The organism is Mesorhizobium sp. M1169 (assembly GCF_040318345.1).
Taxonomy (GTDB): Bacteria; Pseudomonadota; Alphaproteobacteria; order Rhizobiales; family Rhizobiaceae; genus Mesorhizobium.
This window is the reverse complement of sequence record NZ_JAMYME010000014.1, coordinates 57,099-145,808: the sequence shown is the minus strand read 5'-3', so window position 1 is coordinate 145,808 and position 88,710 is coordinate 57,099. Positions and strand designations below refer to the sequence as shown.

General features: G+C 62.6%; 85 protein-coding genes, 1 tRNA gene and 1 riboswitch (1 of these 87 cut by a window edge). Of the genes, 46 read left to right on the top strand and 40 right to left on the bottom strand.

Annotation, left to right across the window (positions count from 1 at the left end; translation table 11 throughout):
* Positions 1-286: 286 nt before the first annotated feature.
* The 5 genes from mce to NKH41_RS16695 all read left to right on the top strand — a co-directional run bounded on the left by mce (position 287) and on the right by NKH41_RS16695 (position 4,927).
* Positions 287-691, top strand: a complete 405-nt coding sequence (mce, locus tag NKH41_RS16715) for a methylmalonyl-CoA epimerase (RefSeq protein ID WP_352450005.1) — start codon at positions 287-289, stop codon at positions 689-691.
* On the top strand, positions 688-972 hold the full coding sequence (locus tag NKH41_RS16710; protein ID WP_352470241.1) for a DUF1467 family protein: 285 nt from the start codon (positions 688-690) through the stop codon (positions 970-972). Before mce ends, NKH41_RS16710 begins: the two co-directional genes overlap by 4 nt.
* A gap of 663 nt (positions 973-1,635) precedes the next feature.
* Entirely contained in the window at positions 1,636-2,964 is a 1,329-nt protein-coding gene (proS, locus tag NKH41_RS16705; RefSeq protein WP_352933121.1) for a proline--tRNA ligase, read from the top strand.
* Complete coding sequence (locus NKH41_RS16700) at positions 2,961-4,247, top strand: lipoprotein-releasing ABC transporter permease subunit (RefSeq protein WP_352767893.1); 1,287 nt, start codon at positions 2,961-2,963, stop codon at positions 4,245-4,247. The genes proS and NKH41_RS16700 overlap by 4 nt, the downstream gene beginning before the upstream one ends.
* Positions 4,244-4,927: an ABC transporter ATP-binding protein gene (locus tag NKH41_RS16695; protein ID WP_352767896.1), complete on the top strand. Its 684-nt coding sequence runs from the start codon at positions 4,244-4,246 to the stop codon at positions 4,925-4,927. Before NKH41_RS16700 ends, NKH41_RS16695 begins: the two co-directional genes overlap by 4 nt.
* A gap of 388 nt (positions 4,928-5,315) precedes the next feature.
* Here NKH41_RS16695 and lipB read toward each other — a convergent pair whose 3' ends face one another.
* Complete coding sequence (gene lipB / locus NKH41_RS16690) at positions 5,316-6,059, bottom strand: lipoyl(octanoyl) transferase LipB (protein WP_352539628.1); 744 nt, start codon at positions 6,057-6,059, stop codon at positions 5,316-5,318.
* 175 nt (positions 6,060-6,234) lie between these two features.
* Between lipB and NKH41_RS16685 the strand changes: the two genes are divergently transcribed.
* Positions 6,235-6,319: transfer RNA gene (locus NKH41_RS16685), tRNA-Leu, on the top strand.
* A gap of 454 nt (positions 6,320-6,773) precedes the next feature.
* Entirely contained in the window at positions 6,774-7,841 is a 1,068-nt protein-coding gene (locus tag NKH41_RS16680) for a cyclic nucleotide-gated potassium channel (protein WP_352470245.1), read from the top strand.
* 344 nt (positions 7,842-8,185) lie between these two features.
* Here the strand turns inward: NKH41_RS16680 and NKH41_RS16675 are convergent, their stop codons facing one another.
* Positions 8,186-9,097, bottom strand: coding sequence for a phosphatase PAP2 family protein (locus tag NKH41_RS16675; protein WP_352768047.1), 912 nt, complete (start codon positions 9,095-9,097; stop codon positions 8,186-8,188).
* Between the two features lie 345 nt (positions 9,098-9,442).
* On the opposite strand from NKH41_RS16675, the gene NKH41_RS16670 reads away from it, so the two are divergent.
* The gene (locus NKH41_RS16670) at positions 9,443-9,760 is read left to right on the top strand and encodes an ArsR/SmtB family transcription factor (protein ID WP_023676569.1); all 318 of its coding nucleotides are present in this window, start codon (positions 9,443-9,445) and stop codon (positions 9,758-9,760) included.
* Positions 9,757-10,239: an SRPBCC family protein gene (locus tag NKH41_RS16665; RefSeq protein ID WP_352767898.1), complete on the top strand. Its 483-nt coding sequence runs from the start codon at positions 9,757-9,759 to the stop codon at positions 10,237-10,239. The genes NKH41_RS16670 and NKH41_RS16665 overlap by 4 nt, the downstream gene beginning before the upstream one ends.
* 181 nt (positions 10,240-10,420) lie before the next feature.
* Here NKH41_RS16665 and NKH41_RS16660 read toward each other — a convergent pair whose 3' ends face one another.
* A complete protein-coding gene (locus NKH41_RS16660) occupies positions 10,421-11,128 on the bottom strand; it encodes a hypothetical protein (protein WP_352767901.1) in 708 nt (235 codons plus the stop codon).
* A 634-nt stretch (positions 11,129-11,762) separates the two neighbouring features.
* On the opposite strand from NKH41_RS16660, the gene mgtE reads away from it, so the two are divergent.
* Entirely contained in the window at positions 11,763-13,160 is a 1,398-nt protein-coding gene (gene mgtE / locus NKH41_RS16655; protein ID WP_502894205.1) for a magnesium transporter, read from the top strand.
* A gap of 139 nt (positions 13,161-13,299) precedes the next feature.
* On the top strand, positions 13,300-13,686 hold the full coding sequence (locus NKH41_RS16650) for a MerR family transcriptional regulator (protein WP_023676566.1): 387 nt from the start codon (positions 13,300-13,302) through the stop codon (positions 13,684-13,686).
* Between the two features lie 18 nt (positions 13,687-13,704).
* Here the strand turns inward: NKH41_RS16650 and NKH41_RS16645 are convergent, their stop codons facing one another.
* The 3 genes from NKH41_RS16645 to NKH41_RS16635 all read right to left on the bottom strand — a co-directional run bounded on the left by NKH41_RS16645 (position 13,705) and on the right by NKH41_RS16635 (position 15,611).
* Positions 13,705-14,211, bottom strand: coding sequence for a methyltransferase family protein (locus tag NKH41_RS16645; protein WP_352454650.1), 507 nt, complete (start codon positions 14,209-14,211; stop codon positions 13,705-13,707).
* Positions 14,212-14,227: 16 nt separating this feature from the next.
* Positions 14,228-15,226, bottom strand: coding sequence for a heparan-alpha-glucosaminide N-acetyltransferase (locus NKH41_RS16640; RefSeq protein ID WP_352777941.1), 999 nt, complete (start codon positions 15,224-15,226; stop codon positions 14,228-14,230).
* 217 nt (positions 15,227-15,443) lie between these two features.
* Positions 15,444-15,611, bottom strand: coding sequence for an SRPBCC family protein (locus tag NKH41_RS16635; RefSeq protein ID WP_352569001.1), 168 nt, complete (start codon positions 15,609-15,611; stop codon positions 15,444-15,446).
* 349 nt (positions 15,612-15,960) lie between these two features.
* A riboswitch (cobalamin riboswitch) is annotated at positions 15,961-16,157 on the top strand.
* 36 nt (positions 16,158-16,193) lie between these two features.
* On the opposite strand from NKH41_RS16635, the gene NKH41_RS16630 reads away from it, so the two are divergent.
* From NKH41_RS16630 to NKH41_RS16610, 5 genes are all read left to right on the top strand, one after another.
* The gene (locus NKH41_RS16630) at positions 16,194-16,373 is read left to right on the top strand and encodes a CbtB domain-containing protein (protein ID WP_023676561.1); all 180 of its coding nucleotides are present in this window, start codon (positions 16,194-16,196) and stop codon (positions 16,371-16,373) included.
* Between the two features lie 15 nt (positions 16,374-16,388).
* Positions 16,389-17,171, top strand: coding sequence for a CbtA family protein (locus NKH41_RS16625; RefSeq protein ID WP_352933114.1), 783 nt, complete (start codon positions 16,389-16,391; stop codon positions 17,169-17,171).
* Positions 17,164-17,685 (top strand): bifunctional adenosylcobinamide kinase/adenosylcobinamide-phosphate guanylyltransferase, encoded by a 522-nt coding sequence (gene cobU, locus NKH41_RS16620; protein ID WP_352933111.1) that lies wholly within the window; start codon positions 17,164-17,166, stop codon positions 17,683-17,685. The genes NKH41_RS16625 and cobU overlap by 8 nt, the downstream gene beginning before the upstream one ends.
* Position 17,686: 1 nt before the next feature.
* On the top strand, positions 17,687-18,304 hold the full coding sequence (cobO, locus tag NKH41_RS16615; protein WP_352767909.1) for a cob(I)yrinic acid a,c-diamide adenosyltransferase: 618 nt from the start codon (positions 17,687-17,689) through the stop codon (positions 18,302-18,304).
* A 497-nt stretch (positions 18,305-18,801) separates the two neighbouring features.
* Positions 18,802-19,116 carry a hypothetical protein gene (locus tag NKH41_RS16610; RefSeq protein ID WP_352470255.1) on the top strand — a complete coding sequence of 105 codons (315 nt, stop codon included), beginning with the start codon at positions 18,802-18,804 and terminating at the stop codon, positions 19,114-19,116.
* Between the two features lie 27 nt (positions 19,117-19,143).
* On the opposite strand, the gene cbiB is transcribed toward NKH41_RS16610, so the two are convergent.
* Complete coding sequence (gene cbiB / locus NKH41_RS16605) at positions 19,144-20,112, bottom strand: adenosylcobinamide-phosphate synthase CbiB (RefSeq protein WP_352777936.1); 969 nt, start codon at positions 20,110-20,112, stop codon at positions 19,144-19,146.
* On the opposite strand from cbiB, the gene cobD reads away from it, so the two are divergent.
* From cobD to NKH41_RS16590, 3 genes are read left to right on the top strand one after another with little or no spacing between them, the layout of a single operon-like run.
* Positions 20,111-21,169, top strand: coding sequence for a threonine-phosphate decarboxylase CobD (cobD, locus tag NKH41_RS16600; RefSeq protein WP_352767914.1), 1,059 nt, complete (start codon positions 20,111-20,113; stop codon positions 21,167-21,169). The genes cbiB and cobD overlap by 2 nt on opposite strands.
* Positions 21,166-21,669, top strand: a complete 504-nt coding sequence (locus tag NKH41_RS16595) for a tyrosine phosphatase family protein (protein ID WP_352681651.1) — start codon at positions 21,166-21,168, stop codon at positions 21,667-21,669. Before cobD ends, NKH41_RS16595 begins: the two co-directional genes overlap by 4 nt.
* A 58-nt stretch (positions 21,670-21,727) precedes the next feature.
* Positions 21,728-22,942, top strand: coding sequence for a serine hydrolase domain-containing protein (locus NKH41_RS16590; protein WP_352767916.1), 1,215 nt, complete (start codon positions 21,728-21,730; stop codon positions 22,940-22,942).
* A gap of 62 nt (positions 22,943-23,004) precedes the next feature.
* Here NKH41_RS16590 and NKH41_RS16585 read toward each other — a convergent pair whose 3' ends face one another.
* Together NKH41_RS16585 and NKH41_RS16580 are read right to left on the bottom strand one after the other, a co-directional pair.
* Entirely contained in the window at positions 23,005-23,808 is an 804-nt protein-coding gene (locus NKH41_RS16585) for a creatininase family protein (protein ID WP_352681647.1), read from the bottom strand.
* Positions 23,809-23,865: 57 nt separating this feature from the next.
* A complete protein-coding gene (locus NKH41_RS16580) occupies positions 23,866-24,249 on the bottom strand; it encodes a RidA family protein (RefSeq protein ID WP_352766950.1) in 384 nt (127 codons plus the stop codon).
* 379 nt (positions 24,250-24,628) lie between these two features.
* On the opposite strand from NKH41_RS16580, the gene NKH41_RS16575 reads away from it, so the two are divergent.
* The 6 genes from NKH41_RS16575 (at position 24,629) to NKH41_RS16550 (ending at position 30,819) form a co-directional block, all read left to right on the top strand.
* A complete protein-coding gene (locus tag NKH41_RS16575) occupies positions 24,629-25,633 on the top strand; it encodes an ABC transporter substrate-binding protein (protein WP_352766948.1) in 1,005 nt (334 codons plus the stop codon).
* A 3-nt stretch (positions 25,634-25,636) separates the two neighbouring features.
* Complete coding sequence (locus NKH41_RS16570; RefSeq protein ID WP_352452129.1) at positions 25,637-26,461, top strand: ABC transporter ATP-binding protein; 825 nt, start codon at positions 25,637-25,639, stop codon at positions 26,459-26,461.
* A complete protein-coding gene (locus tag NKH41_RS16565) occupies positions 26,448-27,299 on the top strand; it encodes an ABC transporter permease (RefSeq protein WP_352490743.1) in 852 nt (283 codons plus the stop codon). The genes NKH41_RS16570 and NKH41_RS16565 overlap by 14 nt, the downstream gene beginning before the upstream one ends.
* Positions 27,300-27,316: 17 nt before the next feature.
* On the top strand, positions 27,317-28,615 hold the full coding sequence (locus NKH41_RS16560) for a cytosine deaminase (protein ID WP_352766977.1): 1,299 nt from the start codon (positions 27,317-27,319) through the stop codon (positions 28,613-28,615).
* Positions 28,612-30,012 (top strand): FAD-binding oxidoreductase, encoded by a 1,401-nt coding sequence (locus NKH41_RS16555; protein ID WP_502895664.1) that lies wholly within the window; start codon positions 28,612-28,614, stop codon positions 30,010-30,012. Before NKH41_RS16560 ends, NKH41_RS16555 begins: the two co-directional genes overlap by 4 nt.
* Positions 30,013-30,237: 225 nt before the next feature.
* A complete protein-coding gene (locus NKH41_RS16550; RefSeq protein ID WP_352681637.1) occupies positions 30,238-30,819 on the top strand; it encodes an NAD(P)H-dependent oxidoreductase in 582 nt (193 codons plus the stop codon).
* Between the two features lie 6 nt (positions 30,820-30,825).
* Here NKH41_RS16550 and NKH41_RS16545 read toward each other — a convergent pair whose 3' ends face one another.
* The 5 genes from NKH41_RS16545 to NKH41_RS16525 form a co-directional block, all read right to left on the bottom strand.
* Positions 30,826-33,300, bottom strand: coding sequence for a GcvT family protein (locus tag NKH41_RS16545; RefSeq protein WP_352767918.1), 2,475 nt, complete (start codon positions 33,298-33,300; stop codon positions 30,826-30,828).
* On the bottom strand, positions 33,297-34,478 hold the full coding sequence (locus NKH41_RS16540; protein WP_352767920.1) for a pyridoxal phosphate-dependent aminotransferase: 1,182 nt from the start codon (positions 34,476-34,478) through the stop codon (positions 33,297-33,299). The genes NKH41_RS16545 and NKH41_RS16540 overlap by 4 nt, the downstream gene beginning before the upstream one ends.
* A complete protein-coding gene (locus tag NKH41_RS16535; RefSeq protein WP_352767923.1) occupies positions 34,478-35,377 on the bottom strand; it encodes a homocysteine S-methyltransferase family protein in 900 nt (299 codons plus the stop codon). Before NKH41_RS16535 ends, NKH41_RS16540 begins: the two co-directional genes overlap by 1 nt.
* Entirely contained in the window at positions 35,374-37,827 is a 2,454-nt protein-coding gene (locus NKH41_RS16530) for a GcvT family protein (protein ID WP_352767926.1), read from the bottom strand. Before NKH41_RS16530 ends, NKH41_RS16535 begins: the two co-directional genes overlap by 4 nt.
* A gap of 77 nt (positions 37,828-37,904) precedes the next feature.
* Positions 37,905-38,498 (bottom strand): helix-turn-helix domain-containing protein, encoded by a 594-nt coding sequence (locus NKH41_RS16525; protein WP_352470272.1) that lies wholly within the window; start codon positions 38,496-38,498, stop codon positions 37,905-37,907.
* Between the two features lie 270 nt (positions 38,499-38,768).
* Between NKH41_RS16525 and NKH41_RS16520 the strand changes: the two genes are divergently transcribed.
* Positions 38,769-39,467: a nitroreductase gene (locus tag NKH41_RS16520; protein ID WP_352767929.1), complete on the top strand. Its 699-nt coding sequence runs from the start codon at positions 38,769-38,771 to the stop codon at positions 39,465-39,467.
* A 19-nt stretch (positions 39,468-39,486) separates the two neighbouring features.
* Here the strand turns inward: NKH41_RS16520 and NKH41_RS16515 are convergent, their stop codons facing one another.
* The 4 genes from NKH41_RS16515 to NKH41_RS16500 all read right to left on the bottom strand — a co-directional run bounded on the left by NKH41_RS16515 (position 39,487) and on the right by NKH41_RS16500 (position 44,686).
* On the bottom strand, positions 39,487-40,074 hold the full coding sequence (locus tag NKH41_RS16515) for a sarcosine oxidase subunit gamma (RefSeq protein WP_352766931.1): 588 nt from the start codon (positions 40,072-40,074) through the stop codon (positions 39,487-39,489).
* Positions 40,067-43,063 carry a sarcosine oxidase subunit alpha gene (locus NKH41_RS16510; protein WP_352452119.1) on the bottom strand — a complete coding sequence of 999 codons (2,997 nt, stop codon included), beginning with the start codon at positions 43,061-43,063 and terminating at the stop codon, positions 40,067-40,069. The genes NKH41_RS16515 and NKH41_RS16510 overlap by 8 nt, the downstream gene beginning before the upstream one ends.
* Positions 43,060-43,356: a sarcosine oxidase subunit delta gene (locus NKH41_RS16505; RefSeq protein WP_352767933.1), complete on the bottom strand. Its 297-nt coding sequence runs from the start codon at positions 43,354-43,356 to the stop codon at positions 43,060-43,062. The genes NKH41_RS16510 and NKH41_RS16505 overlap by 4 nt, the downstream gene beginning before the upstream one ends.
* A 70-nt stretch (positions 43,357-43,426) precedes the next feature.
* Positions 43,427-44,686, bottom strand: coding sequence for a sarcosine oxidase subunit beta (locus NKH41_RS16500; protein WP_352767936.1), 1,260 nt, complete (start codon positions 44,684-44,686; stop codon positions 43,427-43,429).
* A gap of 293 nt (positions 44,687-44,979) precedes the next feature.
* Here NKH41_RS16500 and NKH41_RS16495 point away from each other — a divergent pair, with 293 nt between their 5' ends.
* The 8 genes from NKH41_RS16495 to NKH41_RS16460 all read left to right on the top strand — a co-directional run bounded on the left by NKH41_RS16495 (position 44,980) and on the right by NKH41_RS16460 (position 55,330).
* Entirely contained in the window at positions 44,980-47,469 is a 2,490-nt protein-coding gene (locus NKH41_RS16495) for a mechanosensitive ion channel family protein (RefSeq protein WP_352500963.1), read from the top strand.
* 156 nt (positions 47,470-47,625) lie between these two features.
* Positions 47,626-47,889: a hypothetical protein gene (locus tag NKH41_RS16490; RefSeq protein WP_352452117.1), complete on the top strand. Its 264-nt coding sequence runs from the start codon at positions 47,626-47,628 to the stop codon at positions 47,887-47,889.
* Between the two features lie 268 nt (positions 47,890-48,157).
* Positions 48,158-50,719 (top strand): GcvT family protein, encoded by a 2,562-nt coding sequence (locus tag NKH41_RS16485; RefSeq protein ID WP_352767938.1) that lies wholly within the window; start codon positions 48,158-48,160, stop codon positions 50,717-50,719.
* Between the two features lie 7 nt (positions 50,720-50,726).
* The gene (locus tag NKH41_RS16480) at positions 50,727-51,689 is read left to right on the top strand and encodes a site-2 protease family protein (protein WP_352767941.1); all 963 of its coding nucleotides are present in this window, start codon (positions 50,727-50,729) and stop codon (positions 51,687-51,689) included.
* 100 nt (positions 51,690-51,789) lie between these two features.
* Positions 51,790-52,638 (top strand): DUF1194 domain-containing protein, encoded by an 849-nt coding sequence (locus NKH41_RS16475; RefSeq protein ID WP_352767944.1) that lies wholly within the window; start codon positions 51,790-51,792, stop codon positions 52,636-52,638.
* A 114-nt stretch (positions 52,639-52,752) separates the two neighbouring features.
* A complete protein-coding gene (locus NKH41_RS16470) occupies positions 52,753-53,703 on the top strand; it encodes an ABC transporter substrate-binding protein (RefSeq protein ID WP_352767946.1) in 951 nt (316 codons plus the stop codon).
* A 71-nt stretch (positions 53,704-53,774) separates the two neighbouring features.
* Positions 53,775-54,551, top strand: a complete 777-nt coding sequence (locus tag NKH41_RS16465; protein ID WP_352539653.1) for an ABC transporter permease — start codon at positions 53,775-53,777, stop codon at positions 54,549-54,551.
* Positions 54,548-55,330 (top strand): ABC transporter ATP-binding protein, encoded by a 783-nt coding sequence (locus NKH41_RS16460; protein WP_352767948.1) that lies wholly within the window; start codon positions 54,548-54,550, stop codon positions 55,328-55,330. Before NKH41_RS16465 ends, NKH41_RS16460 begins: the two co-directional genes overlap by 4 nt.
* A 10-nt stretch (positions 55,331-55,340) precedes the next feature.
* Here the strand turns inward: NKH41_RS16460 and NKH41_RS16455 are convergent, their stop codons facing one another.
* The 4 genes from NKH41_RS16455 to NKH41_RS16440 all read right to left on the bottom strand — a co-directional run bounded on the left by NKH41_RS16455 (position 55,341) and on the right by NKH41_RS16440 (position 57,517).
* Positions 55,341-55,514 (bottom strand): type II toxin -antitoxin system TacA 1-like antitoxin, encoded by a 174-nt coding sequence (locus tag NKH41_RS16455; RefSeq protein ID WP_352500959.1) that lies wholly within the window; start codon positions 55,512-55,514, stop codon positions 55,341-55,343.
* 58 nt (positions 55,515-55,572) lie between these two features.
* On the bottom strand, positions 55,573-56,511 hold the full coding sequence (locus NKH41_RS16450; RefSeq protein WP_348625928.1) for a GlxA family transcriptional regulator: 939 nt from the start codon (positions 56,509-56,511) through the stop codon (positions 55,573-55,575).
* Between the two features lie 350 nt (positions 56,512-56,861).
* Positions 56,862-56,996 (bottom strand): hypothetical protein, encoded by a 135-nt coding sequence (locus NKH41_RS16445; RefSeq protein WP_013894968.1) that lies wholly within the window; start codon positions 56,994-56,996, stop codon positions 56,862-56,864.
* A gap of 335 nt (positions 56,997-57,331) precedes the next feature.
* Positions 57,332-57,517, bottom strand: a complete 186-nt coding sequence (locus tag NKH41_RS16440) for a hypothetical protein (protein WP_352452109.1) — start codon at positions 57,515-57,517, stop codon at positions 57,332-57,334.
* A gap of 229 nt (positions 57,518-57,746) precedes the next feature.
* Here NKH41_RS16440 and NKH41_RS16435 point away from each other — a divergent pair, with 229 nt between their 5' ends.
* Entirely contained in the window at positions 57,747-58,646 is a 900-nt protein-coding gene (locus NKH41_RS16435; RefSeq protein ID WP_023676521.1) for a LysR substrate-binding domain-containing protein, read from the top strand.
* Between the two features lie 6 nt (positions 58,647-58,652).
* On the opposite strand, the gene NKH41_RS16430 is transcribed toward NKH41_RS16435, so the two are convergent.
* The 10 genes from NKH41_RS16430 to NKH41_RS16385 all read right to left on the bottom strand — a co-directional run bounded on the left by NKH41_RS16430 (position 58,653) and on the right by NKH41_RS16385 (position 68,178).
* Positions 58,653-59,669, bottom strand: coding sequence for an alpha/beta hydrolase (locus NKH41_RS16430; protein WP_352767950.1), 1,017 nt, complete (start codon positions 59,667-59,669; stop codon positions 58,653-58,655).
* 268 nt (positions 59,670-59,937) lie between these two features.
* On the bottom strand, positions 59,938-60,120 hold the full coding sequence (locus tag NKH41_RS16425; RefSeq protein ID WP_352500957.1) for a hypothetical protein: 183 nt from the start codon (positions 60,118-60,120) through the stop codon (positions 59,938-59,940).
* Between the two features lie 186 nt (positions 60,121-60,306).
* Positions 60,307-62,376 carry an ASKHA domain-containing protein gene (locus NKH41_RS16420; RefSeq protein WP_352452107.1) on the bottom strand — a complete coding sequence of 690 codons (2,070 nt, stop codon included), beginning with the start codon at positions 62,374-62,376 and terminating at the stop codon, positions 60,307-60,309.
* A 113-nt stretch (positions 62,377-62,489) separates the two neighbouring features.
* Positions 62,490-63,464: a methyltetrahydrofolate cobalamin methyltransferase gene (locus NKH41_RS16415; protein ID WP_023676516.1), complete on the bottom strand. Its 975-nt coding sequence runs from the start codon at positions 63,462-63,464 to the stop codon at positions 62,490-62,492.
* An 80-nt stretch (positions 63,465-63,544) separates the two neighbouring features.
* Positions 63,545-64,636, bottom strand: a complete 1,092-nt coding sequence (locus NKH41_RS16410; RefSeq protein ID WP_023676515.1) for a methylenetetrahydrofolate reductase — start codon at positions 64,634-64,636, stop codon at positions 63,545-63,547.
* Positions 64,633-65,256 (bottom strand): methylenetetrahydrofolate reductase C-terminal domain-containing protein, encoded by a 624-nt coding sequence (locus NKH41_RS16405; protein ID WP_352454616.1) that lies wholly within the window; start codon positions 65,254-65,256, stop codon positions 64,633-64,635. The genes NKH41_RS16410 and NKH41_RS16405 overlap by 4 nt, the downstream gene beginning before the upstream one ends.
* The gene (locus NKH41_RS16400) at positions 65,249-65,551 is read right to left on the bottom strand and encodes a virulence factor (protein WP_352767953.1); all 303 of its coding nucleotides are present in this window, start codon (positions 65,549-65,551) and stop codon (positions 65,249-65,251) included. Before NKH41_RS16400 ends, NKH41_RS16405 begins: the two co-directional genes overlap by 8 nt.
* Before the next feature lie 235 nt (positions 65,552-65,786).
* Positions 65,787-66,698, bottom strand: coding sequence for a fatty acid desaturase (locus tag NKH41_RS16395; protein WP_352767954.1), 912 nt, complete (start codon positions 66,696-66,698; stop codon positions 65,787-65,789).
* A gap of 43 nt (positions 66,699-66,741) precedes the next feature.
* Positions 66,742-67,524, bottom strand: a complete 783-nt coding sequence (locus NKH41_RS16390) for a formyl transferase (RefSeq protein WP_352679962.1) — start codon at positions 67,522-67,524, stop codon at positions 66,742-66,744.
* Between the two features lie 78 nt (positions 67,525-67,602).
* On the bottom strand, positions 67,603-68,178 hold the full coding sequence (locus tag NKH41_RS16385; RefSeq protein ID WP_352470292.1) for a DUF4893 domain-containing protein: 576 nt from the start codon (positions 68,176-68,178) through the stop codon (positions 67,603-67,605).
* A gap of 121 nt (positions 68,179-68,299) precedes the next feature.
* Here NKH41_RS16385 and NKH41_RS16380 point away from each other — a divergent pair, with 121 nt between their 5' ends.
* Positions 68,300-69,211, top strand: a complete 912-nt coding sequence (locus NKH41_RS16380) for an NAD-dependent epimerase/dehydratase family protein (protein ID WP_352767958.1) — start codon at positions 68,300-68,302, stop codon at positions 69,209-69,211.
* A gap of 44 nt (positions 69,212-69,255) precedes the next feature.
* The gene (locus tag NKH41_RS16375; protein ID WP_352500950.1) at positions 69,256-69,771 is read left to right on the top strand and encodes a hypothetical protein; all 516 of its coding nucleotides are present in this window, start codon (positions 69,256-69,258) and stop codon (positions 69,769-69,771) included.
* Between the two features lie 58 nt (positions 69,772-69,829).
* On the opposite strand, the gene NKH41_RS16370 is transcribed toward NKH41_RS16375, so the two are convergent.
* Positions 69,830-70,459 (bottom strand): DUF1638 domain-containing protein, encoded by a 630-nt coding sequence (locus NKH41_RS16370; RefSeq protein WP_352500949.1) that lies wholly within the window; start codon positions 70,457-70,459, stop codon positions 69,830-69,832.
* Between the two features lie 64 nt (positions 70,460-70,523).
* Between NKH41_RS16370 and NKH41_RS16365 the strand changes: the two genes are divergently transcribed.
* Positions 70,524-70,664, top strand: coding sequence for an entericidin A/B family lipoprotein (locus NKH41_RS16365; protein ID WP_023676507.1), 141 nt, complete (start codon positions 70,524-70,526; stop codon positions 70,662-70,664).
* Positions 70,665-70,745: 81 nt separating this feature from the next.
* On the opposite strand, the gene NKH41_RS16360 is transcribed toward NKH41_RS16365, so the two are convergent.
* Positions 70,746-71,444, bottom strand: a complete 699-nt coding sequence (locus NKH41_RS16360) for a cobalamin B12-binding domain-containing protein (protein ID WP_023676506.1) — start codon at positions 71,442-71,444, stop codon at positions 70,746-70,748.
* A 308-nt stretch (positions 71,445-71,752) separates the two neighbouring features.
* On the opposite strand from NKH41_RS16360, the gene NKH41_RS16355 reads away from it, so the two are divergent.
* The 6 genes from NKH41_RS16355 (at position 71,753) to NKH41_RS16330 (ending at position 78,547) form a co-directional block, all read left to right on the top strand.
* Positions 71,753-73,327 carry a trimethylamine methyltransferase family protein gene (locus tag NKH41_RS16355; RefSeq protein WP_352500948.1) on the top strand — a complete coding sequence of 525 codons (1,575 nt, stop codon included), beginning with the start codon at positions 71,753-71,755 and terminating at the stop codon, positions 73,325-73,327.
* A 136-nt stretch (positions 73,328-73,463) separates the two neighbouring features.
* Positions 73,464-74,246, top strand: coding sequence for a hypothetical protein (locus NKH41_RS16350; RefSeq protein ID WP_352767961.1), 783 nt, complete (start codon positions 73,464-73,466; stop codon positions 74,244-74,246).
* A 20-nt stretch (positions 74,247-74,266) separates the two neighbouring features.
* Positions 74,267-74,938, top strand: coding sequence for a hypothetical protein (locus tag NKH41_RS16345; protein ID WP_352768053.1), 672 nt, complete (start codon positions 74,267-74,269; stop codon positions 74,936-74,938).
* A gap of 104 nt (positions 74,939-75,042) precedes the next feature.
* Entirely contained in the window at positions 75,043-75,798 is a 756-nt protein-coding gene (locus tag NKH41_RS16340; RefSeq protein WP_352767964.1) for a dienelactone hydrolase family protein, read from the top strand.
* Positions 75,799-75,866: 68 nt separating this feature from the next.
* The gene (locus tag NKH41_RS16335; protein WP_352767967.1) at positions 75,867-76,427 is read left to right on the top strand and encodes an RNA polymerase sigma factor; all 561 of its coding nucleotides are present in this window, start codon (positions 75,867-75,869) and stop codon (positions 76,425-76,427) included.
* Between the two features lie 2 nt (positions 76,428-76,429).
* Positions 76,430-78,547: a vWA domain-containing protein gene (locus NKH41_RS16330; protein ID WP_352767970.1), complete on the top strand. Its 2,118-nt coding sequence runs from the start codon at positions 76,430-76,432 to the stop codon at positions 78,545-78,547.
* Between the two features lie 149 nt (positions 78,548-78,696).
* Here NKH41_RS16330 and bmt read toward each other — a convergent pair whose 3' ends face one another.
* Both bmt and NKH41_RS16320 read right to left on the bottom strand, forming a co-directional pair.
* On the bottom strand, positions 78,697-79,713 hold the full coding sequence (gene bmt, locus NKH41_RS16325) for a betaine--homocysteine S-methyltransferase (RefSeq protein ID WP_352767972.1): 1,017 nt from the start codon (positions 79,711-79,713) through the stop codon (positions 78,697-78,699).
* Positions 79,714-79,801: 88 nt separating this feature from the next.
* Positions 79,802-80,644: a helix-turn-helix domain-containing protein gene (locus NKH41_RS16320; RefSeq protein WP_352452091.1), complete on the bottom strand. Its 843-nt coding sequence runs from the start codon at positions 80,642-80,644 to the stop codon at positions 79,802-79,804.
* Between the two features lie 227 nt (positions 80,645-80,871).
* On the opposite strand from NKH41_RS16320, the gene NKH41_RS16315 reads away from it, so the two are divergent.
* Entirely contained in the window at positions 80,872-81,882 is a 1,011-nt protein-coding gene (locus NKH41_RS16315; RefSeq protein ID WP_352613978.1) for a fatty acid desaturase, read from the top strand.
* A gap of 83 nt (positions 81,883-81,965) precedes the next feature.
* On the top strand, positions 81,966-82,766 hold the full coding sequence (locus tag NKH41_RS16310) for a phosphate/phosphite/phosphonate ABC transporter substrate-binding protein (protein ID WP_352470300.1): 801 nt from the start codon (positions 81,966-81,968) through the stop codon (positions 82,764-82,766).
* A gap of 109 nt (positions 82,767-82,875) precedes the next feature.
* Here the strand turns inward: NKH41_RS16310 and NKH41_RS16305 are convergent, their stop codons facing one another.
* The 4 genes from NKH41_RS16305 to NKH41_RS16290 form a co-directional block, all read right to left on the bottom strand.
* Complete coding sequence (locus NKH41_RS16305; protein ID WP_352614063.1) at positions 82,876-84,189, bottom strand: M24 family metallopeptidase; 1,314 nt, start codon at positions 84,187-84,189, stop codon at positions 82,876-82,878.
* A gap of 25 nt (positions 84,190-84,214) precedes the next feature.
* The gene (locus tag NKH41_RS16300) at positions 84,215-85,792 is read right to left on the bottom strand and encodes an ArnT family glycosyltransferase (RefSeq protein ID WP_352470301.1); all 1,578 of its coding nucleotides are present in this window, start codon (positions 85,790-85,792) and stop codon (positions 84,215-84,217) included.
* 88 nt (positions 85,793-85,880) lie between these two features.
* On the bottom strand, positions 85,881-88,466 hold the full coding sequence (locus NKH41_RS16295; protein ID WP_352767974.1) for a GcvT family protein: 2,586 nt from the start codon (positions 88,464-88,466) through the stop codon (positions 85,881-85,883).
* 132 nt (positions 88,467-88,598) lie between these two features.
* Positions 88,599-88,710, bottom strand: partial view of a trimethylamine methyltransferase family protein gene (locus NKH41_RS16290; RefSeq protein WP_352470303.1) — the 3' end only. Its footprint extends 1,466 nt past the window's final position; only the last 112 of its 1,578 coding nucleotides appear in the window; its start codon lies off the right edge, out of view; it ends in the stop codon at positions 88,599-88,601.

Below are 88,710 nucleotides of genomic sequence, written 5' to 3'. Positions count from 1 at the left end.
ACCCCCGCTCTCTCGGCCCCCGCCAGCGGGCGCCGGGCCCCCCCCCCCCCCCCCCCCCCAAAACCCCCCCCACGGGCCCCTGGGGGGGGGGCCCGGGGCGGGGGGGGGCGCGGCCAACGAAGCCTGGGGCAAGAAGCCGCTGGTGACGGTGTTCGTCACAAGATGAGGGAGTAGGGGAGTATGGCAGTAGGGGAGTAGGGAAGAACAGATAGTTTGCACTCTCCAAACTTGTTTTCCCTACTCCCGTACTTCCCTATTCCCCTACTCCCCTAACCGGGAGCACTCTATGCTCGGACGTCTCAACCATGTCGCGCTTGCGGTGCCGGATCTGGCCGCGGCCGCGGCGGTCTATCGCGATACGCTTGGCGCGCGCGTGACCGCGCCGCAGGCGCTGCCGGAGCATGGCGTTACGGTGGTGTTCGTCGATGTCGGCAACACCAGGATCGAGTTGCTCGAGCCGCTCGGCGAAGCCTCGCCGATCGCCGCATTCCTCGCGAAGAATCCGTCCGGCGGCATGCACCATGTCTGCTATGAGGTGGATGACATTGTTGCGGCGCGCGACCGTCTCAAGGCCAGCGGCGCGCGCGTGCTCGGCGACGGCAATCCGAAGATCGGCGCACATGGCAAGCCGGTATTGTTTCTGCACCCCAAGGATTTCTTCGGCACGCTGGTCGAACTGGAGCAAGCATGAGTTGGGTTTCGTTTATCGCCCTGTTCTTCGCCACATGGTGGGTGGTGTTGTTCGCCGTCCTGCCGTTCAGCATGCGGACGCAGGACGAGGATCGGGACGTGACGCTTGGCACGGTTCCGAGCGCACCGCGCGGACCGCACATGCTGCGCGCCGCGCTGCGCACGACGATCGCCACGCTGGTCCTCATGGGTATCTTCTACGGCATCACGAGAGGGCTTGGCCTCGGTATCGACGACATCCCGCACATCGTGCCGGATTTCAACCAGAGCCCAGCGCATTAGCCGGCTACCTATCGTGTCCGACTATCCCAGCCTAAAGCGCGTCGCGTTCGACCGGCCTCATCGGACGCGCTTTAAGTTCTTGTTTGATGCATGTCGTTATCGCAAAACCGCTGCACGCTTTTGCGCGACATGCATTAGCCGACGCTCTGAAATCAAGCTGAGCCAGCAAGGTCAACCCAAAGTAAAGGCCGGGGCGGGTTTGGGCTGACGCAACGTCATGTGGTTTGATAATCTGTCGTGCTAACCAGATGATTGCACAAAAAAAATGCAAGGCGCGAGGCCTTGCAATTTAAACGCGTCCGATCTGTTTCCGGTGTCCGGCGGCAGCGAGTTACCGCGCCTAGATCGCATCCTCCCAAGACTTTGACCGCGTAGGAGGGCAGATTTTTCTCTACCCTCTCGGTTATGGGGGCACACTAGCCTAAGGCGGGTGAAAATGTCACGAAGAATTTTGCCCAGAAACAGGCAATCTCGTGCTGCAGTGCACAATAGTACGGCAGGCGTTGCTTGCGAAACGCCCAGCAAGCCGCGTGCGGCAATTGCGGCGCCTGTGCAGCGCCTGGGCCGGGTTTCCATTCCGCCATGAAATGGCTATGAAGCCGGGGCAAGCAAGCCTGCGCTGCGCCGATTCCGGCGCCGCCATCCTCTCTCACGGACCAGTTCATGCGTTTGTCGCGCTATTTCCTGCCCATCCTCAAAGAAAATCCGCGCGAGGCCGAGATCGTCTCGCATCGGCTGATGCTGCGCGCCGGCATGATCCGCCAGCAGGGGCAGGGCAGCTTTTCCTGGCTGCCGCTCGGCAAGCGGGTGCTGGACAAGGTCTGCCGGATCATTCGCGAGGAGCAGAATCGCGCCGGCGCACTCGAAATCCTGATGCCGACCATCCAATCGGCCGAGCTGTGGCGCGAAAGCGGCCGCTATGAAGACTACGGCAAGGAGATGCTGCGCATCAAGGACCGGCAAGACCGCGATATGCTCTACGGGCCGACCAACGAGGAGATGGTCACCGAGATCTTCCGCTCCTATGTCAAGTCCTACAAGGACCTGCCGCTCAATCTCTATCACATCCAGTGGAAGTTTCGCGACGAGGTGCGCCCGCGCTTCGGCGTCATGCGTTCGCGCGAGTTCCTGATGAAGGACGCCTATTCCTTCGACCTCGATTATGAAGGCGCCAAGGCCGCCTATAACCGCATGTTCGTATCCTATCTCAGGACGTTTACGCGCATGGGGCTGCAGGCTATCCCGATGCGCGCCGACACCGGGCCGATCGGCGGCGACCTCAGCCATGAGTTCATCATCCTGGCCGACACCGGCGAGAGCCAGGTGTTTTGCCACCGTGATTATCTTTCGCTGGCAGTGCCCAGCGCAGACACGGATTTTTCGAACGACGCCGAGATCGGCGCCATCGTCAAGACGTGGACGACGCCCTATGCCGCCACCGACGAGATGCATGACGAGGCGGCATGGGAGAAGGTGCCGACCGGCGACCGGGTCTCTGCGCGCGGCATCGAGGTTGGGCATATCTTCCATTTCGGCGACAAATATTCCAAGCCGATGAGTGCCAAGGTGACCGGCCCGGACGGCAAGGATCATTTCGTTTCTGGCGGTTCCTACGGCATCGGCCCGTCGCGGCTGGTCGCGGCGATCATCGAAGCCAGCCATGACGAAAACGGCATCATCTGGCCGGAAGCGGTGGCGCCGTTCGATGTCGGCCTGATCAACATGAAGGCTGGCGATGCCGAATGCGATCGCGTCTGCGGCGAGCTGCACGCCGCTTTTGTCGCCGCCGGCAAGGAGGTGCTCTACGACGACACCGACCAGCGGCCGGGCGGCAAGTTCGCCACCGCCGATCTGATCGGGCTTCCGTGGCAGGTGATCGTCGGGCCGCGTGGTGTCGCCGCCGGCGAGGTCGAGATCAAGAACCGCAGGACCGGCGAGCGCGAGACGCTGCCGATCGGCGACGTGAAAAAGCGTTTCGGTGCCGCCGCATGAACGAAGCGGCGGCAGCAAGACCATCGGGCGCCGGGCCTTTTTCCGGCTTCGAACGCTTGGTGGCGTGGCGCTATCTGCGCTCGCGTCGCAAGGAGACGGTGATCTCGGTGATCGCCTCGATCTCCTTCCTCGGCATCATGCTGGGCGTCGCCACGCTGATCGTCGTCATGGCAGTCATGAACGGCTTTCGCGCCGAACTTTTGACGCGCATCCTAGGCGTCAACGGGCACCTGATCGTGCAGCCGCTCGACATGCCGCTGGAGGACTATGCCCAGGTCGCTGGCCGCATCAACGGCGTGCCCGGCGTCAAATACGCCATCCCGCTGATCGACGGGCAGGTGCTGGCGCAAGGCAATGTCGGCGGCGGCACCGGCGCGCTGGTGCGCGGCATACGCGGCGAGGATCTCGGCAAGATCACCATAGTCGCCAACAACATCAAGGAGGGCTCGATCGTCGGCTTCGACACCGGCGAAGGCGTCGCCATCGGCAGCCGGATGGCCGAAAATCTCGGCCTTGTGCTCGGCGATACCATCACGCTGATCTCGCCCGAGGGCGACATCACGCCGCTCGGCACGACGCCGCGCATGAAAGGCTATCCGATAACCGCGATCTTCGAGGTCGGCATGTCGGAATATGACAGTTCCATCGTCTACATGCCGTTTTCGGAAGCGCAGCTTTACTTCAACATGGACGGAAGGGCGCAGACGATCGAGATCTACGCCGACAATCCCGACAATATCGACGCGCTGAAGCCGAAGGTCGAAGAGGCGGCGCAGCGGCCGATCAGCCTTGTCGATTGGCGGGAGCGTAACAAGACGTTCTTCGACGCGCTGCAGGTCGAGCGCAACGTCATGTTCATGATCCTGACGCTGATCGTGCTGGTGGCGGCGCTCAACATCATTTCGGGCCTGATCATGCTGGTGAAGGACAAGGGCCACGACATCGCCATCCTGCGCACCATGGGCGCCACGCGCGGCGCGATCCTGCGCATCTTCCTGATGACCGGGGCTGCGATCGGCGTTGTCGGCACCATCGCCGGCGTGCTGCTCGGCATCGTGATCTGCCTCAACGTCGAGCGCATCCGCCAGTTCTTCTCCTGGCTGGCCAACGAGCGGCTGTTCAATCCCGAGCTTTATTTCCTCAGCCAGCTGCCGGCCCGCATGGATGCCAGCGAGACGATCTCGGTCGTTCTCATGGCTTTGGCGCTGTCGTTCCTGGCGACATTGTTTCCGGCGTGGCGCGCGGCCAGGCTCGATCCGGTCGAAGCGCTGAGGTACGAATGACGGCCGAGGCCATTATCGAGCTGAAGAGCGTCGAGCGGCACTATGTGCAGGGGCCGCGCAAGCTGACCATCCTGAACGGCGCCGATTTTTCGCTGAAGCGTGGCGAGATGGTGGCGCTTGTGGCGCCGTCGGGCACCGGCAAGTCGACGCTGCTCCACACCGCCGGGCTGCTGGAGCGACCGGACGCCGGCGACGTGATCCTGGCGGGGCGCGCCTGCGGCCGGCTTTCCGACGACGAACGCACGGCGATCCGCCGCAACGACGTCGGCTTCGTCTACCAGTTCCATCATTTGTTGCCTGAGTTTTCTGCGCTGGAAAACATCATGATGCCGCAGCTGATAAAAGGGCTGCCGCGCAAGGAGGCGGCCGAACGGGCGGCGCAATTGCTCGACTATATGCAGATCGGCAAGCGGGCACAGCATCGCCCCTCCGAGCTCTCCGGCGGCGAGCAGCAGCGGGTCGCCATTGCGCGTGCCGTCGCCAATGCGCCGCTGGTGCTTTTGGCCGACGAGCCGACCGGCAATCTCGACCCGGTGACCGCTTCCTATGTGTTCGAGGCGCTGGCAGCACTGGTCCGGCAATCGGGCCTGGCGGCGCTCATCGCCACCCACAATCACGAGCTCGCCTCGCGCATGGACCGCCGCGTGACGCTGGCCGACGGCAAGGTCGTGCCGCTTTAGAGTGCGCTGCAATTGAGGCGATGACGGCCTGCGAGCTGCCGTGCGCCGTCCCGCCGCTTTCGCGCGCCTGTCGGCCGCGAAACGCTCGGCATTTCCCTCTCAACCCTTTCTTAACCCTGTCGAATTGACCGGGCGCAAATTCCGGTGACGCCCGGACTGCGATCGTTGACATTCGAACAAAATTAGAACAAAATACGAACATACTAACAACAGGAGAGAGTTATGACCGATCTTGTTCAGGATGTCGTCTCGCTGGTGTGCATGAGCACGTTCCTCATTTCCATGGCAATCTGGATCGGCGCGATGTGAGGATTGAGCTCAAGGGCGGGCTCGATGCTGATGAGCGAGGGCCGCCTTCGCATATTGGCGCAGGCATTGGGCGAGTGTTTCAGCCGGCCTTGCGGGATACTTCGACAGGCGACACCGCGGCGGGCCCGAACACGTCCTCGAAAGCGGATTTCAGCGCCAGGTCGAGGTCGGCCATGGTTACGGGAAGGCCGAGGTCGACAAGGCTGGTGACGCCGTGATCCTGGACGCCGCACGGCACGATGCCGCTGAAATGGCTAAGGTCCGGCTCGACATTGATGGCGATGCCGTGAAAGCTCACCCAGCGCCTCAGCCTGATGCCGATGGCGGCGATCTTGTCCTCGGCCGCCGAGCCGTCGGGCAAAGCGGGGCGGTCCGGCCGAACCACCCAGACGCCGACGCGGTCCTCGCGGCGTTCGCCGCGTACGTTGAAGGCGGCCAGCGAGCCGATGATCCATTGTTCGAGTGCGGCGACGAAGGCGCGGACATCCTCGCGCCGCCGCTTCAGGTCGAGCATGACGTAGGCGACGCGCTGGCCCGGCCCATGATAGGTGTATTCGCCGCCACGCCCGGCGGCAAAGACCGGGAAACGGTCCGGCTCGATCAGGTCCTCGATGCGGGCGCTGGTGCCGGCGGTGTAGAGCGGCGGGTGCTCGACCAGCCAGACCATCTCGCCGGCGCCGCCGCTGCGGATTGCCTCGGCGCGCGCCTCCATTACGGCGAGCGCATCGGGATAGGCGGTGAGCCCGGGCTCGATGCGCCATTCGACCGGCGCCGAGCCGGGCAAGGGCAGGAACGACGTGGCGATCTGGCTGCGTTCTGTCATGATATCTCGTCTCGCCACTCATATGGCGGCAATCGGTACAAACGTCCAGTTCCGGCACGTTCGGCCCTTGAACAGTTATGCCGATGTCCGGCCGATTATTGCTGGCCGCGCACTTGTTTCACCGGAAACGATTTGCTACACGCCGCGGGCCGGTTGGTTCCGGCTCCTACCACGTGCGGTCGTGGCGGAATTGGTAGACGCGCAGCGTTGAGGTCGCTGTGGGGCAACCCGTGGAAGTTCGAGTCTTCTCGACCGCACCATTAAATTCGAAAGCGGAACCTCTAACCCGTTGAATTCGAGCACGGCGGGGAGCGTCCTTGTCGGGGCGCGAGGCTTTTTGCCTGGTTGCGATCACGAATGTGGCCCAGTGAAGAAGCAATCGGCGCGCGGAGCCATCTATGCGGTTGGCGTGCAAACTATTCGCGCACCAAGCGTCCGGTTGCCCACCAGATCACAAATACAACAACGATCGATGCGTAGCCGTTCACGGCATGGTGGCAGCCAGTGTACACCGATCCGTACAGGATCAGGGCTGCAAAGGTCCAACCGAGAACGAGCCGGCGCTGGGTGTGGTTCGAGGGGCAGCTCGATCTCGACGCTGATCGGATGGTTCATGGCCTATGGTCCAGCGACGATCGCAGCGAAAATAAGCACCTTTGCGCTTGCCTTGAAGGCATCCTATTCTGGCGGGTAGTATCCGCTCGTGGGCATAGAATGTCGGTACTGCCTTTCTTAAGAATTTACGCGCCGCTCAACGCGGTGCTGGCTGCGACTGGGCTTGTGGCGGTGGCTACGCTCACGACACCGGACCTGTCCGGACGAAGCAGACTGGCTTTGGCTGCCGTGCTGGCGGTCATTTGGGGCGTCTATCTCCTGGAATTGGCCGAGAAACTGCTCAAGCGCCGGGCGGGAGACGTTCGGGACAGGACGCCGGCAATCGCCATTGATGTGCTCGCGGTTTTGGTTCCACTCGCCGCATTTCTGCTCGTCGGCACGCCCGACCGGAGCCTCTACTGTGCTGTCTGGCTGCTGAAACCGCTGCGCGACTCAACTTTCTTCCCGCTGCTGGGCAGAATCCTGACCAACGAAGCGCGCAACCTGATCGGCGTCGCCACGGTCTTCGGCATCGTTCTTTTCGGTTTTGCGCTCGCAGCCTATGTCATCGAGCGCGACGTCCAACCGCAACAGTTCGGCAGCATCCCCCAGGCAATGTGGTGGGCGGTGGTCACGCTGTCCACCACCGGCTATGGCGACGCTATTCCGGAAAGCTTCGCCGGCCGCGTCCTTGCCGGGGCGGTCATGATGAGTGGCATCGGCATCTTCGCGCTCTGGGCTGGCATTCTTGCCACCGGCTTTTATCAAGAAGTCCGTCGCGAGGATTTCGTCCGCAATTGGCAATTGGTCGCCGCCGTGCCGTTGTTTCAGAAGCTCGGCCCGGCCACACTAGTCGAGATCGTGCGCGCATTACGACCTCGCATCGTGCCGGCGGGCGCTGTGATCTGCCGCAATGGCGAGACCGGTGACCAGATGTTCTTCGTCGTGGAGGGGCGCGTCAGCGTCGCGACGCCGAACCCGGTGGATCTGGGCCCTGGCGCCTTCTTCGGCGAGATGGCGCTGATCACCGGCGAACCGCGCTCGGCGACCGTCAGCGCCACAACGGTGGTCTCACTCCTGTCGCTACACTCGGCGGATTTCCAGATGCTGTGCAGCAGCAGCCCGGAGATCGCAGAAACCATCCGCAAGACCGCGCTCGAGCGGCGCGGCGCGGCAGCTAAGGGTTGACCGTACTAGGTGTTCGTCAGAGGAGGATGTGATGGCAAGGCTGCCAGCTGCCTGCCGATGGTGGCTGGCTGGAACTACATGCTTTGCCGCTGCCGAACCATCCTCAATACAGGTCGCCACAGAATCGTAGAAAAATGGCTTAAAATCAACGCGGGAGGCGTTGCGGCGCTGCATCTCGACCGCACCATTAAATTCGAAAGCGGAATCTCTTGCCCGTTGAAATTCGAGCACGGCAGGGAGCGTCCATGTCGGGGCACGTGCTTTTTGCCTGATTGCGGTCGCGAGTTTGGCTTATGCGAAGTGGCCATCGGCAGGCATGGCCATCTATCGACAAGCGCACATAACTATTCGCGCACCAGGCGTCCGGTCGCCCACCAGATCACCGATACAACAACGATCGATGCGTAGCCGTCCACGGCATAGTGCCAGCCGGTGAACACCGATCCGTACAGGATCAGGGCTGCAAAGGTCCAACCCAGAACGCCAACCCAGCGATTGATCGATGACAGCAAATAGGCGTTCAATGCGGCAAAGGCGACATGCATGCTTGGCATGGCCGAGATGCCGCCGCCAAGACTTGGCCGGCCGCTTTGGTAAGCCATCAGGAGATATGCCGCGGGTTCCCGCACCATGTAACTATGGTCCAGCCTGTCCAAGGCCACATTCAATCCGTGGAAGCGATCCACGCCGACAAAGTGGTGGTAGTAAACCGGTCCGACCGATGCCAGCGCCACGGCCAAGACCGTTCCGAGGACGGACAACGTCAGCGCTGCTGCGCAGAGATAGCGGATGCGGGCAATCTCGTCCGACCAGAGCGACACGAAAAGGATGGCGCCGAACCACTGGTAAAACCAAATGACTTCATAGCTGTTGAAGACGACGAACGACCAATTGTTGCTGTCGAGCTTATGGACGATCTCCCATGGCGGCATCCCGTGCAGCCATTCATCAGCGTCGGCCAACCAGTTGTCGGCATAGTATGGGACGACGGACGGGATGGCGATCTTGTAGGTAGAGAACGCGGTCAAGCTGGCAAAGAAGAACAGCAGCACCAGCAGACAACCGCGCCAGCGCCCTTGAACCAAATCCAGTGCGTAGCGAACCGGTTGCCGCCGGCCATGGATTAGCGCGGCACAGCAGACGCCGCCGATAAACAACACCGGAATGCCAACAAGAAACTTGTGAGAATAGATTAAGGCGGACGTATAGAATATTTCTGGATATAATGCAGATGCGCCTAAAACGTATGTCGCCATGAACAAGGAGAGGCGCAATTGCCATATGGCGGAGGGCCTGTAGCGAGAGGCTTCCGTGGTTAGGGCCAAACCAATTTACCTGTTCTTAACGTTTCGCCGGAGAGACACATACACCGGTAAGGTAAAAACCTTGCTGCCAGGTTTACTTTTCGCCGGTGGTCGACATTTGCCGGCCGGCCCGCATGCGGTGGATCGATTCCCTGAGCAGTCTTGCATCCGCATCGCTGTCCATGCCCCCGCGTGAAGGAATTGCCCCGGAGCCTCGGGGCCGAGCCGGCCGGTTGCTTGAACACGGGCCGCCACGCCCTCGGTTGACGTATCATAAGTTTTAGCTTATCATAAGTCATGATTTATGATTATGCAGGAATGGTGGCCTTGGCCGATCCGACGCGCCGCAAGGTGTTCGAGCTCATCGCCGATCGGCCACGCTCGGTCATAGATCTGACGCGAGTGCTTCCGGTCTCGCAGCCGGCGGTATCGCAGCACCTCAAGGTCTTGAAGGAAGCCCGGCTGGTCCGCGCAGAGCCGAAAGGTGCCAGCAACATCTATCATCTCGACCCGCATGGGCTCGGCGAGATGCGTGCCTGGCTCGACCGCATGTGGGGCGATGCGCTCGACGCCTTCAAACGGGAAGTCGACAACAGCAAGGAGAAGAGGAAATGACGACCATGATCAAGCCCGCGCCGGTCAGGAAGTCGGTGACCGTGGAGGTGCCGCTCGACAAGGCGTTCGATGTGTTCACCACAGGATTCGGGCGCTGGTGGCCGGCTTCGCATTCGATCGGCAAATCCGCCCTGACGACCGCGGTGATCGAACCGAAAGCCGGCGGCCGCTGGTACGAGATCGGCGAGGATGGGTCACAATGCGATTGGGGCGAGGTTCTCGCCTGGGATCCGCCGTCGAGGCTGACGCTCGCCTGGCGCATTGGAGCCGGCTGGCGCTACGATCCGGCATTGCTGACCGAAGTCGAGATACGCTTTGTCGCGCTCGGCGAGAACGCGACGCGCGTGGAACTCGAGCACAGGCTTCTGGAGAACATGGGCGAAACCGCAGAGGCGATGCGCGAGGCCTTCGAATCGGAGGGTGGCTGGAGCGGTCTCCTGGACCGCTATGCGGCTGAGGCCAAGGGCCACGCCGCCTGATTAGGAGGCTGGCCTCTTCAACAGTCCGCACCCGATATCGAGCGAGCCCTTCGTACTGTCGGCCACGTCTGTTTCCCATCACCTGAGAGCGTGAAGGGCAGTGTGTCGGAGTGTCGCTAGGAGGGCGGTGTTTATCGGATACCGTTCTCGGCGATCGCTCGCCGTTATAGGGGCGTCATTCTCAACCGAGCCCAAGTTCCAGGCGCTGGTCCCGAGAAATCGGAAACGGCTGGTTTTTCCGCGCTGCCCCTTTCCACCAATCGGGGAGATGTTTGGAGCGGAAAGGCTCTTTCTCAGGCACCGTCTGCAGTTCTCTGCTCTGCCGGCTCTCCTGTTTGTGGAGGATTGCAGCCTTCGAGAACAGCTTCCGCGAAAGCCTGTTGAGAAGCCGGCGCTCCTCTATTTGCAAGATGGCCTCATTCAGCCATTGCACGGTCGGTGGATTGGGGGTGAGAGCCGTATCCCACCATGCGTAGCCGAGAGAAACCTGATCATAAATGTGCGGAAATTTTTCGCAGTACCTACACCAAATGTCGATGACCGTGTCTGCGCCCGCCGTATGCGCGAAAAATATCTGACCGCCTGAAAAATGCCAGCCGTTCCGTTTCACCAACGCAAGGTCGGCCGAGCAGTCCACCAGCTCAAGGAGTGGGCGCCGAATAATGGCGTCAGCGTCGACCCATAGAATGGGACGTCTCTCCCTCTCGCGCACTTCCTTGACGAAAATTGCTTTCTGCGCGCAGTTTTCTACCCAGCTGCCTTTGGCGGCCCGAGGTTCAATCCTGCTCTCCAAGCCAAGCCGGTCGACAGAAGCCTTAAGCCGCGCAGCACGCGTCTCGTATGCTGTCCCCGGTGTAAAATAGGAAACTATCAACGGATGGTTTGTCATGGATATACATTTTTCACGATCCGACAGATTCTTCAAGCGTACACAATGATCAAATATTCGTCAGCGATAGTAATATTCGACTTACCTTGCGTAAATTCGACGCACATGTAATTTAGTAGGCCATAATTTGGCGACATTTTTTGGCGTTTACGCACCACTTGTTTCTATTTTCTTTGCGCATGCTTATGCGGCATGTGGACGCAGAAAAGGGAGACAGGGCGATTTTGGTTTGCAGGGAGAAGTAGGGGCCGGCCCGCTGTTGGCAAGCCATGGCGCGCCAGACCGTAAGTGCCCACCGCCCGGAGATCCTCGAGACATCAGCCGCCGGCATCTTCTCAGAGCTAATCACGCTGTTTGCCGTCGGGCGCTGACCTGATCGTGGTCCCCAGACAGGGCAGGCTGATCCTGATGGCAAGTATAGATTATCGAGCCACTGATCACCGTCATCGTGCCCAGTTTGCGCCTTAGGCCGGCGCACTCTCAAGCCAAATCGTGCCCCGCTCCATCTTTGTGTTTGGCCATGATCTTTTCGGAAAACCGGTTTCCACTTTTCAGGATCATGGTCTAGACCTGACAGGCACCTTATCCGGAAATCCGATGGCGGGAGGCGCTGGTGGAAGGCCAGGACGAACAGATGACCGGCGCCAGGGCGGCCGAGGAGCGCCGCGCCGACATCTATGACGAGGACGGCGTCATCCTGTCGTCGTTCCTCGCCCAGATCGGTGCCGCGATCGCCGATCGCGATACGCTGACGCTGAAGCGCGAAGTCGACGATCTGCACCAGTCGGAACTCGGCCACCTGCTCGAGGCCCTGCACCCGGAACAGCGACGCGCGCTGGTCGAATTGCTGGGCAAGGATTTCGATTTTTCCGCGCTGACCGAGGTTGACGAGGCGATCCGCCGCGACATCGTCGACAGTCTGCCCAATGCGCAGATCGCCCAGGCGGTGCAGGATCTCGATTCCGATGACGCGGTCTACATTCTCGAAGACCTCGACCAGGAGGACCAGGACGAGATCCTGTCGCAGCTGCCGTTCACCGAGCGGATCAGGCTGCGGCGTTCGCTTGACTATCCCGAAGAGACCGCCGGCCGCCGCATGCAGACCGAGTTCGTCGCGGTGCCGCCGTTCTGGACGATCGGCCAGACCATCGACTACATGCGCGAGGACAACAATCTTCCCGACCGTTTCAGCCAGATCTTCGTCATCGATCCGAGCTTCAAGCTGCTCGGCGCCATCGACCTCGACCAGATCCTGCGTACCAAGCGCTCGGTCAAGGTCGAAGAGGTCATGCATGAGACCAGGCATGCCATCCCGGCCACCATGGACCAGGAGGAGGCGGCACGCGAATTCGAACAATACGATCTTCTGTCCGCCGCCGTCGTCGACGAGAACGAGCGGCTGGTCGGCGTGCTGACCATCGACGACGTCGTCGACGTCATCCAGCAGGAGGCCGAGGAAGATCTGCTGCGCATGGGCGGCGTCGGCGACGAAGAACTCTCGGACAGCATCTTTTCGACCTCGCGCTCGCGCGTGCCCTGGCTGCTGGTCAATCTTTTGACGGCTTTCCTGGCGGCCTCGGTGATCGGCCTGTTCGACCGCACCATCGAGCATATCGTGGCGCTGGCGGTGCTGATGCCGATCGTCGCCGGCATGGGCGGCAATGCCGGCTCGCAGACCATGACGGTCACGGTGCGGGCGCTGGCGACCAGGGACCTCGACATCTACAATGCCGGCCGCATCATCCGCCGCGAAATCGGGGTGGGCTTCATCAACGGCATCATCTTTGCCATCCTGATCGGCCTCGTCGCTGCTGCCTGGTTCCACGATCGCAATCTCGGCGGCATCATTGCGGCTGCGATGATCATCAATATGTTCGTGGCGGCTCTGGCGGGCATCCTTATCCCGCTGCTGCTCGACCGCTTCAAGATCGATCCGGCTGTGGCTTCGGCGGTTTTCGTCACCACGGTCACCGATGTCGTCGGTTTCTTTGCCTTTCTCGGGCTCGCCACATGGTGGTTCGGCGTGCGCTGAACGTCACCTCAATTGACTTTTACGTAAATGCCATGCGAGGCTTTGAAAGGTGCCTTGTCCGCCGATTCTGGTACGCGCCTGGGCGCCGGCGGCGCCGGCCAGTTGGAACTCGCGGCGTGGCCGGGGCATTGGAGTGACGATGCGGGAATATTATTCGATCACGGAGCTGACCCGCGAATTCGACGTGTCGACGCGGACGTTGCGCTTCTATGAGGACGAAGGGCTGGTGCAGCCGGTAAGACGCGGCCGCACTCGGCTGTTCCGTCCGTCGGACCGGCATCTCATCCGCCAGATCATGCGCGGCAAGAGGCTCGGCTTCTCGATCAACGAGATCCGCGAAATCATCCAGATGTACAGGGAGCCGCCCGGCGAGGTCGGCCAACTCAAATTGATGATCAAGCGCATCGAGGAAAAGCGCGAGGATTTGCGCCAGAAACGCCGCGACCTCGAAGAGACGCTGGCCGAGCTCGACCAGGCCGAGGAATCCTGCGTCGAGCGGCTGGTGGAGCTCGGCGTCACCACCTAAGCCGATGTCAGCCTCGGCTCAGATCCAGCGCCGCACCCTTTTGGCGTAGTCCCGGTATTTCTTACCGAATTTGGCCGTCAGCACCTTCTCCTCGCTCTCGATCGTCAGCTTCTGCGTCAGGAACGCCGCGATGACCGCCAACGGCAGGAACCAGGCGATCCCAGTGACAAAGGCGAGGCTGACCAGCAGCAGCGTGTTGGCGAGGTAGATCGGGTTGCGGCTGACGGCGAAGGGTCCGGTGGTCACCAGATGGTCAGGCACGCCGTTCGGGTTGAGCGTCGTCTTGGCGCGGATCATGGTGCGGATTGCCGTGAACCAGAGCGCGGCAACCGCCACCAACCCCACAAGGCCGGCGGCGAACAGGATGTCGCCGAGAAGATCGCCGATCCACGGCAGCGGATAGAACAGCCCTAGCGCGACGCTGACGATGATGGCAGCGATATAGATCAGCGGCGGCCATGGGATGTGCCCCAGCTTCGGCTGCCCAGGATTTTGCTGCACGGGTTTCGGGTGACTGTCGCTCATTATTGTCCTCCCTCGATTAGCGCGTTCCCGGTTCCGCCGCCTCGGTTTGGGCGGTGCAGGTGCCGGCGAGCTCGCCAATATGCGCCTTCCACTCCGGGGACTGGTCGTCGCTGTAGAGCCGGTCAAGCGAGGCTTCGCCCTGGAGAGTGTCCAGCATGCAGGCACAATAGCTGGAGCAGAACTCGGTGTCGCGTGCCTGCTCGCAGGATATCTGGCAGGATTTCAGAAAACTCACCTCCCTGGTTTCGGCCTGCGCCGGCATGAATTGCGAAAACAGCCAGACCGAGCCGATCAGCACCGGCTGATGGATCAGGTAGAAGGCAAGGCTGTGCCGGCCGATGAAGACCAGCGGATTTGCCCAGCGGCCGGGCGCCAAGGCCGACAGCCGCGTCAGCGCGCCGGAGGTGGCGGCGAGCGTGGTAACCGCGATGCCGGCAAGTACGGCGCCGAACCAGGGCAGCAGCGGAACGTAGTCATTGGAGCGCGGGTTGGTCGCCGACAGGCCGACCCACCACAAAGCCGGATGATCGAACGTTTCGGATCGCAAGTAGAAAGGCGCAGCGATAGCGAGGGCCGCCACGGCAAGCGTCAGCAGCGGCGGCAGGCGCAGGAACGCCAGGCCGAGCAGGCTGGCGAGCGCGATCTCGTGCAATATGCCGAAGAAGATGAAGCCGTCGGGCGTGGCGACGCGGGTGACCAGCGATATTGCGAGCGCGGCCCCGGCAACCATGGCGAAGCGCTTCCAGAAGCCGGTCCAGCGGATTTTCTTGCCATGGGCGAGATAGAGGCTGATGCCGACCAGGAACAGGAAGCTCGAGGCGATGCAGCGCGCGTAGATTTTCCACCAGCCGAAGGCGGTGAGGCCGGGATCGGTGTAGCCGAAGAATTCGAGGTCCCAGGTGAAATGATAGCTCGCCATGGCAAGCAAAGCGATGCCGCGTGCAATGTCGATAACGGCGATGCGCTTCGACTTCGGTTGATCCTGAACGGCTGCGCTAGGCGTGTCGATTGTCATGGTCTCGCTGTCTTGGTTCAGCCCCGGCAAGACGACTATCACGGTTGCCACCGTCAAAAGAAGCAGGGCCTTGCGTCGCGTTCGTACCGGTCGGCATCGGCCTGCTTTAGGCCAAAGCCGGAAAGCCTTTGGCCGGCGTGCTGGCGTTTTTCGGCCTGGGCGCGGTTTTCGCGACACTCGGCCTGCTAGCGGCGGCCTGCGGCTTCGTCACCTGGCGCTATCTGCCCAAATCGCTTTGATGTGCGAGCGCCGCATGGCGCTCGCGCACCCAGTTGTGGAAGCGGTGCAGGTCGTATTCCTCGGGCATCAGTACGCCGGCCTTGTGGCGCATCGAGCGCAGGCCCATCTGGTTGACCTCGCAGATATCAGCATCCTCCTCCAGCACCTGGGTACCGAAGGCGACGATGTTGTCGATATCGGCGGCCGGATCGGCGAGCGCTTCGCCTCGCGGCAGACGAGCAGCCAGTTGCGATACCAGATGGCCTCGAGATCGCGCTGATAGGCCGCGATGTCCCAATAGGCTGATGACGGCAGCGTCGGCTCGGCCCGCGCCAGGCCGTTGTAGGGACCGCGCTCATTCGGGCTGGGTTGCATGCCGGCTTCCTCCCCATCCGCCAGCCGACACCCGGCTGCGAAAATTGTCAATCGCGGCGCCGGTCTGCGAACTTGGCGAGGCGGCGCATTCGCCACACGATCCGGCGGAATTTGGTTTGCCGGGCGCGGCGATTCTGCCTATAGTCGCTGATGTCGTCGGTTCCGTTTGGAACCAAGAGGGAATGCGGTTAGGGCAAGTTGTTTGCCTAATGCCGCGGCTGCCCCCGCAACTGTGTGCGGTAGTCCTCTCCATATGCCACTGAAGGTTCGCCTTCGGGAAGGTGGGGAAGGGCGCTGATCCGCGAGCCAGGAGACCTGCCGGCGACAGGAAACTGACTTCTATGCCCTCGGGTGGAGGGCGAAAGGACAAGACATGAATACCGCTTCCGTTTCGCTCGGCGCTTCCGCCTCCTCGCAGTCGCGTCTCATGCAGCTGGCGCTTGCTGCATTCCTCGGCATTTTCGTCATGGGCTTTGTCGGCTTCTCGCATATCGATGCGGTCCACAATGCCGCGCACGACTATCGCCATTCGATGGGCTTTCCCTGCCACTAACAAGGGGCTGACATCATGACACTGTTTCGCAACGTCGTGTTCATCGCGGCGATCGCAGGGCTTGTGGCCGGCGTGGCTCTCGCCTGCATGCAAGCCTATGCCACGGTGCCGCTCATCCTGAAGGCGGAAGTCTACGAACAGGCCGGCGGCGGCCATGACCATGCCGCGGCACCTGCGACACCGGCTGAAAACGCTGCGGGCACGACGGTTATGAGCAGCGCTGCGCCGGCACCGGCTGAAGCAATGGCTCCGGCGGAAGACGAAGGCTGGGCGCCGGCGGACGGTTTCGAACGCTTCGGCTTCAGCGTCGTTGCCAATATCGTCACCGGTATCGGCTTTGCGCTGGTCCTGGTTGCGGTTTCGGAATTTGCCGGCGGCATCGGCAATTGGCGCCAGGGCCTGTTCTGGGGGCTGGCCGGCTTTGCCGTGTTCACGCTGGCGCCGGGCCTCGGCCTGCCGCCGGAACTGCCTGCGATGCCGGCGGCCGACCTTGTCCAACGCCAGATCTGGTGGTGGGCAACAGTGGTGGCGACCGCCGCCGGGCTCGGCCTTATCGCCTTCCGCAGATCGTTGCCGCTGGCGATCCTTGCCGTAGCGTTGATCATGGCGCCGCATATTGTCGGCGCGCCGCAGCCCGATAGCGTCGAGACCGCGATCCCGGAAGGCCTGCACCACCAGTTCGTGGTGGCGGTGACGCTGACCAATCTGGTGTTCTGGCTGGTGCTCGGCGCGGTCGTCGGCGTGGTGCGCGGACGCTTCACGGGCACGGCGACCAGCCTGCGCTACAGCTTTGCCTGACCGCGCTGCGGGGGCACTGACCGTGGTATTCGGGGGTGCGGGCGCCGGAAATCGGGCGCATGCCGAGAGCCTGGTGACGGTCGGCCCGCCGCCTTGGAGCTATATCGCCACGGCGCAAGCCTATGACGAGGAGATGCGCCAGCGCATCGCGCTGCACCGCTCGCGCCGCGGCGCCGGCTGGACGACCATCGATGCGCCGCTCGACCTTGCCGGCGCGATCGAGGCGCTGCCTGACGGCCAGCCGGTGCTGATCGATTGCCTGACGCTGTGGCTGACCAACCACATGCTGGCCGACCATGATGTCGAGGCCGAATGCCAAAAACTGGCGGACGTGCTGTCGCGGCCGCGTGGGCCGTGGTTCGTGGTGTCCAACGAGGTCGGCCAGGGCATCGTGCCGGACAATGCGCTGGCAAGACGGTTTCGCGACGCCGCCGGCCGGCTGAACCAGGACGTCGCGGCTGTTGCCGACACCGTGCTTTTGATGGTGGCGGGGCTGCCGCTCAAGGTGAAATGACATGGCTGATACTATCGATCCCAAGGACGAGGAACGCCACCGCGCCAAGATGGCCAAGCGCAAGGCGGTGCAGGACGCCGAGGTCGCGGCCAAGACGGTCGAGAAGGGGCTGCTGATCGTCAACACCGGACCGGGCAAGGGCAAGACCACGGCCGCCTTCGGGCTGGCGCTCAGGATGCTCGGCTACGGCAAGCGCGTCGGCGTCGTCCAGTTCATCAAGGGCAAGTGGCACACCGGCGAGAAGGACGCGTTTGCTAGTTTTGGCGATCGCGTCGTCTGGCACGCCATGGGCGAGGGCTTTACCTGGGAGACACAGGACCTGACACGCGATATCGCGGCGGCCGAGGCCGCCTGGGCGAAGGCGCTGGAGCTGATGGCCGACCCATCGATCAGCCTGGTGGTGCTCGACGAGCTGAACATCGCGCTGCGCTACGACTACCTCGATCTCGAAAAGGTGGTCGCGGCGCTGAAGGCGCGTCGCGAAGGCCTGCATGTCGTCGTCACCGGCCGCAACGCCAAACCGGTATTGGTCGAGGCGGCCGACCTGGTCACCGAGATGGGCGTGACCAAGCACCACTTCTCCGCCGGCGTGAAGGCGCAGCAGGGGATCGAGTTCTGAGGGGGTTGCTGGCGCCTCTTCTTCCTTCTCCCCTTATGGGAGAAGGTGGATTGGCGCGCAGCGCCAAGACGGTTGAGGGGTGCTGGCCGGAGCGCTGTTGGTGCCAAGCTGGAACACCCCTCATCCGGCCGCTTCGCGGCCACCTTCTCCCACAAGGGGAGAAGGGAAAGCCGCACGAAGCGGCTCGCCCCTGGAATGGTAAGGGTGAGGGGCAGCGCCGACCTGAAGCGATCATTTGAGGCGCAGCCCTATTTTGTTCTTGCTTTGTGCCGGCAGCTATGCTACTAATTTCGGTATGGTGCTAATTGGCTCCAACGACCCGCCGTATGGCGGGTTTTTGTTTCGCCTGAGATCGGGCGAAGATCACAACAGAATTACGACCGTCGAGATTACCCCAAACAGTGCGATCAGCAGAAAGTCGGCGATCCGGTAGAGTTTCAGTGCCGCCGGATGTCAGGGGATAGAGTTCTGGTCGCTTGCGAAGCTGGAGATTGTTCGTGGACCAGGCGGTAATCGTCTATCTTATTCTCAATGATGGTCAGTTTGGTGCCGCTGACGAACGCGAATCCATTTATGCGCTCGAGGATCGGCTAGAGAAAGCTATCGAGGATGCATCGGTCGGCGAGTTTGACGGTGACTTGTTTGGTGAAGGCGAATGCATCCTCTACATGTATGGGCCAAACGCTGAACGACTTTTTGTCGTAGTCGAACCCTTATTGAAATCTTCTCCCGTAGCTGCCGGTGGGTACGCGATCAAAAGGTTTGGCGTGGAAGCCGATCCGAGCGCAAAGGAAGTCCGTGTTACCTGGTAGGTCGGGTTTGCCGACCCATTCGGACGTTCACGCGGCGATGACGATCACCACGATGATCCCGAACAGCGCGATCAGCAGTAAGTCGGCGACGCGGTAGAGTTTGAGGGCCCGTCGGATGTCGGCGCTCTCCACCTCGCGCCGGCCGCCTTCGCCCATCAATGCGTCTTCGACCATGACGCCGTCATAGGAACGGGGGCCGGCGAGCGCCAGGCCGAGCGCGCCGGCCATCGCTGCTTCCGGCCAGCCGGCATTGGGCGAGCGGTGTTTTTTCGCATCGCGCCGCACGGCGTGCCAGGCGCCCTTGGCGTCGGCGCCCTTGACCAGGAAAGCGGCGAGTACGATCAGCAGCGCCGTCAGCCGCGACGCCGGCAGATTGATCCAGTCGTCGAAGCGCGCAGCCGCCCAGCCGAAGGCTTCGTGGCGCGGGGTGCGATGGCCGATCATCGAATCGGCGGTGTTGGCGGCCTTGTAGGCGACGCCGCCGGCGAGCCCGCCGATACCGAGCCAGAAGGCCGGAGCGACGACGCCGTCGGAGAAATTCTCGGCCAGGCTTTCGATCGCGGCGCGGCAGACAGCGGCCCTGTCGAGCTTTTCCGGGTCGCGACCGACGATCCGCGAGACGGCAATTCGGCCCATGTCCAGTCCGCCGCTGTCGAGGGCATCGGCGACCGCTTCGACATGCTCGGCCAGGCTCTTCTGCGACAGCAGCGACGTCGCCAGGATTGCGGTGATCAACCAGCCGAGGGGAATGCTCCAAAGCAAGGTTTCGAGCCAGAGGGCGAGGGCGGCCGGCACCAGCACGATCACCAGCAGCGCGAAGACGCCCCAGCCGCGACGGTGGGCGTCGGAATCAGTGGCGCGGTTGAGCCTGCGGTCGAGAAAGGATATCAGCCTGCCGAACCAGGTGACGGGATGGCCAATGGCATCGAAGAGCCGGGCCGGGTAGCCGAGTACAAGTTCGATGGCCAGCGACAGGAAGGTGATCAGGATCGGCATGAAGTCTCTTGATGGAGTGACGGCGGCAGTGGACCACGGCGGAAGCCTTGGCCGGGCGAGGGCGCTTTTCCCTCGCGCGCCGCTGCCTTTCGTCGACCTCTCGACCGGGATCAATCCGCACTCCTACCCGCTTTTCGATTTGCCCGCCACCGCCCTGTCGCGATTGCCGGAATCAGCGCGCAGCCGCGACTTGGCTGAACGCGCGGCAAGCGCCTATGGCGCCCCGTCGGCGGCGAATGTCGCAGCGGCGCCCGGCACGCAGATCCTGTTGCCGCGCGTCGCTTCCCTGGTCAGCCCGGGCACGGCGCTGGTGCTCGGGCCGACTTATGCCGAGCATCGGCGGGCAGCGGCGATCGCCGGCCATGCGGCGGCTGAAGTCGATGATTTCGAAGCCCTGGCGGCGGCCGACCTTGCCGTCGTCGTCAATCCCAACAACCCGGACGGGCGCGTCGTCGAGCGCGAAAGATTGCTTCGACTTGCCGGGACATTGCGCGCCAGAGGTGGGCTGCTGGTGGTCGACGAGGCCTTCATGGATGTCGGCCCGCGCAGCGAAAGCCTGGCCGGCGACGTCGACCAGGGCGGCATCGTCGTGCTGCGTTCGTTCGGCAAGTTCTTCGGCCTGGCCGGCCTGCGGCTTGGCTTTGCACTGGCCGATGCGCTGACGGTCGGGCGGCTGGAGGCGCAATTCGGGCCATGGGCAGTTGCCGGGCCGGCGCTCGAATATGGCATAAGGGCGCTTGCCGATACCGGCTGGCAGGCCGGGATGCGGCGCCGTCTGGCCGAGGATGCCGCACGGCTCGATACGCTGTTCGGCCGCTTCGGCGTGCCGTTCGCCGGTGGCACCACGCTGTTCCGCTATATCAGGCTGGCGAACGCCGCCGGCCTGTTTTCGGCGCTCGGCCAGCGCGGCATCCTGCTTCGGCATTTCGCTGGCCGGCCGGATGTGCTGCGCGCCGGCCTGCCGGGAGCCGACGAAGAATGGCGGCGGCTCGAATCCGCACTTGCCGGCTGGGCCTCGCGGCGCGACGATGATGCCAAGGGAGAAACGATCCAATGATCCATGTCTGCTCGCTGTCCAAAGTCGAGGAAACGGTAACGAAGACGGGGGCCGGCCGGCTGCTTTCGCTGCTTGCCGCCGGAACGGAGGTGATGCGACCGGCCTCGATCACCAGGGAAAACCATCTGCATCTGGTCATGCACGACATTGCGGTGGCGCAGGAGGGCATGACGATGCCGGGCGAGGAGCATGTCGTGAACCTGCTCGATTTCGCACGCCAATGGGATCGCTCGCGGCCGCTGGTGGTGCATTGCTATGCCGGCATCAGCCGCTCGACCGCCTCGGCCTATATCATCGCGGCAGCGCTGGCGCCGAAGCGCGACGAGGCCGAACTGGCCGAGACGCTGCGCGCGCTGTCGCCCACGGCGACACCCAATCCGCGGCTGATCGCAATTGCCGACGCACTGCTCGATCGCAGGGGCCGGATGATCGAAGCGATCCAGGCGATCGGGCGCGGCGCGGATGCTTTCGAAGGCACGCCGTTCGAATTGAAAATCTGAGCCTAAAAACAAATTCCAGGAAAAGTGCGCAGGAGTTCTAGCACACGGCAAGGGGCGAATGATGATCGGGAGAATTTTGGCCATCGTTGTTGGCGTGGTCTGCGCGACAGGCAGCGCTATGGCCGCGTCCATGCCGGCTCTCAAGTCGATCGACCTGGCAGCGCTCCAAGCCACTGTCGAGGGTTTGGCCAAAGAACTTATGCTGCCCGGTGCCATGGTTTTGCTCAAGACTCCGCGGGGCAACCTCGTCTTCGGCTACGGTACGACTGAACTGGGTGCCACGAACCCGCCGCGCGCCGATACCCACTTCCGTGCGGCCTCGAACACCAAGACGATGACCGCCGCTGTCATCGTGCAACTGGTGCAGGAGGGGAAACTGAGCTTCGCCGATCTGATCTCGAAATACGTCCAGCGCGTTCCCAACGGCGACGAGATAACCATTCGGCAGCTCATAACAATGCGGAGCGGCCTCCCTAACTTCACCAATGCGCCGGAACTTGCCGAAAGCCTGGACAAGTATCCTTACAGGGTATGGACCGCCGATGAAGTACTCGGCATGGCGTTCAAACGGCCGCCGGACTTCGCGCCGGGTGCCGAATTCGAGTACAACAACACCAACTACTATCTGCTCGGCCTTGTTGCCGAGAAGATCGACGGCAAGCCGCTCTCGACCATCTTCCGGGACCGCCTGTTCGGGCCGCTCGGCATGAAGAACACCGCGTTGCCGCCGAGCACGTCGAACGCCATCCCCGAGCCATACTCAAACGGCTATCTCTACGGCAGTACTTCGTACGCCCTGGCTGATGCGCCCTATCCGGACGACCTCCAGGCTGCGGCCAGGGCGGGAACGCTCAAGCCCAACGACGACACATGGCAGAACCCGTCCGCCTACTTTGCGGCTGGCGGAGTCATCTCCACCGCGGATGACCTCGCGACCTGGATGCGCGCGCTAGTCGGGGGCAAGCTCTTCAATGCCGACTTTCAGCGGCAGTGGCTTGCAAGCCCTGAGGCGCCGGAGCCGGGCGAACCCGCCATGCAAAAATACGGCTATGGCATCCTAACGCTGACCTTCGGGCGTAACGAAATCTACTATCACGAAGGCGAGATGCCCGGTTACCAGTCCTTCATGGGCTACGATCCGGCCAATGACGTGACCCTGGTCATATGGACCAACCTGACTCTCGCGCTCGACGGCCAGGCGACCGCCAACACCTTGATGGTGAAGATACTGGACGAAATCTACACGGTGTCGCCGCTTCAAGAGGTGAAGTGAGGATCCTCGCGCGAATGGAATCGCTCCTCGTGAGCGAGGCCTGAGCTGCTGGGATCAAACACCTAAGCCAACCAATCCGCCAGCTTTGCATTGCGCACGTCTCTCAGCAGGCCAATGAAGCCGTCGGCCTGATGCTCGGCGGTGAGCTGGCCTTTTTCGGCGGTTGCAACGCTGGCGTCGCCGACCACGCCATTCGGGTTGAGATCGCTGGCGATCCAGGCGAAGGCGTGCGTTCCGGTGTGGCGCAGCAGCGCAAATTCCTTTTCGGCGCGGGCGACCTTGGACACGAAATTGTCGGCCTTGGCCATGTCGACGAGATCGGGCCGGAAATGCAGCATCAACGAGGTCTCGACGTCGCCGCCATGAATGCCGTGGCGGTCCTCGAGCTCGGTGTACATGCCGGCCGGCCGGCCAAAACGCTGCCAGCTGGTCTTTACCGCCAGCATCTTTGTCCGCACGCGCAATTCGCGGGTGACGATGCCCATGATCTCCTCATTGCCGCCATGCGAGTTGACGACAATCAGTTTTCGGACGCCGGCGCGCGCGACCGACAGGCCAAGTTCGGTCCACGCCTCGACCAAGGTCGTCGCCGGCAAAGTGAGGGTGCCGGGCGCATGCAAATGCTCGTTCGACTTGCCTACCGCCTGGACCGGCAGGATGCGGATGTCGAGATCGCCGGGCAGGCGCGCGATCACCGTTTCCAGCATGCCGTTCATGATCGAGGTGTCGGTCGAGACCGGCAGATGCGGGCCGTGCTGCTCAATCGCCGCCAGCGGCAGAACGGCAATGGTCGCCTCAGGATCGACGGTCGCGTATTCGGTGGTCCGGTAGTCACCCCACCATACGCGTTTTTTTGCAGCGGTCATGTCATGCCCTCTTGAACCGACAAGCCCAGACCTAACGCGGGAACGATCGGCTGTCGATCATCCCGCCGCAATGACCTCGATCTCGACCTTGAATTCCGGCCGGGCAAACCCGGACACGATCATCAGCGTCGAGGCCGGCGCCGGGCTGGCGAACAGCCGGTCGCGAACCTCCATATAGGGGCGCAGGAAGGCGCGGTCGGTGACGTAGGCATTGATGCGGACGATGTCGGACAGGCCGAGCCCGGCCTCGCCGAGAATCGCCGATATGTTCCGGAAACAAAGCTCGGCCTGTGCGCCGGCCTCCTCGGGGATCTGGTCATCCGCTGTGATCGCGACCTGGCCCGAACACAGAACCAGCCGCTTTCCGGGCGGCAGTTCGACGCCATGGCTGTAGCGGGCGAAGGGGGGCTTGATCGACTTCGGCGTGAGAAATTTGAACATGGCAATCTCCGTTCACGGCAGCCTATCGCATCGGCCCGAAAATCGGGATCGATTTTCGGAAAGCACGATGCGAAGATTCAAAGTTTTAGAGCGTACTTTGTGCGTCCAAGTGGACGCACGTCGCTCTAAGGCCGGATCGATGCGGGCATCAAGATGGCGGTGCATGTCACGAGGGCGATTATGGACAGGCGATCAAAAAATAGGCACGATGCCTTTCGTACAGCATGACCCGTCCGGCCTTCGCGCCGCCATTGCTCAGGCGGGCATTGCACAAGCGGGCGGTCCCGGCGCAACGCGCCGGTGGCATGTGTCTTGCTTCTTGAAACAATGGTGTCGAGCCCGGCGCGTGACGCGCCGGAGCGAACAAAGGGTGGTGTGGATGTACAGAAAACTCAAGATTTCGACGTGCGCGATCGTGCTGCTTGGCGCAGGCACGCTTGCCGCGGCAGCGAACGAAAAAGTCACCTTCGGCACCAACTGGCTGGCTGAGCCGGAGCATGGCGGTTACTACCAGGCCGTGGCGGACGGCACCTATGCGGCCTGCGGCATCGACGTGACGATCATGCAGGGCGGCCCACAGGTCAGCGGCCGGCCGCTGCTGCTGGCCGGCAAGATCGATTTTTACATGGGCGGCAATCTGCTGTCGGCTTTCGATGCCGTGCAGCAAGGCATACCGATGCGCGTCGTGGCGGCCGACTTCCAGAAGGACCCGCAGGTCATCATGTCCCATCCCGGGCAGGGGCTGGACAAATGGGAAGACCTGAAGAACGCCGAGCAGTACATCCTCGGCGACGAAGGTGCGCAGACCTTCTTCCAGTGGATGGTCACCGACCTCGGCTTCGATGCCGCCAAGCGCGTGCCCTACACCTTCAACCCGGCACCGTTCATCGCCAACAAGAAGTCGATCCAGCAGGGTTACGTCACCTCGGAGCCATTCGCCGTCCAGAAGCAGGGCGGTTTCACGCCGAACCAGTTCCTGCTGGCCGACTATGGCTGGGACACATATGCAACGACGGTCGAGACCATGCAGGAGACGATCGACAAGCGTCCCGAGGTGGTCCAGTGCTTCGTCGATGGCTCGGCCAAGGGCTGGTACAATTATCTCTACGGCGACAACAAGGCCGCCAACGAGATGATCAAGAAGGAAAATCCGGACATGACGGATGAGCAGATCGCTTTCTCGATCGAGCAGCTGAAGAAGTTCGGCGTGGTCGATTCCGGCGACAGCGAAAAGCTCGGCATCGGCGCCATGAGCGACGCGCGCATCCAGAGTTTTTACGACAAGATGGTGAAGGCCAAGGTCGCGCCGGCGGGTATCGACATCAAGAAGGCCTACACGCTGGCCTTCGTCAACAAGAGCGTCGGGCTCGACCTGAAGAAGTAGGCCGTGAAGCTGGAGAAAGTGGCGCAACAGCCAGGAAGTGTATCGGAGCCGACGCTGTTGGCGCTGCGTGGCGTCGGCAAGGTTTTTTCCAACGGCGTCACCGCGCTCAGCAATGTCGAGCTGACGATCCGGGAGGGCGATTTCCTCAGCCTGCTCGGGCCGTCGGGCTGCGGCAAATCGACGGCGCTGCGGCTGATTGCCGGCCTGTCGACGCCGACCTCGGGCGTGCTCGACTGGCGCGGCAGCGGCGCCCTCGAGCGTTCGAATATCGGCTTCGTCTTCCAGGAGCCGACGCTGCTGCCCTGGGCCGACGTCTTCGACAATGTCTGGCTGCCGTTGCGTCTGAAGGGTGTGTCGCGGGCCAAGGCGGCGCCGGCGGTGATGGAGATGCTGGCGCGGGTTCACCTGACCGGCTTCGAGAAGGCCGTGCCGCGCGAACTGTCAGGCGGCATGAAAATGCGCGTCTCGATCGCCCGCGCCATGGTGACCAAGCCGCGCATTCTGTTGATGGACGAGCCGTTCGCCGCACTCGACGAGATCACCCGCTTCAAGCTCAACAACGATCTTCTGGAGCTATGGCAGGATGAGCGTTTTACCGTCGTTTTCGTCACCCACAGCGTCTTCGAAAGCGTATTCCTCTCCAACCGCGTCGTCGTCATGGCGGCGCGGCCGGGCCGGGTGTTTGCCGAGCTTGCCGTCGACGCGCCCTATCCGCGCGACGAGGCGTTTCGCACCTCGCCCGACTATGCCGCGCTCTGCCGCCAGGCATCCGACGTGCTGATCGGCGCCATCAACTCAACTGCCGGACCGCATCATGACGGCCATTGAAGAACCAGTCTTGGCGCTCGACCCGGAGGAGGCGCGCCGCGTCCGCCAGGAGCGCTTCGAGCGCATCGGCAGATGGCTGCTGCCGCTGGCGATCATGATCCTGGCCATCTGGCTGTGGGACCGCATCTGTGTCTGGAACGACATTCCGAAATACATACTGCCGCGCCCCGGCGTGGTGCTGCAAACGCTGCACGACGATGCCGGGCTGCTGTTCTCGTCGCTGCTGGTGACGCTCCGGATCACCTTCTTGAGCCTGCTTCTCGCCGTGGTCGGCGGTGTCGGGCTGGCAGTGCTGTTCGCTCAATCGAAATGGGTGGAGATGTCGTTCTTTCCGTTCGCCATCGTGCTGCAGGTGACGCCGATCGTCGCGATCTTTCCGCTGATCAATATCTATGTCGACAACCAGACGACGAAGCTTTTGCTTTGCGCCTGGATCGTCGCCTTCTTCCCGATCCTCTCCAACACCACGCTCGGCCTCAATTCCGTCGACCGCAATCTGCGCGACATGTTCAAGCTCAACGGTGCGACCCGCTGGCAGCAATTGCGCTATCTGCGGCTGCCGGCGGCGATGCCTTATTTCCTCGGCGGGCTGAAGATCGCCGGCGGCCTGTCGCTGATCGGCGCGGTGGTGGCAGAGTTCGTCGCCGGGGCCACCGGCCAGTCGTCCGGCCTCGCCTCGCGCATCATCGAGGCCGGCTACCGGCTCAACGCGCCAAGGCTGTTCGCGGCGCTGATCCTGATCTCGCTCACCGGCATCCTGATCTTCCTGGTGCTGTCGCTGATTTCGCATCTCATTTTGCGGCGCTGGCACGAGAGCGCGCTGAGGCAGGAGCGGTGATGGTGAGCAGCGCCGCCTTGATACCGGCTTCTGGTTCCTACCATCTCGCCAAGGTTCGGCTTCATGCCTCACTTACGCCGCGCTTTTCCGGAGCCTTCGATACCGACGGGTTTGGGCTCGCCGATATCGCAATCGCCGATGGCAAGATCTCCGGGATTACGGCGCATCTATCCAACGCACCGGCGGACGCCACCGACCTCGGCGGCCGCATCGTGCTGCCGTGCTTCGTCGATTGCCACACCCATATCGACAAGGGCCATATCTGGCCTCGAAAGCCCAACCCGGACGGCACCTTCATGGCCGCTTTGAACGCCACCGGCGCCGACCGGGCGGCGCGCTGGAGCGCCGACGACGTTGCCCGTCGCATGGATTTTTCGCTGCGCTGCGCCTACGCGCACGGCACCAGGGCGCTGCGCACGCATCTCGACAGCGTCGCGCCGCAGGAAGAGATCTCCTGGCCGGTGTTCGAGACGATGCGGGAGAAATGGCGCGGCCGCATCGAGCTGCAGGCGGCCTGCCTGCTCGGCATCGAAGGCGTGCGCGACAGGAAATGGTTCGAGAGGCTGGCCAAGCGGGTGGCTGCCGCCAAGGGTGTCCTCGGGGTCGTCACCTACATGGTGCCGGATCTCGAAGAATTGCTCGACCAGGTGTTCGCGCAGGCGATCAAGCACGGCCTCGACCTCGATTTCCACGCCGACGAGACCGACGATATCGCGGCGATCTCGCTGAAGAAAATCGCCGAAGCCGCCCTTTGGAACGGTTTTGACGGGAACATCCTGGTCGGCCATTGCTGCTCGCTGGCGCGCCAGCCCGACCTCGACGTGCTCGACACCCTGGACAAGGTCGCCAAGGCCGGCTTGGCGGTGGTGTCGCTGCCGATGTGCAATCTCTATCTGCAGGACCGGCGCGGCGACAACACCACGCCGCGCTGGCGCGGGGTGACGCTGCTGCATGAGATGAAGGCGCGCGGCATTGCCGTCGCCGTCGCTTCCGACAACACGCGCGACCCGTTCTATGCCTATGGCGATCTCGACATGCTGGAGGTCTATCGCATGGCGACGCGCATCCTGCATCTAGACCATCCCGTCGCCGACTGGCCGCAAGCGGTGACTTCGACGCCGGCCAAGGTGATGCGGCTCGATGGTGTTGGCACGCTTGCCGCCGGAGGGTCGGCCGATTTCGTCGTCTTCAAGGGGCGGAGCTGGACGGAATTGCTGTCGCGGCCCGAATCGGATCGCATCGTCGTGCGCGACGGGCATGCGATCGAGCGCCAGCTGCCCGATTATGCCGAACTCGATGATCTGATGGTGGAATGATGGATATTGCGGCGCTCAAGCGCGACCTGGACGGTTTGAAGATCGACGACCATCCGGCGATCGTCCAGCAGAAGAGCCGCGACTTCTACTGGTACAGCCCGGTGCTGAAGCAGCAGCTCGAGCACGTCACCGGTGACCTGATCGTGACGCCGAAAACCGAAGACGAGGTCGTCCGCATTCTCGCCGCCTGCCACCGGCACGGCGTCCCGGTGACGCCGCGCGGCAGCGGCACCGGCAATTACGGGCAGGCGATGCCCTTGTCCGGCGGCGTCGTGCTCAATCTCGCCGAGATGAACGCGGTCAAGACGATCGCCCCCGGCCGTGTCGTCACCGGCCCCGGCGCCGTGCTCGCCGACATCGACAGAGCGACGCGGGCGCATTCCGGCCAGGAGCTCCGCATGTCGCCGTCGACCTACAACACCGCATCGATCGGCGGCTTCGTTGCCGGCGGCTCCGGCGGTATCGGCTCGATCCGCTGGGGTGGACTGCGCGACCTCGGCAACGTCATCCGGCTGAGGACCGTGACGATGGAGGCTGAGCCGCGGGTCATGGAGCTCACCGGCGAGGACGTGCTGAAGGTCATGCACGCCTACGGCACCAACGGCATCATCACCGAAGTCGAGATGCCGCTGACTGCCAGCTATGACTGGATCGACGTCATCGTCGGCTTCGACGATTTCATGGATGCGGCCGGCTTCGGCAACGATCTCGCCATCCAGGACGGCATACTGGCGAAACTGATCACACCGATCGCAGCACCCATCCCCTACGATTACTTCAAGCGCCACCAGCGGTTTTTCCGGCGCGGCCAAAGCATCGTCGTCTTGATGATCGCGCCGCATGCGATGGATGCCTTCCTCGCCTTCACGGCGCGCAGTAAGGGCGAGATCGTCTTTCGCGCCGACAAGGAGGCCGATCTCAAGGGGCTGCCGCCGGCCTATGAGCTGACCTGGAATCACACGACGCTGCGTGCCATCCGGGTCGACCCGACGATCACCTATCTGCAGACCCGCTATCCGTCGCCGGACCACCTCGGCCACGTCAAGGCGATGGTCGACCGCTTCGGCGACGAGGTGCCGGCGCATCTCGAATTCATCCGCTTCGACGGCGCCATCGGCATCGCAGGGCTGCCGCTGGTCCGCTTCACCACGGCGGAGCGGCTCGACGAGATCATCCGCATCCACGAGGACAATGGCTGCTGGATCTTCAACCCGCACCGCTACACGCTGGAAGAAGGCGGCATGAAGCGCACCGACGAGGTGCAGCTCGCCTTCAAGCGCGAAACCGACCCGCAAGGGCTGCTCAATCCGGGCAAGATGATCGCCTGGGAAAACCCGGACTATGATTATCGCTCGGGCAAGTCGTTCCTGTTCAAGGGGCTGGAGAAGGCGGGTTGAGACGATGACGGGCGTGTGGCGCTGTACCCCCCTCTGGCCTGCCCTCTTTGCCACCACTTGGCATCTCCCCCGCAAGGGGGGAGATTGGCAGTTCCATCGTCTCGACCATCTTCCAACGTCGTCGAGTGGCGAACGCGATACTGACAGCCGATCTCCCCACTTGAGGGGGAGATGCCCGGCAGGGCAGAGGGGGGTGCTTGGTGCCGACTTGCGAGATGTTCTCCTGTGAACATTCTCGTCCTCTATGCTCATCCTGTGGAGACCAGCTTCAATGCCGGCCTGCACCGGACCATCGTCGAGCGGCTGAAAGCGGCCGGCCATGTGGTCGACGATTGCGATCTCTATGCCGAGGGTTTCGATCCCAGGCTGACGCACGCCGAGCGGCTGTCCTATCACGACGCGCGCAGTGCCGGCGATCCGGCGGCGCCTTATGTCGAGCGCCTGTTGCGGGCCGAGGCGCTGGTGCTGTCGTTTCCGGTGTGGAACTTCGGCTATCCGGCCATTCTGAAAGGCTTTTTCGATCGCGTCTTCCTGCCCGGCGTGTCGTTCAAGCTGGTCGACGGCAAGGTGCAGCCGTCACTGCACAACATCCGCAAGGTGGTCGCGGTCACGACCTATGGCGGCAGCCGGTTCCGAGCCATGCTGATGGGTGACCCGCCGCGCAAGCTGGTCAAGCGGGTGCTGCGTGCGACGATCAAGCCCGGCGGGTCGGTTTCCTACCTTGCGCATTACTCGATGAACCTGTCGACCGAGGGCAGTCGGACGAGGTTCGTGGCGAAAGTCGCGGCCAGGATCGACGCGTTCTGAGGTGCGCTACATCCGCACCCGTTCCGCCTTCGGATCGTACATCGGCTTGAGCGAGGCCTCGGCGGCAAAGCGCTCGCCGGCGATCTCGATCTCGTAGGACGACGACAGGACATCCGCCTCGCTCTCGCCCTTGCAAGGCACGTAGCCAAGCCCGATTGCGCCGCCGAGATGATGACCGTAATTGCCCGAGGTGATCGGACCCACGATCTTGCCGTCGCGCAGGATCGCCTCATTGTGGAAGAGCAGCGGCTCGGTGTCGTTCAGGCGGAACTGCACCAGCCGGCGTGACAGGCCGGTTTCTTTCTTCTTCAGCACCGCATCGCGGCCGATGAAGTTGCCCTTGGCGGTCTTCACCGCGAAACCCAGCCCGGCCTCCAGCACATTGTCCTCGTCGGTGATGTCGTGGCCGAAATGCCTGAAAGCCTTTTCGATGCGGCAGGAATCCAGCGTGTGCAGGCCGCATAGCTTCAGGCCGACGTCGGCGCCGGCTTCTTCTATCGCCTCGAAGACGTGGGCGGCCTGGTCGGTCGAGACATAAAGCTCCCAGCCGAGCTCGCCGACATAGGTGACGCGGTGGGCGCGGGCCAGGCCCATGCCGATCTCGATCTCCTGAAAGGTGCCGAACGGATTGTTCCCGTTTGAGAAATCGTTGGGGCTGACCTTTTGGATCAGCTTCCTCGAATCCGGGCCCATCAGGCAAAGCACGGCTTCGGCAGCGGTCACATCGGTGATGACGACGAACTCGTCGGCAAGGTGTTTTCGCAGCCAGGCCAGGTCGCGCTGCAGCGTGGCGCCGGGCACGACGAGCAAGAAGGCTGTTTCGGACAGCCGCGAGACGGTGAGGTCGCTCTCTATGCCGCCGCGCTGGTTGAGCATCTGGGTGTAGACGATCTTGCCCGGCGCCACGTCGATGTCGTTGGCGCAGAGCCTTTGCAGGAAAGCGCAGGCGTCGCGGCCCTCGACGCGGATCTTGCCGAACGAGGTCATGTCGAACAGGCCGACGCCGTTTCGGACCGCCAGATGCTCCTCGCGCTGGTTGTCGAACCAGTTCTGCCGTTTCCAGGAATAGCGGTATTCGCGCTCCTGGCCCTCCCGCGCAAACCAGTTGGCGCGCTCCCAGCCGGCGACCTCGCCGAACACCGCGCCGCGCGCCTTCAGATGTTCGTGCAGCGGCGAGCGGCGGACGTTTCGCGAGGTTGCCATCTGCCGGTACGGAAAATGATCGGCATAGAGCAGGCCGAGCGTTTCGGAGACGCGCTCCTTGAGATAGCGGCGGTTCTTCTGGAACGGCTGGGCGCGGCGGATGTCGACCTCCCAGAGGTCGAAGGGCGCCTCGCCGTCATTGATCCATTGCGCCAGCGCCATGCCGGCGCCGCCGGAGGAGACGATGCCGATCGAATTGTAGCCGGTCGCCATCCAGTAGCCGGAAAGCTCCGGCGCCTCGCCGAGATAATAGCGGTCGTCGGGGGTAAAACTCTCGGGGCCGTTGAAGAAGGTGTGGATGCCGGCGGTGGCCAGCATCGGCATGCGGTTGACGCCCATTTCCAGGATCGGCTCGAAATGGTCCATGTCCTGCGGCAACTGGTCGAAGCAGAAATCCTCGCTTATGCCGTTCATGCCCCAGGGCTTGGCCACCGGCTCGAACGCGCCGAGCATCATTTTGCCGGCATCTTCCTTGTAGTAGGCGCACTCGTCCGGCACGCGCAGCACCGGCAAGCGGGAAAGGCCGGGGATCGGTTCCGTGACGAGATAGAAATGTTCGCAGGCGTGCAACGGGATGGTGACGCCGTTCCGGGCGCCAAGTTCGCGTGCCCACATGCCGGCGCAGTTGACGACGATATCGGCCTCGATCAGGCCTTGCTCGTCGCCCTGCACCCAGGAAACGCCGGTGACGCGGCCGGCCCTGGTATGTACCTTGGTCACCTTGACGTTCTCGACGATCGTTGCACCGCGCTGGCGCGCGCCCTTGGCCAACGCCATGGCGATATTGGCCGGATCGCACTGGCCGTCGAGCGGCAGGTGCACGGCGCCGACCACATCTGACACATTGAGATGCGGGTACATCTGCTTGACTTCACTAGGCGAAATCTCGCGCACATCGACATCGAAGGCGCGGGCGAGAGACGCCTGCCGATAGATCTCGTGCTTGCGCTCCTCGGTAAGCGCCACCGTGATCGAGCCGACCTGGCGCATGCCGGTGCCGACATCGGTCTCGGCCTCCAGCTTGACGTAGAGGTCGGCCGAGTATTTCGCCAGCCGCGTCATGTTCTGCGAGCCGCGCAGCTGGCCGATCAGGCCGGCGGCGTGCCATGTCGTGCCCGACGTCAGCTGCTTGCGCTCGAGCAGCACGATATCGGTCCAGCCGAGCTTGGCCAGATGATAGGCGACCGAGCAGCCGGAGACGCCGCCACCGATGATGACCGCCCTCGCTTTGGGAGGAATGACCTTGGTCGGAATGGTTTTGGTGGGCGAGGCGTTCATGCGGCCTCGCGACCATAGCTGGAGGCAAAGCGGCGCAGGCGCGTGGCAGCCTCCATCAGTACCGGCTCAGGCTGGCAGAGGCTGAAGCGGATGTGGCCGGCGGCGGCCTCGCCGAAGCTCGAGCCGGGCATGACGCCGACATTTTCCTGGTCGAGGAAGGCCCAGGCGAATTTTTCGTCGTCCGGCTCGATCGCCGATATGTCGAGCATGACGTACATGCCGCCTTCGGAGCCGCGCACGGTGATGTTGTTCATGCCGCGCATGGCATCGAGGACGACGGTGCGCCTCGCGGCGTAGCGCTCGGCGATTTCCTTGACGCCGTAGCCATTTTCGAGCGCCTCGGCGCAGGCGAGGCTGATGAAGGCCGGCAGGCCGTAGGTCATCACCAGATTGAGGTCGGTCAACAGCGAGACCATTGATTCCGGCCCGGTCAGCCAGCCCATGCGCCAGCCGGTCATGCCGTGGCTCTTGGACATCGAATTGATGACCAGCGTGCGTTCCGCCATGCAGGGCAGCGAGCGTGGTGAGACGTGCTCGCCGCCGCCCAGCGTCCAGTAGACCTCGTCCGACAGCAGCCAGAGGTCATGTTCGCGGCAGATCTGCGCCAGCTTTTCCAGGCGCTCGCGCGAATAGACGGCGCCCGTGGGATTGTTCGGCGTGTTGATCAGGATGGCGCGGGTGTTCGGCCGAAGGGCGGTGCGGATGTCGGCGGCGCGCGGCTGAAAGCCATCCTCGGCGGGGGTCTCGACGACGCTGAACTCGGCGCCCGCCGCACTGAAGGTGTTGGGATAGGTGGCGTAATAGGGCGCGACGACGATGGCATGGTCGCCCTGGTCGAGAACCGCTTGAATGGCCGCGTAAAGCGCGGCCTGCCCGCCCGGAGTGGCGATGACCTGGTTGGGGCTGGTCGCAACCCCGGTGCACCGCGTCGAGGCCGCCGCCATCGCCTTGCGCAGGCGTGGAACGCCGGCAAGCGGCGTGTAGTGGTGATTGCTGGCGCGAACCGCCGTCACGCAGGCTTCGATCGTCTCGCTCGGCGTGTCGAAATCATGGTCGCCGACCGACAGCATGATAATGTCCTCGCCGGCCTGCTTGCGCGCCCAGGCAGCGGAATGAACCTCCCAGCCATCCTTGCCCGAAGGCACGATGCCGGAAATGCGCGATGATGGCCTGGGCATTATGCTGCTCCCGAAATTTCATAACCGGCCTGTTCGAGCCGGTCGCGCAGCGCGGCGATGTGGGCCGGTCCGACTTCGCAGCAGCCGCCGACGATGCCGGCGCCGGCCTCGACCCAACCGACCGCCTGGCCGGCATAGGCATCCGGATCAAGGTCGTGGCGGGCGTGCAGCACTTCCACGGTACCGCCATGCTTGAGCGCCTCAATCGAGGTGAAGCCGTTGGCATAAGCGCCGACCGGACCGCCGAGAGCGATCAGTTCGGGCAGCGCTGCAGCGATCGCTTCGGGCCGGCAGCAATTGATCAGCCGGGCCGCGACGGGGAGGCCGGCAAGAGCGCCCGACGCCGCCGCAATGGCTTCGCCGCTGCGCAGGCGCGGCGTGCCGTGGTCGGCAAGCGTCCACGACACCCATACGGGCTTGCCGCTTTCCGACGCCGCGGTGACGGCGGCGCGCGCCTCTTCGGCCGACGCCATGGTTTCGCACAGAAACAGATCGACGCCGTCCGCCTGCTCGGCAACGATACGGCGATAGATGTCGAGCGTATCCTGGAAGGATATCGTCAGCGCCGGCGCATAGCTGCCGAACAGCGGCGACAGGCAGCCGGCGATCGCCGCGTCGCCGGCCTGGTCGCGGGCTTGCCTTGCCAGTTCGGTGCCGCGCTTCTGCAGCGGCTTGAACAGCTCTTCCGCGCCTTCGCGTGCCAGCCGCTCCGGCGTGGCTGAATAGGTGTTGATGGTGATGACGCGGGCGCCGGCGCGGATGAATTCCGCATGCAGGTCGCGCACCAGATCCGGTTCGTCGATCAGCACCCTGGCCGACCACAGCGGCGTCGGCTCGGAACTGCTACGGCGGACCAGCTCCTGGCCCATGCCGCCATCGGTAAGGATGACAGTCTTCATGCTCTGAGCCTCTCGTTCTTTGGATCCCATAACGGCTCATCCTTCTGCACGACCGCCCGAAAACGTTCGCCGAAGATCTCGATCTCGACCGCGGTTCCCGGCTCGGTGAGGTCGGCGCGCAGCATGCCGAGCGCGATCGACCTGTCGATGCGATGACCCCAGCCGCCGGATGTCGTCTCGCCGACGATGCGGCCGTCATGCCACAGCGTCGACATGGTGGGCGCATCGCAGTCGCCGGGGTTTTCGACGACCAGCGTGACGAAGCGTTTCTTTACGCCCTGCTGCCTTTCGTTCTGCAGCGCCGCCTTGCCACGGAAGTCGGGCTTGTCCCATCTGACGAAGCGCTCCAGCCCGCCCTGCAGGATCGAATAGTCGGTCGACAGGTCACCCTTCCAGGTGCGGTAACCTTTTTCGAGCCGCAGCGAATCCAGCGCGTACATGCCGAACGGTTTCAGGCCGTGCTTCTGGCCAGCTGCCCAGAGGGCGTCGAAGATGGCTGCGGTATCGTCGACCTTGCTGTGGACTTCCCAGCCGAGCTCACCCGCGAAGGACACGCGCACCACCTTTGCCCAACGTCCGGCGATACTGGTTTCCTGATGCGTCAGCCAGGGCAGGGTGAGGTCGGCCGCGCAGAGTTCGGCGAGGATTTTTCGCGAGTTGGGGCCGGCGAGGATCTGGGTGGAGTATTCCTCCGTCCGGTCGACCAGCTTGAAAGTGGCGTCCTTCGGGATGCGCGATTTCAGCCATTCGAAATCATGCCACTGAGCCACCGCGGCGGTGATCAGCGTCATCAGGTTCTCGTCGTGGCGGACCACCGACATTTCGGTGACGATGCGGCCCTTGTCGTCGGCAAAATAGACGAGGCCGATGCGGCCGGGTTTCGGCACCAGGCCTGTCACCTGGAGGCTCAGCCATTCGGCGGCACCCGGACCATCGAGATTGAAACGGGAAAACCCCGGCAGGTCCAGAATGCCGGCGGCATCGCGGACGGCGATGCATTCCTCGCGCACACGATGCTGCCACGGCCCGTCGCGGCGGAAGGTCAGCGTGGATTCTTCGGAGATGTCGTCGCCTGGCTTGGCATACCAGGTGGCGCGTTCCCAGCCATTATAAGCGTCGAACCGAGCGCCGAGTGCCTTGATGCGGTCGTGGAGCGGCGACAGCTTGCGGTCGCGCCCGGCCGGCCAGGCATGGCGCGGGAACTGGATGGCGTATTCGTTGCCGTAGATTTCCATGCCCTTGGCAACGCAATAATCCGGAGCCGAGGCGAAGGCGGTGAAACGGCGCGGATCGCAGGACCACATATCCCATTCGGTCTGGCCCTCGATCACCCATTCGGCCAGCACCTTGCCGGCGCCGCCGCCCTGGGCGATGCCGAAGGTAAAGACGCAGGCCTCGAAGGCGTTGGGCACGCCGGGCATCGGGCCGATCAGCGGGTTGCCGTCCGGCGCATAGGGGATCGGCCCGTTGATGACCTTGGACAGGCCGGCGGTGCCGAGGATCGGCACGCGGGCGACAGCATCGGCCAGGTAATGTTCCAGCCGGTCGAGATCGTCGGGAAACAGCTGGAACGAAAAGTCGTCGGGCATTGGGTCGTTGTGGCCGACCCAGTGGGCGCGGCAATTGCGCTCATAGGGGCCGAGATTCATGCCGTTCTTTTCCTGGCGCAGATAATAGGACGTATCGACGTCGCGCAGCAGCGGCAGCTTCTTGCCCTGCTCCTTCGACCATGCGGCCAGTTCGGGGATTTCCTCAAACAGGATGTATTGATGGCTCATCACCATCATCGGCACCTCGCGGCCGAACATCCTGCCGACCTCGGCGGCGCGGTAGCCGGCGGCGTTGACGACGATCTCGCAGCGGATCTCGCCTTGCGTTGTCTCGACCACCCACTCGTCGTTGTCGCGGCGCACGCCGGTGACCGGACAGAAGCGGATGATCTTCGCGCCCATGTCACGCGCGCCCTTGGCCAGTGCCTGGGTCAATTGCGCTGGATCGATATCGCCATCATTCGGATCGTAGAGCGCGCCTTTCAGCTCATGCGTCTCGATGAAGGGGTAACGGCGCTTGATCTCGTCGAGCCCGACCACGTCGATATCCATGCCCTGGTAACGGCCCATGCCCTTGGCGCGCTGGAATTCCTGCATGCGCTCCGCGCTATGGGCTAGCCTGAGCGAGCCGGTGACGTGGTAGTTCATGGGATAGCCGACCTCGTCGGCCAGCCGGCGATAGAGCTCGGTCGAATAACGCTGCATGTTCATCAGCGACCATGACGAGGAGAAAGTCGGCACGTTGCCGGCGGCATGCCAGGTCGAGCCGGAGGTCAGCTCGTTCTTCTCCAGAAGCACGCAGTCGGTCCAGCCCGCCTTGGCGAGATGGTAGAGCGAGGAGGTGCCGACGGCACCACCTCCGATGATCACAACGCGTGCCGTGGTCGGCAAACCGGCCATGTTCTTCTCCGACTATTTGTTTTGATGCATGTCGTTGTCCCAAAACCGCCACGCACTTTTGGGCGACATGCATTCGTTCAATAGACAGGCGGCGAAACCACCCAGATCACCACAGCCGGTTCCGCTCCAGGATTGCGCCAGCGGAACGGCTTGCCGTCGAAGCGGAAGGAATCGCCCTCGCCAAGCCGGTGCCAGACGCCGGCAATTTCGATATCGAAACTGCCGGAAGCGACGTAGCCGGCTTCCTCGGTCGGCCGGCGCGCCTCGGTGCTCAGCTCGGCACCCGGGGCGAAGACCGAACGCAGCATCTCGAAGCTACCGCCGAGATCGGGCGACAGAAGCTCCTCCACCAGGCCAGAATCGCTTGTGCCAAGCGTGCGCCGGTTGCCGGCGCGCACGACCACGCCGCGCTCGGTCTCGACAGGTACGTCATGGCTGAAGAACAGGCTGACCGGCACGCCGAACAATTCGGCGAAGGCCCTGAGATCGCCGAGCGACGGGACCGACAGACCGCGCTCGACCTGGCTGACCCAGCCGACGGAACGGCCGAGCTTCAGTGCGATTTCAGCAAGCGTCAGGCCGCGCGCCTTGCGCAACGCGCGGATGTCGCCGGCCAGCAGCCGTTCGCCGCTGTCCTGTTCCGATCTGGCGGCGGTTGAGGGCAAAGCCATCCCTGTCTCGGTGAAAAATTCCCAGCAAATTTCATTTGATGGCGGGTTCATGAAAAAATCAAGAGGATTTTCACGCACTCACAAGATTTACTTGCGCCATTTTGACGGTTCGGGCAAAGGCTCGGCGCACGAGCGGCGAGTGGGGCGTCCGGTCGAGGCGGGTAGGCTATCGGGCGTTCAAAAAGACGCGCAAGGATGCTCCATCACTTCTAGTCGGCGCATGATCCTTCCGGAAAATCGGGTTCGGCATCATACGCAAAAGGACGGCCCATGCTGGAAAACAACTCCCGGATTGCGGCGGCGATCGTCGATGACGCGATCACCTCGCGGCGGTCGGTACGCGCCTTCTTGCCCAATATGGTCGACGACGAGACCATCCGCGATATTCTCGCCGTTGCCGCGCGCGCGCCCTCAGGCACCAACATGCAGCCCTGGAAAGTCTATGTGACCAAGGGCGAGGTCAAGCAGCGCATCACCGATGCCATCCTCAGCTCGGGCATCCGCGCCGAAAAGGCCGAGTGGGACGAGTACCGCTACTATCCCGACCAGTTCTTCGAACCCTATCTGACGCGACGGCGCGCCAACGGCTTCGGCCTCTACGGCGTGCTCGGCATCGGCCGGCGCGAGGTCGACAGGATGCGTGCGCAGCACGACCGCAACTTCGTCTTCTTCGATGCGCCTGTCGGCATGATCTTCACCGTCGACCGGCGGCTGAACAAGGGGTCGTGGATCGACTACGGCATGTTCCTGCAAAACATCATGGTCGCCGCGCGGGGCAGGGGCCTGCACACCTGTCCGCAAGCTGCCTTCGCGCCCTATCACCGGCAGATCAGGCCGGTGCTCAACATTCCCGACGAGGAGATCGTCGTCTGCGGCATGGCGCTCGGCCATGAGGATACGTCCAAGCCCGAAAATGCCTTCCGCACCGACCGCGCGCCGCTGGAAGAGTGGGTGACGTTCGCGGAGTGACGTGAAGCGCCGTCCGGCTCTACTGCACTTCGTAGCCGACTTCCTCGCTCGCATGGCAGAGCGCTTTCCAGAACGAGCGGGCAAACGAGCGGAACACATAGATGTCGAACTGATCGGCGCCGGTGCGCTGGATCTGCGCGAAGATGTCGTGATGCATGGTCGAGCGGCCGGCGCCGATCGGGAAGGCCGGCAGCGCGAAGTCGATGGCGAAGAATTTCGCCAGCACCCACTCGGCCTTCGGCCCGGCGATACGGATCGCGGTGCGGCCGTGCGAAAGGTCGGTCACCGTACCGATGGCCGAAGTGACGACACTGGCAAAGGCCGGCCCCAATCCCTCGGCTTCATCGACCACAGTGAACTTTCCCGGCGCAAAGCCGAACACCGACCTGGCGCCGTTCGTCACACCGCCACCGGCGCCGTCGGGCAAAGCCAGGCCGGTGACCGCATGGATGCCGGCCATCAACGTCTTCTCCTCGCCGGGCCAGGCGGCGAGCTGCAGGATCGAACCCGGCCTGGTTTCGGAGAGGATGATTTCGACACCATGCTCGAAATTGCCATGCGAGCCCGGATGCAGCACCGGCTCAAGCGGTGATTGGCGTTCAACCATGCATGCGGCTCCCGTCCGGATCGAAGAAATGGTTGGAGACGATCTCGACCGGCCCGAACCGGTTGCGCAGCGGGTCGGAGACATAAGCGCGCGTGCCGCGCCGCGCCTTGCCGCCCTTGACCAGGGCAAGCGCGATATATTTACCGAGCGCCGGCGAATAGCAGCAAGCGGTGATGTGGCCAAGCGAGCCGTGCGGATTGGCTTCGTCAAGCTCCTCGACGATGTGCCCGCCGCCGTTGAGCGGCTGGTTGTCGAGCGAAACAATACCGACGAGTTCCAGGCGGTCCGGCGCGATCAGCCCCTCGCGGTCCATCATCGCCGAGCCGATGAACGGCTTCTTCTTCGACAGCATCCAGTCGAGATGCAGGTCGCGTGCCGTGGTGCGGCCGTCGATCTCGGCACCGGTGACGTGGCCTTTCTCGATGCGCATGGTGCCCAGCGCCTCCAGCCCGTAGGTCACCAGCCCGAACGGCTTGCCGGCTTCGATCAGCGCCTCCCAGACATGGGTGCCGTAGCCGGCGCCGGAATAGACCTCGAAGGCCATTTCGCCGGAGAAGGACAGCCGGCAGATCATCACCGGCACGCCGGCGATTTCGCCGTGGACGATGCCCATGAAGGGCAGGGCGGTATTGTCGACGGCGGTGCCGCTAACGCAAGCAGCCAGTATCTGCCTTGCCTTCGGCCCACCGATGGCGGCACCGGCCCATTGGTCGGTGACCGAGGCGACGTGGACCTTCAGCTCCGGCCAGATCACGTCGAGGAAATACTCCAGATGCTGCATCACCTTGCCGGCATTGGCGGTGGTGGTGGTCATCAGGAAATCCTGCGCGCCGAGCCGCCATGTGGTGCCGTCGTCAAAGGCGAGACCGTCCTCGCGCAGCATCAGCCCATAACGCGCCTTGCCGACGGCCAGCGTCGAAAACACGTTGGTGTAGACGCGGTCGAGGAATTCCGCCGCGTCGGGGCCTTGCACCGCGATCTTGCCCAGTGTCGAGACATCGACGATGCCGGCGCTCTCGCGCGTGGCTCTCGCTTCGCGCACATAGGCCTGCTCGATCGTCTCGCCGGGATGGCCGTAGATCATCGGCCGATACCACAGGCCGGCCGAATACATGGTGGCGCCGTTGGCGACGTGCCAGTCATGCATCGGCGTCAGCCGCTCGGGCTTCAGATCGCCGAAGCGTTCGGCGGCTAGCGAGCCGATCGACACCGCCGAAAAGGGCGGGCGAAAGCGCGTCGTGCCGACCTCTGGGATCGGCTTGCCGAGCGCCTCGGCCATGATGGCGAGGCCGGGTATGTTGGAGCTCTTGCCCTGGTCGGTTGCCATGCCGAGCGTGGTGTAGCGCTTCAGATGCTCGACCGAGACGAAGCCTTCGCGATGCGCCAGCCGCACGTCATCCGCCGTCACGTCATGCTGGAAGTCGACGAAACTCTTTCCCTTGGCCTTGATCTCGAGCACCGGCGCCGGATCGGGATCGCCAGGTGCTGCCTCGACGGCAGGCAAGGCCGCCGGCGTGGCGGTTGCGCCCGCTGCGGAAAGGCCGGCGGCGCGGCCTTCGGCGATCGCCTCGGCGGTGGAGAAACTGCCGGTGAAGGCGCCGGCGCCGATCCATTGCCGCGTCGTCGGCTTGGGCGGCAGGAACGCTTGCAATGCTTCGTTCCATTCCGCTCTCGCGCCGGCCTGGCTGGCCAGATGAATGGTCGGCGACCATCCGCCCGACATCAGCAGGCAATCGGCGTGGATGCTGCGCGCTTCGCCGGAAAGCGCGCCGTTGACCATGTCGAAGCGCTGCACCTTGAAGCCGGAAAGCGCCTTGCCGCCCTCGGTGGCGATTACCGCGTGGCCAGAAAGGATCTCGGCCTCCGCTTCGCCGGCCAGCTTGCGCATTTCGCTCGAAAGTTCTGGGCGCACGTCGACGATGGCGACGACGACGGCGCCGGCCTTCTTCAGCGCAAGCGCGGAGCGATAGGCGCTGTCATTGTTGGTGAACAGCGCGACCCTGTCGCCCGGCAGCACGCCATATTCATTGGCAAAACGCTCGGCAGCATGCGCCAGCATCACGCCTGGCCGATCGTTGCCCGGAAAGACCAGCGGACGCTCCAGGGAGCCGGTGGCCAGCACCACCGACTTGGCGCGGATCGTCCAATAGCGATGGCGCGGCTCGCCCTTGCCGGCCTTTTCCTTGTGGTCGGTGACACGTTCGAGCGCGGCAAGCGTGTTGCCGTCATAATAACCCCAGACAGTAGTGCGCGGCAAAAGGCGGATATTGTCACGGCCTTCAAGCTGACCGGCGGCGCGCGCTGCCCAGTCGGCGGCCGGCATACCATCGATCGTCTCGCGCGACCAATTGGCCGAGCCGCCGAAATGCGGCTCGAGCTCGGCCAGGATGACGCGTGCACCCTGATCGGCAGCCGCCCTGGCGGCCATCAGCCCCGCCGGGCCGGAGCCGACCACCAGCACATCGCAAAACGCGTTCATGCGTTCGTAGCGCGCCGTATCGGGAGCCGTGCCTGCCTTGCCCAGGCCGGCGGCACGGCGGATGAAATGCTCACAGAACATCCAGAAGCGAGTGCCCTTCAGCGGACCGATCACCGGTCCCATGAAGGTTTTGTAGTAGAAGCCGGCCGACAAAAGCTTGCCGCCGAGCTGGTTCACGGCACTGACGTCCCAGGCAAGCGAAGGGAAGCGGTTCTGGCTGACTGCGGCCAGCCCGTCATAAATTTCGACCATTGTGGCGGGGATGTTCGGCTCGCGAACCTCGCCCCTCAACACTGTGACCAGCGCGTTCGGTTCCTCGACGCCGGCGGTCAGCACGCCGCGCGGGCGGTGATATTTGAACGAACGCCCAAACAGGGTGACGCCGTTGGCCAGCAGCGCCGAAGCCAGCGTGTCGCCGGCATGGCCGGTATAAGGCGCGCCGTCGAAGGTGAAACGGATGGTCCGCAGCCGGTCGATGCGGCCGCCGGCCTCGGTACGGCGCGGGCTCATGGCTTGTCCTCGGCCCGGTGCCGCGCAACCGAGTTGTGGTCGCCGCGCGCGAACACGGTGCTGGAGATCTCGTGCGTCAGCGTGTTGCGCACGACCCTGAGATGGGCGCGGCAGCCGCCGGAATGCTGCCAGATCTCATTGTGGTCGCCGGCCGGGTTAAGCCGGTCGTAGACATAGGCGTTCCAGGCGTCGAGGTTCTGCGAGGCGGGCTGTGGGCGCTGGCGGTTGCCGTCGCCCTGATAGGTGAATTCGATCACGTCGCGGGGGCCGCAATAGGGGCAGGTGATGAGCATGGATCTCTTAAACTTCTCGTTTGACCATGATCTTGTCCGAAAACCGGTTTCCACTTTTCGGGATCATGGCCTAATGCAGCCGGGGCGTGGCGCCCTGGCCCTTGTCGTCGATCACCATGCCACGGTAAAAGCGGTCGAGCGTGAAGGCCGCGTTGAGACCGTGCGGCTCGTCCTTGGCGATGGTCCAGGCAAAGCACCAGCCGGAAGCCGGCGTCGCCTTGAAGCCGCCATAGCACCAGCCGCAGTTGAGATACATGCCCGGCAGCGGACCGGTGGTGATGATTGGCGAGCCGTCCATCGACATGTCGCAGACGCCGCCCCATGAGCGCAGCATGCGGACACGGGCCAGCCCAGGGAACAGCGCCAGCATCTCGCTCATCACCTCATCGACGATCGGCAGGCTGCCGCGTTGGGCGTAGCTGTTGTAGCCGTCGAGATCGCCGCCATAGACAAGCCCGCCCTTGTCAGATTGCGACATATAAAAATGGCCCATGCCGAAGGTCAGGACCGTATCGATGAACGGCTTTAGCGATTCCGTGACGAAGGCCTGCAGCACGTGGCTCTCGATCGGCATCGTCTCGATGCCGGCAAGCCGCATGACCCGCCCGGTGCTGCCGGCAACCGCGACCGCTACCTTTTTTGCGCGGATTTCGCCGCGCGTTGTCGTGACGCCGGTGATGCGGTCGCCGTCGCGCAGGAAGCCGGTGACCTCGCAATTTTCGATGATGTCGACGCCGCGGCGATCTGCGCCGCGCGCATAGCCCCAGGCGACGGCGTCGTGGCGGGCGGTGCCGGCGCGCCGCTGCATCAGGCCACCGACGATCGGGAAACGCGCGGTGGCCGAGACGTCGAGCGCCGGCACCAGGCGCGCGATTTCGGCCGTGGTCATCAGTTCGGCGTCAACGCCGAGATGGCGCATGGCGTTTCCGCGCCGGGCATAGTCGTCGAGTTGAGCAGGTGTGTGGGCGAGGTTCAGGCAGCCGCGCTGCGAGAACATGACGTTGTAGTTGAGGTCATGGGCCAGGTTCTCCCACAGCTTCATCGAATGTTCGTAGAAACGCGTGTTGGCCGGCAGGAGATAGTTGGAACGGACCGCCGTGGTGTTGCGGCCGACATTGCCGGAGCCGAGCCAGCCCTTCTCCAGCACCGCGACATTTGTGATGCCGTGCTCCTTGGCGAGATAGTAGGCGGTCGACAGGCCATGGCCGCCGCCGCCGATGACGATCACGTCGTAGGACGCTTTCGGGTCGGGCTTGCGCCAGGCCGGCGTCCAGTCCTTGTTTCCGGTCAGCGCGTTCTTGAGAAGCGAAAAGGCCGAATATTCCGCCATTCTTATTGTCATCCATTTCAGGCTTTACGGCAGAGTATAGAGCAGGCTGCAAACGCAAAGCCAAGATTGCGCCATCGCTTTTCGACTCCCCGACTTCGATTGGATTTGGCCGACTTCGATTGGATTTGGCCGACTTCGATTGGATTTGGCCGACTTCGATTGGATTGGCCGACTTCGATTGGCGGGACTTCGAAAAACGAGACGCCTGGGATGACTTGCCCCGTGATATGAGCCTCTTTATCAAGGACGTGCTTCAAAACTGCCGATGCCGCCCGCGAGTCGCCAGAAAAATCATGTTCTTTCGTTTATTCCGCCTGGTCTTGATTCTTGCGCTTGTTGTCTCGGCGCCGCCGTCGCTCGTTGCTATGGCGCAGGCACTCGGGCAGGGCGCCGCCGGGTTGATCGCAGACCAGCAGAAGGTCATCCAGAGTCTGACGGCCAAAACCGACGGTCTCGAGAAGAAGATACAGCAGGACGGCCAAGACGATGCCACCCTCGTGGAAATCCGTCTGCAATTGGAGGATCTGTCGCGGGCGGCGCTCACCAGCGCGCTGGCGTTCCGCTCGCGTCTCGGCGATATCAACGATCGGATTGAGATGCTGGGACCTCCGCCGGCCGCGGGCCAGCCGGCCGAGCCAGACATCGTAACCGGTGAACGCCAGGCCTTGGCTTCCGAAAAAGCCGAGATCAACGCCGTTATTGCCAGCGCGCAGAACCTGTCGATCCGCATCAGTGGGCTGATCGAGAAGATCGGCAACATGCGCAGCGAGCTGTTCCGCAATGTGCTTACCAAACGCTACGTGCTGTCCGATGCGCTTAGCCCCGAAGTCTTTTCCGACGCCAACGCTGAGTTTTCCGGCTTCTATAAGGCGGTGTCATCCTGGCTGAGCTTCGCCTTCAAGTTCAAGTTCCAGGCCATTCTTGCCGCGACTTTGATGGCGCTCGCATTCGCTGCAGTGCTTTTTATCGGCGGCCGACGCCTGTTCGGCCGCGTCTTCGAAGCGGATCCCTCCGTCGAGGACCCCTCCTATCTCAGCCGCCTGTCGGTGGCGTTCTGGTCGACGTTGCTGCCGACGCTGGCGGTCGGCGCCTTCCTTGTCTCGACGATCTTCTTCTTCGATTATTACAATGTTTTACGCGGTGACATCGGCATCTTCCTGAATTCGCTGGTTGCCGTTATCGCGGTGGTGTTCTGCGTCAACCGCCTGACCAACGCAGCGCTCGAGCCCCGACTGCCGAACTGGCGTTTGATCCCGGTCGAAACCGGCCCGGCGCGCTGGCTGGTGCGGCTGACGACCGCCATGGCTGTCGTCATCGGCAGCAACAACTTCCTGTCTGTCGTCAACGACAAGATGGGCTCGCCACTGTCGCTGACCATCGCCAGAAGCTTCATCGCCACCATCGTCGTCGGCATCATCCTGATCCTTATGGGCCTGCTGAAGCCGTTCAAGGCCCCCGACGGAAGCTGGCGCCCGTGGCCGGCGTGGCTGCGCTACACCGCCGTCGCGCTAGGCCTATTCACCATCGCATCGGCACTGCTTGGCTATATCGGCCTTGCAATTTTCGTCTCGCTGCAGGTCGTGGTCACCGGCACCATCCTGGTCACCGCCTATATCGGCTTCCTGTCGGCGCGAGCGATCGGCGAGGAAGGCGGTTTCGCCAAAACTTCGATCGGGCGCTGGCTAGCGGCCAATTCAAGCTACGAAGAGACCGCCCTCGACCAGCTCGGGCTTGTCGTCAGCGCCGCCATCAACATCATGATTGTGCTGGTGTTCCTGCCGCTGATCCTGTTGATGTGGGGCTTCCAGCCCGGCGACATCCAGGCCTGGGCCTACAAGCTGGCGACCGGCCTCACCATCGGCTCGGTGACGATCTCGGTCACCGGCATTCTCACCGGCGTCGTCGTCTTCATCATTGGCTATTTCCTGACGCGCTGGTTCCAGGGCTGGCTCGACGGCTCGGTGATGGCGCGCGGCCGGGTTGACACCGGCGTGCGCAATTCGATCCGGCTGGCGGTCGGTTATGCCGGTGTCGCGGTCGCGGCACTGGTCGGCATCTCGGCGGCCGGTATCGACCTCTCCAATCTCGCGCTGGTCGCCGGCGCCTTGTCCCTCGGCATCGGTTTCGGCTTGCAGAATGTCGTCTCGAATTTCGTGTCGGGCCTGATCCTGTTGGCCGAGCGGCCGTTCAAGGTCGGCGACTGGATCGTCGCCGGCGACATCAGCGGCACGGTCAAGAAGATCAGCGTGCGCGCCACCGAGATCGAGACGTTCCAACGGCAATCGGTGATCCTGCCCAATTCAAACCTGATCAACAATGCGGTCGGCAACTGGACGCACCGCAACAAGCTCGGCCGCGTCGACATCAAGGTCGGCGTTGCCTATGGCAGCGACGTCAAGCACGTGCATGGCGTCCTGTTGGAGATCGCACGCAGCCATCCGCTGGTGCTGAAGAACCCGGAACCCTTTGTGCTGTTTTCCAATTTCGGCCCGGCCGCGCTCGAATTCGAGATCCGCGTATTCCTGGCAGACGTTCTTAGTGGCAATATCGTCCAGAACGACATCCGCTTTGCCATCTTCGATGTGTTCGCCGACCAGCATATCGAAATTCCGTCGACACCGCGCGCCGTCGTCGAGACCAAAAAGCACGAGGCGTGGCCGATCGACGACGACAAGATCGAAGTCGAATTCGCCGAGCGGGAACAAGCAAAAGCCCTAGCGGCGGTCGAGGCGAAACGTCTCGCCAAGTCGGGACGCAAGGTACGGAAGCCCGATCCTGACTAGCTGTTTGGAGCTTGCCTTCAAGCCTTCGGAAACCAATTGCGGCATGAATGCGGCATTCAGTTGCCGTTCAGCTTGCATTACATATAAGCTCACCTGCAAACGGCGAGAATGCCTTGCGAAATGCAACAGAGGCGGTGGCAACACCGATACTGCAAAATGTGGAAGTCTCTCGTCGCCGCCGTCGCTTTTCTGGCCGTGGGCGGTTCGGCCCATGCCGCCAGCGCGGTTAACAAGGACGCCGAGACCCGCACGCTGATCGTGACGGAAGGCGGCGGCAAGACCGAGCTGGCGCTGGCCGCTGGCGAAACCGTGGAATTTTGCCCGAGCGGCTGTTTTGTTACCTTGCCGAATGGCGACCTTGAGGCGCTGACCGGTTCGGAGACGATCGAGATCTCGGGCGGCGTCGCGCGCATCAAGTAAAGTCGACGCCATGATTTTTGAAGGCCGGGCAAACACCCGGCCTTTTATTTGCTTCCGGTAATCGGCGATGAAGGTATGCATTTTTCTTCGAAGCTGCGCAGGACGGGTTCTAGCAGCGTCTTCGTACCGAGCAGGGCGAAGGCGTAGGTCTAACTGCATTCGACGGGCTGGTGGCGCGGGCTTTTTTGGCGATGTCGCAAACAGGCTGCAAGCGCGGCGCCGCGCCGCCCTATAGTCTGCTCGCAATAGCATCTTGGAGTCGCGGGCAATGGCAGGGTTTCCGGAAAAGGCGAAGGTCGTCATCGTCGGGCTGGGCGGCATCGTCGGCGCATCGGTCGCCCATCACCTGATCGAGCGCGGATGGGACGATATTGTCGGCATCGACAAATCGGGCATCCCGACGGATATCGGCTCGACGGCGCATGCCTCCGACTTCTGCTACACGACCAGCCATGATTTCCTGTCGTGCTGGACGACGCTCTATTCCATCGATTTCTACGAAAAGATGGGTCACTACGCGCGCATCGGCGGCCTCGAGGTCGCCCGCGTCGGCGACGACGCCCGCATGGCGGAGATCAAGCGCAAGATCGCCTCGGCGAAGGCCTTCGGCACACGCGCCCGCCTGATCGATCCCGCCGAGATCAAGGAAAAATTCCCGCTGATCGAAGAACAGATGGTACAGGGCGGCCTGTGGGATCCCGACGCCGGCCTCGTCATCCCGCGCTCGCAGACCGTCGCCGGCAAGCTTGTCGATCAGGCGGAAGCTTCCGGCAAACTCAGGGCGTTTGCCAATACGTCGGCCAGGTCGCTCGTCATCGAGAACGGCCGCATCAAGGGCGTGGTGACCGACCGCGGCACCATCGAGGCCGACTATGTCGTGGTCTGCACCGGCATCTGGGGACGGCTGATCGCGGAAATGGCGGGCGAGGACCTGCCGGTCATGCCGATCGACCATCCGCTTACCTTCTTCGGGCCGTACACCGAGTTCGCCGGCACCGGCAAGGAGATCGGCTGGCCGCTGCTGCGCGACCAGGGCAACTCGGCTTACATGCGCGATACCGGCGACCCCAAGACCGCCGAAGGCGGGCAGATCGAATGGGGTTATTACGAAGAGACCAATCCGCGCCTTTGCCATCCGCGCGATATTCTCGAGAAAAACGAGGCGCGGCTTTCGCCGTCGCAACGCGATCTCGACATGGAGCAGATCCTGGCGCCGCTCGAGCGCGCCATGGAACTGACGCCGATCCTGGGCGAGCTGGGCTACAATGAGAGCCATTCCTTCAACGGCCTATTGCAGGTGACGGCGGACGGCGGCCCCTCGATGGGCGAAAGCCAGAAGGTCAGGGGCCTCTGGTATGCGGTGGCGATTTGGGTCAAGGACGGCCCCGGCATGGGCAAGCTCATCGCCGACTGGATGACGGACGGCCGCACGGCGATCGACCACCACGCCATCGACTATTCGCGTTTCTATCCGCACCAGACGAAAGAACAGTTCATCTGGGATCGCTGCACCGAAACCGCTATGAAGGTCTACAACCCAGCGGTCCATCCACGCGAGCCCTTCTCCAAGGCTCGCAATGTCCGCCGCTCGCCCTTCTGGGAGCGCGAGAAGGAACTCGGCGGCTATTTCATGGAACTCGGCGGCTGGGAGCGCGCCCATGGCTACGCCGCCAACGAGCATCTGCTCGAGAAATACGGCAACCGGGTGCCGGTGCGCCAAAACGAATGGGATAACCGCCACTTCTGGCGCGTCTCGAACGCCGAGCATCTCGCGATGAGCGAGGATTGCGGCGTCGTCAACCTGTCGCATTTCGCCATGTACGACGTGGAAGGCCCGGACCATGTCGCGCTGATGGAATGGCTGTGCGCGGCAAAGATCGGCGGTGACGGCAATATCGGCAAGGGCATCTATACCCATTTCCTCGACGAGGAAGGCATGGTGCGCGCCGACCTGACCGTCATCCGCATGGCCGGCCGCTGCCGCGTCATCGACGGCGCCGATGCCGGGCCGCGCGACTTCCAGTACATGCGCCGGACGGCAGAGGACAAAGGCTTCGACGTTAGCGTCACCGATGTGACCGAGAGATATGTGACCGTCGGCATCTGGGGTCCGAACGCGCGGGCGACATTGAGCAAGTGCGTGGAAAACCCCGACGGGCTGACGCCTGAGAATTTTCCCTTTGCCGCGATCAAGCCCGTCAGGATCGCCGGCAAGGACGTGACCGCCTTCCGCATCTCCTATGTCGGCGAGCAAGGCTGGGAACTGCACATGCGCTACGACGACGGCCTGGCTGTCTGGGACGCGCTGCGGTCGACCGGCGTGATGGCCTTTGGCGTCGAGACCTATGCCAACAGCCGCCGCATGGAGAAGAGCCTGCGCCTGCAGAATGCGGACCTCTTGACCGAATACAATCTGCTGGAAGCCGACCTTGCCCGTCCGAAAGTCAAGGAGGCCGATTTCTGCGGCAAGGCAAAGCATCTGGAATATCGCGCCCGGGCGCATCAGCCGGCCATGCTTTGCACGCTTATCATGACCGACAATACCGATTCCAATGGCGTTCTCCGCTATCCGGTCGGCACGATGCCGGTGATGGACCCGCAAACCGGTGAGACGCTCGTCGACGAGCTCGGCCGACGCTCCTTCACGACCTCGGTGGCCTATGGTCCGACCCTCGGCAAGAACATCGCGCTCGCCTACCTGCCCTGGGCGTATTGCCAGGAGGGCCGCAAGCTGAGCGTCGAATATTTCGGCGAGAAGTACCCGGTCGAAGTGGCCGCCGTCGGTTACAGGCCGCTCTACGACCCGGAGAACGTCAATCCGCGCAGCTAAGTGTTGCTTGCCTGCCGATTCTCCACACAGGCAAGCCGAGCAGTGCCAGCAGGACCTGAATGCAGAAGCCCGATTCATCGTCGGGCTTTTCGCTTTGTGGAGCGATGATTCTCGCTTACCGTCGCGCTGCGATTGGGGGGTGCCTTTGCGGCGGATCGGCTGGGACAGAAAAAACGATGCGCTTGTGTTTCAGCTGAACCGGAATATCCCGGTTCGCGTCAGCTGGACCTTCGCAATTCCCATTGTGCTGCCTTTCCTGAACGAGTGGGCGAGCCGACCCAAGGATGCACTGATCCATACCTCTATCTTTGCAGCGCTTCTGTTTGCGTCGATATTTCTGCACGAACTGGCACACGCCTGGATCGGACGCCGACAAGGCGTCGCCACCGACAGGATAGAATTATATCTCTTCGGCGGGCTCACGCGTTTCAAACGCGCCGCAGCGCCATCGCCTGCCTGGGCGCGGATTGCGATAGCGGGTCCCCTGGCGAACATCGCGCTCGCCGCGTTTTTCGATGCGGCCTATTATCTGGTTTTTGGAGAACTCATCCCAGTTGTGCCCGAAAGGCCATTCGGGTGGCTGCCGTCAAGGTCGGCCGGTCCTCTGGAGTGGACGCTTTGGATTGGCGCATTATTGAACGTGTCACTTATCATTCTCAACATCCTGCCCGCCTACGATCTGGATGGCGGCGTGATTGCAAGACATTTGTTCCTGAGACGCTTCGGCGTCCGCCGGGCCGCGCAGATCGTCGGCATCTGCGGCATCGTACTTTCAATTCTGCGTTTTGCGATCATCTTGCCTGCCGCGGTTGCAGGTATTCTGTTGTGGCTTCCGCCGTCATTCAAGCCGAACTGGAGGGCAGCGCGCGGAGTCGGTGCTAGAAAACCGAAGCCGGACCCATTCTCCGAGACGGATGTCGAGAAGGCCGTGGAGTGGCGGGGACGGGGCGGGCACCGCATCTACAAATGAAATTCGCTTTCCGGCGGTTCGCAAGAATGTGACCGGATGAGCCCGGCTCTTCACCGGGCTTTTCTCTTTGTCGATCGGCGATTTTCGCTTACCGTGCGGCATGTCTGGTTTTGCCCGTGCAAGACATCTCGTCTCGGGTGCCGCCGCGCTGGCGTCGGTGCTATGGCTGACTGCAAACTCCCGCGCCGCCGAGCCGGTCGACGTCGAACTGGTGCTGGCAGTCGACGTTTCGCTGTCCATGTCGCCGGACGAGCTCGAAATCCAGCGTCATGGCTACGCGGCGGCGCTGACGCATGACGATGTCCTGCAGGCAATCGGCGAAGGCGCTCATGGCAAGATTGCCGTCACCTATGTCGAATGGGCTGGCGCGACCTGGCAGCAGGTCGTGGTGCCGTGGACGGTGATCGCCAATCGTGCCGACGCCGAGCGGCTGGCAGCGCAGCTTTCCGCTCATCCGCCGGCCACTGCCAGGCGCACCTCGATCTCCGGCGCGCTGGAATTCGCCAGCGATCTCTTTGCTGAAAGCGGCTTCCAGGGCGTCAAGCGGGTGATCGACATTTCGGGTGACGGCCCCAACAACCAGGGCGCACCTGTCGATATCACCCGCGACGCCGTGATCAAGCAAGGCATCACCGTCAACGGCCTGCCGCTGATGACCAGGGGCGGGTTCAGCAGCGCTTACGATGTCAACAATCTCGACCGCTACTACAGCGACTGCGTCATCGGCGGGCCGGGCTCCTTCATGATCCCGGTCAATGACTGGACGCAGTTTCCGGAGGCCATCCGCCGCAAGCTGGTGCTGGAGCTTGCCGGTCCGGCCTCGCCGCAGCGAGCGGCGGAAGGGGCGGCGCATCCGCCATTGGTGCTGGCACAGGACATCCCCGTCACCGACTGCCTGGTCGGCGAAAAAATGTGGCGCGACCGCAGCTGGATGTACGACAGCCGCTGATGGCGGAGTTTGCTGTCGATGGTGACATACCGCAGTGCAGCATCTGCTTCATTGACAAGCCTGCGGGCGTCTGTGACACAATTCCGCATCCGAACACATAAAAGGGGAACCGACATGAACAGGATCGGAATTCTTGCCGCAAGCTTGACGCTTGCCATCGGATTGTCCGCGCCGGCGATGGCCGCCACATCGGTCAGCATCGGCATCAGTGGATGGACCGGCTTTGCGCCGCTGACGCTCGCCAAGCAGGCCGGCATCTTCGAAAAGCACGGCCTCGACGTCACCTTGAAGAAGGTGCCGCAAGCCAGCCGGCCGCTCGCCATCGCCAGCGGCGACCTGCAATGCGCCGCCACCACGGTCGAGACCTGGCTGGTCTGGAACGCCAATGGCGTGACGACCAAGCAGATATTCCAGCTCGACAAATCCTACGGCGCCGACGGCATCGTCGCCCGCAACGACCTAAAGACCGTCGCCGATCTCAAAGGTAAGTCGGTTGCGTCTTCGGCGCCAGGCACCTCGCCCTATTTCATGCTGGCCTGGGTGCTCAACAAGAACGGCATGTCGACCAAGGACGTGACGGTCGTCAACCTGGAGCCGGATGCGGCGGCGCAGGCGTTTCTCGCCGGCCAGAACGATGCGGCGGTCACCTATGAGCCGTTCATCTCGGCGGTGCGCGAAAAGTCCGACCAGGGCCATATCCTTGTCACCACTCTCGACTATCCGATGGTGCTCGATACGGTCGGCTGCACGCCGGAGTTCCTCAAGGCCAATCCGGATGCGGGCAAGGCGCTTGCCGACAGCTATTTCGAGGCACTCGACCTGATCAAGAGCGATCCGGCGAAATCCTATGAGACGATGGGTGCCGACGTGAAGCAGTCGGCCAAGGAATTCGAAGAGTCGGCCAAATACCTGAAATGGGCCGACAAGGCTGAAAACAAGCAGTTCTTCACCAAGGAATTCCAGGACTTTTCCAAGACCGCTGGCGAGCTTCTGCTGCAGATGGGTTTGATCAAGGAAGCGCCTGACGTCTCGACGTTGGCCGACACCAGCGCCGTCGCCGACTAACCGCCAGGATTGTCGCCCGGCGGCGGCGCGTGCGCCGCCGCTTTTTCATTCAGATCAGAGGACGGTCGAAGATGCCGCGCCCCTTGCATCCGGTCTCGCCGGGCATTCGAACCGTGCTCGGCATTTCGTTCTTCGTGCTGTTCGTGGCGTTCTGGGCGTGGATCACGCTTGGCGGCCACGTCAATCGCATTTTCCTTGCCGATCCGCTGTCGATGGTGAGAGACGGCTGGCGGCTGCTGGTCGAGGACCGCTTCTGGCTCGACATCCTTATCACCATCTGGCGCGTCTTCGGCGGGTTCCTGATGGCGGCCATCGTTGCCGTGCCGCTCGGCATCTTGATGGGTGCCTGGAAGCCCGTGGAGGCGTTCCTGGAGCCGTTCGTCTCCTTCGCCCGCTATCTGCCGGCATCGGCCTTCATCCCGCTGCTCATCCTGTGGGCGGGCGTTGGCGAGCTCGAAAAACTGCTGGTGATCTTCGTCGGCTCGGTGTTCCAGATCATCCTGATCATCGCGGTCAAGGTCGGCGGCACACGGCGCGACCTGGTCGAGGCGGCCTACACGCTTGGCTCGTCCGACAACGGCATCGTGCGGCGCGTGATCATGCCGGCCAATGCGCCGGAGATTGCCGAGACCCTGCGGCTGGTGCTCGGCTGGGCCTGGACCTATGTCATCGTCGCCGAGCTGATCGGCTCGTCGTCGGGCATCGGCTACATGATCATCAACAGCCAGTCGCGGCTGGCGACAGGGCAGATCATCTTCGGCATCATCGTCATCGGCCTGATCGGGCTGTTGTCCGATTTCGCCTTCAAGGCGCTCAACCGTTGGCTGTTTCCATGGAGCCTGGCGTGAGCAAGCTGCTCATCGAAGGCGTCTCGCGCACCTTCGCCGGTGTCGGCGGTGGGCAGCCGGTCATGGCGCTGATGCCGATCGATCTGGCGGTCGCCGCCAACGACTTCATCACCATCCTGGGGCCATCCGGCTGTGGAAAGTCTACGCTGCTCAGGATCGTCGCCGGCCTCGAAGCGCCGAGTGGGGGACGTGTTCTGCTCGACGGCAGGGTGGTGGACCGGCCCGGTCCAGACCGCGGCATGGTTTTCCAGTCCTATACGCTGTTTCCGTGGCTGACGGTCGCCGAGAACATCGCCTTCGGCCTGCGCGAACGTGGAATGGCCGAGCACGAGCGCAGCGAAATCGTCGCTTCTTACGTCGATCTCGTCGGGCTGAGAGGTTTTGAAAACCATTGGCCGAAGCAGCTTTCCGGCGGCATGCAGCAGCGCACCGCGATTGCCCGGGCACTGGCCAACGATCCGGAGATCCTGCTGCTCGACGAGCCGTTCGGCGCGCTTGACAACCAGACCCGCGGGCTGATGCAGGAACTGCTTCTCGGCATCTGGGAGCGCCGGCAAAAAACGGTGCTGTTCGTCACCCACGACATCGAGGAGGCGATCTTCATGGCGTCGCGCGTGGTCGTGATGACGGCACGGCCGGGCCGCATCAAATCGGACGTTGCCGTCGACCTGCCGCATCCGCGCCACTACACGCTGAAGACCAGCCCGGAATTCTCGGCGCTGAAAGCGCGGCTGACGGAAGACATCCGCGTCGAGGCTATGCGCACGGCGCAGGTATAGTCGCCGCAACCTACACTCGACCGCGACCGGAAAAGATGCTCGGTTCGCTCAACAGGCGCTTTAGGCGTGGAAGGTCGCGCGTAGGGGCGTCCAGTGCCGCCATGAACGCGGCCCATTTTTCTGCATCGAGGCGGAAGCTGTGCGGGTCGGCCGGTTTTTGGGATAGGCTCGAACTCGTGGTCATGCGACATCTCTCGATGCGGGAATATCACACTTCGCCGGTCCTCTGCTGATTTGCCAGATCAAGCCGCCAGAAGCTGCTTGCGGTCGACGCGTTCCTGTTGCGGCGAGCGGGCGTACAATTCGCGATAGCATTTGGAGAAATGCGAGGCGGAAACAAAGCCGCAGGCGACCGCCACTTCGACCACCGGCAACGACGACTGGATCAGCAGGTGCCGGGCGCGGTCGAGGCGGATCTCCAGATAGTAACGGGCAGGGGAGCGCCCCATCTCGGTGCGGAACAGGCGCTCAATCTGCCGGCGCGACAGGTCGACATGGTCAGCGACCTCGATCAGCGAGAGCGGCTCGGAGAGATTGGCTTCCATCAGCTCGATAATGGTCAGAACCTTGGAATTCTGCACGCCAAGGCGGGCGCGCAGCGGCAGGCGCTGGCGGTCGGTCGGGCTGCGCACGCGATCAGTCAGCACCTGCTCGCAGACGCGGTTGACGAGGCTTTCGTCGAAATCGTCGCCGATCAGCTTCAGCATCATGTCGAGCGCGGCGGTGCCGCCGGCGCAGGTGTAGATGTTCTGGTCGATCTCGAAGAGGTCGGCGAAGACATTGGCCTTGGGGAACGCCTCGGAAAAGCCCGGCAGGTTCTCCCAATGGATGGCGCAGCGCTTGTTGGACAGCAGGCCTGCGGCGGCCAGGATATGCGCGCCGGTGCACAGGCCGCCGACGGCAACGCCGCGATTGTACTCCTCGCGCAACCAGGCAAAGGCCGATTTGTTCTGGTAGCGTTCGACATTGATGCCGCTGCAGACGATGGCCATGTTCGGCCGGTCCGGTCCGGACATTTTCTTGCGCTCTTCCTCCAGCGAGGTGTTGACGGCGCATTCGACGCCGTTCGAGGCGCGCACCGGCTTGCCGTCGATGCTGGCGAGCCGCCAGCGATAGGCTTCATAGCCGAGCATGCGGTTGGCCGAACGCAACGGATCGAGCGCCGTCGCGAAGGCGATCATGGTGAAATCGGGGACCAGGAAGAATACGAACGATCGCCGGATCGGGTGCTTTACGACGTTCACGGGTAGATCCTCACGCTGCAATGGCGCGAACAGGATGTCGCGATTAGCATAGCGACATCAGGAAAGACGTTTCCTGTCAATTGGCTAGACGGCAACGGAGCGACTTTATTTGCGACACGGGTCGCAAATGGGCAATCGCTATGCGGCGAAGGACGCGACATGCCGCCGGATCGACCAAACGAGCCTACGCAGTCTGTGCACACGAAAACGCCGCCTCGGCAAAACCGAAGCGGCGCTGGATCGACTTCGAAGCAGCGCTAGGCTGCTTCCGCCGGGATTGCCGCGTCTCAGGCGACGAAGCCGAGGCGCGCGGCAGCCATGGCACCGGTCTGGCCAGGCATGGTGTTGGCCAGGCGCTGGCGCTCGAGCGCGGTCGTCAGGTTCATTTCGCGACGGGCAAAGAGGCGGGCAAAAAGCTTCATGATCATCTCCATTCGGTTGCTCAGACGGGTCGCCTTCGCTTGATGGAGTGGGGCAGCTCGTTTGTTGATGATGATATAGGCTTACGTGAGGGGAAACTAAATCGCAAAAGCGAAGCACTTGATATGAAAAGCGACACGGAATGCGACAAATTTGGGCATTCTGCCCAGGATTTTCGATTATTTACAATGTGTTGATTGCCAGTGCGGGCTGCTATGCGACTTGCTCATATGCGGCATGCGACGGCGACATGGCTCGGGAAAATTGTTGGAGTACAAACAAAAAGGCCTGCCGGGCTGATCTGCGCGGCAGGCCTTCAGCTGTTGATACACACGGTTTACTTTGCTCCAGCCCAGGATCCCACACCATGGCGAGTGCCGGCCTTGGCATCGGCAGCTTCAGGCCAGCCGATATCCTTCTGCAGTTCAATCGGCAGCGCGCGGATGGCGCGTTCCGTCTGGTAGCGGGCACGGGCCTCGCTGAATTCGGTCGCGATCCGACCGATGGATGACAGGATAGACATCTCATTCTCCTTCGCGTTGGGCCGGGTTGTCCCGGCGCTTGCAGCGTCAGGCGGTACACCGGGTTTGTTTCAGCTTCATTTCGTGTCGATTGCAGGTCCGTGTCATGGTTGTTTCGGGACCACTTCGATGCGTCCTGCCTTCGATGGAGTTGACTATCCTCCCAAACTGATGTTCAATCAAACGAAATGGAATGATGGTTTGCATCAGAAAAATTGAAGGTCGCTTGCCATGAACGCCCCACTCAATCATCCGCTGCCGCTGCTCGATCTCGATGTTCTGCGCACTTTCGTCGCAATCGCCGAGACCGGCAGCTTCACCACTGCGGCCAATGCGGTCTTCCGCACGCCGTCGGCCGTCTCCATGCAGATCAAGAAGCTGGAGGACATTCTCGGCCGCTCGGTGTTCGCACGCGACGCCCGTTCGGTGACGCTGACCACCGATGGCGAGATGCTGCTCGGCTATGCGCGCCGGCTGCTGTCGATCAATCGCGAGGTGGTGTCGAAGTTCATCATTCCAGACATTGTCGGGGTGGTGCGGCTCGGCTCGCCGGACGATTACGGCGAACGTGTGCTGCCGCATGTGCTGAAGCGGTTCGCACAATCGCATCCATCTATCGCGGTCGACGTCACCATCGACCAGAGCGTCAATCTGCGCCGGCGCATGGACGACCGGGCGCTCGACATCACGCTGCTCACCAACTCCTACAAGACCAGCGCGATCGGCGCCGAAGTGCTGCTCACAGAGCCGATCGTCTGGGCCGGTGCCAAGGGCGGTTGCGCGCATCTGCGCGAGCCGCTGCCGGTCTCATTGTGGGAAGAGGGCTGTGCCTGGCGGGCAGGGGCATTGGAGGCGCTTGGCCGCGAGGGCCGCAACTACCGTATCGCCTATATGAGCGCGCACACGGCCGGCCAGCGCGCCGCGATCATGGCGGATCTTGCGGTGGCGCCGCTGCCGAAATCCTTCCTCGGCAGCGACATGGTCGAGCTGTGCCCCAAGGACGGCATGCCTGACATCGGCACCTACAACCTGGCCATGGTGGTGACGCCGGACGCCAGCGCGCCGGTGAAGGCAGTCGCCGACCATATCCGCGCGACGTTTGAGATGTTCAGGGAAACTGGGAAGTTCTGAGCCAAACTACGACCTGAGCGGCGCAACCAGATCGCGAGGCGTTCCGTCGCGCGGCGCAACCAGATCGCGAGGCGTTCCGTCGCGGTCTGCCCTTTGCAGCGACAACTCTCCTGCCTTGGCATGATAACTGTCAGTTTCGTTGGTCAAGAAGGCCACTATGCTGTCCCGCGCGCGACGCGCCTCCGGCATGTCGATCAACGGCCAGACATGGAACATGCCTTGCTCGTGGACGACCTCAATTTCGACGCCGGCCGCGCGTGCCTTTTCCGCGAAGATCAGATTGTCGGGGGTGAGCAGATCGCGTGAACCGGTCAGCAGCAGCGTTTTGGGCAGCACCGACAGGTCGCCGTAAACCGGGCTGATGCGCCAGTCGGTGGGATCGATGCCGGCGCTGTAAAGCCGGATCGCCTCGCGGCCGCCGGCAATGCCCAGCCACGGATCGTTGCGTTCGGCCTCATACATTTCTGGGTTGGCGAGCGACACGTCGAGACCGGGCGAAATCAGCACGTGGCGTGATGGCAAGGGCAGGCCGTCTTGCGCAGCCATCATGGTCAGCACGACGGCCATGTTTCCGCCGGCGGAATCGCCCATGAAGATGATATCATTCGCCCTGGTTTCGCCGAACATCTGGCGGTAGACGGCGCCGACCATGCCGAACATGGCGTGAAAATCGTGTTCGGGAGCAATGGGATAGATCGGCACGGTGATACCGAACCCGAGGCGGTCGGCCATGTCGGCGATCAGCCGCCAATGATAGGGTGTGATTTCAAAGACGTAAGCGCCGCCGTGCAGGTAGAGAATCCGCCTCCGCTCACCAGCCTGGGGAGCGATCTCGTAGACGGGAAAGCCGTTGATCGTGCGGGTTGTGATCTCCAGGCGTGACCACAGCGACGCAGGCGGCTGATGGTTTTCCGTCTTGCGCGCATAGGCGATCCAGCGCTGCAGGTTCTCGGGGCTGGAAAACGCCTTCTTGCGGCTGTACCTGAGGACGAACGACACGACGTGGCTTTTGAGACTGGGCATGCAGATACACGGACTTCGGCTGAGCCGACTAAGAGAACCCCCGACTATTTCGAAGATTGTGTCGCCACCAAAAAAGTCAAGATTGATGCAATCTCAATACGGTCGTTTGATCCCAGCTGTCGACAAAGCGTCCGGCCATGAAGTCTCTGGCCTACCGGTGCAGCTCAACGCCGCGGCAGCAACGCGGCGCGCAGCCAATTGCTGGGTGCAGCCGGAGCCGCATTGCGGCTCCGGCGAATACCGAGCAGCTTGCATTTGTCGATGAATTTCATCCGCGCTGCGTGCCCCATCCGACCGCAAGCTGCCTTTCGCTCGAACGCGGCGACACCGGCCAGCCAATGTCCTTTTGGATCTCAGGCGGCAAGCTGTTGAGGATGCGCAGCGACTTGCGCGCTTCGCGTGTTTTCTTGAAGGCCGCACCATAGCGGCCGAAGCTTTCGAACATCGACATCTTGATCTCCTTGGAGCGTTGCGGTGGCCGAAAACTGTTTCCGCCGGCCGTTCGATGCCGGTTAAATGCTCCGCCTATGTATCTGGCGGATTTCACGAAAACGCGATTTCGTTTCCAGATCGGCGCGATCTGGAAACATTTGCATACAAATGAAAATGGAAGTTCTGACAGCCTGGCGGAGGCGAGTCATCCCCGCCCGCGCCGCGCGGCATGGCCTTCGCGCGAACGCCGCCGCGGGGCAGCGTCGCCGGCAATGCCGTCTTCGCTCACCGTCTTGCGCGGCGGCAGTTTCACCGCCGCCGACAGCTTGGGAAACGGGTCGATCTTGTTCGGGAGCGCCATGGCATAAACGAAATGTTCCTGGAATTTCGGCTCCAGCGCCGTCTCGATCTTCTCGATCTTGCTAACGGTTTCCTCGATCTCGCGGCGATAGCCACGGTTCAACAGCGCCATGCGGGCGCCGGCGCCGGCCGCATTGCCAACGGCCGAGACCTTGTCGAGGTCGCAATCCGGAATCAGGCCCAGCACCATTGCGTATTTCGGGTCGATGAACGAGCCGAATGCGCCGGCGAAGTGGATGCGGTCGACATGATCGGTGTGCTGTTTTTCCATCAAAAGCTTGGTGCCGGCATAAAGGGCGGCCTTGGCAAGCTGGATAGCGCGCACATCAGTCTGGGTGATGGTGATCTTGGGCTCGCCTTCCTTCAGCACATAGGAGAAGGTGCGGCCATTGGCGACGACGCGAGGCGAGTGGCCGCTCAGCGATCCATCGACGACGCCGTCCTCGGAGATGATGCCGGCGAGATACATCTCGGCGACCACCTCGATGATGCCGGAGCCGCAAATACCGGTGACGCCGGTCGCCTGCACACTGTCGAGGAAGCCCGGCTCGTCGGACCAGAGTTCCGAGCCGATGACGCGGTATTTCGGTTCCAGCGTTTCAGGATCGATGCGGACGCGCTCGATGGCACCCGGTGCGGCGCGCTGGCCACCGGAGATTTCCGCACCTTCGAAGGCCGGGCCAGTTGGCGATGAGGCCGCCACGACCCGGTGGCGATTGCCGAGCACGATCTCGGCATTGGTGCCGACATCGACGATCAGCATCATCTCGTCCTGGCGGTGCGGCCCTTCCGACAGCGTCACTGCGGCAGCGTCCGCGCCGACATGGCCGGCAATGCAAGGAAGCATATAGAGCCTGGCGCCCTGGTTGAGCTTCAAACCGATATCCGATGCCTTGATGTGCACGGCGCCGGAGACGGCTAGCGCGAAGGGGGCGCCGCCGAGCTCGGTCGGATCGATGCCGAGGAACAGATGGTGCATGATCGGATTGCCGACGAACACGGAATCCAGGATGTCGTTGCGTTGGACGTTGCCTTCGGTGCAGACCTTGTCCACAAGCCCCGAAATGGCCTCGCGCACGGCGACCGTCATGCCTTCGCGGCCGTCCGGGTTCATCATCACGTACGAGACACGGCTCATCAGATCCTCGCCGAAGCGGATCTGCGGATTGGATGTGCCCGACGAGGCGGCGACGCGGCCCGACAGCAACGACACCAGATGCATGGCGATCGTGGTCGAGCCGATATCGCAGGCAAGTCCGTACGCCTCGTTCTTGAGGCCGGGCCACAAAGCGATGACCCGTGCGGTCTCGCTGTCGGTGTCCTTGTGGATGGCGGCGGTCGCGGTCCAGTTGCCTTTGCGCAAAATGCCTTGCACCTGCGGCAACAGATGGAAATCGAAATCGAGGCTCTTGAGGCCCCAGTCCTTCATCAGCGCGATCTTCAGCCGGTCGAGGTCGCCGAGCGGCTTGTGCATGTCGGGTTCTTCGATCTCGACATAGCACATGCGGATTGCCGCATCGCGGGCGATGACCCTGGTGTCGGCGTCCTTGCGGATGGTCTGCGCGTTGATGACGGTGTCCTGCGGCACGTCGACGACGAGATCGCCGAGAATCTGCGCCGAGCAGGACAGCCGGCGGCGCTCGGGCAGGCCGCGTACGCGTTCGTAGCGCTCTTCCTTAGCGCCCTTGGGCGAGAGGTGATCGTTGGAGGAAACGATCTTGTGCTTGGCGAAATTACCTTCCTGCACCTCGATCTGGCAACGCCCGCAAGTGGCACGCCCGCCGCACACGCTCTCGACATAGACACCGAGCTGGCGCGCGGCGTCCAGAACCGGCGTGCCGACCGGAAACCGCCCGCGCTTGCCCGACGGCATGAACAGCACGAGCGGATCGGTGATGTTGACGGGAGAGTTCATACGTTCCAGACTTTACTTTCTACGCAGCTCGGGTCTTGGCTACGGCAGCGATGCCGCTATGTCTCGGTTCCTCCCCAGTCCTAGGCCCCATATCGTGTCGGCCAAGACCTGGCTCAACCCCGGGCCATACGCGCTTCACGGCCGCCGCGCCTGCGTCCGCCATTGCCATTGCCATCGCCCGGCGCGTTGACCTGCGTCCGGGCGGCAACGGCCTGGCCGCCCTCAGCAGGCTTGTAGTCCTTGTAGGTCCTGATCCAGTTGGTGCAGTTCTCGTCGGTGCCGTTCAGCACGTTGGCGCCACGCACCGCTTCCATTTCCTGCGGCCGCACCGGGTTCATGATCGCCGAGGTCATGCCGGCGCCGATCACCATCGGGATGAAGGCGGCGTTGATGCCATGACGGTGCGGCAGGCCGAATGAGATGTTGGAGAGGCCGCAGGTGGTGTTGACCTTGAGCTCCTCGCGCAGCCGGCGTAGCAGGGCAAATACCTGGCGGCCGGCATCGCCCAGCGCGCCGATCGGCATGACCAGCGGGTCGACGACCACATCATGCGCCGGAATGCCGAAGTCGGCACAGCGCTGAACGATCTTCTTGGCGACGGCGAAGCGCACATCGGGGTCCATCGAAATACCGGTCTCGTCGTTGGAAATGGCGACGACGGGAACGTTGTATTTCTTGATCAACGGCAGGATGGCTTCGAGCTTTTCCTCCTCGCCGGTGACGGAATTGACCAGCGGCCGGCCTTTGGCGACCTTCAGCGCCGCTTCGATTGCCGCAGTCACGGAGGAGTCGATCGACAACGGCAGGTCGACCAGGCCTTGCACGATCTCCAGCGTCTGCACCAGCAGCGCCGGCTCGGTGGCGTTGGGATCGACTGCAGTGACGCCGGCATTGACGTCGAGCATGGTCGCCCCACAGGCGGCCTGCTCCAGCGCATCCTTGATGACGGTCTCAAAATTGCCGGCGATCATTTCGGCGGCCAGTTTCTTACGGCCGGTCGGGTTGATGCGCTCGCCGATCACGCAGAAGGGCTGATCGAAGCCGATGATGATTTCTCGTGTCGCCGAGGCGACGATGGTGCGGGTCATGAAATCTCTCCATCGTGATATAAAGAGTTCTTTATATCGTTATCTGTTTCTGATCAAGCGAATGCTGACGATTCGCGCTGTCAATGCGCGGTCTTGACCATGTCGACCTGGGTTTCGGTGAGGTCGTCATGCAGTATGTGGTCGAGCCGGTCGGCAACGAGCTGGTCGTCGCGACGGATTTCGCGTTTCCACGGCCGGCGACCCTTCAGCACGCCGGATTCGTCGACGATCTCGGCGACGTATTCTTCCTGGCGGTAGGCCATCACATGGACGCCGGATACACCGGGAATTTCCTTCACCTCATTGATGATGTCGATGCAGAGCTGCTTGCCTTCCTTCTTCTGATCCTGGGCGCCTTCCAGGCGCTTGACGATCTGATCGGGAATGTGAATGCCCGGTACGTTGGAGCGGATCCATTTGGCCGTCTTGGCCGAGGCCAGCGGCCCGACGCCGCACAGGATGAAACATTTCTCGGTATAGCCGAGATCGCGGACCTTCTGCATGTAGGTGCGGAACATCGGTACGTCGAAGCAGTACTGGCTCTGCACGAACTGTGCCCCGGCGGCGATCTTCTTGCCCAGCCGATAGGGCCGGAAATCGATCGGCGGCGCAAACGGGTTGATCGCCGCGCCAAGGAAAAGCTGCGGCGGGGTCGTGAGTTTGCGGCCGGACAGGAATTTGCCGTTATCGCGCATAACGCGGCAGGTTTCGAGCAGCGACATGCAGTCGAGATCGAACACCGGCTTGGCGCCGGGCTGGTCGCCGGCCTGCACGCCGTCGCCGGTCAGGCACAGCATGTTGGCGACGCCCATCGCAGCACCCCCAAGCACGTCGCCCTGGATGGCGATGCGGTTCCGGTCGCGGCAGGCGATCTGCATGATCGGGGCATAGCCCATGCGGGTCAGCAGCGCGCAGATGCCGACCGACGACATGTGGCAGTTGGCGCCGGAAGCGTCGACGGCATTGATGGCGTCGACCCAGCCGTCGAAAATCCTGGCGCGGTTGTAGACGTCTTCCGGATCGGCGCTGTCGGGCGGATTGAGCTCGGTCGTCACTGCGAACTCGCCGCGCCTGAGGACGCGTTCCAGCCGGCCACGCGAGGTGTGGCCGGGCAGGGGATCGAGCGGCAAATGGATGCCGGCCGGATTCTCGTCTGGCTGACGGCCGATCATGCCGATGCTCCGGTCTTCGTAGTATTCCGGGCCGCATTGCGGGCGGCCGCGGCCTGCGCGGTGACCCGCAGCCAGGCGGAAGTTTCGCGCAAGGACTGATCCACCGGCTTCTGCACTTCCAAAATCTTGTCGCCATGCACCATGTTCCGCGAGCCTTCCCAGGCTTTGACCCAGACGCAAGGCATGTCAGGCTCGACCTCGCAATTGCCGTTGGCGCGGACACCGCCGCAAGGGCCGTTGCGCAATTGCTTGGGGCAGTTCATTGGGCACGACATGCCGGTCGAGGAAAGGATGCACTGGCCGCACATGCGGCAGTCGAACATGAATCCCTTGACGCGCTTTTCGACGAATTTCACAGGCCCTTCGACACGGCTGTAGCCGATGCCCTTCCACAGCGGATGGAGGAGCAGGAACATGTCGGCGAATTTGCCGTAGAACCATTCGAGCAGCCGCGAATGCCGCACAGACCAAAGCCGCACCGCGAAAGAGCGCTGCACACGCCGCTGCGGCGACACGTCGGCCGGCTTGTAGTCGGATTTCGGCGCCGCCTTCTTGACGATGGTCGCCTGGGTCACGCCGGCTTGAGCCGTCGTCGCCGGCATTGATTGGGGATCAGACATTCTCTTTGCCCCCCGCCTTGACCAGAGCGACCAGCCGCTCACGGTCGTATTTCGCATCAAGTTCCTGAAGAGCCTTCTCGGCCTCGGCTTCAAGATCGTCACTGACCGGGAGGGGTTCTGCCTTGCGCCATTCGGCAAGATAGTCGTCGGTGCCGCCAGCGCCGGTGCGCATGGCGCACATGTCGATCGCCTCGGTGAAGCGCAGCGGCAGTTCGCGCTTGGCGCTCTGCCGGCCCTTCTTGACGATGACCTGGGCGGGGATGTCGCGCCAGTAGACGACGATCAGATCGGCCATAATTTCCTGCTCCTGCAGAGCGCCGTGCGTCCAATCGGACGCACAAACGATGCTCTACCATTTAACTCCGCTGCATCGTGCTCTCCGAAGATCGATTCCGATCTTTTGGCCAATGCAGTGGTTTCGAGCATTGCCGGAAGCGCTGTTAGGCTGCTTGTTATGGGACGACGCGGGGGCCTTCAAAAGCGACGCAATCGACGGCCGCGGTTGAAAGCGGAGTTTCTTCCAGCACTGGTCAGCCGGCGCGGCCATCGTAGCTGCCGACCAGCTTCCTGTGGAAGCGCACGTAACCTCGTTCGGTCGTGCGTAAATGCTCCGCGACGATGTCATGGAAGCGCGGCAGGCGGTGGAAGGGAACGGCCGGATAGGAATGGTGCTCGGAATGGTACGGCATATTCCAAGCCACGAAGCGCACCAGCCTTGTGGTGAAGGTGGTGCGGGTGTTCTCGAGCATGTTGGCGACATGCGGGCACAACGCGTGCTCGGCCAGCAGGTAGGCACGCAAAAACGGCTGTCCGACCAGCACCGGCACGATCCAGACCCACAACAGCAGCGCCGACTGCGCGGCGAGCGATGCGGCCAGCAATGCCGCATAGCCGATCAGGAACTGCCGTGCTTCGGCAATCACCTTGCCGCGGCGCTTTTCCGGCACAAAGCCGTCGCGGTTGCGGCCCGCCGCATTGGTTGCGATCACACGGCCCATGGCGATCCAATAGGGGCCGCCTGACAGATAGCGCAGATATTGGCTGATGGTCTCCGGCTTCGGGGCCATCAGTTCGGGGTCGTTGTCCGGGTCGTGCGTATGGCGGTGATGGGCGAAATGGAAATAGCGGAACCATGCCGGCGGCAGCAGGATAAGGAAGCCGGCCACGGCGGCAACAGCGCGATTGAGCCACGCCGTCCTGAATGCCGTTTCATGGATGGTCTCGTGCAACGGCGTGAAGAAGAAGACGATCAGAATTCCCTGCGGCAAGACGAGCGCGGGCCAGAACGGGATGCGAGCGGCGATCAGCGCGCCTAGCAGGATAACCAGCCCGGCATGGACCGCCAGCCGGACAATGCCTGGCCGGTCAACCCTGGCGGTGAGGTCGCGACGGTCCTCGACCGAAAGGCCGGCAATGATGGTACGGTGGTCGATGTCGCTCATGATGCAATGTTAGTGGCGGGTGGCTGTCCGGTAAATCGGCGCGTCACCAGACGCCGTTCCTTATCCCGGTCCAGAGATAAAACCATATCGTCGGATGATACCATTGTGTCGAAGGTAGGCCGGGATCCACCGTGCCGAGCTTGCCGGCCAGCGCATCCCTGACCGCTTCGACGCAGATGTCGCGCGAGAAGGCCGCCTGCCGCAACGCGTAGCTCGAAACTGTGTCGCCCGGCTGCGGTTTGCCACGCGTCTGCCGCAGCACGCCGCCAGTGTCGACGCCGGCGTCGACCAGATGCACGGTGGTGCCGAAGTTCTCCGCATCGCCTGAAGCCAGCGCCCAGTAGCCGCCGTTCATGCCACGATATTTCGGGGCGATGCCGGCATGGTAGTTGAGGACCGGGCAAGGGATTTTCGCCAGCGTCTGCCGCGACAGCAAGCGGCAGCCGGCGAGCAGCACCACACCCGGCTGGATTTCCGCAATCGCCTGCAGGCACTCCGGCGCGTTGGCCGACGAGACATAAATGATCTTTTGCCCAGGCTTCGGTTCGGTTTGCAGCTTCTGCCCGGCGGCAAGCCGTGCTGCGTGGCCGGCGAAGAAGCGCTTACCGAGGCGCGTCAGCACCATCGTGCCGAGTTGACCGATGGCCGAGGTCCAGCCTTGCCGCCGCGCCCGCGCGAGAAGCAATTGCTTTTTGGATTCAGGAGCTTCGAGGATGACGCTGACCGGGCCGAGTTGATCGGCGAGGGCGTTGACGATCGCCCAGATATGCGGGCCGCCTTCGGTGACGACGACGATCGGCCGTTGGTTTGTTTTCGACAGTGCCATGCTCTGCGACTCCCCGCAAAGAACCTGTTCTTTGCGCGCGAATGCTAGGCTGACCGGGTTAACCCCTGGTGATCGGGCTCAGCGCTTGAATTCGAGGATATCGAGCTTCGATTCGTAATAGGGCGCCGGGAACTCGATGCGCCATTCACTGGCGCTGTTGCGGAAGGCATAGCCGACCTGATCGCTTTCCGGGCCGCTGCCGTAGGGCTTTGCCGGATCGTCGTTGACGTGGAAGGAACCGAGATAGATCGCGCGTTTCTCGCCATCGTCGAAGAAGCGGCCCTTGGTGCGTTGCGAGCCGGTGATCTTTTCCAGTCTCCAGCCAGAACCGTCGTCGCTCACCTCGCATTTGAACCAGCCATAGATGACGAGCGGGCTCAATCCGCCGGCCTTGATGGTGCGGCATTGCCATTTGCCGGTCAGGTCCCTGTCAGAGAAGGGAACCAGCGGCTTTGCCAGCAAAGCGTCGAGCTGCTTGACCTCGGCGGGATCGCCGGCCTTCGCCTCGTCAAGCGCTGCCTTGCGCGTCTCGCCATATTTGTTGAGCCGCGCCTTGTCGGCAGCCGTTATCAGCGTCTGCACCTCGCCATCGGCGAACGCGGGCATGGTCAAGCAGAGGACAGTTGCTGCGGCAAACATGAGGCGAGCGATCATCGGTGGCGTTTCCTTTTTGATGGCTGGAGCAGGCTGTTTTCTTGTCTGGCGCATACCTTAATGTTTCGCCGCGTTCTGTCATCCGTGCCTGAGCATCGACAGCAGAAACGAGGTGGAAAGAATGCGGATCTTGCTGACGGGATCGTCCGGTTGGCTGGGCAGCGCCTTGGCGCCGCGCCTGCGGGCTCTTGGCCATGACGTCACCGGCCTCGATCCCGTTCCGTCTTCGGAAACGCCGATCGTCGGCTCAGTCGCCGATCGCGACCTGGTCATGAGGGCGGTCGAGGGGAACCGCGTCGAGGCCATCATCCATAGCGGCGCGCTGCACAAGCCTGACATCGAACGTCATCGCAACGAGGATTTCGTCGAGACGAATGTGCGCGGCACGCTCAACCTGCTCGACGCGGCGGCAGCATTCGGCGTTCAGCGTTTCGTGTTCACGTCGACGACGTCGCTGATGATTTCCCAAACCATTCGCGCCGGCTTCACCGGCGGGACGCGCAAGGCGGCATGGCTGACGGAAGACATGTCGCCTGAACCGCGCAACATCTACGGCGTCACCAAGCTTTCAGCCGAACAGCTCTGCCGGCTCTATCATTTGCAGTTCGGCCTGCCGGTGATCGTGTTGCGCACCGCCCGGTTTTTTCCCGAGGCGGACGACATGGCGCACGTGATCGAACAGTCGGATGCCAACACCAAGGCCAATGAGCTGTTGTTCCGCCGGCTGACGGTGGAGGACGCAGCCGACGCCCACATCGCTGCCCTGGAGAAAGCGCCGCAATTGGGCTTCGACACTTTCATCATCTCGGCACCGACGCCTTTCCAGCCCGAAGATTGCGCGGCCTTGATCGCCGACGCGCCGTCGGTCGTGGCGCGCTATTTTCCGGATTATCCGGCGCTCTACGCGAAGAAAGGCTGGACGATGTTTTCGTCGATCGACCGGGTCTATGATGCGTCGCGGGCGAGGAAGCGGCTGGGTTTCATCTGCAAGACGAGCTTTGCCGATGTGCTCGCCCGGCTTGTGGCGGAATAAGAGCGCGGGTATTCGTCAGGAATGCGCGTCACTGGGAGAGGTAGTTGGGAGTAACAATCTACTTTGAAGGACAGTTACGGGGTCACGAGCAATATGCTGCTTTGCTGCACGAAGCCAAGGCGTTCGCCATTGCGCGAGACTGGCCGGTGCGCGAGATCGATGAGCGCGAGAAGACGCTCAATCGAGTCATTGATGAACGAAACGTGGACTATATTGGCCCTGTGTTTGGAATAGAGCTTCAACCGCATCCCAATTCGGAACCGCTGCGGCTTGAGTTCGACAATCACCTCTTCGTTCAACAACATTGTAAAACTCAGTTTTCAGGTGCAGGCGCTCATATCGAGATCATCAGGTTTCTTCGCGAAATTACTCGCTTGTTCTCCAGTCTCAATGTCGTCGATGAAGGGGAGTATTGGGAGCTAAGTGATCCGTCAATTCTGCAAAGTAATTTCGACAATGTCGATGCAATGCTTGCCGAAATATTGCTTAAAGATCCAACCGCGCGGGGGCCGATCCGCCTTGAAACCGGGCGCATTATCGATGTCATATCGGATCGGTGAATCGGTGGGCGAAAATGAACGGCAGCCTCCGGCAAACGCTTAGAGGACGCTATTTCTTTTACGAATGTGCTGAGGCGCTGGCCAGTTCCTTCGTCAGGTCACCATAGCCGGTCGAGCGGCGCTCATAGGCGAGGCCGAGCATTTTCGCCGCCTTTTCGGCGACCTTGTCGAGTTCCGGGTCGTTGGTCTGAGCGATATAGATCAGCTTCTCGTAGTTGCCGAAATAGTCCTTGATCAGCTCCGGGTGCTTGTCGAGGCCGAGCGGCTTCATGAAGAAGGCATCGAATTGCCGGCAGAGGAAGTCGGTCATGTAGAACGACATCATGTCGTCATCGGCGACCTTCGCATAGGCATCCATGCCCTGGTAGAAAGCAAAGCAATGCGGCCCGGCCATGCGCTCGACGCCATGCTTCTCGCAGATCCGATCGAGCAGGCCACCCGTGCCGCAATCGGCATAGCCGACGAAGATGTGTCTGTAGCCGTCGGTCTTGGCCTTCTCGATAGCCCTGTCCATGGCCGGCGCGATGCGGTCCGGATAGAAATGGAACTCCGCCGGCAGGCAGGTCAGGTCGAGATGGTCGAGCCCGAGCTGCTCCTTGACCGCCAAAACTTCGCGCGCGATCATCCCGCAGGCGATGACGAGCAGCCTGTCGCCTTGATCGGATTGTTGTTTTCGCGCGGTAGTCATGGAACCAGTCTAATCGATCTTCGTTGCTGTCCAGCGAATTTATATGCTGAGGGAGACACCAATCATGAAATTGTTCCGCGTCGCGCCAATCGCTATTCTCGCCTGCGCCTTGGCTGTTTCGGCCTGCGCCAACACGGTGCGCGGCGTCGGTAAGGATATCAAATCCACTGCGAAGGCAGTTGACGATACCGTCAAGAAACCCTGATCCGCACGGCTCTCAACATTTGGGAATAAAAAAGCCGCACTGCAAGGCGCGGCTTTTCTTGTTCGTGCCGGACTTATTGGCTCAGGCCGAAGCGCGGACGTTGTGCTTGCGCTTCATGAAGTCCTTGGCGGTCTCGACTGCCACCGCGGCGTCGCGGCAATAGGCGTCGGCGCCGACGGCTTTGCCGAATTCCTCGTTGAGCGGTGCGCCGCCGACCAGTACGACATAGTCGTCGCGAATGCCTTTTTCCTTCATCGTATCGATGACGACCTTCATGTAAGGCATGGTCGTCGTCAGCAGGGCCGACATGCCGATGATGTCGGGCTGGTGCTTTTCGATGGCATCGAGATATTTTTCGACCGCATTGTTGATGCCGAGGTCGATGACATCGAAGCCGGCGCCTTCCATCATCATGCCGACCAGGTTCTTGCCGATGTCGTGGATGTCGCCCTTGACGGTGCCGATCACCATCTTGCCCTGCTTCGGCGCGCCTGTGGCGACAAGCAGCGGACGCAGGATGAACATGCCGGCCTTCATCGCGTTGGCCGACAGCAGCACTTCGGGAACGAACAGGATGCCGTCGCGGAAATCCTCGCCGACGATACGCATGCCTTCGACCAGAGCCTCGGTCAACACCTTGTAAGGCGCCCAGCCGCGCTCGAGAAGGATATTGGTGCCTTCCTCGATTTCTTCCTTCAACCCGTCATAAAGATCGTCGTGCATCTGCTGCACCAACTCGTCGTCGGAGAGTTCCGAAAGGATGATCTCGTCGTCGGCCATTTTTTCTCAGGCTCCTTGCCGGCTACAACTATCGCGGCAGCTTAAAAATATCGCGTCAATACCTAACCCGCACGGGCCGGTTGTCCATAGCTGATTTGCGACTTCCCGCAAAACGAAAGCGACCGTAAATCTCTTGGAATTCTTGTCGATTTTGCGACAGGCGTTGGCGCTGGCGGGCCGTTTCGAATAGGGTGCATGGCTACGATCCGGCCAGAGACCGCAATATGCGGCCGCAAACGGATTTCAGGCCGGTACAACAGCCCGGCCGGAGTAAATCAGGCCAGAACGAAAGCCAGGGAAGAACGATTATGAGTGAGAACGCGCCGGTCGATCAGGAAGCGTCAAACGCACGGCGCGGGCGCGCTGCCAGCGGTGGCGCCGCAGCCCGACGGGCCGCGCGTTCGGGCGGCGGCCCCGGCACACAGCTCACCTATATCAAGCGCAAGATCAACGTCTATGAAGTGCTGGACGAGGAAGGGCTGGCGCTGATCGAAAAGAACACCGACACGGTGCTGGAGGAGATCGGCATCATCTTCCGCGACGACGCCGAGGCGCTGCAGCTTTGGAAAGAGGCGGGCGCCGACGTCAAGGGCGAGCGGGTGCATTTCCCCAAGGGCCTCTGCCGCTCGCTGTTGAAGACCGCTCCGTCCGTCTATACCCAGCACGCCCGCAACGGCGAGCGCTCGGTGCAGATCGGCGGCAACGCGACAGTGTTCGCGCCGGTCTATGGACCGCCCTTCGTGCGCGATCTCGACGGCGTCAGGCGCTATGCGACGATCGAGGATTTCCGGAATTTCGTGAAACTCGCCTATATGGCGCCGTCGATCCACCATTCGGGCGGCACGGTTTGCGAGCCGGTCGACGTGCCGGTCAACAAACGGCATCTCGACATGGTCTACAGCCATATCAAATATTCGGACAAGCCGTTCATGGGCTCGGTGACCGCGCCCGAGCGCGCGGAAGATACGGTGGCGATGGCCAAGATCGTGTTCGGTGACGATTTCGTCGAGAACAACACGGTGCTGACCAGCCTGATCAACGCCAACTCGCCGATGGTCTTCGACGAGACCATGCTGGGAGCGCTGAAGGTCTATTCGCGCCACAATCAGGCCTGTATCGTCACGCCGTTCATCCTTGCCGGTGCGATGAGCCCGGTGACGGTCGCCGGCACGCTGACCCAGGTTTTAGCCGAGGTTCTGGCGGGAGCGTCGTTCACCCAGCTGATCCGGCCGGGTGCGCCGGTGCTGTTCGGCACCTTCGCCTCGTCGATCTCGATGCAGTCGGGCGCGCCGACCTTCGGCACGCCGGAGCCGTCGCTGGTCTCGTATGGCGCCGCACAGCTTGCCCGTCGGCTCGGCCTGCCGTTTCGCACCGGCGGTTCGCTCTGTGCTTCAAAAATCCCCGATGCGCAGGCCGCCTACGAGAGCGCCAACACGCTGAACTCGACGATCCTCGCCGGCACCAACTTCGTGCTGCATTCGGCCGGCTGGCTCGAGGGCGGTCTCGCCTCCTGCTACGAAAAGTTCATGATGGATATCGACCAGCTCGGCATGACGCAGAAGTTCTCTGAGGGTGTCGACCTGTCGGAAAACGGCCAGGCGATGGACGCCATCCGCCAGGTCGGCCCAGGCAGCCACTATCTCGGCTGCGATCACACCCAGGCCAATTTCCAGACCGCGTTCTACCGCTCCAACATCGCCGATAACAATTCCTACGAGCAATGGCTGGCCGAAGGCGAAAAAACCGCGCCGCAGCGCGCCAACGAGCTCGCCCGCCGCTGGCTCGAAAGCTACGAGGCGCCTTACCTCGATCCGGGCATCGACGACGGGCTGAAGGACTTCATCGGCAGGAAGAAGGCGTCGATGGCCGACGCCTTCACCTGAAAGGAGCCCGAATCAGGCGGGGCTAAAGTCGCCAACATCATCCACAAGGAAGTCTGGCGGAGTGCCTTCTCCGACCCGGACAAGAAGGGGTGATTTGCGCGTTCGGGTGAGGACGAGCGGCGAGGGAACGGTGCCAATGCCTTTCAATCCAACCAGGCGAAACCGGAACATTGGCACGCCGAAGCAGGGCCATGGGCAAAACAACCGCATGATCGTTCCCCGACCGTGGACATCCGCCGGATGGTGTGCGGCGCAGCTCAATCCTGGCCAGCCGCTGCGCAGGACGGTGAATGGCAGGGACGTAACGCTCATTGTCGAAAAGACGAGCGGTGGGTGTGTTTACGCATGCTCGGTCGAAGATGTTGTCTTCCTTCTCTCTCATGTTCCTCTCGCTGACTGGGCCGGGCTGGAAACATTTGTCTTGCGCCAACCGACGCGAAAAGCGCGCGTACTCAGACCGGCGTGGGGGCGGATGTTTTATTATGCCGATCTTGGTTTCCGCGGATCCTCCATCGAAAAAAGTGGTCCGGCCTTATTTTTGGAAGCCTGTAACGTTGGCGACACCATCGAATGGTCCACATCGCTGGACCCTGAGGATGCGGCAGAGTTGGACAGACTTCGTTTGGACGGTCACAAAATCAGCCGGGTTGGAAAGAAGCATCTCGTTTCCACCTCACTCGATTCCGTGCGAGCCACGCAGCTCTATCGCACGCTTCTGCATGAGATCGGCCACTGGGTTGATTGGCTTGGAAAAGTGGAAGCGCCGTTCGCCCAAGGTGAGGACTACTCAACACTTTATGACCGCTATTTTGCCCGGCCCAAAGGTGAAGTAGAGGCGTTTGCTCATCGCTACGCCGATAATTTGCGTGAGACGCTTGAGAAAAGGGGAGTAATTCCGTTTTCAAGGATCGAAGGGTGACAGAGTTCCTTGAGCGCAGCATGGTCGAAACCATCGCGGCAGCGCTTTCCGCCTCCGGCCTCATGCTTCGCGGCGGCTTCAATTTTGCAGGTGGTGAAGCAACACCCTCCGGTCTCTCCGGCGTTGCCGCCAAATCCGTGCTGCTGGTGGGGCAGGCGGGCGCCGCGCCATGGCCGCATTTCCTGCGCTGGAAGGAAAGCCAATCACGGATCATCACCAATCCGCTCGACACATGGTCGCGCGAAGTGATCGGCGCGGTGGCAGAGACATTCGGGGTGCGCGCGGTTTCGCCCTCCGACAGGCCTTATCTGCCATTCCAGCAATGGGCGATGCGTGCGGAGGGGCTGAAGCCGTCGCCGCTCGGCATTCTCATGCATCCGCAATATGGGCTCTGGCATGCCTATCGCGGCGCGCTGCTGTTCGAAGACGAAATTGCGCTCCAAGAACCCCGCGACGTGATTCACCTTTGCGACACATGTGCCGAAAAACCTTGCCTGAAATCCTGTCCGGTAGAGGCTTATTCTGCGGACGGTTTTGCACATGAAACCTGTCTGGCGCATGTGCGCGGGCAAAACGGCGCGCCCTGCCGGACCGGCGGCTGCCTTGATCGCAACGCCTGTCCTTACGACACCGATTATCGCTATCCGTCCGAGGTTCAGGCCTTTCACATGGCAGCATTCGCGCGTCTGTAGCGTCGCCGAATGCCGCACGAAATCTTGAAGCAGATCGCCTCACTACAGCTTGCGGCGACGGCCACCGCGGGTATCTATCGCACGTCAGATCAACGGAGCGGATGATGGCCACGCAAGCGATGCAGATCAAGACAAGCGACGGCATTGCCAAGGCCCGGCTGTTCCGTTCGGCGGCCCCAGCCAAGGCAGCGATCATCCTCTACATGGACGTTTTCGGTCCGCGACCGGCGCTTGATCAGATGGCGGAGCGGCTTACGAGCGAGGGCTATGCGGTGCTTGTGCCGGACCTTTTTTACCGCAATGCGCCCTACGGTCCGTTCGATCCCAAGACTGCGTTCGGCGACGAGAGGAGCAAGGCCGCCATCACAGGTCTGCTCGGCGGCACGACCCAGGAGATGACGATCCGCGACAGCGGCGCTTTCCTCGATGCGCTCGCTGCCCAAGGCCTGACCGGGCCGGTCGGCATTATCGGCTACTGCATGGGCGGAGCGCGGGCGCTGAACGCCGCGGCCAGCTATCCCGACCGCATCGCCGCCGCCGCCAGTTTTCACGGCGGCAATCTGGCTGGTGACGCCGCCGACAGTCCGCATCGGAAGGCCGCCTCGGTCAAGGCAAGGGTCTATATCGGCACTGCCGGTGTGGACCGCAGCTTTCCGCCGGAGCAGTCGGCGCGGCTGGCCGAAACACTGCGCGCCGCCGAGGTCGATCATGTCATAGAGAACTATGCCGGCATGGCGCATGGCTGGTGCATGCCGGACCATAGTGCCTTCGATGCAGCCGGCGCCGAACGCCACTGGAAGCGGCTGACGATGCTGTTTGCGGAGACGCTCGGCCAAGGCACGCCAACCATTACGACGTGACCGCCCGCCAAAAAATTCTTTCCATCGCCCCAAGGAACCGCCATTAGCCTTCGTCCAACAGGCAAATGATGGCGATGATGCTGGACGAAAGCGAAGCCTCCGACGCCGAACTGATCGGACGGGCGAAGGGCGGAGACCGGGGTGCTTTCGGCAAGTTGCTCGAAAGGCACTATGGTTTCGTCTATCGCGCCGCCTATCGCTGGTGCGGGAAAAAGGCCGACGCCGAGGATATCGCCCAGGAAGTCTGCGTCCGGCTCGGGCGGGCGATCCGCGACTATCACGGCAGCGGTGCCTTCACGACGTGGCTCTACATCATGACGCTGAATGCGGCGCGCGACATGATGCGCAAGACCGCCCGCGAGACGGTCAAGACCGAGGCCTATGGCGCCTATGCGCTGATTTCGGGGGAAATCTCGGCCGAGCCGGAAGACCCGGCCGAGGCGCTCTGGGCAGCGGTACGCAAGCTGCCGGACAAGCAGCGCGACGCGGTGCTGCTGGTCTATGGCGAAGGGCTGAGCCACGCAGCCGCCGCCGAGGCGATGGCGATCTCGGAGACGACGGTTTCCTGGCACATCCATGAAGCGAAGAAACGGTTGAAGACGCTGATGCGTTCAGCCGGGGAAGTGTGACCATGGTCGACGACAACGAACTGAACAGACTGCGCGACATCGCAGCACCGGCGCCGGACGCGGACGCAAAGGCGCGTGCCCTCCAGGCCGCGCTGCGCGCCTATGACATGGAAGAAAAAACTTTGCCTGCCGCCCAAGGATCGGCAGGCGGGGTTCGTCTCACAGAGCGAGCACAAAGGCTCTGGAGCGAAATCATGCAAAAGAAACTCTTCGCCACGCCGGCCATTGCCGGGCTCGTTGCCCTGCCGATCGCCGGATACGCTACCATTTATATGCTGGGGGAATCCAAATTCGGCGGGCCCGAATTCGGCGGGGATAAGATCACCGAAACGCTGGCTGACAAGCCGACGACCGTCAAACCGCCGGTCGTTGCCGAAGCGGACAAGCAGACGAAGGCGGACGCCGAAAGTGAAAGCCGCGACACCGGCGAGGCGCTTGTGGCGCCGACATCGCCGCCGAAGGCGGAATCGACCGCAGTCGGCGGGCTGACGCAGCAGGATGTGCTCAGCCGCAATGCACCCGAACCGCAGCCGAGCAGCGAGCTTGCGTTGAACGGCGACGCAAGCTCCGCGGCCCCTTCAGCCGATGGCGGCGCGCGGGTCGGCCGCATGCCTGGCACGGTTGCCGAGCCCAAGCTGATGGCACAGCAGCCCGCCGCTGCGCCGGCCGACCAGATGCTGCCGCAAGAGGAAAACCGCGACCGCGTAGAGAATTTCAAGACCAACCCGGTGCATGCCGCACTTGAAGACCCGGTCTCGACCTTCTCGATCGATGTCGACACCGCTTCCTATTCCTTCGTCCGGCGCTCGCTCAAGGAAGGCTTTATCCCGCAGGCCGACACGGTTCGCGTCGAGGAGATGGTCAACTACTTCCCCTATGACTGGAAAGGCCCGGACTCCGCCTCGACGCCGTTCAACTCGACCGTCAGCGTCATGCCGACACCGTGGAACGAGCACACCAGGCTGATGCATGTCGCCATCAAGGGTTTCGACGTGAAGCCGGCCGAGCAGCCCAGGGCCAATCTGGTCTTCCTGATCGATGTGTCGGGGTCGATGAACGAGCAGGACAAGCTTCCGCTCCTGCAGTCGGCCTTCCGACTGCTGGTCAACAAGCTGAGACCTGACGACACCGTCTCGATCGTCACCTATGCGGGCGATGCCGGTACCGTGCTGGAGCCCACCAAGGCTTCGGAAAAGGACAAGATCCTCGCTGCCATCGACAATCTGACATCCGGCGGCTCGACGGCAGGCGAGGCCGGCATCAAGGAAGCCTACAGGCTGGCGCAGAAATCCTTCGTCAAGGACGGCATCAATCGGGTGATGCTCGCCACCGATGGCGACTTCAATGTCGGCCAGACCGACGACGACGACCTGAAGCGGCTGACCGAAAAGGAGCGCAAGACAGGCGTATTCCTGTCGGTGTTCGGCTTCGGCCGCGACAATCTGAACGACCAGATGATGCAGACCATCGCCCAGAACGGCAATGGCACTGCTGCATACATCGATACGTTGGCGGAGGCCGAGAAGGTGCTGGTCGAGGATGCCTCCTCGACGCTGTTCACCATCGCCAAGGACGTGAAGATCCAGGTCGAGTTCAACCCGAACAAGGTCTCGGAGTACCGGCTGATTGGCTACGAAACCCGCGCCTTGAATCGAGAGGATTTCAACAATGACCGGGTCGATGCCGGCGAGATCGGCTCAGGTCATTCAGTCACCGCAATCTACGAGATCACGCCTAAGGGCAGCGGCGGCGAACAGATCGACCAGCTGCGCTACGGCCAGGCCTCGGTGAACAATGGCGGTGTCGCCAATGCCGACGAATATGCTTTCGTCAAGATCCGCTACAAGCTGCCGAACGAGGACACCTCGAAGCTGATCACCACGCCGGTAACGTCAGCCAACGAGGTGGCGTCGTTCGACCAGGCCAGCACCGACCAGCGTTTCTCCGTTGCCGTTGCTGCGTTCGGCCAGAAGCTGCGCGACGAGGATGCGACCGCGAAGTTCGGCTACGACAAGATCATGGAGATTGCTACCGCTGCCAGGGGAGCCGACCCATTTGGGTACAGGTCCGAGTTCCTCTCGCTCGTGCGCCTTGCCTCGGCGCTCGGCGGTAACCGGTAGTGGCAATGACGGCCGGTTTCTTTCAGATGGGATCGTTCTGATAGGGGGAGCCGGCCTACGGGCGGGTGAGGCAGGCCGGCGAGGGAAACCTTGCCGGCCTTTTTTCGCGGCCGCACCGCTTCGCGCGGACCATGTCGCAGACGAAAGCGTCAGGCGCGTCCGCGGCGCCGCTCGCGGCGGGCTTCGCTGGTCTCGGCGACATTGACCGTAGCCTGCTTGTTGCGCATCGGGCCGATGCGTTCGACGATCTGCTCGACGGTCGGGCGATCCGACTTGGTGTGCGCATCGAGCGCCTTGCGCATTGCGGCGAGGTGCTGGAACGAGGTGCCGCAGCAGCCGCCGACGATTTTGGCGCCTGCATCGACGGCGAGGCGCACATAGTCGGCCATCAGCTCGGGTGTGCCGGAATAGTAGATCTCGGCACCGCGAAATTCGGGAATGCCGCAATTGCCCTTGACGATCACCGTTGCTTCCGGCTTCGCCTCGGTCATGTCGAGCAGCGACGCGAGAATGTCGGAGGCGCCGACACCGCAATTGGCGCCGACACCGAGCGGTGTCTGCGACAGGCCATCGACGACGCCGTGGATGTCCTTCGGCAGCAGTCCCATCATGGTGCGGCCGGCGGTGTCGAAGGAGCCGGTATAGGTATAGGGCAGGCCGACGCGGATGGCGGCTTCGGCGGCGGCGCGGATTTCGTCTGGCGCCGACATGGTTTCGATCCAGGCGACTTCGGCGCCGCCGGCCTTCAGCCCCTCAATCTGCTCGGCAAAGGCTTCGACCGCCTCGTCATAGGTCATGGCGCCGAGCGGCACCAGCAGCTCGCCGGTCGGGCCGACGGAGCCGGCCACGATCACCTTGCGGCCGGCCTTGCCGGCGACGGCGCTTGCGATCTCGGCCGCGCGCTTGTTCAGCGCATAGACCCGGTCCTGCGCGTGGTGCAGCTTGAGCCGATGGCGGGTGCCGCCAAAAGAGTTGGTCAGGATGATGTCGGCGCCGGCATCGACAAAGTTCTGGTGCAGGCTGGTGATGGTGTCGGGCGCGGTCTCGTTCAAGAGCTCGGGAGCCTCTCCGGCCTCAAGGCCCATGGCGAACAGATTCGTGCCGGTGGCGCCATCGGCGAGCAGGACGCCCTTTTCGGCAAGCAGAGCGTTGATCGGATTGGTCATGTGAAATACGCCTTCCCGGAAGAATAACTGAGATAAGGATATAAAGAATTCTTTATGTGCCGTCAATGTCGGCACGTAGAGCAACCGGTCAAAATCGCATCTCCGCCAGCTTTCGCGTGAAGCTGGCCGCTTCATGCGCGTTGACGTCCGCGGCACGGATCAGATTGTCGAAATGGCTGGTCAGGATGCGGATCGGCTGCGTGGCATTCAGCACCAGATACATGTCGCCGACGTAAATGGCGGCGCGATAGGGCCCGAAGATGGTGTAGGGGATCGAATAGCGCATCCGCCCGTCATAGAGAAACAGGCGGAAGGTGGGATAGAGGTCGTCGAGCAGTGTCGCCATGTGCAGGAGTTGCTGGTGGCGGTCGGCCTCCGGAAAGCGGTCCCACACGCCCAGCCCGCGTGCGAAGATCTCCAGCGTGTGGCGCGGCATACAGACTTCCATGTCGGTTTCGGGCCGTCGGTTGTAGTCGATGCGGTACTGCGTTTCGCCGGCCTGTGCCTCGCGACTCTTGTTGGCGATAACGGCTTCGTAGTCGACAAGCGCCTCGGTGCGCAGAAGATCGGGAATGCCGGCCGGCACGTAGCGGATTTTCGTTCCCGCCGCCTCGGCATGCCAGCGAGCCAGCAGCGTGCGGTCGAAGCCGTCCGGCGCCTCCTCGATCTCAAGGCTCTCGCGGATTTCACCGGTGACGCCCTCGTCGTGGCTGAGGCCGAGCAGCCAGTCGAGCGAGACTTTGAATTCGGCGGCGATGTTGAGCAGCGTTTCGGCGCGGGGAAGGCGGATCGACGCGCCGGAGAGCAGCTGCGACAGCGCCGAACGGTCGATGCCAACCGCGGCGGCGAAGGCCGACTGGTTCAAATCGGACCTTGTCAAGAGCATTTTCAGGCGCTCGCGAAAGATCGTCGACAGGTCGCGCTTATCCAAATCGCTACCCCATTCAATAGGAGGAAAAATTTGCGCTTAAAGCCGCGAACGCGGGCTTCAGGCGTAAATGAATCCTGTTGGCTGTTTACAATACATAACATATGCAGCTGAAAATGCGCAATCGCAACAGTTTGTGCGCTTTATCGCGTTGCGCCGACGCAACGCTCCTGACACAATGTGTCAGGAATCAAACGGGTTCCGGCGACTGGAAGGCAGTGGTCGATAGCATGACGAGCATTGGCAACAGGCGACACGGCGCAGCGACCATCGAATGGCCGACCGTATTTCTCGCACTTCTATGCTACGGCGGCTGGCTCGCTGCCGGCTTTCTGCTCTGGCCATCCTACCCGTTGCTGGCACTCGCCTTTCTGACCCTGATTGCGGCGCTACAATCCTCGCTGATGCACGAGGTCCTGCACGGCCACCCAACCCGGAATGCGCGGCTCAACGAAGCCTTTGTGTTCCTGCCGATTGGCCTTGTCTGGCCGTTTCGCCGGTTCAAGACCATTCATCTGCGCCACCATGCAGACGAGCGCCTGACCGATCCGCTCGATGATCCCGAAAGCTACTACAAGGCTCTCTGGCAGCACGAGGAGCTGCCGTCGGCGATGAAATTCCTGCTGAAGGTCAACAACACGATGATCGGGCGTTTGGTGCTAGGCCCGTGGCTTTCCTGCATCGGCTTTTTCATCGACGACGCCAAGCAGGTTGCCGCGGGCGACAAGTCCATCCGCAAGGCATGGCTGCTGCATGCGATCGGCCTCGTCGTGGTGCTGCCTGTCGTGCAGTTCGGCTTCGGCATGCCGTTATGGCTCTACATACTGGTGCCGGTGTGGCTTGGGCAGTCGCTGATTTCGATCCGCACCTACGCCGAGCACCAATGGTCTGAACATCCGGAAGGCCGCACGATCATCGTCGAGCGCTCGCCGCTGTCCTTCCTGTTCCTCAACAACAATCTGCATTTCGTCCATCACAAGAGCCCGACGGTGGCCTGGTACAGGCTGCCGAAGGTGTTTCGCGACCGCCGCGACGAATGGCTGCGGATGAACAATGGCTACGCCTATCCGAACTATTTCGCGCTGCTCAAGGCCTATGCCTTCAAGGCGAAGGAGCCGGTCGTCCATCCCGTGCTGCGGCGCATGCCGGAACCAGGACGCGCATTCAAGCCGCGCGTCAGGGCACGCAGCCTCAATGGGCTTGGCAGCGCGCCGGTACCCGCCGAGCCGCCGAAAGAATGATTCTTGCGTTGTTGCAGGCGGTGCCGCGCGGACGACGCTTTCCTGACCTTGTCAATTTCCCCGCATAACGGTCAAATCCCGGCATGAGCGAATTCATTGCGGCTTTGCCGATGTACGACTGGCCGGAAGCGCGGGACGATGTCGACGCGCAATGGGCGCGGCTGCGCGATGCTTTCAGACAAAAAGGCATCGATGCGCCGGAGACGATCATCCGCCGCACCGGCGATTTGCCCCCCGTACCTGGCGGTATTCGCGATGATCAGGGAAAACCCATCGCACCCGATCCGGCGACATTGCCGCCGGACGAACTGGATTTTCACCAGCTCTGGCTGCATCCGGCGCTGCTCTTTGCACAAACCTGCTGGGGACCGATGGAACTTGGCCTGTCGCAGCGTGTCCAGCTCATCGGCCAGCCGCGTTACGACGCCTTCGAGGGTGGACAGGGCGAACTCTATTCGAGCGCCATCGTCATGAGGGCGGGCGAGGCACCGCCGGCAAGGGCGCCGGCCGACGGCGGTGCCGTCATTCCGCTCGATCAGCTTCGCAGCAAGCGCTTCACCTTCAACAGCCTCGATTCCATGTCGGGCATCATCGCGCCAGCCCGCGACCTGCAAGCATTGGGCGAGAGTCTGGATATCTTTTCCGGGCTGAGCGAAAGCTGTGGGCACCGTGCTTCGATCGTTGCCGTTGCCGAGGGCAGGGCGGACGTCGCGGCGATCGATTGCGAGAGCTGGGCGCTGGCGCAGCGTTTCGAGCCGGCGGCGCAGAAGGTGACGGTCGTCGGCTGGACAAGGCGGCGCAAAGGCTTGCCGTTCATCACCGCCAGGACGACGCCGGAAACGATCGTCGCCGCGATGCGCGAGGCGATCGCGGCGCTCACGTAAAGCGCGTCGCGTTCGGTCGGCCTCATGCGACGCGCTTTAGATTCTTGTTTTATGCATGTCGTTATCGCAAAGCCGCTGCACACTTTTGCGCGACATGCATTAGCATCGCTCAGCCGCCAAGCAGCCGATTGTCGAGCGGGTAGGTCGAAAGCTTCTCGTAGCCGGTTTCAGTGATCAGGATCTGTTCTTCGATCTTGACGCCTTCGTAGCCGCCAAGCCGACCGATATAGCTCTCGACGCACAGCACCATGCCAGGTTCGAGCACTCCGTCCGGTGTGTCGTCGGTCCAGTCGCCAGCATGCGGCAAAGTCGGGTATTCGTCGGCAAGGCCGACGCCGTGATAGAGCACCCCGTAACGGGCCGGGAAGCAGTCTCCCGGTGGCACTGACGAGCCCTCGACGAGGTCGCGGAACGATATGCCCGGCCGCATCAGCTCCGTGTTGTGGGCGATCTGGTCGGCGGCGATGCGGAACAGGTCGCGCTGCTCCTGCGACGGCGGCGCGTCACCGCAAAGCCAGGTGCGCGAAAGGTCGGCGCAGAAGCCGTAAGGACCGATCAGGTCGGTGTCGAAAGCGACGAGCTCGCCGGCCTTGATCGTCCGCGACGAACACTCCTGGAACCATGGATTGGTGCGCGGACCCGACGACAGGAGCCGGGTTTCGATCCATTCGCCGCCGCGCGCGATGTTGCCGCGATGGAGTTCGGCCCACAATTCGTTCTCGGAGATGCCAGGCCTCAACGCCTTCTCCATCTCGCCCATTGCCGCCTCGCAAGCGGCGATCGCCCGGCGCATGGCAAGGATTTCGTCGGGCGATTTGATCAGCCGCGCATTTTCCATCACCGCCTCGCCATTGCCGGTCGAGATGCCGAGGCGGGCGAGCTCTTCGATGCCCTCGGGATTGATGTGGTCGACTGCGATGCGGCGATTGCCGCCGCCATGTTCCAATACCAGGTCGGCGATGCCGGCTGCCCAGCGGCGGGCTTTTTGGCCGGTCAGCTCGCCGCTGTACAGATAAGCCCACGACACCGCCGGCCGCACCTCGTCGACGACGCCGGAATGATCGGAAAGGTGCTCGCAGGAGAAATAGTCGAACAGCACCACCGGGCCATCGGTGGCAACGAAACAATGCCTGGTCCGATTGTGTGCGACCCAGAGCTGCATGTTGGTTGCGTCGGTGGCATAGCGGATATTGACCGGATCGTAGAGCAGGGCTCCCGCATAGTCGCGGCGCTTCAGCTCGGCGCGGATGCGCTCGAGCCGATATCGGCGCATGGCGGGCAGGTCAGGAGCAGCAATGCCCGCCGCCTGCCATTCGACTTCCGCCAGCGCTCCATAGCCCAGCGCATGCTGGTTGAGTTCAGCGGCCTTCAGCCGCGATTTTTTGTGCAGCACATCGTTCGAGCCGTCCGGCTCGAACGGCATGATCTTGCGGTGATGACGGGGCCGGTCAGTCGGGTTCCTGTCCACCCTCGGCTCCTCCGCTAACGCCTTCCTTGGGCGCCGTGGTTTCTCCCACCGCCATTCTCTTCAATCTTACATAGGCGCCGGCCCGGGCGGACTTGCCGGTGCCGCGCAACAGCGGAACCATCATTTGCCGTGGTTGGCCGTCCGGCTCATAGCCGGCCGCTTTGAGCTGCTCCAAAATGACCGGACGCGGATCGTCTCGGTCAAGCCAGACGAGTACGGCCGGCTCCTGCATCAGCGTTTCGAAATTAGGCACTTCCTGGTCAAGTGCGACCAGGTTTTCATCGACCAACCGCAGGTTTCCGACCCATGCACCATCAGATATTGCGGTTTTGACCGGTCCGTCCGCAGTCAGTTGGCGATAGAGGGCGGGGTAATCCACGCGGATCATCCGCGAGAGGCCACTGGTCCCGTTTATCTGGACGTACCAGGTGGCGGGCGCGAGCAGCACGGCGATGATCGCTCCAGCCGCGATCACCAGGAGCTGCGCATTCCTGCCGCGCGGCGCCAGCCGTTCCATAGTGGCGACGATGGCCAGCGGCAACATGAACAGGACCGGTAGCAGCCAGCGGTCCTTGACCACCGTCACGCCGGTGGCAAGTACAAGTACTGCAAGCATGGCCAAGCCGAGCGCCAAGGTACGCCACAACAGAATTTCCCTTGCCGGACCTTTCGGGTGCCGCTCGGAGAAACGGAACTTCGCCAGCCAGAACGTGAGGGCGGAAACGAGCACCGGCAAGACCGCGAAATTGAAGGTGCCCATGATAAACTTGCCGGCGCCGACAAAGGCCGCCGCCACGCGCCCTTGTTGCGCGTCTATTCCGAACTTCTCGCCTCTCGACAATAAATCGGCGGGATGCATGAGGCTCCAATAGGTGGTTGGCGCCAGCACCAATATCGCGACCGCTATGCTGATGGCGAACTTCGGATCGAGAATCGCGCTGCGCCATTCGCGCAGCGACAGCACGGCCGCAACAAGGGCCACCACGAGGAAGACATCATTATATTTGGCAAGAATTGCCGCCGCCGTGGCCAGGCCAAACGCCGCATAGGCGATCATGCTTCGCCGCTCGAGAAGATAGGCCATGGCCAGCAGGAGCAGCGAGCAGAAGCCGACGACGGCGACGGAATGCGACAAGGCGCGCTGCGATTCCCAGACGATCTGCGGGATGGTAAACAGGCCGAACATGGCCGCCGCCGCTGTCGCTTTGGTGTAGCTGAACCGCCGCATGGCGGCGAACACGCTGCAGGCGGCAAGGAACAGCACGGAGTATTTGACGAGCTTCAGCGTGAAGATACTGGTGCCGAAAACATGCGCGGCCAGCCAGTTGATCCAGGTGTACAGGGGTGGTTGCGAGCCGCCATATCCAGCCCAGAGATACGGAACATAGATCAGCTGCTCCGCATCATCGATGCCGACGCCGGTTCCCGCCCAAGAGCTCAACAGGGACAGTATGATGGTCTGCAAGGCAAAGTAAGCCGCGACCATGACGATCGCCGCCGGGAAGGGGCCGATCCGTCCCTCGGCCAGCCACTCGGCCCATCTCAGATTGTACTTCAATGAAATCTCATCGCCCTTGCCAGCAGAGTGTTGCCGGCTGCGCTAGCATGAAGAGTATGCTCCGCACAATGCGACCGGCTGGCTGCGCCTACGTCCTCATCTTTTCGCCGCTCGGGTCGAAAGGCGGTTCGACATTGACGCGTGCGGGACGCCGGTGCCCGAGGATTTCGATCTCGAACAGGCCGGCGCTCTCGTTCTCGGCAAGCGCCGCCGGTACATATCCCTGCGCCATCGACTTCTCGACATAATGCGCATAGCCGCCGGAGGTGACCCAGCCGACCACGCGCCAGTCGCCGTCGACAATGCCGCGCACGGCAGACGCGCCTTCGGCGGCGTTCGAGCCGCGCACTTCCTTGCCGCCCGCGTCGAAGCGCGGCGCGCCATAGCCATGCGGCTTTTCCACGGTGCCGTAATCCTTGCCGCCGACCTTGGCCCAGATCGGCTCGTCGCCCATGACGTCTGCATCCGCGGCATCGACGATGAAGGAGACACGGCGCAGTTTCGGCCCTTCTGCCTGTTCCTTGGCCGCTGCTTCCCGGCCGATGAAGTCGTTCTTCTCCAGCTTGATGAAGCGGTCCATCGAGCCTTCGAACGGTCCGTAGATCGGACGTAGCTCGCGGAACCAGGTCGGGAAGTTCTTCTCAAGGCGCATAGAGAGCAAAGCCCGCATGCCGAAATCGACAAGCCCAAACTCTTCGCCAGCCTCCTTGATCGCCTTGTAGACCAGGCGCTGGTAGGCAGGCGCCATCCATATCTCGTAGCCGAGGTCGCCGGTGTAGGTGATGCGATTGACCATGCAGGGCGCGCCGCCGACCGCCATTTCGCGGAAATCCATAAAGCGGAAGGCCTTGGTCGAGATGTCGACATCGACCAGTTTCTGTAGCAGGTCGCGGGATTTCGGCCCGGCGATGGAGAGACCGACCAGCGTCTGGTCGAAGCGGTGGATGCGGATGCTTCCGTCCTTCGGCAGATGCTTCTCGAACCAGCGCATGTGGTATTTTTGCGCTGCCGAAGAACCCCATATCATGAAGCGGTCTTCCCCACCCCTTGGGCTCGCCTTGGCGATGGTGAAGTCCCCGATCAGCCGGCCGAACTCGTTCAGCATGGGCGTCAGCACGATGCGGCCGGTCTTCGGCATGCGATTGGTCATCAGACGGTTGAGGAAGTCCTCGGCCCCTGGTCCGGAGACTTCGTATTTGGCGAAGTTGGCGATCTCGGTGACGCCGACCTTCTCGCGGGTGGCGCGCACTTCCTCGCCGATCGGGCCGAAATCATTGGAGCGGTGGAAGGACACGACGTCCTTCGGCTCCGAGCCTCTCGGCGCGAACCAGAGCGGGGTTTCGAGACCCCAGCTGTCGCCCATGACGGCGTTGTTGGCGATCATGGTGTCGTAAAGCGGGGTCGTCTGCGCTGGTCTTGCCGCCGGTAATTCCTCGTTGGGAAAGCGGATGGAGAAACGGCGCGAATAATTTTCGCGGACCTTTGCGTTGGTATAGCGCAGCGTTGCCCATTCGCCGAAGCGCGCAACGTCCATGCCCCAGACGTCGAAGCCGGGGTCGCCATGGACCATCCAGTTCGACAGCGCCAGGCCGACGCCGCCGCCCTGGCTGAAGCCGGCCATGACGGCGCAGGCGCACCAGAAATTGGTCAGCCCCTGCACCGGGCCGACCAGCGGGTTGCCGTCCAGCGCGAAGGTGAAGGGGCCGTTGATGATCTGCTTGATGCCGGCCTTTTCGATGCCGGGGAAATGCTTGAAGCCGATCTCGAGCGACGGCGCGATGCGGTCGATGTCGGGCTGCAGCAGCTCGTGGCCGAAATCCCAGGGCGTGTTGACCGGCGACCACGGCTTGCAGGCCTTTTCATAGGTGCCGAGCAGGATGCCGTTGCGTTCCTGGCGGGTATAGATCTCGCCCTTGAAATCGAGCACGCCAATCATCTCGCGGCCGGTCGACTTGTTGAATTCCTCGACCTCCGGCATCGGCTCGGTCAGGAGATACATGTGCTCCATGGCCAGCACCGGCAGCTCGACGCCGACCATGCGACCGATCTCGCGCGCCCACAGGCCGCCGCAGTTGACCACATGCTCGGCTTTGACTGTGCCTTGCTCAGTGACGACGTTCCAGGTGCCGTCGACCTCCTGCGTCAGTTCGACGACGCGGTTGCGCAGTACGATCTCGGCGCCTAGCTTCCTGGCGGCCTTGGCATAGGCATGGGTGGTGCCGGAAGGGTCGAGATGGCCCTCGACTGGATCCCACATGGCGCCGACGAAATTCGTCTCGTCCATCAGCGGGAACATTGCCTTGGCTTCGGACGGCGTGATCAGTTCGGTGTCCATGCCGAGATAGCGGCCCTTGGCGTGGGCGAGCCGCAAGAAGTCCATGCGCTCGGGCGTGTCGGCCATCATCACGCCGCCGGTCAGGTGCAGCGAGCAGGATTGACCGGAAATCTCCTCGATCTCCTTGTAAAGCTGCACCGTATAGGCCTGCAGCTTGGCGACGTTGGGATCGCCGTTCAGCGTATGGAAGCCGCCCGCCGCATGCCAGGACGAGCCGGAAGTGAGCTCCGAACGCTCGATCAGCATGATGTCGGTCCAGCCAGACTTGGCCAGATGATAGAGCACCGAGCAGCCAACGACGCCGCCGCCGATGACAACCGCTTTTGCATGAGATTTCATGAAGATAGATCCGTTTTTGAAGAGATTGAATCGAGTGAGCGGGGCGCGAAAACAAAGCGGAGATCGGATACAGCGATGTTTCGGGCCAGCCTGCCATCAAGACGGAGTGGGGGTCGACTACTCATCAGATAATCAAAAATCGGTCGGCGCGCCGCCTTCGGCCCGGCGCTTGTCGACGAAGGCGTTGAGCTCCTCCCGGATTGCCGGATCCATGTAAGGCTCTTCATAGGAGGCCAGCCGTTCC

Excerpts from the sequence above, each read along its gene's own strand:
- mce (WP_352450005.1), top strand. The coding sequence starts at position 287 with ATGCTCGGACGTCTCAACCATGTCGCGCTTGCGGTGCCGGATCTGGCC.
- NKH41_RS16710 (WP_352470241.1), top strand. The coding sequence starts at position 688 with ATGAGTTGGGTTTCGTTTATCGCCCTGTTCTTCGCCACATGGTGGGTG.
- proS (WP_352933121.1), top strand. The coding sequence starts at position 1,636 with ATGCGTTTGTCGCGCTATTTCCTGCCCATCCTCAAAGAAAATCCGCGC.
- NKH41_RS16700 (WP_352767893.1), top strand. The coding sequence starts at position 2,961 with ATGAACGAAGCGGCGGCAGCAAGACCATCGGGCGCCGGGCCTTTTTCC.
- NKH41_RS16695 (WP_352767896.1), top strand. The coding sequence starts at position 4,244 with ATGACGGCCGAGGCCATTATCGAGCTGAAGAGCGTCGAGCGGCACTAT.
- lipB (WP_352539628.1), bottom strand. The coding sequence starts at position 6,059 with ATGACAGAACGCAGCCAGATCGCCACGTCGTTCCTGCCCTTGCCCGGC.
- NKH41_RS16680 (WP_352470245.1), top strand. The coding sequence starts at position 6,774 with ATGTCGGTACTGCCTTTCTTAAGAATTTACGCGCCGCTCAACGCGGTG.
- NKH41_RS16675 (WP_352768047.1), bottom strand. The coding sequence starts at position 9,097 with ATGGCGACATACGTTTTAGGCGCATCTGCATTATATCCAGAAATATTC.
- NKH41_RS16670 (WP_023676569.1), top strand. The coding sequence starts at position 9,443 with ATGATTTATGATTATGCAGGAATGGTGGCCTTGGCCGATCCGACGCGC.
- NKH41_RS16665 (WP_352767898.1), top strand. The coding sequence starts at position 9,757 with ATGACGACCATGATCAAGCCCGCGCCGGTCAGGAAGTCGGTGACCGTG.
- NKH41_RS16660 (WP_352767901.1), bottom strand. The coding sequence starts at position 11,128 with ATGACAAACCATCCGTTGATAGTTTCCTATTTTACACCGGGGACAGCA.
- mgtE (WP_502894205.1), top strand. The coding sequence starts at position 11,763 with ATGACCGGCGCCAGGGCGGCCGAGGAGCGCCGCGCCGACATCTATGAC.
- NKH41_RS16650 (WP_023676566.1), top strand. The coding sequence starts at position 13,300 with ATGCGGGAATATTATTCGATCACGGAGCTGACCCGCGAATTCGACGTG.
- NKH41_RS16645 (WP_352454650.1), bottom strand. The coding sequence starts at position 14,211 with ATGAGCGACAGTCACCCGAAACCCGTGCAGCAAAATCCTGGGCAGCCG.
- NKH41_RS16640 (WP_352777941.1), bottom strand. The coding sequence starts at position 15,226 with ATGACAATCGACACGCCTAGCGCAGCCGTTCAGGATCAACCGAAGTCG.
- NKH41_RS16630 (WP_023676561.1), top strand. The coding sequence starts at position 16,194 with ATGAATACCGCTTCCGTTTCGCTCGGCGCTTCCGCCTCCTCGCAGTCG.
- NKH41_RS16625 (WP_352933114.1), top strand. The coding sequence starts at position 16,389 with ATGACACTGTTTCGCAACGTCGTGTTCATCGCGGCGATCGCAGGGCTT.
- cobO (WP_352767909.1), top strand. The coding sequence starts at position 17,687 with ATGGCTGATACTATCGATCCCAAGGACGAGGAACGCCACCGCGCCAAG.
- cobD (WP_352767914.1), top strand. The coding sequence starts at position 20,111 with ATGAAGTCTCTTGATGGAGTGACGGCGGCAGTGGACCACGGCGGAAGC.
- cbiB (WP_352777936.1), bottom strand. The coding sequence starts at position 20,112 with ATGCCGATCCTGATCACCTTCCTGTCGCTGGCCATCGAACTTGTACTC.
- NKH41_RS16595 (WP_352681651.1), top strand. The coding sequence starts at position 21,166 with ATGATCCATGTCTGCTCGCTGTCCAAAGTCGAGGAAACGGTAACGAAG.
- NKH41_RS16590 (WP_352767916.1), top strand. The coding sequence starts at position 21,728 with ATGATGATCGGGAGAATTTTGGCCATCGTTGTTGGCGTGGTCTGCGCG.
- NKH41_RS16585 (WP_352681647.1), bottom strand. The coding sequence starts at position 23,808 with ATGACCGCTGCAAAAAAACGCGTATGGTGGGGTGACTACCGGACCACC.
- NKH41_RS16580 (WP_352766950.1), bottom strand. The coding sequence starts at position 24,249 with ATGTTCAAATTTCTCACGCCGAAGTCGATCAAGCCCCCCTTCGCCCGC.
- NKH41_RS16575 (WP_352766948.1), top strand. The coding sequence starts at position 24,629 with ATGTACAGAAAACTCAAGATTTCGACGTGCGCGATCGTGCTGCTTGGC.
- NKH41_RS16565 (WP_352490743.1), top strand. The coding sequence starts at position 26,448 with ATGACGGCCATTGAAGAACCAGTCTTGGCGCTCGACCCGGAGGAGGCG.
- NKH41_RS16555 (WP_502895664.1), top strand. The coding sequence starts at position 28,612 with ATGATGGATATTGCGGCGCTCAAGCGCGACCTGGACGGTTTGAAGATC.
- NKH41_RS16545 (WP_352767918.1), bottom strand. The coding sequence starts at position 33,300 with ATGAACGCCTCGCCCACCAAAACCATTCCGACCAAGGTCATTCCTCCC.
- NKH41_RS16540 (WP_352767920.1), bottom strand. The coding sequence starts at position 34,478 with ATGCCCAGGCCATCATCGCGCATTTCCGGCATCGTGCCTTCGGGCAAG.
- NKH41_RS16535 (WP_352767923.1), bottom strand. The coding sequence starts at position 35,377 with ATGAAGACTGTCATCCTTACCGATGGCGGCATGGGCCAGGAGCTGGTC.
- NKH41_RS16530 (WP_352767926.1), bottom strand. The coding sequence starts at position 37,827 with ATGGCCGGTTTGCCGACCACGGCACGCGTTGTGATCATCGGAGGTGGT.
- NKH41_RS16525 (WP_352470272.1), bottom strand. The coding sequence starts at position 38,498 with ATGGCTTTGCCCTCAACCGCCGCCAGATCGGAACAGGACAGCGGCGAA.
- NKH41_RS16520 (WP_352767929.1), top strand. The coding sequence starts at position 38,769 with ATGCTGGAAAACAACTCCCGGATTGCGGCGGCGATCGTCGATGACGCG.
- NKH41_RS16515 (WP_352766931.1), bottom strand. The coding sequence starts at position 40,074 with ATGGTTGAACGCCAATCACCGCTTGAGCCGGTGCTGCATCCGGGCTCG.
- NKH41_RS16510 (WP_352452119.1), bottom strand. The coding sequence starts at position 43,063 with ATGAGCCCGCGCCGTACCGAGGCCGGCGGCCGCATCGACCGGCTGCGG.
- NKH41_RS16505 (WP_352767933.1), bottom strand. The coding sequence starts at position 43,356 with ATGCTCATCACCTGCCCCTATTGCGGCCCCCGCGACGTGATCGAATTC.
- NKH41_RS16500 (WP_352767936.1), bottom strand. The coding sequence starts at position 44,686 with ATGGCGGAATATTCGGCCTTTTCGCTTCTCAAGAACGCGCTGACCGGA.
- NKH41_RS16495 (WP_352500963.1), top strand. The coding sequence starts at position 44,980 with ATGTTCTTTCGTTTATTCCGCCTGGTCTTGATTCTTGCGCTTGTTGTC.
- NKH41_RS16490 (WP_352452117.1), top strand. The coding sequence starts at position 47,626 with ATGTGGAAGTCTCTCGTCGCCGCCGTCGCTTTTCTGGCCGTGGGCGGT.
- NKH41_RS16485 (WP_352767938.1), top strand. The coding sequence starts at position 48,158 with ATGGCAGGGTTTCCGGAAAAGGCGAAGGTCGTCATCGTCGGGCTGGGC.
- NKH41_RS16475 (WP_352767944.1), top strand. The coding sequence starts at position 51,790 with ATGTCTGGTTTTGCCCGTGCAAGACATCTCGTCTCGGGTGCCGCCGCG.
- NKH41_RS16470 (WP_352767946.1), top strand. The coding sequence starts at position 52,753 with ATGAACAGGATCGGAATTCTTGCCGCAAGCTTGACGCTTGCCATCGGA.
- NKH41_RS16465 (WP_352539653.1), top strand. The coding sequence starts at position 53,775 with ATGCCGCGCCCCTTGCATCCGGTCTCGCCGGGCATTCGAACCGTGCTC.
- NKH41_RS16455 (WP_352500959.1), bottom strand. The coding sequence starts at position 55,514 with ATGACCACGAGTTCGAGCCTATCCCAAAAACCGGCCGACCCGCACAGC.
- NKH41_RS16450 (WP_348625928.1), bottom strand. The coding sequence starts at position 56,511 with ATGATCGCCTTCGCGACGGCGCTCGATCCGTTGCGTTCGGCCAACCGC.
- NKH41_RS16445 (WP_013894968.1), bottom strand. The coding sequence starts at position 56,996 with ATGAAGCTTTTTGCCCGCCTCTTTGCCCGTCGCGAAATGAACCTGACG.
- NKH41_RS16440 (WP_352452109.1), bottom strand. The coding sequence starts at position 57,517 with ATGTCTATCCTGTCATCCATCGGTCGGATCGCGACCGAATTCAGCGAG.
- NKH41_RS16435 (WP_023676521.1), top strand. The coding sequence starts at position 57,747 with ATGAACGCCCCACTCAATCATCCGCTGCCGCTGCTCGATCTCGATGTT.
- NKH41_RS16430 (WP_352767950.1), bottom strand. The coding sequence starts at position 59,669 with ATGCCCAGTCTCAAAAGCCACGTCGTGTCGTTCGTCCTCAGGTACAGC.
- NKH41_RS16425 (WP_352500957.1), bottom strand. The coding sequence starts at position 60,120 with ATGTCGATGTTCGAAAGCTTCGGCCGCTATGGTGCGGCCTTCAAGAAA.
- NKH41_RS16420 (WP_352452107.1), bottom strand. The coding sequence starts at position 62,376 with ATGAACTCTCCCGTCAACATCACCGATCCGCTCGTGCTGTTCATGCCG.
- NKH41_RS16415 (WP_023676516.1), bottom strand. The coding sequence starts at position 63,464 with ATGACCCGCACCATCGTCGCCTCGGCGACACGAGAAATCATCATCGGC.
- NKH41_RS16410 (WP_023676515.1), bottom strand. The coding sequence starts at position 64,636 with ATGATCGGCCGTCAGCCAGACGAGAATCCGGCCGGCATCCATTTGCCG.
- NKH41_RS16405 (WP_352454616.1), bottom strand. The coding sequence starts at position 65,256 with ATGTCTGATCCCCAATCAATGCCGGCGACGACGGCTCAAGCCGGCGTG.
- NKH41_RS16400 (WP_352767953.1), bottom strand. The coding sequence starts at position 65,551 with ATGGCCGATCTGATCGTCGTCTACTGGCGCGACATCCCCGCCCAGGTC.
- NKH41_RS16395 (WP_352767954.1), bottom strand. The coding sequence starts at position 66,698 with ATGAGCGACATCGACCACCGTACCATCATTGCCGGCCTTTCGGTCGAG.
- NKH41_RS16390 (WP_352679962.1), bottom strand. The coding sequence starts at position 67,524 with ATGGCACTGTCGAAAACAAACCAACGGCCGATCGTCGTCGTCACCGAA.
- NKH41_RS16385 (WP_352470292.1), bottom strand. The coding sequence starts at position 68,178 with ATGATCGCTCGCCTCATGTTTGCCGCAGCAACTGTCCTCTGCTTGACC.
- NKH41_RS16380 (WP_352767958.1), top strand. The coding sequence starts at position 68,300 with ATGCGGATCTTGCTGACGGGATCGTCCGGTTGGCTGGGCAGCGCCTTG.
- NKH41_RS16370 (WP_352500949.1), bottom strand. The coding sequence starts at position 70,459 with ATGACTACCGCGCGAAAACAACAATCCGATCAAGGCGACAGGCTGCTC.
- NKH41_RS16365 (WP_023676507.1), top strand. The coding sequence starts at position 70,524 with ATGAAATTGTTCCGCGTCGCGCCAATCGCTATTCTCGCCTGCGCCTTG.
- NKH41_RS16360 (WP_023676506.1), bottom strand. The coding sequence starts at position 71,444 with ATGGCCGACGACGAGATCATCCTTTCGGAACTCTCCGACGACGAGTTG.
- NKH41_RS16355 (WP_352500948.1), top strand. The coding sequence starts at position 71,753 with ATGAGTGAGAACGCGCCGGTCGATCAGGAAGCGTCAAACGCACGGCGC.
- NKH41_RS16350 (WP_352767961.1), top strand. The coding sequence starts at position 73,464 with ATGCCTTTCAATCCAACCAGGCGAAACCGGAACATTGGCACGCCGAAG.
- NKH41_RS16345 (WP_352768053.1), top strand. The coding sequence starts at position 74,267 with ATGGTCGAAACCATCGCGGCAGCGCTTTCCGCCTCCGGCCTCATGCTT.
- NKH41_RS16340 (WP_352767964.1), top strand. The coding sequence starts at position 75,043 with ATGGCCACGCAAGCGATGCAGATCAAGACAAGCGACGGCATTGCCAAG.
- NKH41_RS16335 (WP_352767967.1), top strand. The coding sequence starts at position 75,867 with ATGGCGATGATGCTGGACGAAAGCGAAGCCTCCGACGCCGAACTGATC.
- NKH41_RS16330 (WP_352767970.1), top strand. The coding sequence starts at position 76,430 with ATGGTCGACGACAACGAACTGAACAGACTGCGCGACATCGCAGCACCG.
- bmt (WP_352767972.1), bottom strand. The coding sequence starts at position 79,713 with ATGACCAATCCGATCAACGCTCTGCTTGCCGAAAAGGGCGTCCTGCTC.
- NKH41_RS16315 (WP_352613978.1), top strand. The coding sequence starts at position 80,872 with ATGACGAGCATTGGCAACAGGCGACACGGCGCAGCGACCATCGAATGG.
- NKH41_RS16310 (WP_352470300.1), top strand. The coding sequence starts at position 81,966 with ATGAGCGAATTCATTGCGGCTTTGCCGATGTACGACTGGCCGGAAGCG.
- NKH41_RS16305 (WP_352614063.1), bottom strand. The coding sequence starts at position 84,189 with ATGCCGTTCGAGCCGGACGGCTCGAACGATGTGCTGCACAAAAAATCG.
- NKH41_RS16295 (WP_352767974.1), bottom strand. The coding sequence starts at position 88,466 with ATGAAATCTCATGCAAAAGCGGTTGTCATCGGCGGCGGCGTCGTTGGC.